Origin of the sequence: uncultured Bradyrhizobium sp., assembly GCF_936928535.1 — a bacterium.
In the GTDB taxonomy this organism is placed as follows: domain Bacteria; phylum Pseudomonadota; class Alphaproteobacteria; order Rhizobiales; family Xanthobacteraceae; genus Bradyrhizobium.
This window is the reverse complement of record NZ_CAKZHY010000092.1, coordinates 1-113,151: the sequence shown is the minus strand read 5'-3', so window position 1 is coordinate 113,151 and position 113,151 is coordinate 1. Positions and strand designations below refer to the sequence as shown.

Sequence of the window (113,151 nt, the reverse complement as noted above, 5' to 3'; positions counted from 1 at the left end):
CCAGAGGTCGCGGCGCGCGCCGAGAAACACGGCGGGGCCGATGAGCTCGCGCGCACGCAAGTCGCACGTTCGATAGCCGTTCGGCTTCAACCCGATCGGCATGTCGATCATCGCACGCGCATGCGGCATCGCGAGCAGTCGCGTGAGGCCCGGCGAGTAGTCGAAGCCGTGCCCGCCGAGATCATCGATCCACGCGGCAACCCAGCCGAAACGAAATCCATCGAGACCGAGATAGGTTTTCACGTATGCGGCTCAGCCTTCAACCAACGCTGGCTCATCCAGCCTCCTTATGCTGCTCGAACAACCGCTGCGCCAGCAGCGCATGGCCGAGCGTGCCGCCGGCGCGCACTGCGGCCGCGATCAGTGCGACTTCCGCGACCTCCTTGCGCGTTGCGCCGGCTTTCGCCGCCTGCGCCGTATGGACGTCGAGGCAATAGGCGCATTGCGTGGTGAGCGCGACGGCGAGCGAGATCAGCTCGCGGTATTTTGGCGGGATCAGCCCGTCCTTGCGCTCGACCGCGTGGTTGAACGCAAGGAACGCGTTGGCCTCCACCGGGGCCAGCGCCACGAAGGCCGGAATTGATTTCAGGTCGTCAGGGGTTTGATATCTAGTCATGTCTCATCTCGTCAGATATTCGCGCATCAGCGAACGGGCGCGATGCAGTCGCGCCTTCACGGCCTGCCTTGACGCGCCAAGGGCATCGGCAATCTCGTCGATGGTCATTTCCTTGATATCGCGCATCAGCACGACATCGCGGTAATGCACCGGCAACGCCTCGAACGCCGAGGCGACGTCGAGCCGCAAATCGGCCTCGGGCCGTGACAGCAGCCCCGCTTCCGTATCGCTTTCATCGATCGATGGCATCAGGCCAGACTTGCGCGCGAGCCGCAGACATTCGCGGCGGACCACGCTGAACAGCCAGGCCGAAATGGCGAGGAACGAGCGGATCGTGCCGACATGCCGGAACAGGATCCACAGCGCTTCCTGCGCGGCATCCTCGGCATCCGCCGAACTCCGGCATGTCGCACGGGCGTAGCGGCGGATGTCCGGCTGCGCCGTTTCGAGCAACCGCGCAATGGCCTCGGGATCGCCGAGCCGCGCAGCTTCGAACAGTTTGGGCGAGATCGCCGCCGCACTCACGACACGCCTCCCCTGCCGATGCCCGCGATCGCGCACATCGGACAATAGCCGACGAAGCCGGTCAGCGCGAAGCCGGCGCCGCCGAGCGCGACCAGCCAAGCCGTCGCGCCCGTGAGATAGGCGAAGGCCGCGACCGCCGCTGCGATCCCTGCGGCGACCCGCACCGCCTGATGCAGGCCACCAATGTTCTTCCTGTAAATTGCCATGACATCCTCCCAAATGAGCCGAGGCGGATTGCCTCGACCACAAGGAGGGCGCGATGGCCGAAAAGGATTCGCGCAGGTTCGCAATTTTTTTGCGGTTAGCCTCCGACGGCCTGGTAGGCCAGGCGCTTGAACTCGAAGAAGAACGGATTCCAGAAGCCCAGATGGCGCTGCGCCATCAGCACGCCCGATGTATTGGCCCCGGGGCAGATCCACCAATGCGTCCCGGCGAGCCCGCCCCACTGGAATTCACCGGTGGAATTGGGCGGATCGAACTGCGTCGGCGCAAAAGTCACCGCGCCGCCAAGGCCAAAGCCCTTGCCAGGCATCGGCCCGAGATTGGCGAAGCGGATGGTCTGGCCATCAGGCAGCTGGTTGACCATCATCTGCCGCAGCGTCTCCGGCTTGAGCAGCGCGTCCGGCCCGGGCCGCAGCGCCTTCACCAGGGCCAGCATGTCAGGCAGGGTCGAGACCAGCCCGCCGCCGCCCGACAGGCGTGGGAACGGATGTCGATACGCCTGCGGAAAAGGCAGATTGTCCGCGCGCGTGAGGCCGGGCTTCATCGGATCGAGCACGTCGGCACCGGTGTAGTGCGCGACCAGCCTGCCCTGTTGTGCTTCAGGCACGAAGAAGCCGGTGTCGGTCATGCCGAGCGGATCGAAGATGCGCGTCTTCAAGACGACATCGAGAGGCTTGCCCGAGACGATTTCGATCACGCGGCCGAGCACGTCTGTTGCCACGGAATACTCCCAGTTCGTGCCGGGATGATAGGACAGCGGCAGGTCGGCGAGCTTGTCGATCATGTCGGTCAGCGGCGTCAGCGGATTGAGCACGCGTGCGTCGTTGTAACCTTTGAACAGCACCGTGCCGGGATCGAAGATGCCGTAACTCAAACCGGAAGTGTGGGTCAGAAGGTGGCGGATCGTGATCGAGCTTTTCGCCGGCTCGACGTCGGCAAGGCTCGAGGCGCCCTGCTTCAGCACCTTGCGATTGCCGAGTTGCGGCAGGTATTTCTCGATCGCGTCATCGAGTCCGATGCGGCCTTCCTCGACCAGCAACATGATCGCGCAGGTGACGAAGATCTTGGTGTTGGAGAACGCGCGGAAAATATGGTCGGGCCGGAGCGCCGTCTTCGCCTCGCGATCGGCAAAGCCGACGCATTGCTGATCGACCACCTCGCCCCCGCGCAGCACCGCCCAGGACACGCCAGGGATGATCTCCTGATCGACGTAGCGCTGCATCGCCGTCCGTACGGCGGAAAAATCTGGTGTCCTGGCGTCCATGCGTTCCCCCCATTATGGTGGGGATGGATATAGCGCGCTTTCGCCAGAAATGAAGGGCCTTCCCTGCGGACGCCTACGCCCGCTTCATGAACGCCGTCACATGCAGGCGGCGGCGGATGCGCATGCCCTGTCGCTGGTACAGCGCGATTGCCGAAGTGTTGTTCGAAAACACGTGCAGGAACGGAATTTCGCCGCGCGCCTCGATCCGGCGCGCGACGGCCGCGAGCAGCGCCTGCGCGTAGCCACGCCCGCGGTAATCGGGGTGGACGCAGACCGCCGTCATCTCGACGAACTTGCCCGGCTTCATCCGCTCGCCCGTCATCGCGACCAATTCGCCACCGGCGCGAATGCCGAGGAACGTGCCGAGCTCGTGCGTCCGCGCGGCGAACGGTCCGGGCTTGGTCAGCGTCGTCAGCGCTGTCATTGCTGATACGTCGGCCTCGCCGAGCGTGACAATCTCCGCGTCGCCCAACGGGCTGTCGGCGGGTGACCCGATCATCTGGTCGCCGCTCTCGGCCAGCACCACCTTGAAGCCGGCGGGAACGTCGACCGCATCAGGCGTAAACAGCGCGACAACCTGCGAGGGCGCCATGAGATCGCCGAGCGCGGCGAAACTGTCCGCGGACATGTCGATCATGTCGGCGAACGGGGTCATGTCCGCGGGATAGCGCAGCGCCCGCGGGCCGCCCTCGGCCAGATGTTTTTGGCTCGTCGTCAGCGCGCTCCAGATCGGACGATCCAATAATGCCTCATCGCTGTCGGACACCGGCTCAGTCCTTGTCGAAGCTGACGATGACGGCGGCGTTGGCGATGAGGATGGGATCGTTGGCCACTTCCGTGGCCGAGGGAATCTCCAGCCCGCCCTTGACCGCGGTAACGGTCACGGTGCCGTAAGGAAGCTCCTTGGCGACTGCCTCCTTGTCGACGGCTTCGGGATTGGGCACACCGATGGTGATATCGACGAACATGTCGTTCGCGGTCTTGCCGATCATCCGGAAGAAACCGAGGCTCGAATGCCTGATGGCATCCGACACGGCGCGCTTCGCCGCCTTGGTGGCGTCCCTGCCGTGAACGTCGACGCCCATCCCCATCTCGGTAACACAACGAACGCGGGTCATGCTCATTCCTGTCGGTGCTGGAGTTTAGAGGGGCTGACCTTCCGCGATCCGCGCCTCCGGCACAAGCGCCTTTTCGCGCAGGAAATATGCGTTGCGGTCCTCCTCTTGCGCGTTCACGACCGCGCGAATTCGCAGCAAATCCTTGCGAGCGACGAGGCCGACCACGCGCTGGCTGGCGCGATCGACCACCGGCAGCCTGCCGAGATCGGAGGCAACCATGAGGTCGGCGACCCGCCCCAGCACGTCATCGGGATGCGCCACCACGCTGGACGTGTCCGACACGACGTCGTCGAGCGTCGCCGCCTGATGATCGCCCTCGGTGCGCCAGCGCAGCACGTCGGCGCGAGTCACCATGCCGCTAAGCCGTCCGTCCCTGGCTACGACGGGATAGGATTTATGACGGCGCTGGTCCGAGGTGAAAAACGCGACCGCTGCATCGACGGACATGTCGACCGGCAGCGTGTCGACGTCGGTGACCATGACATCGATCGTGCGCATCAGCTCGAACGGATCGATCGCGTATTCGCGAGTGATGTGCTGACCGCGGCGCGCGATCTTCTCGGTCAGGATCGAACGCTTGAGCAGCAGCACGGTGACGGCGTGCGCCGCGCCGGTCGCGGCCAGCAATGGCAGCAGCATGTCGATATTGCCGGTCAGCTCGATCGCGAACATCACGCCCGTCAGCGGCGAGCGCATCGTGCCGCCCATCATCGCGGCCATGCCAATCAGCGCCCAGAACGAAGTGCCACCGGGCAGCATCAGTCCCTCCATCCAGCCGGCGGTGCCGCCGAGAATGAGCAGCGGCGCCAACACGCCGCCCGACGTGCCCGAGCTGAGCGCGACCACCCAGATCACCGACTTCACCAGCAACAGCCGCATCGCCTCGTCGCGCACCATGTGGCCGGACAACAGATCCGCGATGACATCATAGCCGACGCCGAGAGCGCGCGGGTCGATCAGCCCGCCAAGACCGACGACGAGGCCGCCGAGCATCGGCCACCACATCCAGTGAATTGGCAGATGATCGAATAGATCCTCGATCGCGTAGAGCAGCCGCGTCATCAACCCGGATTGCAGGCCGGCAACGATGCCGACGGCAATGGCTGCAGCGAGGCCCCACCACGGCAGGTTCGGGTGCTCCGCGAACGGAAACAACGGCCCCGTCCCGAACAGCAACGGACGCCACGCCGCCGAGATCACGGCCCCCGTCACCACGGGCAGAAAGCTGCGTGGTTTCCATTCGAACAGCAGCAATTCGACCGCGAGCAGCACCGCTGCGATCGGCGTACCGAAGATCGCCGTCATGCCGGCGGCCGCGCCCGCGACCAGCAACGTCTTGCGTTCGGCCGCAGTGAGATGGAAGCACTGGGCGAAGATCGATCCGATCGCGCCGCCCGTCATGATGATCGGTCCCTCGGCGCCAAACGGGCCGCCGCTTCCGATCGACACTGCCGATGACAGCGGCTTCAGGATCGCGACCTTCGGCTGCATCCGGCTGCCGCCGATCAGGATCGCCTCGATCGCTTCAGGAATGCCGTGGCCGCGGATCTTCTCCGAGCCGAACCGCGCCATCAACCCGATCACGAGCCCGCCGAGCGCAGGCGCGAGCACCATCCAGAGTCCCGGATGGGCATTGGCCAGCGAGACGTTTTCGGTGCTAACATGGCCGAACCAGACCAGATTGGTCACCAGCGCGATCAGCTTCAGCAGCACCCAAGCGGCGCCTGCACTGATGCTGCCGACCAGCAGCGCCATGCCGATCAGGACCAGCACGCGGCGGTCGGCGGTAAAATCTCCGGGCTTGCCGCGAGGACGCGGGAGGCCGCCGGTGATGTCGGGGGTCTGGCGCATGGAGGTCTCTTGTCGGGAGGGTTCTTCGCGCCTGCAATATATCGTAGAGCGATATATATCAAGGAATGGCTGGTATGATCCTCCCGGACAGTTTCCGAATGCTTGCCGCTATTTCTGCTGTTTCTGCCGTGTCCGCAGCTCGTCGACCAGCACCCGAACGTTCTCCGAATAGTCGATCGGGATCGAAACCAAGTGCACGCCCCCCTCCTTGAAGGCGGCGTCAAGCGTCGGACCGAAGCCGTCGATGCTCTCGATGCGATGACCCTTGGCGCCATAGGCCTTGGCGTAGAGCGCAAAGTCGGGATTGCCGAACGTCATGCCGTAATCGGCAAAGTGGTCGACGGCCTGCTTCCAGCGGATCATGCCGTAGGCGTTGTCCTCCAGCACCAGCACGACGAGGTTGAGCTTGAGGCGAACCGCGGTCTCCATCTCCTGGCTGTTCATCATGAAGCCGCCGTCGCCAGCGACCGCGAGCACGCGGCGGTCAGGATAGAGCATCGCGGCCATCATCGCCGATGGCAGGCCGGCGCCCATCGTTGCCAGTGCATTGTCGAGCAGCAACGTGTTGGCGACACGGGTGCGATAGTTGCGCGCGAACCAGATCTTGTACATGCCGTTGTCGAGCGCGACGATGCCGTTCTCGGGGATGACCTGGCGGATGTCGTGCACGATGCGCTGCGGCGTCGGCGGCCAGCGCGTCTCGGTGGCGCGGTCGGCGATGTGGCTGAGGATCTCTTCGCGGAGCGGCAGCAGCGCCGCCGCCTGCGGGAGCTTGCCTTCGAGCCGGTCGGCGAGCAGCTCGAGGCTTGGGCCGACGTCGCCGACGACCTCGGCGTCAGGAAAATAGACCAGCTCGACGCTTGCCGAGGTATAGCTGACGTGAATGACCTTCGGTCCTGATGGGCCCATGATGAAGGGCGGCTTCTCGATGGGATCGTGGCCGATCGCGACGATCAGGTCGGCCGCGTCGATGGCATCGTGGACATAGTCGCGCTCGGACAGCGCCGCGGTGCCCATGTAGAGATTGGTGCCGCCGGGCACAGTGCCCTTGCCCATCTGCGTTGTGAAGAACGGAATGCCGGTCCGCCGCACGAAGCTCGCGATGCCGTGCGTCGAACGCGGCCGGCTGGTCGCGGCGCCCATCATGACCAACGGACGCTTTGCGGCCAGGATCATCTCGGCGGCGCGGTCGAGAGCGGCGCGGTGGGCGACGGGGATCTCGATCGGGTGGATCGGGATCACCGGAACGGCCTCGACCTCGTCGCCGGCGATATCTTCGGGCAATTCGAGATGCACCGGTCCCGGCCGCTCCTCCATCGCCACGCGGAAGGCATCGCGCACCACGGTCGGTATGGAGGTCGCGCTGACGATCTGCCGCGACAATTTTGTCAGCGGCTTCATCGTCGCGACCACGTCGACGATCTGGAAACGCGCCTGCCGGCTGCTCATGATCGGCTTCTGGCCGGTGATGAGGATCATCGGCATCCCGCCGAGATTCGCATAGGCCGCGCCGGTGGAGAGATTGAGTGCGCCAGGGCCGAGTGTGGACAGACACACGCCGGGCTTGCCCGTGAGCCGGCCATGGGTCGCAGCCATGAAGGCGGCGGCCTGCTCATGGCGGGTCAGGACCAGCTCGATCTTGGAGGTGCGCAGCGATTCGACGAGGTCGAGGTTTTCCTCGCCGGGCACACCGAAGATACGGTCGACGCCTTCGTTCTCCAGCGCCGCGACAAACAGGTCCGATCCCTTGGCTTTATGGTCCTGCCCACTCATGTCGCCTCCAGCTTGTTGCCGGCTTCCGCGCTGCGCGGAAGTTGGGGGCATCGTAGCGGTCTGGGGCTCCGGCACAACTCACAATGAACGGCGACCTGAGCGCGGTATTCGTTCCATCATTTTGAGGTGCGAGCCAAACGGCGCGCAGCGGCGTAAGCAACATTCGAGTTTTTGGTTGCAGACACACCTTCGCGCTCTCGCGGCTCATCTCGCCCGCGCTTTGCTTCTATCGCGACGGCCTGAGTGTTTTGACCGACAGGGAACGCAAGATCTCGTAGACCGTCATTTCACCTTCAGCGACAACTCCGTGCCACCCTTGAGCGGCAGCGTCATCGACACAAAACCGTTGCCGGGATCGCGGATGAAATCGAGATAGTCGGGCTCGGCATTGTCATTCATGACATAGCCGCCAACCAGCAGCTGCGGCGCGACGATCTCGATCACCTCGCGGGCGAGCGACGGACCTGATTCCCCGGGCCAGCCGTCGATCAGCACGAAATCGACGGGACCGCCGAGATCGCGCAGCGTCTTGCGGGCGTCACCTTCGCGGATTTCGACATAGTCGGCCAATCCAGCCTCCGCCAGATTGCGTTTGGCGGCTGCGACCTTGGCCGGAACGATCTCCGAGCCGATCACGGTGCCGCCGCCATTGTCGCGGAGCGCGGCGGCAAAATAGAGCGCGGACATCCCAACCGAGGTCGCGAACTCGGCGACGCGCGTGGCGCGCAGGCCTCGGCACAAAAGATAGATCAACTCGCCCTGCTCGGGATGGATCGAAAAACCCTGCTCGGCATAGGCGTGAGGATCGCGACTGCCGAAACCGCCCCGCGGGCCACCCCCGGAGGGCCGCTGCCGCGCGCCTTGCAGGCGCGCGATCACGGCGTTGACGTGTGGATCTTGAATCGGGCTATGCGGCCGATCATTCATGTGTCGCATACCTTGCTTACTTGCCGAGGATTTCAGCCGCCGCGCGCTCCAGGATGCCGGCGATGCGACGTGCTTCGGCTGAATCGCTGCCGTGCTTGCTGCGCAGCGCGCGCTTGAGGTTGTGGCGGGCGCGGTGCAATTCGTCGGAGGCATCCGCATCGAGATCGCTGACGCCGGCAAAAGCCTCGCGCACCTCGTCCATGCGGCGTCCGATCCGCGACAGCGCTTGCAGGATTGCATCAGCGGTGCCGCGCTGCTCGGCGAGAAACGCTTCGCCTTGCGGAGTGATGCTGTAGAGCTTGCGGCCGCCATCCTGCGCGACGCTGGCGTGACCAACCTCCTCGAGGTAGGTCAGCGCCGGATAGATCACGCCGGGGCTCGGCGTATAAAATCCCTCCGACCGCTCCTCGATGATCTTGATCAGCTCGTAGCCATGGGCAGGCTTGTCGGCGAGCAGCGCCAGGATCACGAGCTGAAGGTCCTGCGACGACAGCCGCCGCGCGCCCGGAAAATCGTCGCCGCCACGCCCGAAGAAGCCATGACCGCCGCGGCCGAAGCGATGCCGCCCGCCGGGCCGACCCATGGCGAAATGGGCGAAGTGGCCAAAGTGGAAGTCTCGGGGATCTCGGTGTCTACCGAACATATCGTACGTCTCCTTCTCAAAACATATCTTACGATATAATTTGCGATAGAGCAGAGGCAAATCACGGGTCCGTGATCATTTGCCGGCCGGGAGCAGCGCCCGCCGGCCGCTATTCGGCAGCCTCACTCTGTGCGACGCCGTGCTCGACCTCGAGCTGAAGAATGTCGTTGAAGCGATTGAAGGCGCCGCACAGGGCGATACGCCAGGTCAGCTCGACGATCTGGGCTTCCGAGAAGTGGGCGCGGAGGCGCGCAAAGATCTCGTCGCGCGTTCTGTTCCAGGCATTGGTGACGGCGATCGCATATTCGACGACGAGCTTGTCGAGCTCATCGAGCTCAGGATGATCCTTGTAGTCGAGAAGCTGCGCGGCGCCCTCCTCCGACACGCCCTGCACCGCGAGTTTCGGCGCGTGATGGGAGACGCAGTAGTCACATTTGTTGAGCAGCGACACAGTGACCAGCGCCAACTCGAGGTGGCGCTTCGAGATCATGCCGTCGCTGGCGAGGTCGACCAGCAGCGACCACATGTGCTTGAAGATCGGCGCGCGATGCGCCATCACACCGGCCTGGTTCTCGAACGCGCCATAGGTCGTCATCTTGTCCCACAGCGGTCGCAGGGCTTCCGGCAGATCGTCCCTGGTCTTGATCGACACGCGCGACATGGCGTTCCATCCTTGGTTGAAACATGCATGCTGCCACAAAGGTGCACCAATGTCCGCTATTGCAATCGCATGACTCCCAAGACCTTCGAGACACGCTGCCTGCGCCTGCCCGCCGCCACCAAGGTGGTGCAATGGGAAGGCACCTCCGTGTTCAAGGTCGGCGGCAAGATGTTCGCGCTGAGCGGCGGTTACACGGCTGAGAGCGGCGGCTACATGTTCAAGGTCTCGAACATGGCCTATGCCATGCTGATCGAGCACGGCCTGGCGCGGCCGGCGCCCTATCTCGCGCGGGCCAAGTGGGTGCAGCTTGTCAGCAACAACGCCCTGCCCGATGCCGAGCTCACGGCCTATCTGGCGCAGGCCCATGCGCTGATCGTGGCGAAGCTCACAAAGAAGAAGCGCAAGGAGCTGGGGCTGGCGTCGTCACAGACCGATCCCGCATGACGATCTCCGCGTGCAGCGGACTGGCGACGCGCGGCGACATTGAGCTTTCATCCTGCCCCGATATACTGCCCGTCCTGGATTCGAATTAGGAAGTCGGCGTGGCGATTGGTCTCAAGGCGGTCGAGCAACTCGCTACCGATCAATCCTCGCTCAAGGCCGCCGCCGGGCTCGCGAAGCCTGCGAAATGGTCCGGCGTTGGCGGCAGCGCGGACGGCGCGCTGATCTGGGGCGAATGCGCAGGCTCCGGCGCGAACCCTTACCGGGTGATGGCCGACCTGCGCGACCTCGGCAACAAGTGCACCTGTCCGTCGCGCAAATTCCCCTGCAAGCATGTGCTCGGCCTGTTGTGGCTGAATGCGGAATCGATCGTGCCGTTCGTACCCGCCGACACGCCGGCCTGGGTCAGCGACTGGCTAGGGCGCAGGCGCGGCCCATCCGCTGCAAGGCCGCCAGGCGCCGCCGCACCGTCCGGCGAGAAGGATCTGCATGTCGCGCGCAACGTCGAACCCGAAGCCGTTGAGGATCCGAAAGACATCGCGCGGCGCGAGGCGCAAGCCGCCAAACGCAATGAAGACACCGAGCGCGCCATCCTCGATGCATTGGATGCGCTCGAGCAATGGATCGGTGATCAGCTCCGGCTGGGCTTGTCCGGCTTCATCGATGATGCCACAGCGCGCTGCAGGCGCATTGCGGCGCGGCTGGTCGATGGCAAGGCCGCCGCCCTCGCCGGCCGGATCGACGAATTGCCGGCGCGCCTTCTCGCCCTCGCCGCGGGCGATCGGCCACGCGGCACGGTCGTCGAGCTCGCCAAGTTGGTGCTGCTCGCGCGCGCCTTCCGCGCAACGCCACGCGATGCCGAGATCAGGCGCGCGGTCGCGACGTCGGAGACGCGCGAGACGGTGCTGGCTGATCCGCGGGCCCCGCGGATCGATGCGCCATGGGAGGTTCTCGCCGAGCAGGTGCAGACGCGCCGCGACGGATTGGTCTCGCAAACCACATGGCTGCTCAATCTCGCAACGTCAGGCCCGCGCTTTGCCATACTGCTCGACTTCTTCCCGGCCAGCGCTGGGCGGCGCGGTTCGGTCTTCACGCCAGGCGAGCGCTTCCAGGGCGAGCTCGTGTTTTATCCATCGCAGCAGCCGTTCCGCGCCCTGCTGGTTCGGCGCGACGCGGCGGACGACACAAGCGCTCTCGAATGGCCCGTACCGGATGGATCGCTCTCCGACGCGCTCACGCGACCGCTTCTGGCAGAGCCCTGGGCGATCGAGCTTCCCCTGCTGCTGCCGCAGGGACGGATCGCGCGCGACGATTCAGGGAGCGCATGGTGGCGATCTGCGGACGGCACGGCCACGCTGCCCGTCGCGGGCAATGCCGAAGGCTTGCTATCAGGCACAGAGCTGACGCGTACCGCCGCAATCTGGTCGGGCAACCGGCTTACGATCCTTGCCGCACAATCTACCTGGGGGCGGATCGGCGGCCATGTCTGAAACAGCCAAAGCCGAAGAGATCTTCGAGACCATGGGCGCGATCGTGACGCGCTGGACCATGGGCTCGACCGCCGCCTCCGCCGCTTCGTTCTGGCGCACTGAGCTTGGCGACGATCCTGTCGAGGCCGAGTTGCGGCTGCTCGCGCTATCCGGCCAGTTCCTCGGCGCAACCGTGATGGCCGAAGCACCGTCGACGCTGCGGATTTTGCCCGACATCCCCACACTCGCGCTGCCGACCGTACCCGAAGCCTTGCGGCCGCTGGTGTGCCGAATCTTGGCGGCGAGCAAGGATACGGTGTCCAGAACCGAGCTCGTCCACTTCCTCGCCGCGCGCGGCTGGACGACACATCCTGCCGACTGGATGCCTGATGCAAGCGACGAGGACGCGCCCGACGTCTATGCCCTCTGGCGCGACTGGGCCGCATTCACGGCAGCCGGCGAGACGACGCGGCGGCAGACCGGCGACCAGCTCACGGCGGACAATTGGGATGACTTCTGGCCGGCCGCACGCAAGGCCGCGTTGATCGGCCTCCGGCGGCGCGATCCATCCGCGGCACGCGCGCTGCTCGAAGCAAAGCTCGGCAGCGAGAACGCCGAGGCGCGGCTGCGCCTGGTGTCCTTGCTGTCGGAGCGATTGTCTGGCGACGACGTCGCCTTTCTCGAAAGCCTTGCGGCCAACGATCGCGCGCCGAAGGTCAAGGCGCTTGCAACATCGATGCTCGCACGTCTCGGCCATGGTCCCGCCGCGGGCGAGGATATCGCGGAGCTTGCCGGCTTCTTCGCGGTGAAGACGAAGGGGCTGCTGCGTCGCTCCCGCGTGATTGACTTTCAAACGCCCAAGACGCCGGCGCAATGGCAACGACGAAAAGCCCTGCTCGATGGCACCGACCTGACGTCGTTCGCGGGCGCGCTCGGCCTCACCCCGCAGGACCTGATCGCCGCCTGGGACTGGCACGTGGACCCGGCGGCTGACGCGGGGCTGATCAAGCTGATTGTGGAGACCGGCACCGATGCGCAGCTTGCACAGGCCGCCGGCGTCGTCAGCGAACTTGACGCGACCGGCCTCATCGCAGCTCTCGCACCTCGACTTGGGCCCGCCGAGCGGGCGAGGTTTGCCGCGGCAGGTTTGCGCGCGCACGGCATCGGTTTCGAGATGGCGCAGGTGATCGCCGGCGTCGCCGCACGCCTCGACGATCCGCTCGCGGCGCCTTCAGGCGCAAAACTGCTGGCCGGGATCAGGCGCGACGATGCCAAGCCATCCGACCATGCAGGAGAATTTCGGGCGCTGGGTCTGCTCGCCTCGCAAACGGCGGCGCAACAGACGTTGCAACGCCTGACGGCCGCGGGCCTGCTGCAAGGCGACCCGCGCCTCGACATGCTGCGGCTCAACGCCGCGTTGGACGATGAGGGAGAGAAGTCATGAGCGAGAAACTGCGGTTGCCCGCGGAGTACAGCTTTACGGCCGAGCTGAAGGCGCTCGCCGCCGGCGACGGCCATCGTCCGCCGGGCTGGGCCCTCTCGCCGCGCCAGGTCGTGACCTATCTGATGGGCGGCAAGGCGGCCGACGGCACGGCGATCACGCCGAAATATGTCGGCGACATCAGGCTGATCGAGACCTCGGTGGCGACGCTCGCAACCGACCGCGCCCTGCTGCTGCTCGGCGTGCCCGGCACCGCCAAATCATGGGTCTCCGAGCACCTCGCCGCCGGCATCACCGGCGACTCCACGCTCGTGATCCAGTGCACCGCCGGGACCGACGAGAACCAGATCCGCTACGGCTGGAACTACGCCCAGCTGCTCGCCCACGGTCCGAGCCGCGAAGCGCTGGTGCCGACCCCGCTAATGCGCGCGATGGAGGGCGGCAAGCTGTGCCGCTTCGAGGAGCTGACGCGCATGGGAAGCGACGTGCAGGACACGCTGATCACCGTGCTGTCCGAGAAGATGATGCCGATCCCGGAGCTCAACACCGCCGTCTATGCGCAGCGTGGCTTCAACATCATTGCCACCGCCAACAACCGCGACAAGGGCGTCAACGAACTCTCCTCCGCGCTCAAGCGCCGCTTCAACGTCGTCGTGCTGCCGCTGCCTGACAGCGCCGCGGAGGAAGTGTCGATCGTCGTCAAGCGCGTCGGCGAGATGGCGCAGAACCTCGATTTGCCGGCGCCGAAGAATGTCGCCGACGAAGTGGCGCGGGTGGTCGCGATCTTCCGCGAGTTGCGGTCAGGCTCGACCGAAGACGGCAAGGTCGCGCTGAAATCGCCGTCCGGCGGACTCTCGACCGCCGAGGCGATCGCTGTGATGGTCGGCGGCATCAGCCAGGCGACTTTCTTCAACGACGGCAAGCTGACGCCGGAGACCCTCGCCAGCAACATGATCGGCGCGGTGGTCAAGGATCCCGTGCAGGACACCGCCGTGCTCGGCGAATATCTCGAGACCGTGCTGAAGAAAAAGCGCGGCTTCGAAGGCTATTACGCCTCGCTGACCGATCTGATCTGACATCATGGCCGGCGACATCCATCTGTTCGGCATCCGGCATCATGGGCCGGGATCGGCGCGGCGGCTGGTCGAGGCGCTCGATGCGCTGCGGCCAATTGTGGTGTTGATCGAAGGCCCTGCGGATGCCTCGGACCTGCTGCCAATGCTGGCCGATCCCGACATGACGACGCCGGTGGCGCTGCTCACTTACGCCGAGGACAATCCCGCAAACGCCAGCTTCTTTCCCTTTGCCGACTATTCGCCGGAATATCAGGCTGTCTGCTGGGCCGTGCGCCACGGCGCAGCCCTGCGCTTCATCGACCTGCCCGCCTCGGACCGGCTTGGCGCCTCCGCCAGCGACATCGCGGAGGAAATTGCCGCGAGAGCGGAGGAAGATCCGGTCAGCCGCGATCCGATTGGCGCACTCGCGACCGCCGCCGGCTATGACGACGGCGAGTCCTGGTGGTCCGATGTCATCGAGGAAAATCCCGCGACAGGTCCTGTGTTTGCAGCCGTCGCGGACGCGATGACGGCGCTGCGCGCGGACGAAAAGCCGCTCTCGGCCCGCGAGGCCGCGCGCGAGGCCCATATGCGGATCGAGATCGCAAAGGCGGCAAAGGAATGCGACGGTGCAGTCGCCGTCATCTGCGGCGCCTGGCACGTGCCGGCGCTCACTGAGCGACGCAGCCTCGCAGCCGACCGCGAATTGCTGAAGGGCCGGCCTAAGACGAAGATCAAGGCAACATGGGCGCCGTGGACCGCGCCGCGCCTGTCGCGCGCCAGCGGCTATGGCGCCGGCGTGGTCGCGCCAGGCTGGTGCGCGCATCTGTGGGAGACGCGCGACGGCGATCGCATCGCGCTTTGGCTCGCCAAGGTCACGCGTGTGCTGCGCGATCGCGGCCATTTCGTCTCGACCGCGTCGGTGATCGAGGCGCAGCGTCTTGGCATTGCGCTCGCGGCATTGCGCGAGCGGCCTTCGCCCGGCTTCGAGGAGCTGCGCGAGGCCGCCATCGCATGCCTGTGCAACGGTGAGCGCGCGATGTGGAACGACATCGCCGCCGAGCTGCTGGTCGGCGCGGGCGTCGGCGCAATTCCAGCGGCGACGCCGCTGGCGCCGTTGCTGGAAGATCTCCAAAGGCAGCAGAAGGCGACGCGGCTGAAGCCGGAAGCGCTGGAGCGGCCACTGACGCTCGATCTGCGCAGCGAAAGCGGGCTGATGCGTTCAACCTTGCTGCACCGTCTGGGCGCGCTCGACGTGCCCTGGGGACAGTTGACGGACGCAGGCCGCAGCCGCGGGACCTTCCGCGAGAACTGGCAGCTCCGATGGGAGCCGGAATTCGCGGTGCGACTGGTTGAGAACCTGCTCTATGGCTCGACCATTGCGGAAGCCGCTAGCGGCCGCCTGATCGAGGCGATGGGCAAGGAGGCCGAGCTCGGCGCGCTGGCAGGCCTTGTGCGCAACGCCATGATTGCGGATTTACCGCGCGCCACCGAATCCGGCATCGCGGCGCTCGAGACCAAGGCCGCTCTCACCAGCGACGGCCAGGCGCTGCTCGACGCACTGCCGCCGATGGCCGACATCCTGCGCTATGGCGAAGCGCGTGCCGGCACCGTCGAGCATCTGGCAGCGCTGATGCCGCGGATCGTGGTGCAGGCGGCCATCGCCCTGCCCTACGCCGCACGCAATCTGGATGTACCTGCGGCAGCAAAGCTGCGCGGCGCGTTCCTCGCGGGCGATGCGGCGATCCAACTTGCCAAGCTCGATCCAGACATCGTCAGCAGATGGCGCGAGGCGCTCACGGCCCTGCTGCACGACGGACAGACCACCCGGCTGATCGCCGGTACCGCGGCGCGGTTGCTCTACGAGGCGGAGCTGCTGGCCGCCGATCACACCGCCGACCTGCTGGCGCGAATGCTGTCACCGGGCACCCCCGTTGCAGAGGCCGCAGGTTTCTTCGAAGGTTTTTTCGAGGGCGCGGGCCAGCGGCTGATCCACGATGCGGCGTTGCGTGGCGCGGTAGACGGCTGGCTACTGTCACTCGACGGCGAGGCCTTTACCGCCAACCTGCCGCTGTTCCGCCGCGTCTTCTCGGCGCTGGACCGCAACGAACGCAGGCGGCTGATGGATGCATTGTTCGCGCGGAACAGCGGTGGCGCAAGGGGATATCGACTGATCCCACATGCCGCTGCGATCTGGCCGCAGCATGAGGCGCGCGTGCTCGCGCTCCTCACCGCGGGAGCCACACGATGAGCGAGACCGATGAACGCAATCGCCGCTGGACCTTGGCCCTCGGCGTCGATGCCGAGGATGGCGGAGCCGGTGCGCCCCTGTCCGACAGCGACCGCCGCATGTCCGAGGCCCTGACGGCGCTCTATGGCAGCGGCGACGACGCACCGAAGAAAGGCCGCGGCGGGCTCGGCGGCTCGTCGCCGCGCGTCGCGAAATGGCTTGGCGATATCAGGGAGTTTTTTCCTGGTCCCGTGGTGCAGGTGATCCAGAAGGATGCGTTCGAGCGCAAGGGACTGCGCCAGATGCTGCTCGAGCCCGAATTCCTCGCAACCGTCGAAGCCGACGTGAACCTGATCGCCGATCTGGTCGCGCTGCGCGGGGTGATGCCGGAGAAGACCAAGGAAACCGCGAGGATTGTCATCGTCAAGGTGGTGGCCGAGCTGATGGAGCGGCTCGAGCGACGCACGGCGGACGCCGTGCGCGGCGCACTGAACCGCTCGCTGCGAACCAATCGCCCGCGCTTTGCCGACATCGACTGGCCCCGCACCATCAAGGCCAATCTACGTCACTACCAGGCGGAGCATCGCACCGTGGTGCCGGAACGGCTGATCGGCTTTCTGCGGCAGCAGCGTCGCATCGTCGACCTGGAGGAAGTCATCCTGTGCGTCGACCAATCAGGGTCGATGGCAACCTCCGTCGTCTACGCTTCGATCTTCGCGGCCGTGATGGCCTCGCTGCCTGTTGTCGCGACCAAGCTCGTCTGTTTCGATACCGCGATCGTCGACCTGACCGAGGAGCTGGCCGATCCCGTCGAGGTGCTGTTCGGCGTCCAGCTCGGCGGCGGCACTGACATCAATCGTGCCATCGCTTATTGCGAGGACCGCATCGAGCGGCCGGCGAAAGCGCATCTGATTTTGATCACCGATCTCTATGAAGGCGGCGATGCGAATGCTTTGGTCGACCGGTTGGCCCGGCTTGCAACGCGCGGAATCAATGTGATCGTGCTGCTGGCGCTGACCGACACCGGCCGCCCGTCCTACGACCCCGTGCTATCGGCAAGAGTTGCCAGCCTCGGCATCCCCGTCTTTGCCTGCACGCCGGACCAGTTTCCGGATCTGATGGCGACCGCGCTGAAGCGCGAGGACGTTGCCGACTGGGCAGCCGACCAAGACATCAAGCTGGTCCGGCCCGAAGGCTGAGTGCTTCGAATTCGGCTAGAGTTTTCCAGCTCTCCGTCCTGCGCGGTTGACCGAAGAACGATCTCTGACTAAAGTCAGACAATGCTTGATCCCGTCTCCCGCGTCCGCCGCTTCAACCGCGCCGTGACCTCCGCCGTCGGCGCGCTCGATACGTCCTTTCTCGGGCGCGGGCGGCCGCTCGGGGCGGCGCGCGTGCTCAACGCGATCGGACATGGGCGCTCCGACATCGGCGATGTCAGGGACTATCTCGGCCTTGATTCCGGGCTGATGAGCCGGCTGTTGCGCAGCCTGGAAGACGAAGGCCTGATCGAGACGCACGCGCATGAGGATGATGCGCGGCGCCGCGTGGCGAGCCTGACGCGCGCGGGCAAACGCGAGTTCGCCGCCTACGAAGCCTTGTCGAACACGCAGGCCGAGGGTTTTCTCGCCCGCAATTCGCAACGCGAGGCGCTGCTGGCGGCAATGGATTTGATCGCCTCCGCGCTGACACGCGATCGCATCGCGCTCACCGAAATGGACCCGCGCAGCGACGGCGCGCGCTACTGCCTCGGCGAGTACTATGCCGAGCTCGGCCGCCGCTTCAAACAGGGCTTTGACGTTTCGCTCTCGCGCGACCCTGACGCCAAGGAGATGCGCCGCCCGCGCGGCAGTTTCATCGTCGCGATGTCGGACATGCTGCCGATCGGCTGCGTTGGGCTGAAGGGCACCGATCACGGCTATGCCGAGATCAAGCGGCTGTGGGTCGCCCCCTCCGCGCGCGGATTGGGGCTTGGCAAGCGGTTGATGGACACGGCCGAGGACGCCGCGCGCTCGCTCGACATCGCGTTGCTGCGGCTCGACACCAACAGCGCGCTGCCGGAGGCCGGCCAGCTCTACCGCACCACCGGCTGGCGCGAGATCCCGCGCTTCAACGACGACCCCTACCCGGATTTGTTCTTCGAAAAACGCCTGTGAGCGCGGCGCCGACTGTCCTGTTTCCGCGTTGGGCTTGGGAACCAGGAGAGGGTCGACATGACACCAGCCGAACTTGCCAATATCTATCGCAACTACATCGCCTGCCTGAACCAGCAGGATTGGACCGCGCTCGGCCGGTTCGTGCATGACGACGTCGCTCACAATGCGCGGCCGCTCGGGCTGCCAGGCTACCGCGCGATGCTGGAGCAGGACTTTCGCGACATTCCGGATTTACGTTTCGACATCGAGCTGCTGATCTCCGAGCCCCCGCGCATCGCCGCAAGGCTGATATTTGATTGCACGCCGGCCGCGACGTTTCTCGGGCTTGCCGTCAATGGGACGCGCGTGTCCTTCTGCGAAAACGTGTTCTACGAATTCCGCGACGGCAAGATCCAGCAGGTCTGGTCGGTCATCGACAAGGCGGCGATCGAGGCGCAGCTGTGAGGCTGCGCCTCGATCCGATCACGCCGCCACGGGCGCCGCCGCGCCTTGCGGCTTCGGGAACGGGCGGAACGTCATCGCCATCAGGAATGCGCCAAGTCCCATCGCCCAGGAGCCGATATAGAGCCAGGCGTAGCTGGAGAAGGCGTCGTAGATCATGCCGCCCGCGAGGGGGCCGGTCGCCATGCCGAGGCTGCCGGCCATCGCCGTGCCGCCGATCACGGTGCCCATCATCTTGAGCGGAAAGTTTTCGCGGATGATCACCGCGTAGAGCGGCATGGTGCCGGCATAGATGAAGCCGAACACCGACGCGACCGCGTAGAAGGTCGTGAGCTCGTGGGCAAAGACATAAGCGAGCGCGCCGAAGGCTTGCGCCAACAGACCCGAGACCAGCACGCGCTTGGCCCCTAAGCGATCGCCCATCAGGCCGAAGGCGATGCGCCCGCCGAGCCCGGCGAGGCCCTCGACACTGTAGATGGTCACTGCCGAGATCAGCGGGATGCCGCAGCTCACGGCATAGCTGACCGTGTGGATGATCGGGCCGGAATGGGTGGCGCAGCAGAAGAAATTGGTGGCGAGCAGGACCAGGAATTGCGGAGAGCGCAGCGCTTCGCCCACCGTCATCTCGGCTTGCGGGCCACCCGGGCCTGCCGCCGGACCCTGCGGATGCGCGAGCGCCGGCGGACGGCGCACCAGCAGCGCGACCGGGATCATGATGACGGCAACGACCAGCGACACGATCTGCATCGCGGTGCGCCAGTCATGATGCGACACCAGCCAGGCCGCGAGCGGGGCCATCGTCATCGGCGCCACGCCCATGCCGGCCGACACCAGCGACACGGCAAGTCCGCGATGGGTGTCGAACCAGCCGGTCACCGTCGCCATCATCGGTGCGAAGATCGCCGCGCAGGATGCGCCGACCAAAAGGCCGAACACGAACTGGAACGCGATCAGCGAGGTCGCATGGCTCGCGGCGAACAGGCTGAGCGCCAGCACGATCGAGCCGGCCAGCACCACCGGCAGCGGCCCGAATTTGTCCGTCAGCGTCCCCCAGATCATGCTGCTGCAGGCCATCGCCAGGAAGCCGATGGTCATCGCGCTGGAGATGCCGGTCACCGACCAGCCGGTGTCCTTCGCGATCGGCTGCAGGAACACCGGCAACGAAAACATGCCGCCGATGGCGACGCATCCGAGTAAGCCGCCGGCGGCGACGATCACCCAGCGATATCTGGAAGCAGTCATTGTTTGTCTCCCGTCAGGACTGTCTCACGTGGAAGACGAATGGAACCGGCAAAAGCAGACAGGTCTTGCGACATTTTTTAGGGCAAACATCCGTGGACCGGCAACAAATGCCGAAAACAACCCCATGCACAGTAGCAGCCACAGCGCGATCAACGACTTACGACCCCTGCTCTTCGTGGTGCGGGGAACCTGCGAAGTCAGGGCGCGATTTGACCCGTCGGGCAAAACACTGGCATGATGTCATCATCCCGAAAACCTCGTCGCATCACGTTCGAACGGCCGCCACCTGCCCATCACCTAGATCCGCGCGTCGAATTCCATGAGGATCTGACTTCCTTCCGGCCAGTCGCCGAGATTGCTCGCACTGTTGATATGGCCCTTCGCGCCGATGTTGACGAGATCGCTGCCCCACTGCCCTGCCCTCGCCTGCACGTAAGGCACGGACGCGTAGGGATCATTGGTGCTGACCACGATCAGCGAGGGAAAGCGGAAGCGCTCCTCCGGCACGGACGCGAACGCTGCAGCTTCCGCTGGAAACGCCGGCGATCGCGGATCTGGCACAGCAACCAGAAGCGCGCCCTTCACCGGCGCAGCCGTTTGCTTCTGCCAATGCGCGACGAGCAGGCAGGCAAGACTGTGGGCCACGAGCACCGGCGGCGTTGTCGTCGCGCCGACGGCCCGGTCCAGAGCCGCGATCCAGTCAGCCAGATCGGGTTGATCCCAGCTCGCGGGATCGAACCGGCGAATGCGGGGGTCCGAAAGCTCCCAGCGGCTTTGCCAATGCGCTTCGCCGGAGTTGCCGATCCCGGGCAAATGGATGAAGTCCGTCACGTCTGACCTCGCAAGTTTCGCTATGCACCTACGGAGCATGGCGATTTACATCGGCAAACGGAATTGGCATTCATCGGAAAGCGCAGCGCAATTCCGATAGATTAGAGGTCATGACGCGAAGCCAGGATGTCCAGCCCATGCTCGACCCGACCGATGTTGCGATCATCGAGACACTCCAGGACGATGGCCGGATCAGCGTCTCTGAATTGGGACGGAAGGTCGGCCTGTCGCAGCCGGCCACCTCGGAGCGATTGAAGCGGCTGGAGGAGCGCGGGATCATCAAGGGCTATCGCGCGGTGATCGATCCGGTTTCGGTCGGCCTCAACATGATGGCGGTCATTCGTTTGCGAACGACGCACGAGCACATCAAGGCGTGCCTGAAGCAATTTGCCGAGATGTCCGAGATCATCGAAGTCCTCAGGCTGACCGGAGAAGATTGCTTTCATCTCAAGGTGATCGTGCCCTCGCCCGCGGACCTCGAGCGCATCGTCGATGCGATTGCCCGGTACGGGTCTGTCACGACCGCCATCGTGCTGCGGAGCGAGCCGCCGAAGCGCATCGGACGTGAACTGATCCAAAGGAGCTAGCGCGCGACCATGACCGTTCGTCCCATCGTCCGCTATCCCGACCGCCGGCTTGCCATGACCGCCCGCCCCGTCACCGCCTTCGACGATGGCTTGCGGGAGCTGGCGCAAGACCTGCTGGACACGATGCGCGCCGCGCCCGGCATCGGCATCACCGCGCCGCATATCGGCATCCCCCTGCGCGTCGTCGTGCTCGAGCTCGACGCCAGGGAGGGCCCGCAGACCTACGTCAATCCCGAGATCGAATGGGCATCAAACGAGATGATCCTGCACAAGGAAGGCAGCGTCTCGATGCCCGGCGTCAACGACGAGGTGCAGCGCCATGCGCGGGTGCGGATCAGCTATCAGGATCTCGACGGCACCATGCAAAGCGAGGAGTCCGAAGCCTTGCGCGCCGTCTGCCACCAGCACGAGATCGACCAGCTCGACGGGATGTTCTGGATCCAGCGGCTGTCGCGGCTGAAGCGGGAGCGGCTGGTGAAGAAGTTCGAGAAGACGGGGCGGGGGTCGTAGCTCGGGTCGCTACTGGCGAGCAAAGCGGCCGTTCGGGCCGGCGGCGCAACTCGCAGATGAACCAATGCGCGGGATCACCCGCCGCCCGAGCGGCGCTACTGCAGCACGTCAGAAATTGTCAGCGGCCGCTCCGGCTCGACGTCGGACCTGTTCCACCAGCCGCCGCCGAGTACCTGGAAGAGCGCAACCGTGTCGGCGTAGCGCGCCGCGCGGGCCTGCACGAGGCTCACCAGCGCCTGCTGGTAAGTCTGTTGCGCGTTGAGCAGCGAGATGTAGTTGATATCGCCCAGCTCCAGGCGATGCCTTGATATTTCGAGGCTTTTGGCCGCCGCCTTCTCAGAGGCCGCGGCTTTTTGCAGAGCGACGGCGTCGGCCTGGATCGCGTGCAAGGCGTCGGCGACATTTTGGAACGCGGTGATCACCGTCGAGCGATACTGGGCGGTGGCCTGGTCGAAGGTTGCTTTCGCCGCGAGCTCGCGATGCAGCAGCGTGCCGCCGTGAAAGATCGGCTGCGTTGCGGCGCTGGCGATGTTCCAGAAATTGTTGCCCGGCGTAAATAGCTGATCGACCGCAATCGCGGTGCTGCCTGCGCTTGCGCTTAATGTGATGTTCGGCAGCCGGTTGGCGATGGCGACGCCGATTTGCGCGCTCGCGGCATGAAGGTTGGCTTCCGCCGCGCGAATGTCGGGCCGCTGCTCGACCAGCCGCGAGGGCAGACTGACCGGCAAGTCGCGCGGCAGCCGCAGTCCCGACAGGACGAATTGCTCTGATGGGGCCTGACTCGGAAAGCTGCCGATCAGCGCGGCGATCAGGTCGCGCTGTTGCGCGAGCTGCTTGCGCAATGGCGGCAATGCCTGCTCGGACTGCGCCAACGCAGCTTCCTGCGCCACCACGTCCGCGTCAGCGACCGCACCGAGGCCGCGCTGCTTGCGCAGCAGATCAAGAACGTCGGTCTCGATCTTGATGATGCTTTGCGTCGCCGCTATCTGGCCACGAAGCGACGCTTCCTGCACCGCAGCTCCAGCAAGATTTGAGGTCAGCGTGAGGTACGTCGCCTCCAGCGCAAAGCGCTGCAAGTCCGCCTGCGCGGCAAGCGCCTCGATCGAACGCCGCGTGCCGCCGAACACATCGGGAGAGTAGGAGACATTGAGCTGCGCGGTGAAGAGATTGAAGGCCGGCGCACTGGCGCCAACGTCGGACGGACTGCCGATCGCCGGCAATTGTCTGATAGCGCCGACGTTGGCATCGACCGCTGGAAATAGCGCGCCCTGCTGGGCGTAAACGTTTTCTCGGGCGACGCGGAGCGCCGCCTGCGCCGCCTGGAGGTCGGCATTGGCGGCCAGCGCTCTCTCGACCAGTGCGTTCAGGGCACGGGAATGAAACAGCGTCCACCATTCGCCCGGCAGGTCGCGCGCCGAGTCGAGCCGCTGTCCTTCTCCGGAACCAGCACTGGCCGTGGCGGTGCTCTTGAACGGCTCCGGCGTGTAGGCGGTCACATCAGGCGGCGGAGGGGCGACAAAGTCGGGTCCGACGGCGCAACCGGCGAGCAGCAATGCAAGAGCCAGTGCCGACGTCGCTCTGCTCGACCCGCGTCGCGCGCAATACCTTCGGATAGGCGCCCCCCTCCGCGTCATTAATCCTCAACTCTCAGTAAGGGCACCGCGGCTCGCGATTGCCGCGGCGCGCCGTTCAGCGCGGCGCTCGATCGCGAAATACAGTGTCGGAATGATGAAAAGCGTCAGCAAGGTCGCCGGAATGAGACCGCCGGCAACCACGGTGGCGAGGCAGCGCTGCACGTCACTGCCGACGCCAGTGGCGAGCGCCGCCGGCAGCATGCCGGCGGTCGCGACCGCGGCCGTCATCAGCACTGGCCGCAATCGCTCGCTCGCGCCAGTCACGACGGCATCAGCCAGGGACAGCCCCTGCTCGCGCACGCGATTGAGGTTCGCGACCATGATGACGCCGTTCATGACTGCGACTCCGAACAGCGCAATGAAGCCGACGCCGGAGGCGACGTTCAGCGTCGTGCCGGTGAGATGTAGGGCCAATAGCCCGCCGAGCGTCGCCAGCGGCACTACACAGATCACCAAGAGCACCTGTCGCAACACGCCGAACTCGGCATAGAGCAGGACCATCATGGCGCCGAGCACCATGGCAAGGATAAGGCGGAAATGCGCTTCGGCGCGCTGCTCGCCCTCGAACTGGCCGCCCCAGGCGATGCGATATCTTGATTTGTCGAACGAGACCTTCTGATCGATGGCGCGGCCGAGCTCTTTCACAAGCGCTACCGGATCGCGATCGTTGTAATTGAACTTCACCAACAGATAGCGCTGGTCCATCTCGCGGTTGATCATGCTTTCGCCGGTCTGGAAGCCGATATCGGCGACCTGCGACAGCGGGATCAGCGCACCGTCACTGGAAGTGAGCACGAGACTCTTGATCGCCTCTGGACTTTCGCGCGCGGCCGGCGCAAAGCGCACCGTGACGTCGTAATGCCGCTCGCCGATGAACACCTGGGTGACCGCGCTGCCGCCAATCCCAGTCGAGATCAGGTTGGCGACGTCGCCGACATTGATGCCGAAGCGCGCTGCGGCTTCGCGGTTCACACGGATCGAGATCTGCGGCAGCGGCTTGTACTGATCGATCGACGCGTCACTGACGCCCGGCGTCCGGTTCAACACGCCGATAATGTCCCTGCCGATCCGCTTCAACTCGCCGAAATCGTCGCCGAACACTTTGACTGCCAGCGACGAATGCGGATCAAAAACCTTGTCGAGCACGCTGTCGATGATCGGCTGGCTCATCGCGATCTCGAAGCCGGGCTCCTGATCGAGCCGCGCCTTCATGCGGCGCGCCAGCTCCCCCTTGGTTTCGCCGGCTGGCCAGGTCCGATAGTCGTGCAGCCCGATTGCCGCCTCCATGTGGGCCGGCGTCCATGGATCGGTGCCGTCATCATTGCGACCGATATGGCTGACGATATACGATACCTCGGGGAATCCGTTCACGACACGCCTTAGCTCGGCGACCATCTCGGTCGCCTTGCGCAGCGAAATTCCCGGCTGCAGATCTGCGTGGAGAAATAACGCACCTTCGTCGAGCTCGGGCAGGAATTCACGCCACACCGTGGCGCCGAGGATGACGATCAAAAGCGCCGCGGCGGCGCTCAGGCTGTAGACGATCCGCGGCCGAAGTAGCGAGCCCTGCAAGGCGCCACGGTACCCTCGCTCCAACCGCTGCAGCAGCACGTTGTGAAATAGCCGCTGCGGCCGGCGATAGGCGACGTAAGCAAGGCCCGGCACGACCAACAGCGCGAACGCCAGCGCGCCGAACTGCGCATAACCGACCGCATAGGCCAGCGGATAGAACAGCTTTGCTTCGATCCGCTGCAGCGCGAACAGCGGCAGGTACGTCGTGATAATGACTGCAGTCGCAAAAAAGATCGGCCGCGCCACCTGGCGTGCCGCGTCGCGCAGGTCGGCCTGACTGAGCGGCTGGTCCGGCCGCGCTTCGCGGCGGCGCAGGATCGCTTCCATCATCACGATCGAGCCGTCGACGATGATGCCGAAATCGATGGCGCCGAGCGACAGCAGGTTAGCGGAAATGCCGGTGTGGCGCATCAGGATGAAAGCGGTGACCATCGAAAACGGAATGGTAATGCCGACAATGAGCGCACTGCGCGGGCTACCGAGAAACAGAATCAGGATCACCAGCACAAGCAAGATGCCAGTCACGACCGTGGTCGCGACCTTTTCGATGGTGGCATTGACGAGTTCGGACCGGTCGAGATACGGCACGATCTGTACGCCGTCGGCCTTCAGCCGCACATTGAGCTCGTCGATCTTGGCGTGCACGCGTTGCAGCACCCGCGACGGATTTCCCCCCCGCAGCAGGAGCACGGTGCCCTCGACGACATCGTTGAGGTCGTCCTTGCCGACGATGCCATGACGCTCCTGGTTGGCAAGCTTCAGCTTGCCGAGGTCGCGCACAAAAATAGGTGTGCCGTTGTGCTGGGCGACGACGATGTTGCCGAGATCGTCGAGGGTCTGGACGAGACCAATGCCGCGAATGACATAGCCAAGTTCGCCGCGATTGAGCACGCTGCCGCCGGCGCTGGCGCTATTCGCCGAGATCGCGTCGGTGACGTTCTTGAGCGACAAGTTGAAGCGCACGAGCTGTTGCGGGTCGAGTTCGAGCTGGAATTGCGTGGTGACGCCGCCGAAGTTCGAAACGTCGGCGACCCCCGGCACCTGCTTGATAGCGGGTATCACGGTCCACTGCTCGATCTCGGATAGCTCGCGCAGGTTCTCGGTGTCGGACTGGAGGATGTAATACAGGATCTGGCCGGTCGGCGACGACAGCGGATCGAGACCCGGGGTCAATCCCTGCGGCAAGGTCGCGCCCTGTATCCGCTCCATGATCCGTTGCCGCGACCAATAGTCCTCTATTCCGTCGCGGAACACGAGCGTGATCAGCGACAATCCGAATGTCGATCGCGAACGCATCATGGAAAGCCCAGGCGTGCCGTTGAGCTCACGTTCCAGCGGAATAGTGACTTGCTGCTCGACCTCCTCGGCGGCGAGACCCGGCGCCTGGGTCACCACCTGGGAGGCTGTGTCGGCAACGTCGGGGTAGGCTTCGACCGGCAACTGGGTCCAGCAGTAGGCGCCGTAGATTGCCGCAATGATGCACATCATCGCGACGACAAGACGCTTCTCGAGCGCCAGCGTGACCAGCCGGTCAATCACCGAGCAGCACTCCGCCTTTGACCACGATGCGATCGCCAGGCTTGATGCCATTTGCAATGAACGCCTGCTCGCCTTGCTGGAACGCGATATCGACGGTGCGCGGTTCGAATTGCCACGGAGAGGTCTCGACATAGACCTGCGTCAAGTCGTCCTTGAGCACCAGCGCGCTGGTTGGCGCGATCGCGAGCGTCCGGCTGCTGGTGTGGAATGTTGCAGTTGCAAACATTCCCGGCCGCAGCCGGCCGTCGGCGTTGTCGAAGCCGATGCGGACCTTGATGCGGCGAGTATCGGCATCGAGCACGTCGCTGACGAAGAGCACGCTGCCGTGCCTGACTTCGTCGGGGTAAGCGACGAGGCGGACATCGACCGGCTGGCCTTTGGCGATCTGTGCGATGTCCTTCTCCGGCACGCTTGCTGTGACCCAGACGCTGGAGAGGTCGGCAATCGCTAGCAGGGCCTGGGTCGAGTCGTTCCAGTATTCGCCGGGCGCAACGCCGAGATCGGTGACACTGCCGTCCATCGGAGCCACCACGCTCACGGTGCGCGACTTGTTCGGCGTCTCGGGATCGATGCCGATCTGCTTCAAATGCGCGGTGGCGCGCTGGTCTTCGACCTCCGCGGTCGCGTAATCGGTTTCGGCTTGCTGCAGATCCTTCTCGGCAGCGCCGCCGATCTTCGACAGGCCGCGCTGGCGGTCGCGGTTCTTCTGCGCCAGCGCCAGTAACGCCTTGGCGCGATCGTAGTCCGAATAGGCCGCGGCGAGATCAGGCGAGTCGATCACGAACAGCGGTTGGCCGGCCTTGACCTGCTCGCCGAGCGTGACCTTCAGCTGCGTGACACGGCCGGCCAGCGGCGGTGCCACCTTGATCAGACGGGCCGGATTGACTTCGACCACAGCGGGCAGCGCAAGATCCCGGGGAACTTCGCGCGCGACAACGGATGCGATCGCGAGCTTGCCCCGCACCGGCGAACCATCGGGTACCGCAACGGCGTCGCTTGAGTGGACCAGCGCTGCGGGCTTCGCGGCCGCCTCGGGACGGCCGGGAGGACCGCCGACAAAGCGATAGAGCGCGACGCCTATCAGCAGCACCGCCACCAACGCCGAGATGCCTTTTACGCGCGATGGTGCGAAGGCTGCGCGATCGCGGCCGGCGGGTCCCGCTGCGCCCAGAAACGAATCGTTTGGGGCAGCGGACTTGGTATGGGAATCGGCGAGCATGTGGCGTCTCGTCCGAATGGAATTTGGGAAGGCATGCGCAAACGAAAGCGTTTGACGCGAAGCCGGCTCAGTCGTCTTGGGAAGCGCGCGTTATGACAGCAAACGCCGCAAGGCGCCTCCGCCTTCAGGCTGCGGGGGGGCCGCGCGCCTGGAATGACGCCGGCGGTTCGGCCACCGCGGCGAACTCGAAGCGCGGCTGCACTACCAGGAAATGGGCCGCGAGGGGTAGTGGCAGCTCCGGGGCAACCGACGGCGCCGATATGGCGATGAGCTGGATCAGCGCGCAGGTCGGACAATCGATATCCGCGAGTCCGTTATGGCTGGGACCTTGCGGTGCCGTGCTGTCCGACTGCAGGCTTTGCACTGCAGAGGCGAGTGCGGCGGACGGTGTGTGCACGTGACCGAACGTCAGCATGAACTGCAGCGCCAGCGCGATCAGCGCCAAGCGACTGCCATACTGCCTTTTGGTTCGGAACCAGCGCATCAACCCCGTGTGATTCCCTTAAAGAGCGGCGCCCCGGCGCATCCAGGCAACCAGCTTGGTCAGGCTTTTCGGTTCCTGTCAATCTCCCTCATTGCGCTCGCGATTTAGCGCTCTTGTTGGAGCTTTGGCGCGGAGCATCGTCGTACCAACAGGAAGGTCGTTGGGATGTCTGGGTTGGGCCATTTTCGACAATTTTAGGCGACGATTTGATGTCCGCTCCTGAACAGCATGGGCCTATGTCGTGTTCTGCGAGGCGCTGCTCAACCTTGTCGCGACGAAATTGGGCGACAAGGCGCTCAACTCCCTGGCGGGCCGCGAGCGGCTGATTGCGGAGATGAACATCGAGGTCGGCTGACCGCACGGCTGCCCGTCATGGCAGCAACGCCGGCCACGCAACGGGTGAGCCTTTCGTTCGCGGGGTCAGGCCCTCTTGCCGCTCCGTCCGGTCATCGGCGCGTTGCGACGCGCGCGCTTGCCGCGCGCGATCTCGGTCGCCAGCGCGTCGAGCTTCGGCTCCCAGAAATTCCGGAACTGACCGATCCATGCATCCACCGCTTGCAGTCCCGCAGCATCGACCGAATAGAGCCGTCGCTGCGCCTCCGCCCGGACGGTGGCAAAGCCGTTCTCGCGCAGCACCTTGAGGTGCTGCGACACAGCCGCCTGGGTGATGCCGAACTCGGCACCGATCGCTTCGACGACTTCACCGGATGCCATTTCGCCCGGCGCCAGCAGTTCGAGGATGCGGCGGCGCACGGGATCGGCGAGGACCTCGAAGATGTGCATCAGCTTCCCGTGCCCGGATGTGCGACGTCGGGCGGCATCTCGCCGCGATAGAATGCGATGGTGCGGTCCGAGCGCTGCTTCGCTATATCGGGGTCGACGCCGCTTGCGACATGCGCCGCTCGCCAATGCTCGCCCGCATCAGTCATGAAGTCCTTGCCCGCAGGAGAGCCCATCCACGCCTCGGCCGTCGCATGGTCGACGGCTGCCCCGGTCGCAACATATCGCTCCAGCCCCGCAATGGCGAGGTCCCAGCCGATCCCGACTGCACCTGGACCGAACTGATTCCAATGATCCTCGATGATCGCGATATGCTCCAGCGTCAACCGCGCCTGGCTTCGCTCTGCTGCGAGCGTGACGTCGATCCAGCTGACGGCGCCGCCGAATTCCCAGGTCGCGGCAAAATGCGTCGGCGGCGTGCAGGCGATGATGGTGCCGCCTGCATTACCCTTCAGCTGGTACTTTCCACCGACCTGGAGATTGCCCTCGACCGGCAAGAACCAGCGCGGAATGCGCTCCTTGTTGGTCACCGCGTCCCAGAGATCCTCGACGCCAGTGTCGTAGAGCCGCGTCAGCATCACGGCGCTGGCCGGCTTCCCGTCTTTCTCGAAATTGCGCACCGCGCGCGTCACGAGCCCCAACGCTCTGGCGGCGTCGATCTCCATTGCAGTCCTCCCTGTCGTTGAGCAGCGAGGACGAATATCGATCTCCGCTAATATAAGTCAAATCTTATATTAACGCAGCCCCCTATTGCAGGGAACATCACGTCTGACCACAAGCCGGGTCCAACTCAAGCCGCGCCCGCCAGCGCCACGGCATCGGCGGCAAGCCGAGGGCGTGCCAGAAGATAGAATGCGGTGACATGCGTGATCATCAATAGCGGCACGTAGATGATCGGGATCGCATAGGTCGAGGCAAGCCACTCCGCATGCGCGGGAAGGCCGACCTGGATTGCGTCATAGTAATCGACGATGAGATCGATCACGCCGACGACATTGAAGGCGACGACAAACAACCAGAAGAGCGGGCGTATTCTCACCGTGAGAAGCGCCAGCATCGCGAGCACCCCGGTCGCGAAGTCGCCCCAGGCGGCGAAATTGGCGAAGCTGACCGGCAGGTCCGGGCTCACGATGCCGGGAAGGATGAAGACGAGCCCGAAGAAGCGGAAGCTGTGCAGCGTGGCGATGGCACGGTGTGCATCGACCCTGTCCATGCCTCTGAGCCAGGGCCAGACATAGGAGCCGAAGCAAAGCGCCCAGGCGACATAACCAAGGACGAGATGGGTCCGGAAGAGAGTTTCTGTGGTCATTCTGGTCTCCGATCAGATCGCGACATCGCGGGCCCCGCTCCGACTGCGGCGACGCAGCTGGCGCAACGACAATGCGTGCAGCAGGATCGAGCTTGGCACCACGAAAGCCGGGGTCAGCACATTAGGATAGCCGTCCAATCCGACGTTCGGGCCATCAGGAATGATCAACTGGAACGGGCCTGGCGTGATGATCATCCCCAGGGTGATCGCGACGACGAAGTCGGCGAGACCGAACATGTTCCAGAGGATCGCTGCCTTGCGTCCCTCAGCCGTGCCTGATGCCAAGGCCGTCGCCGCTGTTACGGCGAACAGGCCGGTCAGCACGTCGCCCGTGCCTGCCGGTAGCGCCCACAGGCCGGGCAGCCGTCCAAGCAGCCAGTACGCGAGCCATTGGCTCCCGACGACGCGATAAAGCTGAAGGGCGACCAGCCACGTCGTCGGCATCGCATCGAGCAACTGCCCTACCCGCTTCGACAACAGCAACAGCGGAGTGCCGACGAAGAGGGGCAGGAAGATCGCCGCTGGAAGCAACGGCAGTTGAGAGTAGCCCGTGCGAAAGACACCGTTGATCGCTGCAGACCAGGCGACGGCAGCCCATAGCGTGAAGGGCACAATGATTGCGAGCCAGGTCGCACGCCGCTGGCTCGGCGTGAGGTCGGTGCGTTCAAGGCCGAGCCACGTGCCGAGCGCAATGAGTCCATAGGCGGTCAACCGGGCCGCCAGGGCCGGAACGCCGCTCTCGAGAAGCACTGGTTGCGCGTAGAGAAGCCAGGTCCACAATGCCGTGAGTGGAACGGTCCAGAGCAGGCTGTTCAGGGCGCGAGGTGGCGGGGCAATCGCAGCGGGAACAGCATCTGACGTCATCGGCCCACCTCCCTCAGGATCCTGCTCTTATTGTCGGCGCTCGGGATTGGCCATGAGCAGCCGAAGCGGCAGCAGCGGACCGATGGCGGTGTAGTCGTGGTCCATCAGACCCTGCTTGGCCAATGGAAGGTCTTCCATGATCGCCTTCGCTGCGGCGACATCCGTGACATCGACGAAGAACACGACACCGCGTCCGTCGCCACGCGAATACCACTGCTGAATTTTGCCACCGAGATAGAGCTGCACGGTCTCTCGGATTTCGGCCGGCATGACGGCCATGACCTGCTCACGCGTGACGCCCGCCTTCGCGGTGAGGATGACCATCACCCCGGTGATCGTGGGCGAGAAGGCTTGCGGGGCGGATGGTGGGTTGGATTGGGTCTGGGCGTTGGATAGATCGGCCATGGAAGTCGCTCCCATCAGGGTTAGGGTGAGCATGACGACAAGCTTAGGGATCACCTGCATAGGTCTCGTCTCCCGGAGCACCGCGGTCACCTCTGTTTCTCCGAGATGACGCTGATGTCGGAAAATGTCCGCCGTCAGCGATTGCTCCAATCTGCCGGCCAGACATACGATCGATTGTCGCCAGCGACTATCCGGGATAATGTTGACGGGCTATGAAGCAGAACTTCACAGTCAGACAGGGCGCACTCGATGGCGTGGAAGCGTTCCTGAGCGTCGCCCAGCATCGCAATTTCCGCCGTGCCGCCGCAGACCTCGGCGTGACACCCTCGGCCATCAGCCAGGCGGTGCGCGCGCTCGAGGCGCGGGTCGGCGCAGCCTTGTTCATACGCACCACACGGAGCGTCGGCCTGACCGAGGCCGGCGCGCAGTTCCTCGCGCGCGCCAAGCCTGCCTTCGAGGAGCTCGTTGCCGCGAGCGATGTGGCACGCGACCTTGGGCGGCGGCCATCAGGACTATTGCGCCTCACCGTGCCGCGCGCGGTGGTGCCGATCCTGCTGGAGCCACTGATCGCGTCGTTCTGCCAGGCCTATCCCGAGGTCGAGGTGGAGATCGCCGCAGGGGAGGAACTGGTCGACCTCGCGGCCAAAGGGTTCGATGCCGGCGTCCGGATGGGCCAGTTCGTCGCCACCGACATGGTCGCGGTGCGGCTGACGCCCCCCTTCCCGTTCATCGTCGTCGGCAGCCCGGACTATCTGCGTCGGCACAAGCGGCCCGAACGGATCGATGATTTGCGCCGGCACGCCTGCTTGCGCATTCGCCGCAGCAACGGATCGATCGCGCCATGGTCCCTTGTCGATGGCAACAGGAACGTCGAAGCGATCGTCTCGGGACCGCTGATCGCGCACGACTTTCCCACCATGCTTGGCGCAGCCGTGGAAGGCCTGGGACTTGCGCAAGTTCCCGCGCCGATCGCAGCACACCTGGTGAAGACAGGAAAGCTGGTCGAGGTGCTGAAATCGTTCGCGCCGATGACGCCGGGCGTGTTCCTCTATTATCCCAGCCGGCATCAGATGATGCCGAAGCTGCGGGCCTTCATCGATCACGTGAAGAGCCGCGCGGTCGCGGCCGGGAGAACGCGCGACCAGGCGGATGACAGGCGAACGCGGGCGAAGAAGCGACGCTGACGTGCGAGGCGCGAAGGCCAGGCCGCTATTTCAGCGGCAAGAACACGTCGGCAACCGTCTCATGCTCCGGCACCTCCGGGAAGAAGCTCAGCCGCTGGCAATAGATCGGGAAGTCGCGCGCCTCCTCCCCGCTGGCCGGGAGCCAGTCGCGATAAAGATAAAGCGCGGCGGGCTCCAGATTATCGGTATAGCCGACGACCCGCAGCACCGCGCAGCGCCCGCCGGGGATCTCGCCGGCCCTGATGTCTTCACCATCAGCCTCGATCGGCCGGTCGGTGCCGACACAAAGGTCCGTGCTGTAAGCGGCCGGCGAAGAAGGACGCCGCTCCGAGCGCCAGACATTGAACGTCGGGCTTGTCCTCGGATGCAGTCCGGCGGCCTTGCGCCAGGCGATGAAGCGCCGGATGCTGTCGCCGAGCGTCGCCGGGTCGCCGCGATGCTCCATGATCGCGACCCGTGTGGAAGGGACATCGCGGATCTTCACGTCGTCAGGGGTAAAGGTCTTCTGCATGAGCTTGCTCCTCGCATCTTCGAGAGGCCCGAAGGCCACAAGCCACGGCTCCCATTCGGGAGAGTTGCGGAACGACGACGGCGATTGCCCGAACCGTTGCCGAAAGGCGCGGGCGAAGGCATCCGGTGCATCGTAGCCGGCATCCATCGCGATGTCGGTGACGCTTTGGGCGTCGGCAAAGGCCAGCCGGTAGGAAGCGCGCTTCATACGGGCCAGCTGGACATAGCGATGCACCGACAACCCGAAGATCGCCGTGAACTGCCGATGGAAATGAAACCGCGAGAACGCCGCAACGCCGCTCAGCGTTTCCAGGTCCAAATCGGCGTCGAGATGCCGGTCGATATAGTCCAGCACCCGCCGCATCCGCTCCTGATAGTTTCGCAGCGCTGCCGTCATCGTCCCTCCTGTCGTGGCGGCATGAGTTAGACCGGTATGGCCGCGATGCGCTCGACCGATCTTGCGGTTTTGGCATGAATACGTAAGCGCCGCACCTCCGACAATTTCGTCGCAGGTGCGGCGTCATTCAAATGGCAACGGCCTTCACGAGGTTAGCGAAGGTCTCAGCCCTTCCGCCCGCGCTTCTTCGCCTTCGCCGCGCGCTTTCGTGCCGGCGGCGCGGCGCGCGCTGGAGTACGGCCCGCGCGGCCACCGGTATCGGCGGCGAGATCGGGGCGCAATCTGGCGAGCTTGGCGCGGTCGGGCAGCATGTCGGCGAAGCCGTCGATGACGCTGGGCGCTGGCGCACCGTCGCCGGCGACAGAAGCGGCGCGGGCGCCTGCCGGCGCTGCAGTCTGGCTGAGGGCCTGCAAGCGACGGCAGGCTTCGCCGAGGTGATAGGCCTCGCCCCCGAGTGCGACCCATTTGCCGACGTCCGCGTGCATCACGAGATTGGCCTGATGGTTGTCGGTGGCGCTGGTCGGATAGTCGACGAACACGTCGATCCCCGACTGCACGCCCACCATCACGCCCTGGGCCGACCACGACACCGCGACGTCGACGCGATAGCGGCCCGGCTTCTCGAAGGCGAAGCCCGAGGTGCTCCAGAACACCTTTGCCGAGGCCGTGACGCTTTGGCCGGCTTCGAGCTCGGCAAGCTTGGCGTGCTCGCACAGGATCACATAGGGCCGCACGGGGCGTTCGCGCCCCTCGCCGTCGGTGACGGTGATCGAGCCGAACAAGGCCTCGATGCTGACGTCATTCGGCGCGCGCAGCGACACGCCGCTGTTGTTCGTCATCGTCCAGGTCAGGTCGAGCGGCTGGCCGAGCGCGACGCGATCGGTCGCGGCCGTGACCGTCAGCGCCAGCTCGGAAGCGTCGAAATCGTGCCGGTCGGCGGCTTGCGGCGCACCGGTCGGGAACCAGCTTGCGAACGGCCATCCGCCTGGCCGAATGACGGGATCCGGCATGTGGTTGAGGTGATGACGGACATTGGTGTTGTGCGCGAGCTTGATCTGATCCGGGAACACGCCGGGTTCGCCGGTCGCGGGACCGCCGAGCACATCCGCGACGCTCGGCGTCGTGGTCATGATCGAGTTGTCGGCCGCCGTCTCCTGCTCCTGGTGGATCTGGTTCAGCGTATGCGTCAGCTCGTGGGTCGCGCTGCGCAGGAACGCCCGTGGCACGTCGCGCTGCTTCTTGTTGGCGGCGAGGCCGAAGTTCGAGGAGTCCGAGACGGGATAACCGTCATCGGAGAAGCTGGCGCAACCTTCGCGCGGAACACCGATCGTGTCGTACATGATGCCGCGCGAGCAGCCGAGTTTTGCGGGCACCACGATCATGTGCACATGCCATTCGGCGTCCAGGTTGGTCGCGGGATTGCGCACACTGGTCATCAGCGCGTGCAGATCCGCCGAGCTCCAGCAATTGGTCGGCACCACGCCAGCGGGCACCGGAACGTTGAGCTGGTCCTGCACGACGTTCAGCTGCCAGCCGGTCCTGGCGAAGATCGTATCGAAGAATTCCGTTCCGCCGGCCCCATCGGGCACCAGTGCGGGCCTGACGGCGCCGACCAGCGTGTCGATCTCCAGCGTCGCGCGGCGGAAGAACTTCGACACCCAGGCGAGCGTGACGCTGCCCTTGTCCACGCCATTCTCGAACAGCCGGCCCTCGTAGAACGGCCCGCCGGTCAGGGAGAACGGGAACGGCGCCGGCACCTTGCTGAGCTTCATGGTCACGGTGCGCGACGGCGTTGCGGGGAACGTGCCTTTGAATTGGCCGGCCAGAGGCTGCGTGTAATTGAACTGCTCGGCGACGATGGTGAGCTCGCATTTCGCCGTGATCGGGACCCGGATCGGCGCGGACACGCTGGTCACCCTGAGATAGGACGAATAGCGCGAGCGCGGAAAGATCGGGATCACCGGCCTGCGGATCGGCAGCGGAATGAGCGGCTCGTCGACCGCGCTGAGCGAAGCTGCGAGGCTCGTCAATCCCGAGCCTTCACCTTCCTCCTCGTCCTTGCTGATCACCGGCGGCAGCGGTGGGTTCGGCTTGATCACCGGCAGGCGCGAATAGAGATCGCCGCTGACGATCAGATTGTCGGGGCCGCCGTCGGGCGCGGAGCGATCGACGCGCAGCGTGCCTTCGAACGACACGAAGCCGAACGTCGGCTTGAAGTTGATCTGGTAGCAACCTTCGCGGAAGTCGAGCCGGCACAGCTTGAACGGCGGAAACGGCGGAACGGGTATTTTCACGTCCTGCTCGCCGGACTCGTCATCGCTGAAGCTGATGTGCCGGGACAGCGGCACCTGCGGATTCATCGCCGGCTCGACCGAGGCCGCGGACATTTTTGCAAGGCTTCCACTTGATTCATGCTCTGAGCAATTGCACATGTCGTCTTCTCCTCGTTGAAATGGCGAGGCGATCGACGTGAGCAGCGGGCTCATTCGCGGGGTACGCCCGCGTTATTCTGGTCGGCCAGGGTGTTCGTGCGATCCTACGCGCGCCTGTAAGTCACAAGACAGCCCTCTGAATCCGTAAACTCAAACCGGTCGGCCTCGAGTGAAATGCGATACGTCACAAGTTCATCGTTCGCCGTCCCGACGACGAGTGTCCTGGAGTCCTCGAGACGGTAGATGCCCGCGTCCCACCACACCATGCCCTGCCCTGCCCCGCGCATGCCGCGGTAGGTGCCGGTCGAGAATGTGAGGGTTGCAGGATATTTGTCCGCACACGCGGCCGCCGTGGTTTTGGTCCACGTCCCAACCATGCTCTGTCCGTGTTTGTCAGCCATAGTGTCTCCACAGCTCTCATCGCCCGGCACAAGGCCGGCCTGTGGCCATTTCAACATGTCGCTCTGGCGTGTGCAGCTCATTTGCAGCTGATGTGGTGGATTTTACCGCCACAATCACAGCAGGTGTTTTATGGCAAGATTTATGGGAGGGTGCGTGTGAAGGGGTTCACAGCGAGGGTGCGACGATTGAGCACGGGCGGTCGGACCAACGAAAGTTCGGCGGAGAAGCGGCTCGGTCCGCATCCTGCAGGCCGCATACGTGCTGCGATATGCAGAGCCCGGGCAGCCTCTGTTTAGTGCACTGGCACCGTAATGACAAATCCAGATCGGCGTCGAGATGCCGGTCGATATAGTCCAGCACCCGCCGCATCCGCTCCTGATAGTTTCGTAGCGCCGCCGTCATCGTCCCTCCTGTCGTGGCGGCATGAGTTGGACCGGAATGGCCGCGATGCGCTTGACCGATCTTGCGGTTTGGCTGGAACCGGTAGCCCGGATGGAGCACACTCTACCCATCCGACACGGGCTTGCGAGACTATGAGGCCAGCCCAGCCTTTGCTCGCGCAAGGATGCTATCCCAATTCACCTGTCCGCTGGTGGCCAAGTCTATCTTGAAATAGCTGTCGTGGTGACCGATGTAAGCTGGAAGCGCCTTGGGCCCATGGGTACGCCACGCATCGGCGAACCATTGCTCCAGAAGCTCTGAAGCCACTTCCCCCGGTTCAATCGCCTCGTATTTCTCATCATCGTAAATTTCGGAGGGAACGACGACCGTCCGGCCTTTGAGAAACCAGTGCCCCTCCCGGTCGACAGGTTCGCCATCGGCATCCATCGCCCACAGTGCCACAAAAAATTTATCGCTAAACTCAGACGCGTCGTATTCAATCAGGAGGAAGCTCGCCTCCTCATCCCACGACAATTCTGCGATCCTCGCGATTTCTGTATTCATTAGAGGCGCGATCTTCTGAAAGTGCTGCCGTACCCCTTCAACGAATTCCTTCTTTTTGTCGTCCTCACCCATGCACCCCTCGCCACTATCGATATTACTTGCTTTCCAGAGTTGGAAGGACAGGGTGGAGGCAAAACGATAGGCCCCAGCGAACCCCCACAACTCACTCATTAAGCGCTCCCCGCCAGTTCCTGGCGCGGCCCCATGATCCGATAAGAATAGAGCCTGAAAAGAGCCAAATGCAACCTTTCCGAGCATCGCGGACACATGAACCATCGTGATATCGGGGGCGATTGGTCGGGTTGCGGACGCGGCGTGCCATCCTGACGTGCAAGCGCGACCCGTCCCGCTACTGCTTGAAGCAATGCTCGCGGTGCCACTGCAGAAAATGCGGATGAGGTCGATCCGACGGCCTTCTCGGCTCAAGAGCACGACCCGTCTTGTTGATGACCGATCGGACTCCCTCCAGATCGTTTGTCTGACGCGATATCAGTACTTCGAGATCATCTGTGAGGCTGATCAAACCACGGTCGAACATCCAATGAGCCGTACCTGAGAGAGCGATCCCGTTGCTAACGATGTCCGGCCCGTTTGCCTCCACAGGCCGAATGTGAGCCGCTGCAACTTCTGCGCGCCCCATTCCGTTGATGAGCTTCAACCCCGTAATGGCGCAGCGTTCATCATAGGCGCGCAGCACGATCCGACGAAAAACGCGATCGCGCAGAACGCGAGATACGGTGAGGCTGACGCGATCTCTTTGCTGCTCAAATATGAACGGCGCCTGCTCTCTTTCATCGAGCTGAGCCAACCGAACATCGGCATCAACTCGCGGCAGCAACGGCGCGCCTTCCGCAAAACCAAGTTCGAATATTCTATTGAAATCTTCGAGCGAGATAGGACGAACCGCAGACTGAGCACGTCCTGAAATTCGTCGCTGCTCGTTCAGAACGCCGCGCTCTACGGGCCCAGTCGGCCCTTTGAAAGAAACCGGATTGGCAAAATCGAGATAACTTCCTGGCACGATCAGAGCGAGATACATTCCCGGAGTGCCCGGGTCAGGAATAACTTGCTGAACTCGAGCAATCGCAAAATAGCCGCGCGTCTCGGCGACCTTGCTCGGCTCGTAGTAGATTATCCAATCGCCGACGCAGGCTTCGACCCGGCGGAGATACTGACTGGGAAACTGATACTGCTCAGCTGGGCTGTCATCGTAGATCGAGTCCGATCGATGGATGAATACCCCAAATCCCGTGATCTAAGCGGCGCCGCCTCTTCGGGGCATTAGAGATCGAAAAGGCAAAGCTTCCCCTACTCCCACTCAATCGTCCCGGGCGGCTTGCTGGTCACATCATACACCACCCGGTTCACGCCTTTCACCTCGTTGATGATGCGCGTGGCGGTCTCGCCCAGGAACTTCATGTCGAACTGGTAGAAGTCCGCGGTCATGCCGTCGGTCGAGGTGACGGCGCGGAGGCCCACGACGTAGTCATAGGTGCGGCCGTCGCCCATGACGCCGACGGTCTTCACCGGGAGCAGCACGGCAAACGCCTGCCAGATCTCGTCGTAGAGGCCGTGCTTGCGGATCTGGTCGATGTAGACGGCATCGGCCTTGCGCAGGATGTCTAGCTTGTCGCGGGTGATATCGCCGGGGCAGCGGATGGCGAGGCCCGGACCGGGGAACGGGTGGCGGCCGACGAAGATTTCGGGCAGGCCAAGCTCGCGCCCGAGCTTGCGCACCTCGTCCTTGAACAGCTCGCGCAAGGGCTCGACGAGCTTCATGTTCATGCGCGCAGGGAGTCCGCCGACATTGTGGTGCGACTTGATGGTGACTGAAGGTCCGCCGGTGAAGGAGACGCTCTCGATCACGTCGGGATAAAGCGTGCCTTGCGCGAGGAAGTCGGCGCCGCCGATCTTCTTGGCTTCCTGCTCGAACACCTCGATGAAGAGACGGCCGATGGTCTTGCGCTTGGTCTCGGGGTCGGTGACGCCCTCTAACTCGCCCAGAAACTGCTTGGACGCATCCACGTGCACGAGCGGGATGTTGTAGTGATGACGGAATAGGTCGACGACGGTCTTGGCCTCGTCGAGGCGGAGCAGGCCGTGATCGACGAACACGCAAGTCAGCTGGTCGCCGATGGCTTCGTGAATCAGCACGGCCGCGACGGCGGAATCGACGCCGCCCGAGAGGCCGCAGATCACCTTGCCCTTGCCGACCTGGGCGCGGATCTTGGCGATCTCCTCCTCGCGAAAGGCGCGCATGGTCCAGTCGCCGGAGAGGCCGGCGATCTTGCGGATGAAATTGCGGATCAGTTTTGCGCCGTCGGGCGTGTGCACCACTTCGGGGTGGAACATCAAGCCATAGTATTTGCGCTTCTCGTCCTGGATGATGGCGAAGGGCGCGTTCGGCGAGGTGCCGGCGACGGAGAAGCCCGGCGGCATCTTGGTGATACGGTCGCCATGGCTCATCCAGACCTGGTTCTTGCTGCCCGACGACCAGACGTCCTCGAACAGCTTGCTGTCGGCTTTGACCTCGACGTCGGCACGGCCGAATTCGCGGTGATGGCCGCCCTCGACGGTGCCGCCGAGCTGCTCCGCCATGGTCATCTGGCCGTAGCAGATGCCCATCACGGGCACGCCGGAGGCGAAGATCAACTGCGGAGCACGCGGCGAGCCTGCCTCATGCACCGACTCAGGCCCGCCGGACAGGATCACCGCCTTCGGCTGCATCGCCTTGAAGGCCTCTTCGGCCTTGTTGAACGGGACGATCTCGCAATAGACGCCGTCCTCGCGCACGCGACGCGCGATCAGCTGCGTCACCTGGCTGCCGAAGTCGACGATGAGAATCTTGTCGTGCGCCGAGGCCACTGAGGGCGTCGACGCGGAGCGGTCGTTCTGTGCTGCTGTCATGGCAAGCCAATACGCGATGAGCCTCCCGCCCGCAACCGCGTGCCGGCGCGCGCCCACATGCTTCTTTGGGCATGGACAAACCAATATATGTCAGCATTATTGACCTAATTTGCCTCGCCATGAAGCAGGGGCCAATCAGGGAGAACGCCATGTCTCAATACCATCAGCCGTCACAGCTTGCCGCGCTCGGCCGGACCTGGGTGGACGCCTGGAACGCGCGCGATCTCGAGCGCGTGCTCACGCTCTATGATGATGCCACCGTGATGACCTCGGACCGCATTCCGGCGATGGGATTCGATGCCAGCGGCACCGTGCGCGGCAAGGACGCATTGCGGGCCTATTGGAGCAAGGCTCTCGGGCTGCTGCCGGAGCTGCACTTCTCTCTCATCGATGTGTTCGTCAGTCCTGACAGCCTGGTGGTGTTTTACGAGAACGAACGCGGGAAGAAGATCTGCGAATATCTGCGGGTGAATGATGCAGGGCTGATCGTGCAGGGCTCGGCGAACCATCTGCCGCATTGAGATGCTCCCGGTCACTCGTAGGGTGGGCAAAGGCGCCCTTGCGCCGTGCCCACGATCTTGTCCAGGATCGCAAGAGATGGTGGGCACGCGCCCGCCTTCGCTCTTCGCGCGAAGCCAGACGCTTTGCCCACCCTACGAATTTCGAGAATTCAAGGACCCCTCCCCATGAAACTCCCCACCTCGCCCTTCACCGTCACCGACTGGAGCAAGGTCGAAGCCACCACGCATCCCGGCGAGACCGGGCACGCGCTGTGGCGCACGCTCGATATTGGCGAGCTCCGCGTGCGGATGGTCGAGTATTCGCCGGGATATCTCGCCGATCATTGGTGCGATCGCGGGCACGTGCTCTACGTGCTCAAGGGCGAACTCGACAGCGAGCTGCGCGACGGGCGCAAGTTCAAGTTGACGCCGGGCATGAGCTACCAGGTCTCGGATTTCGGCGATGCCGCGCATCGTTCTTCGACGGCGGTGGGGGCGACACTCTTCATCGTGGATTGATGGAACTATCCTTCGGGTGTGCAGCGCAAAATAGCAAAGTGCAGGACGCTCGCTGCGAGCGCGTGCCGCCTTGAAGTTGCCCCAAAAAATCGCTAGATTGTGAACATCGATCCTTGGCCGAACGACTGGGCCGCTCCGTCTCATTTCCAATGGGCGAGCACGTTTCAGGTATTTCTCCAAAATCGACCAATCGGGACGTGGGCGCGGTAATGCGCATTTGTCCCCCTGAGTGCATCGTCAATTGAAAGGAAATGACTATGGCAATGGGCACCGTGAAGTGGTTCAACAACCAAAAGGGCTTTGGCTTCATCCAGCCGGATGACGGCGCAAAGGACGTTTTCGTTCACATCAGCGCCGTCGAGCGCGCGGGTCTGTCGACCCTCAACGAGGGTCAGAAGGTCTCCTTCGACATCGTCGCGGACCGCCGCAGCGGCAAGTCCTCGGCCGACAACCTCCGCGCCGGCTAGTTGACCGCGCCATTCGCGATCTGACCACGGACGTACCGGCAGATCGTCGAGTTCAGAAACCCCGCGACCGGGATCCCGGTTCGCGGGGTTTTTGTTTGCGCTGTCATTTCGGGGCGCCCGCAGCGCGGTGCCGTAGGGTGGGCAAAGCGAAGCGTGCCCACGAGTCGTTCATGACCGCGAGAGATGGTGGGCACGGCGCAAGGGCGCCTTTGCCCACCCTACGCGACCTACGATTTCCTCAACACCGACACGAAAAACCCGTCCGTCCCCGTGCGCCTCGGCGTCATCAGCCAGCCCTCCTCCGACTTCAGCGCGGCTTGCGCAAAATCCTCGGCCTTGTCCCAGAGCACGCTCGCGGTCTGCTCCGGCGGCACCACCGAAAACTCCGGATGCTTGGCGACGAAAGCCCTCACCTGTCCGCCATTCTCTTCGGGCAGCACCGAGCAGGTGATGTAGGCGATGCGGCCGCCTTGCTTCACCAGCGGAGCAGCACGCTCCAGCACCTCAGCCTGATCCTTCAGACGGATCTCGAGCGCGCCCGGACGCATGCGCCATTTGGCATCGGGGTTGCGGCGCCAGGTTCCGGTTCCCGTACAGGGCGCGTCGATCACGACGAGATCGGCGGTGGCGCTGATATCGGCGAGCGGATCGGCCTCGCCCTTGGGCGTGCGGATGTCGGCATTATGGACGCCGGCGCGCGACAGCCGCTCGTGGATCGGCGCGAGCTGGCGCTTGTCGCGATCGGTGGCAATGAGGCGGCCCTTGCCCTGCATCAGGGCCGCGAGCGCCAGCGTCTTGCCGCCGGCGCCGGCGCAGAGATCGATCACCTGCTCGCCCGGCTTTGCCGCGGTGAACAGCGCCGCGAGCTGCGATCCCTCATCCTGCACTTCGATGCCGCCCTTGATGAAGTCCTCCTCGGCCTGGATGCCGGGGTTGCGCGCATCGGCCGAAAGCTCGATGCGCACGCCGTTTGGCGACCATGGCGTCGGTTTCGCATGAAGATGAGCAAGCGCCTTCAGCACCTTGTCGCGATTGGACTTTAGCGTGTTGACGCGCAGGTCGAGCGGCGCCCGGCTCGCCATCGCCACCGCCTCGGCGGCGCGGTCCTCGCCGAACACTTTCGCAAGATGGGAATCAAGCCATTCCGGATAGTCGCCGGCAATGGGAGCTGGCGCATCTTTCAGCGAGCGCTGGCTGAGTGCGGCCTGCTCGGCGTCGGTCAACGGCTCCGGTGCAAACCGGCTGCCGTCGAACATCGCAGCCATGGTGGCCGTATCCATGTTCCGCTCCAGGCGGAGCATGCCGATCAGCCGCGCGCGAGCGGTATCGGAATCCATCAGGAAGGCGCTCGAGGCGTAGCGGCGCAGCACGTCCCAGACGAGGCCGGCAATGGCGGCGCGGTCGCCGGAGCCGGCAAAGCGGTGCGCGGTGCCCCACTCCTTCAGCGCTTTCGCCGCTGGCACGCGGTCGCGCTCGATGGTGTCGATCAGTTCGATGGCTGCGGACAGCCTGGCAGCGGGAGTCATTTGAATCTTTCAGATGAGATCAGACGGGCAAGCGTCAGATCAGCAACAGGATTTTCAGTGCGAAGTAGATCCACATCGCCAGCAGCACGAGCACGCCGGCGATCCAGACCGACGAGCGCCGGCCGAGATCGTTCGAGGTGACGAACACGCCGGCATGGGCAAAGCGCGTCACCACGAACACCCAGGACATCAGCACGATGAAGAGATCGGCATGGCGTAAGGGGAGCGCCAACGCGATCAGGACGTAGAACAGCAGCGGCAGCTCGAACTGGTTGCGGTAGCAATTGGCGATCTGGGTAGCGCCCTTCGGCCAGTTAGGCTCGCCTAGCGCAATGTCGCGGATCTTGGTGTCGCCAGAGACCAGCGCCTTCCTGCGCCCGAATACCATGCCAATCAGCAGCGCGAAGGTGAGGCCGATCTGCACGAAGACCGGCAGCAGGACCATTTGGACGGACATCGGATCTTTCCCGTAAATCGCGGATTGCCGCGGCCCGTCATTAGCCGCGACTTCTGGCGCTGACAATCAACCAGTTGAACCGGCGTTCCCGATTCCGCGACCAACTGGCGATCATTAAAGCTTTTGGCCCCCTGAGCCCGGCGGAAGACGCCAAGAGACCCACATGAGCACCCTGTCCAACCTCTGGACCGAATCCGCCGACGGCCAACTCGGCATCTGGATGTCGGCGCTATCGGGCGTCGCGGCGGCGCTCGCCGTCGCTCTGGCCATGACGGTCTATTTCCGCCTGGCCTACCGCACCTGGCGCGATGTCGTCAGGCACGGACTGGCGGCGCTCGCGGCATTCGCCCTGTTCGCATTCGTTGCCTTCGACATGCGCCACGCCGCGCTCGCCTATCTCGGCCTCAACCCGTCCAAGCCGGCGGTGGAGTTCGAGATCCGGATGCCGCGCGAAACCTTGACCGCCGTGTCCACCGACACCCAGATCGAGTTGCACACCGACCGCAACCAGACACTCGCGCTGGTCGACGGCGTCAGCGACCTCACGGATGGACGCGCGGTGCTGCGCGGCGCGGTCGCCCTCAACTATCGCACCGCAGACCGCATGCTGGTGGTGAGCCTGCCGGGCAAGGGCACGTTCGAGTTTCGCCTGCGCCTGCCCGCCGAGCCGCATCGCACCGAGCAGTTCGGCCCCTGGCATCTGGCGGACCGCATTGCCTCGCCAGTGGCAGGCGCGGTGGCGCAGCAGGACGCCTACTCAATCCGCTATCGCGTGCTTTAAACTTTGTTTCATCGCGGATCTTGCGCTGATGTCATCGTTCCGACGTTTGGCCGGACGATAGTTTATGCATGTCCGAATTTCGCATCACCCAGATTTCCGACACGCATCTCGGCCGGCGCTTTCCCGGCCTGATCGCAAACTTCCACGCGGTCAGCGAGCACATCGACGCAAGCAGGCCCGATCTCGTCATCCACACCGGCGATGTGTCCTTCGACGGCCCGAGCGGCCGTGAGGATGTCGCGTTTGCGAAAAGCCTGCACGCTGCGCTGCCCGTCGACTGTCGCTACATCCCCGGCAATCACGACATCGGTGACAACCCGACCGCACTAGGGCCGGCGCCGAAGCCGCCGGTCACCGAGGCGCACCGCCAGCAATTCCGCGACATCATCGGCGAGGACCATTGGTCGTTCGATGCTGCCGGCTGGCGCTTCATCGGCCTCAACTCACTGGTGATGAATTCAGGGCTTGCGTTCGAGGCCGAGCAGTTTGACTGGCTCATGTCGGAGATCGCCGAGGTGAATGGCAGACCGGTCGCGCTATTCATCCACAAGCCGCTGTTTCTCAACCTGCCCGACGATGCTGAGCTACCGGAGACCTCGATCCGCTACGTGCCGCAGCCGGCGCGTGCGCGGCTGCTCGAAATGTTCGCGCACACCGATCTCCGCCTGATCGCCAGCGGTCATGTGCATCAGCGCCGCGACTTCACGTTCCATCATATCAGGCACGTCTGGGCGCCCTCAGCCGGCTTCAAGATCAACGACACGCGCCAGGACCGGATCGCGGTCAAGGAGACCGGCCTCGTCGAATACCGCTTCGCCCTCGATGGTTTTGAAGTCCGTCACGTCCGCGCGGCGGGCCAGGTCGATATCGATATCGAGGAGCTGTTCGCCCAGAGGGGCGGCGAGCACTAGCACCGCCTTCAGGCGACGCTCTTGAGATCCTGCTGGATCGCAGCCAGCAACGATTGCAACGCATCGCTGGTAACGGACTTGGCCGCTTGATCATTGGCAGGCGCAATTTTTGCCAGTTCGACGGCCTTGACCGGACGCTTGGGGAAGCGCGGTGGCGGCGACGGCATCGGAGGCTGCACGAATGCCTCTTGATCCTCGCTGTGAACGAACTTGCCGTGGATGACGTCGTCATGGCGCCCCATGACAAACATCGCCGCCCAATAGCCGGCAGCCAGCAGGATTACGCAGAAAATACCGATCTCTAACATCGCAACACCCTAAATATGCGCGATGATTCAATGCCTTCACCCTGGCGTCAATGAACCCTCGGTCACACGCTGCGCCTTTTACGGGCAGGTGTGGCCGATCGGTAACTATTCGTTAACCACTGGCGCCCGGGGTGTGGCACCGGCGCAACTCCAAGACGTCCCAAGCCTCCTGGAGGCGCTCCAGGCTCGGGCTCTACGCCTTGTCCGGCCCGACCCGGACCAGCTGCTTGCCGAAATTGGCGCCCTTCAGAAGCCCGATGAAGGCGCTGGGCGCGCTCTCCAGGCCCTCGGTGACGAACTCCTTGTACTTCACCTTGCCTTCGCGGACCCATCCCGACATGTCGCGCAGGAAGTCGCCATGGCGCGAGGCGAAATCGGAAACGATGAAGCCGCGGAAGGTCAGCCGCTTGGTCAGCGTCGCGCGCATCATCGACGCGGCCCATTTCGGCGGCTTGGCTTCGGTGTCGTTGTAGTGCGCGATCAGGCCGCAGACCGGCACGCGCGCGAAGGGATTGAGCAGCGGAAAGACCGCCTCGAACACGGCGCCGCCGACATTCTCGAAATAGACGTCGATGCCTTTCGGGCAGGCATCCTTCAGCTTCGCCGCCAAATCAGGATCGCGGTGATCGATGCAGGCATCGAAGCCCAGCTCCTTCACCACGTAGTCGCACTTGTCCTTGCCGCCGGCAATTCCAACTGCACGTGCGCCCTTGATCTTCGCAATCTGACCCACGGCGGAGCCGACTGCGCCGGAGGCACCGGCGACGACGACAGTCTCCCCGGCTTGCGGCTTGCCGATATCGAGCAGGCCGGTGTACGCGGTCATGCCGGGCATGCCGAGCACGCCGATCGAGGTCGAGATCGGACCGAGCTTGGGATCGACCTTGATCAGGCCCTTGCCGTTCGAGATCGCATGCGTCTGCCAGCCGGTCCTTGCGCGCACGATATCGCCCTTGGCGAAATCAGGATTGCTGGAGGCCGCGACCTCGCTGACGGCCTCGCCTTCCATCACGCCGCCGACCGGCACCGGCGCCGCGTAGGACGGACCATCGCTCATGCGCCCGCGCATATAGGGATCGAGCGACAGCCAGATCGTGCGCAGCACAACGTCGCCGGCGCCAGGCGTTGGCACCGCGAATTCCTCCAGACGAAAATCGGATGATTTGGGTTCGCCGACGGGACGCGCGGCGAGAACGATGCGTTTGGCTTGGGACATGGCTTCCTCCGAATTGTGTTTCGGCGCGAACGGAAGCGGAGGCGACGCGGCGCGTCAATACAAAAGCGGTGGAGCAGCTGATCGCTGCGCCATCAGCGCTCTCGTGTTCCGGACGCGCTGCTGCGCAGAACCTGGGACCCGAGAGCGAAGGCGAATGGTGCTGTCCTTCGCTAGAATTTTAAGTGCCGGGTTAAGAGCAAGATCAGCCTGCCAGTCTAGGCTGTACCAGGGAGATCGCCTCGCCTCTGCCGTGCACAGCGGCCTCTCCAATGAAATCAATGAGCGAAATGACAATTGGACAAGGAATGACATCGCTGAAGCAGCAAGTCGGGCGGATGGGTCTGATGGCCCCGAAAAGCACGGCATGGAAAATAGCGTTCGTCATGGCCGGCTTGCCGATCATCTTCTTCGTGATCGGCCCCACGCTCCTTGCGTGGCTCACAGGCAGGTCCACGGACCTCTTTACAACGGCGGGCGATCTTGCGGCTCTGATGCTCATCCTCCTGCCGACATGGATCGCGCTCTTTCTCAATCAGCGCCATGTTCTGCTGATCTGTTTGTCAAACCTGCTCTGCGTCTCGATTGGCCTCCTCGCAGCGGCCGACATGCCTGTCCTCAGCTGGGCCGGCCTCGGCAGCGAAGCGTGGTGGTCGGTCCTCGGGTGGCAATTCGCACTCATCTGGTCGTTCATCAACGGCACGAAACCGGACGCCGCGGAGTTCTCTCACGCCGCACCGCCGATCCCATCCCTGACGACGATCAACCCATGATTTCGCGTCCGGCGTAACTAACCCCCGCCCGGATAGTTCGGCGATTCGCGCGTGATGGTGACGTCGTGGACGTGGCTTTCGCGCAGGCCCGCGCCGGTGATGCGGACGAACTGCGCCTTCTCGTGGAGCTCGTTCATGTCCTTGGCGCCGACATAGCCCATGGCGGCGCGCAGGCCGCCGGCGAGCTGGTGCATCACGTTGCCGACCGGGCCCTTGTAGGGCACCTGGCCCTCGATGCCTTCAGGCACGAGCTTGAGCGAATCCTTGATGTCCTGCTGGAAGTAGCGATCGGCCGAGCCGCGCGCCATCGCGCCGACCGAGCCCATGCCGCGATAGGCCTTGTAGGAGCGGCCCTGCCACAGGAACACTTCACCCGGCGTCTCGTCGGTGCCGGCGAGCAGCGAGCCGACCATCGCGATGTCGGCACCGGCGGCGAGCGCCTTGGCGAGATCGCCGGAGAACTTGATGCCGCCGTCGGCGATGACGGGGATGTCGGACTTCTTGGCGGCCTCGACCGCATCCATGATCGCGGTGAGTTGCGGCACGCCGACGCCGGCAACGATGCGCGTGGTGCAGATCGAGCCCGGGCCGATGCCGACCTTGATGCAGTCAGCGCCCGCATCGATCAGCGCCTGTGCGCCGTCCGAGGTCGCGACGTTGCCGGCGACGACCTGCACGGAATTGGAGAGACGCTTGATGCGGTTCACCGCATGCAGCACGTGGCGGGAATGGCCGTGCGCGGTGTCGACGACGACGAGATCGACGCCGGCATCGATCAGCCGCTCGGTGCGCTCGAAGCCGGTGTCACCGACGGTGGTCGCGGCGGCGACGCGAAGGCGGCCCTGCGCGTCCTTGCAGGCGAGCGGATGGGCGACCGCCTTCTCCATGTCCTTGACGGTGATGAGGCCGACGCAGCGATATTGATCGTCGACCACCAGCAGCTTCTCGATGCGATGCTGGTGCAGCATCCGCCGGGCTTCGTCCTGGCTGACATTCTCGCGCACCGTGACGAGCTTCTCGTGCGTCATCAGCTCGGAGACTTTTTGCCGGCGGTCGGTGGCAAAGCGCACGTCGCGGTTGGTGAGGATGCCGACCAGCTTGCCGGGCGTGTTCTTGCCGGCGCCGGTGACGACGGGAATGCCGGAGATGCCGTGATCGCTCATCAGCTTGAGCGCGTCGTCGAGCGTGGCGTCGGGGCTGATCGTGAGCGGGTTCACCACCATGCCCGACTCGTAGCGCTTGACCTGCCGCACCTGCGCGGCCTGCCCTTCGGGATCGAAATTGCGGTGGATGACGCCGAGGCCGCCGGCCTGCGCCATGGCGATCGCCATGCGGGCCTCGGTGACGGTGTCCATGGCCGAGGCCATGATCGGGATGTTGAGCGGAATGGCGCGGGTGACGCGGGAGCGGATGTCGACTTCGCCCGGCATGACGTCGGACAGGCCCGGCTTGAGCAGCACGTCGTCGAACGTATAGGCTTCGCGGATGCCCTGAAGTTGCACCGTGGCCATCTGCCAACTCCTTCCTGCGGCCCTGCCGCAAATAAGTATGGATGAGCGCCGCCCTCGGCGTACCTTGCGGCATCGCCTTGAGAATCGGAGCCCATCGGTGGGGTTGACGCGGGTCGATAGCATGTCCGCGTGACGAATCAAAGCAAATCGGGCCGCCGGCCAGCCATGCACAGGCTTTTTACGTAAATTCGGCGGGGATTGCCCTGATGGAGCCACCCACCCGTCATTCCGGGGGAGTGTTACGCAGGATTTAGGTGCTATGCGCCGATCCGCAATGGTCCCGGCGGAGCGGCGGTGATAAGCCGAAATTCTCGCCCCCTCCGTCCCGTTTCCATAACCAACCCGACATGGTCGACAAGCAACGCATCATTCCGCTGATCGTGGCCACGGCTCTCTTCATGGAGAACATGGATTCCACTGTCATCGCGACCTCGCTGCCGGCGATCGCGGCCGACATCGGCACCAGCCCGCTGACGCTGAAGCTCGCGATCACCTCCTATCTGCTGTCGCTCGCAGTGTTCATCCCCGCGAGTGGCTGGACCGCAGATCGGTTTGGCGCGCGCATGGTGTTCGCGATCGCGGTCGGCGTGTTCATGATCGGCTCGGTCGGCTGCGCGCTGTCGGGCTCGGTCACCGACTTCGTGATCGCGCGCATCCTGCAAGGCATGGGCGGCGCGATGATGACGCCGGTCGGGCGCCTCGTGCTGCTGCGCTCGGTCGACAAGAGCGCGCTGGTCAACGCCATGGCCTGGGTGACGGTGCCGGCTCTGATAGGTCCCGTGATCGGCCCGCCGCTCGGCGGCTTCATCACGACCTACGCGTCGTGGCACTGGATCTTCCTGATCAACATCCCGATCGGGCTGCTCGGCATCTTCATGGCGTTGAAGTTCATCGATCCCATCAAGAGCGAGACGCAGGAGAAGTTCGATCTCTACGGCATGCTGCTCGCAGGCATCGGGCTCGCAGGCATCGCGTTCGGGCTTTCGGTCGCCGGCCTCAATCTGTTGCCCTGGAGCACGGTGGCTGCCCTGGTTGCGGGCGGCGCGATCTCGATGACGCTCTACGTCATTCACGCCCGGCGGACCGGATCGCCAGTGCTGGATTTCTCGCTGCTGAGCTTGCCGACATTGCGCGCGGCCATCTTCGGCGGCTTCATGTTCCGGCTCGGCATCGGCGCCCTGCCCTTCCTCTTGCCGCTGTTGATGCAGATCGGCTTCGGGCTGTCGCCGTTCCACTCCGGCCTCGTCACCTTCTCGTCCTCGCTCGGCGCCATGGGCATGAAGACGCTGGCCGCGCGCCTCATCCGCGCCTTCGGCTTCCGCAATCTGATGACGGTGAACGCGATCGTCAGCGCGTTCTTCCTCGGCGTCTGCGCGCTGTTCACGGTGACGACCCCGCTTCTGATCATCATGGTCATCCTGGTGGTTGGCGGCTTCTTCCGCTCGCTGGAGTTCACCGCGATCAACACGGTAGCCTATGCCGAGGTCGACAGCCCCCAGATGAGCCGCGCCACCACGCTGGTCAGCGTCAACCAGCAGCTCGCCGTCTCCGCCGGCGTCGCGGTCGGTGCTGCCTCAGTGGAGACGACGATGTGGCTGAACCACGTCAGCGAGCTCAATGCCACCGTGTTCATGCCGGCCTTTGTCGTGGTGGCATTGACCTCGGCGGCCTCGAGCTGGTTCTTCTGGCAGATGCCCAGCGATGCCGGCCACGAGATCTCAGGCCGCAAGGCGATCGAGGTCGCAAGCCGCAAGGGCGCGGCCAAGAGCGCCGCCAGCGCCGCCGTCAAGGTGGCGACGGAAGACACGCAGGACATGCGCGATCAGCGGCTGGGATGAACACATCCTCGGTCATTCCGGGGCGATGCGCAGCATCGAACCCGGAATCCATCGCACCGCAGAACGTGCTGAGAAATAGATTCCGGGCTCGCCTCTTCGAGGCGCCCCGGAATGACGAAGTAGGAGGCTACCCCTGCGCTCCGCCGCGAAATCCCGTCGCGAGCACATAGCGCTCGGAAGAATCCTGCCGGCTTGACGCCGGCTTGACGTGACGTACGGTGGCAAAATCGCGCTTGAGCTGCGCGAGCAGATCGGCATCGGCACCGCTCTGGAATGTCTTGGCCAGGAACGTGCCGCCGGGCTTGAGCACGTCGCAGGCAAAGGCCGCCGCCGTCTCGACCAGGCCGACGATGCGGAGCTGGTCGGTCTTGCGGTGACCGGTGGTGTTGGCGGCCATGTCGGACATCACGACATCGGCGCCGCCACCCAGCATAGCGGTGAGCTTGCCAGGGGCGTCATTGTCCATGAAGTCGAGCTGCGCGAAATCGACGCCCGGGATTTCCGGCATCTCAAGGAGGTCGATCGCGACGACCTTGCCCTTGCCGTCGACCGAGCCGACGCGCTTGGCAGCGATCTGGCTCCAACCGCCCGGCGCGGCTCCGAGGTCGACCACCGCCATGCCGGGTTTCAAAAACCGAAACTTGTCGTCGATCTCCAGCAGCTTGAACGCGGCGCGCGAGCGATAGCCCGCGGCCTTCGCCTTGGCGACATAGGGGTCGTTGAGCTGCCGCTCCAGCCAGAGCTTCGACGACAGCTTGCGCTTGCCGCCGGTCTTGACCTTGGTCTTGACCTGGACGTGCAAGCGGCCGGTGGTGTCTTTCGCCATCTCACCAGTTCCTGAGCGCGCCGTCCTCGCGCATCATCTCGACCAGCATGCCCTCGCGCAGGCCCCGGTCGGCGACGCGCAGGCGCGGCAGCGGGAACGCGTGCCTGATGGCATCGAGGATGGCACAGCCGGCCAGCACCAGATCCGCACGCTCGATGCTGATGCAGCTGTTGCCCGCGCGCTGCTCGTAACTCATGCCGAGCAGCTTGTTGATGGTCGCGGTGATGTCGGTGTCGTGCATCCAGATGCTGTCGATGCGGCGGCGGTCGTAGCGCACGAGATTGAGATGGATGCCGGCGAGCGTCGTCACGGTGCCCGAGGTGCCGAGCAGATGCATGTCGGTGAGATCGCGGCCGTGCTCCGCGGCGAACGGCGCGACGTGATTGGCAACCTCCCGCTCCATCGCCGCATAGATTTCCGGCGTCACGTCGCGGCCGCCGAACTGCTCGGCCAGCGTCACGACGCCAAGCGGGATCGACATCCAGGCTTTGATGCGCGGCTCCGGATTTTGCGGGTCACGCTCGATCCGCACCAGCTCGGTCGAGCCGCCGCCGATGTCGAACAGGATGGCGCCACGGCCCCTGGGGTCGACCAGCGGCGAGCAGCCGAGCATCGCGAGCGAGGCTTCCGTCTCGCGGTCGATCACCTCCAGCTCGATGCCGGTTTCGGCGGCGACGCGGCTGCGGAAGCTCTCCGCGTTCGAGGCCGCGCGGCAGGCTTCGGTGGCGATCAGCCGCAGCCGCTTGGCCTTGCGCAGGTTGATCTTGTCCCGGCAAATGCTGAGCGCGGCGACGGCGCGATCGATCGCGGCCTCGCTGATGCAGCCCGTCGCCGAGACGCCCTCGCCGAGCCGGATGATGCGCGAGAAGGAATCGACCACGCGAAAGCCGTCGTGGGTCGGACAGGCGATCAGGAGCCTGCAATTGTTGGTGCCGAGGTCCAGCGCCGCATAAACGCCGGTTCCCGGCGCCTGCGCGGATACTGCAGGCTCGGTGGCCAACGCCACCGCCGCCATCGACCCCTCCAGCTCACCGTGCGGCGCAAGGCCATCGCGGAGCCGCGTGTGGTCATTCATACAAACTGTCTTTCCACGGCCCCTAAGGGGCCGATCCGGAATTGATTTTTCGCCTGAAACATTAGCAGCGCGGCTGACATGCGCAACATCGCATCACATAGGACCATGCCCATTCGTGCGTTGTCGTGAACGGGAGCGTGGGCTATTTTTGCAGGGTCCGGTCCCCCTAGGCGCCCCCCAAACGCGCAATTGCCGGCTTTTCAGGTCAATTCCATGCAAGAACACACCAAATCGTCCACGCTCGAAAACGCTATTGCACTGCAAAAATATGGCGTTGGGCAGCCCGTCCGCCGCAAGGAGGACGACACGCTGGTGCGCGGCAAGGGCCGCTACACCGACGATTTCAACCTGCCCGGCCAGGCCTATGCCGTGATCGTCCGCTCCACCCATGCCCATGGCGTGATCCGCGGCATCGGCCTTGATGCCGCCAAGGCGATGCCGGGCGTGCTCGGCGTCTGGACCGGAACCGATCTGAACGCCGCCGGCTACGGCCCCTTCACCTGCGGCCTGCCGCTGAAGAACCGCGACGGATCGCCTTTGCACCAGACCAACCGTCATCCGCTGGCCACCGACAAGGTCCGCTTCGTCGGCGATCCCGTCGCTTTCGTGGTGGCGGAGACACTCGCGCAGGCGCGTGATGCGGCCGAGGCCGTCGAGCTCGATATCGAGCCGCTGCCCGCCGTGACGGATCCCGAGGAAGCTGCCAAGCCCGGCGCGCCGCAGCTCTACGACCACATCCCCAACAATGTCGCGCTCGACTATCACTATGGCGACGCGGAGAAGGTGAACGCGGCCTTCGCCAGCGCCGCCCATATCACCAGGATCGACATCGAGAACACCCGCGTAGCCGTGGTGTCTATGGAACCGCGCGTCGGCCTCGCCTCCTTTGACAAGGCCACCGAGCGCTACACCATCCAGATGCCGACGCAGGGCGTTGCGGGCAACCGCGCCAACCTCGCCAAGAATTTGAAGGTGCCGAACGAGAAGGTGCGGATCCTCACCGCCAATGTCGGCGGCTCCTTCGGCATGAAGAACGTGAACTACCCCGAATACATGTGCATCCTGTACGCGGCGAAGGCGCTCGGGCGCCCGGTGAAGTGGCTCGACGAGCGCTCGACCAGCTTCCTGTCCGACAGCCACGGCCGCGCGCAGAAAATCCATGCCGAGTTGGCGCTCGACGCTGAAGGGCACTTCCTCGCAGCAAGACTGTCCGGCTACGGCAATCTCGGCGCCTATATCACCGGCGTCGCGCCCAGCCCGCTTTCGCTCAACACCGGCAAGAACTTTTCCAGCGTCTACCGCACGCCGCTGATGGCGATCGACATCAAGACCGTCTTGACCAACACCACGCTGATGGGAGCCTATCGCGGCGCCGGACGGCCTGAGGCGAACTACTACATGGAGCGGCTGATCGACCGCGCCGCCGACGAGATGGGCATCAACCGGCTGACGATGCGCAAGCGCAACTTCATCAAGTCGAGCCAGATGCCCTTCGCGGCCTCCTCCGGCGTCACCTATGACAGTGGCGACTTCCAGGCGGTGTTCAGCAAGGCACTCGAAATCTCCGACCACGAGAACTTTGCCAAGCGCAAGAAGGAGAGCAAGAAGGCCGGCAAGCTGCGCGGCATCGCCGTCGGCTCCTATCTCGAGGTCACCGCGCCGCCCGGCCCCGAACTCGGCAAGATCGTGTTCGATCCTGACGGCACCGTGCAGCTGATCACCGGCACGCTCGACTACGGCCAGGGCCACGCCACGCCGTTCGCGCAGGTGCTGTGTGCGCAGCTCGGCGTTCCCTTCGAGAGCGTGAAGCTCGTGCAAGGCGACAGCGACATCGTCCACGCCGGCAACGGCACTGGCGGCTCGCGCTCGATCACCGCCAGCGGCATGGCGATCGTCGAGGCCTCCAAGCTTGTCATCTCGAAGGGCAAGCGCGCCGCCGCGCATATGCTGGAGGCGTCGGAGGCCGACATCGAATTCGAAGGCGGCAACTTCACGATCGCCGGCACCGACCGCAGCATCGACATCATGGAGCTCGCCAAGAAGCTGCATGACGGCAAGCTGCCGGACGGGGTGCCCGACAGTCTCGACGTCGACCACATTAGCGAGCCGGTGCCCTCGGCCTTCCCGAACGGCTGCCATGTCGCCGAAGTCGAGATCGATCCTGATACCGGCGTCGTGCAGATCGTGCGCTACAGTGCGGTGAACGATTTCGGCACGGTGGTCAACCCGATGCTGGTCGCGGGCCAGCTCCATGGCGGCGTCGTGCAGGGCATCGGCCAGGCGCTGATGGAGCATGTGCGCTACGACGAGAGCGGGCAGCCAATCACGGGCTCGCTGATGGACTATGCGCTGCCCCGCGCCGAGGACGTGCCGAACATGACGGTCGGCGATCACCCGGTGCCCGCCACGACCAATCCGCTCGGCAGCAAGGGCTGCGGCGAAGCCGGCTGCGCCGGCAGCCTGTCGACGGTGGTGAACGCCGTGCTCGATGCGCTCTCGGACTATGGCATCAAGCACATCGACATGCCGCTGACGCCGGAGCGGGTGTGGCGCGCGATTCAGGACGCGAAGGGCGCGGCGTAGTTGCGTCATTCCGGGGCGGTCCGCAGGACCGAACCCGGAATCTCGAGATTCCGGGTTCGATGCTTCGCATCGTCCCGGAATGACCTTGTCGGTGGTTACGCCGCCGCTTGCTCCCGCGGCTGGTAGATCGCGGTGTGCTGGCAATGCGCGAGCGGTGTCGTGCCGTTGGCGACGACCAGTGCGTCGAACTCGACGAAGCGGTGGCCCTTCTTTTCGTAGTTTGCGGTGACCTTGGCCCGCGCGACGATCTCGTCGCCGGCGCGCATGGCGGACAAGAGCTGCATGCGGCTGCCGACGTGGATCCATGGGCCGAGAATGGTGTTGTCCACCAGCACGCGGTTCATCACGCGCTGGATCAGGCCGGGATGGCCGAGACCCTCGCGCGCGAAGATCGGATCGGTCTCCCTGACATCAGCGAGATAGTCCGTAGCATCCTGCCCGGCCCAGCGGCGCGGGGTGGTGCCAAACCATTTGCCGGTCTCGAAGGTTTCAGGGCTGACCGGCTTGCGCTCGGCGACGGCGGGCACCCCGACATAGTCACCCAATGACACCACAGGCGCTGACGCCGGCAGCGACGCAGTCCCGGCCGCGCACAGCTCGGTGCGGCTGAAAACCTCGATCGTCAGCAGGCCGTTGTGCTCGGTGGCGTCGACATCGGCGACCTCGCCGTCATAAACCGGCTTGATGAAGCGAGCCTCGACCAGCCCGCGGTCAAGGAAATCGCGGCCCCAGCGGGCGACCGGCACGTGCATCATGTAGGCAAAGACGTCGACACCAGGGACGAGGCCACCGGAAAAGCCGAAGCGGCGTGCCACCGTGTCGTCATGCATCTTGTTTTCGGACTGTTTGGCGGTGTTGTAGGCCTCGACGCGCCAAGTTTCGAGCCGGTTCGGCATGGCTAGGCTTTCCCTCTATTCTTGTTATTTCCCTGATGATCGTAGGGCCCGGGGAACACCGGTCAATCCCCTCGCCTTTGCGGCCCGAATGGGGTACCACGCGGCGAATGACTGACACCCCCACCCGCATCTATGTCGACGCCGACGCCTGCCCGGTGAAGGACGAGATCTATCGCGTTGCGCTTCGCCACGGCGTGCCCGTCAGCGTGGTCGCCGGCAATTTCATCCGCGTGCCGCAGGACCCGATGATCGAGCGCATTGCAGCCGGCTCCGGCATGGACGCGGCCGACGACTGGATCGCGGAACGGGCGAAGCCCGGCGACGTCGTCATCACCTCTGACATTCCGCTGGCGAGCCGCTGCGTCAAGGCGGGTGCCGACGTGATCGCGCCGAACGGCAAGCCGTTCACGGAGGAGTCGATCGGGATGACGCTGGCGGTGCGCAATCTGATGACGGATCTGCGCTCGGCCGGCGAAGTCACCGGCGGCCCGCGCTCGTTCGCGCCGCGCGACCGCTCCGCTTTCCTCTCGGCGCTCGACCAGACGCTGCGCCGGATCCAGCGCCGCCGCGCCGACCAGGCCGCCACGAGCCAGGGCTGATCATGGCGCCGCCGCTGATCCAACTGAAAGACATCAAGCTGACCTTCGGCGGCACGCCGCTGCTGTCAGGCGTCGAGCTCAACGTCGCACCATCAGAGCGCGTCTGCCTGATCGGCCGCAACGGCTCCGGCAAGTCGACGCTGCTGAAAATCGCGGCCGGCCTGATCGAGCCGGACAGCGGCACGCGCTTCGTGCAGCCCGGCGCCACCGTCCGCTATCTGCCGCAGGAGCCTGACTTCGGCGAGCACAAGACCCTGCTCGCCTATGTCGAGGCGGGCCTCGCACCCGGCGACGATCCGTACCAGGCGCGCTATCTGGTCGAACAGCTTGGGCTCATCGGCAACGAGAACCCGGCGAACGCCTCCGGCGGCGAGGCGCGCCGTGCGGCGCTGGCGCGCGTGCTGGCGCCCTCGCCCGATATCCTGCTGCTGGACGAGCCGACCAACCATCTCGATCTCTCCACGATCGAATGGCTGGAAAAGGAACTCGACTCCCGGCGCAGCGCGCTCGTCATCATCAGCCACGACCGTCGCTTCCTCAGCAATCTCTCGCGTTCGACCGCCTGGCTCGACCGCGGCAGGATCAAGCAGATCGACCGTGGCTTTGCCTCGTTCGAGACCTGGCGCGACGAGGTGCTGGCGGAAGAAGAGCGCGACCAGCACAAGCTCGATCGCAAGATCGTCGACGAGGAGCACTGGCTGCGCCACGGCGTCTCCGGTCGGCGCAAGCGCAACGTCAAGCGGCTTGCCAATCTGCATACACTGCGCGACCAGCGCCGCAACTATCGCGGCACGGCCGGCACCGCCAGTCTCGCCGCAGCGGAGGCGGAAGCCTCCGGCAAGCTCGTGATCGAGGCCAAGGGGATCACCAAGGCCTATGGCGATCGCGTCATCGTCGACAATTTCTCCACCCGCATCCAGCGCGGCGACCGGCTCGGCATCATCGGGCCGAACGGTGCCGGCAAGACCACGCTGGTCAATCTGCTCACCGGCGGCATGCCGCCTGACACCGGCACGGTACGGCTCGGTGCAAACCTCGAGATAGCAACGCTCGACCAGCACCGCGAAAGCCTTGATCCCAAATCGACGCTGGCCGAAGCCCTCACCGGCGGTCGTGGCGACCAGATCATGGTCGGCGGCAAGCCGAAGCACGTCGTCGGCTACATGAAGGACTTCCTGTTCGCGCAGGAGCAACGCGGCACGCCCGTGGAAGTGCTCTCGGGTGGCGAGCGCGGCCGGCTGATGCTGGCGCGCGCGCTGGCAAAACCCTCGAACCTGCTGGTGCTGGACGAACCGACCAATGACCTCGATCTCGAGACCCTCGACGTGCTCGAGGAAATGCTCGGCGACTACGAGGGCACGGTCATCCTGATCAGCCATGACCGCGACTTCCTCGACCGCGTCGTCACCTCGGTGATCGCGCCCGAGGGTAACGGCAAATGGATCGAATATGCCGGCGGCTACAGCGACATGCTGGCGCAGCGCGGCGCGGACCTGAAGCGCGAGACGGCAAAGTCGCCGGCGCCTGCGGAGAAGAAGGAAGAACGTGCTCCCGCTCCCGCTTCCACGTCGAAGCGCAAGCTGAGCTTCAACGAGAAGCACGCGCTGGAGACGCTGCCAAAGAAGATGGAGACGTTGCAAACGGACATCGCCAAGCTGCAACGCGTGCTTGACGATCCCAATCTCTATGCAAACGATCGCAAGAAATTCGACGATACGTCGGCTGCCATCGCCAAGGCGCATGAAGAACTGTCCGCCGCCGAAGAGCGCTGGCTCGAACTCGAAATGCTTCGCGAAGAGATAGAACAGGCTTAACCCATGACAACGACTCTCGCCGCCAAGATTGCCCGTGAATACGGCACCCCCTGCGCCGTCATCGACATGGACAAGGTCGAGCGCAACATCGCGCGGATCCAGAAGGCCTGTGATGATGCCGGCATTGCCAACCGTCCGCACATCAAGACGCACAAGAACCCGACCATCGCCAGGATGCAGGTCGCGGCCGGCGCAAAGGGCATCACCTGCCAGAAGATCGGTGAGGCCGAGATCATGGCCAATGCCGGCATCGACGACATCCTGATCAGCTACAATCTCCTGGGCGAAGAGAAGATGGCGCGGCTCGGCGCGCTCAATGCCAAGACCAGGATGACGGTTGCCGCCGATAATTCGACGGTCGTTGCGGGCTTGCCGAAGGCCGCCGAAGTTTCGGGCCGTCCGCTCTCGGTCGTGGTCGAATGCGACACCGGGCGCAAACGCGCGGGCGTGGAGACGCCGGCCGAAGCGATCGCGCTGGCGCGCGAGATCGCTGCATCAAAGGGGCTCGAGTTCGCCGGCTTCATGTTGTACCCGACCGAGACCGGCTGGGCTGACGCGCAGAAATTCTACGACGAAGCGCTGGCCGGCGTGCGCGCGCACGGGCTCGATGCGAAAATCGTCTCGACCGGCGGCACGCCCAACCTCGTCAACATCGGCAAGCTCAAGGGCGGCACCGAGCATCGCTTCGGCACCTATATCTACAACGACCGCATGCAGGTCGGCGCCGGCGTCGCCACCTGGGACGATTGCGCGCTGCATATCTATTCGACAGTGGTGAGCCGTGCCGCGCCCGAGCGCGGCATTCTCGACGCCGGTTCAAAGACGCTGACATCGGATACCGGCGGGCTCGATGGCCACGGCCTCATTCTGGAGCACCCCGAAGCCAGAATCGCGAAGTTCGCCGAGGAGCACGGCTTCCTCGACCTCTCCCGCAGCAACACGCGGCCCAATGTCGGCGACGTCGTCCGCATCGTGCCGAACCATGTGTGTGTCGTTGTCAACATGATGGACGAGGTGTTGATGGTCCGCGGCGAGGAAATCATCGGCACGCTGCCGGTGGCGGCGCGGGGGAAACTGCGTTAGGCGCGAAGCCGTAGGCGTCGAGCGCCCGCGCATCCTTCGAGGCTCCCGGCGCGATGCTTTGCATCGCGCCACTCGCACCTCAGGATGACGCTCTCTTGAAATGGTCCTCGGAGTGACACGACGGCGCTCTCAAAGCCGTCACCCTGAGGTGGCCGCTTCTTCAGCGGCCCTCGAAGGGCGGCGGCGTTCTAAGAACGCTTCAGCCACGCGAGCACGCCCCGCCCTGCTGCCGCACCGGTCGCGAACGACGCTTGCAGCAAGTACCCGCCGGTCGGCGCCTCCCAGTCCAGCATCTCGCCGGCCGCGAACACGCCGGGCAGCTTGCGCAGCATGAAGTGCTCGTCGAGCTCATCGAACATCACGCCTCCTGCAGTCGAGATCGCGCGTTCGATCGGGGCGACGCCTGTGAGCCGGACCGGAATCGCGTTCACCAGATGCGCGAGCTCCGTCGGCGAAAACGCGGCCAGCGGCCGGCCGGAGGCGATGGCCGCCTCCTGCATCAGGCCGATGCCGACCGGCGACACCTGCGCCGCCTTGCGCAGGAAATTTGCCAGCGACTGCTTGCCGCGGTTACCTGACAGGCGCGTTGTCAGCGTTGCCCTGTTGAGATCAGGCCGCAACGCGATCGTCAACGTTGCCTCGCCTATCCCCAGCACCGCTTCACGCAGCTCCGCCGACAGTGCGTAGATCGCACCGCCTTCGATGCCGGTGCGCGTGATCATGGCCTCCCCGCGCACGGTGTGCGGACCGATCGTCAGCGCCACGCCTTTGAGCGGCTGGCCTTCGAACCGATCCCGAAACACGTCGGACCACGCGACCGTGAAACAGGAATTGGCCGGCCGAAGTTTTGAGATGGCAACGCCCTTCGCGACAAGCCGATCGACCCACGCACCGTCCGAGCCGAGCCGCGGCCAGCTCGCGCCGCCGAGCGCGAGCACGGTTGCGCCGGCCACGATCGCAAGCTGGCCATTGGGCGTTTGAAATTCGAGTCGCCCCTGGGCGTCCCATCCCGTCCAGCGATGCCGGAATGCGAATTGCACGCCTGATGCATCAAGCCGTCGCAGCCAGGCGCGCAGCAAGGGCGACGCCTTGAAGGTCTTTGGAAATACCCGTCCGCTGCTGCCGACGAAGGTCAGCTGCCCCAGGCCCTCGCTCCAGTCACGCAGTGCATCCGGCGGAAACGCTTCGACCGCAGCCCGCAGATGCGGCATTGCTTCGCGGTAGCGGGGGAGGAAATCCGCCAGCGGCTCGCTGTGGGTGAGATTGAGCCCGCCCCGGCCCGCCATCAGAAATTTGCGCCCCGCCGACGGCATGGCATCGTAGACGGTGACGCTGGCGCCGCCTTGCGCCAGCATCTCCGCCGCCATCAGCCCGGCGGGACCGGCACCGATGACGGCGACGTCACTCAGAGCTTGATCCCCGCCCGTGACGCTGCCTGCGCGACGTATTTCTGCGTCTGCTCGAACGCACCGGCGAGCGCCTTGGCCTTCGACATGTCGCTGATCTCGGCGAAATGCGCGGCGATCGCGTCCGGCGTCCATTCGGCTTCCGGCAAGTTGATGCCTTCACTCTCGATGATCTTGATCACGGCGAAGGAGCCGGCACCGGCGCCCATGATGGTGCGGGTCGGCGCGTCCTCGCTCAGCATGTACTCGACCGCGGGCGTGATCGCGTTCGGTTTCATCAACTGCAGCGCCTGCGGCGGCAGCAACTCTTCGGTCATGCGGGTCGCCGCTGTCGGCGAGATGATATTGATGCGGATGTTGTTCTTGCGGCCCTCTTCCGCCAGCACATTCATCAGGCCGACCATGCCTGACTTCGCCGCGCCGTAATTGGCCTGGCCGAAATTGCCGTAGAGGCCGGACGACGAGGTCGTCAACACGATGCGACCGTAATTGCGATCGCGCATGCCGGCCCACACCGCCTTGCAGCAGTAGAAGGTGCCGACCAGATGCACGTCGAGCACTTTCTGGAAGTCGGCCGCTTCCATCTTGCCGAACGACTTGTCGCGCAGGATGCCCGCATTGGCGCACATGATGTCGACGCTGCCCCACTCCTTGGTGGCGCGCTCGACCATCGCGGTGACCTGCTCGAAATTCGAGACGTCGGCGCCGTCAGCCATGGCGGTGCCGCCGGCCTTACGGATCTCCTCGACCACGGCTTCGGCCGGCGAGAGCGAGGCGCCCGTGCCGTCGCGCGCGCCGCCGAAATCGTTGACCACGACTTTGGCACCCCGGCTGGCAAGGCCCAGCGCATGGGCCTTTCCGAGACCATTGCCCGCGCCGGTGACGATGGCCACGCGTCCGTCGAACCTGATTGCCATTGATAAAATTCCTGCTTCTTCTTCCTTCTCCCCTTGTGGGAGAAGGTGGCGCGAAGCGCCGGATGAGGGGTCTCTCTCCACAGATGTGCTCGCGGAGAGAGACCCCTCACCCGGCTTCGCTTTCGCGAAGCCACCCTCTCCCACAAGGGGAGAGGGTTCGAGCGCACCAAATGATAGGCTTTTGAGCAGCGATGGATTGCCGGGTCAAGCCCGGCCATGGCGGCTCAACTCACGCGAAATAGATCAACCCGAGCCAATCCGCGACCAGAGCGGGCCTGTCCTCGCCCTCGATCTCCACGGTGACATTGGTGCGAGACTGCAATTCGTTGGGCTTGCGCAGCTTGGCTTCGGCCAGCACGAAACGGCCGCGAATGCGTTTGCCCGAGCGCACCGGCGAGATGAAACGCAGCTTGTCGAAGCCGTAATTGACGCCCATCGTGGTGCCTGCGATCGCCGGCATCACCTCATAAGACATCACTGACATCATCGACATCGTCAGGAAGCCGTGCGCGATGGTCGTGCCGAAGGCGGTTTCCTTCTTGGCGCGCTCGGGATCAACGTGGATGAACTGATGATCCTCGGTGACGTCGGCATAGGTGTCGATGCGGGGCTGGTCGATCAGGTGCCAGGACGACACGCCGATCTCCTTGCCGACCATGGCTTGATAGGCCTCCAGCGTGATCGGCGGCTTCTTCCAGATTTGATTCACTTAGCTCTCACTTCTTGTTTTCGGCAGCTCCGGAAAATCCTCCTCACGGAATTCCCGGCCGCGCAGCGGATCGTTGCGATCATTGTCGCGCTCGAGCCGTCGTAGCTGCACGCGGCGGATCTTGCCAGAGATCGTCTTCGGCAGCTCGGTGACGATTTCGAGGCGGCGGATCCGCTTGAACGGCGCCAGCCGCGTGTGCAGATGCCTAAAGATGGACAGCGCGGTCTCGGGCGTCCGCTCGGCGCCCGAGGTCAGCAGCACGAAGGCCTTGGGGATCGCGAGCCTGATGGGATCGGGGCTCGGCACCACCGCGGCTTCGGCAACGAGCTCGTGCTCGAGCAGCACGCTCTCGAGCTCGAACGGGCTGATGCGGTAGTCGGAGGATTTGAACACGTCGTCGGAGCGGCCGACGAAGGTGAGATAGCCGTCATCGTCTTCGAATACGACGTCGCCGCTGCGATAGAGCTCGCCTTCGGCGCCCGACAGCTTGCCGTCGTCGCCCTGATAGCCCTGCATCAGGCCGGCCGGCCTGTCAGCGCCGAGCAGCAACGCGACCTCGCCCTCCTTGGCCGGATGGCCGTCGGCGTCGGTGACTTGCACGCGGTAGCCCGGCAGCGGCCGGCCCATCGAGCCGACCTTGATCTTCTGCCCAGGCGAATTGCCGGCAAGCGCCGTGGTTTCAGTCTGGCCATAGCCGTCTCTGATCGTGAGGCCCCAGGCGGCCTGCACCTGGTCGATCACCTCTGGATTGAGCGGCTCGCCGGCGCCGCAGACTTCGCGCAAGGCCACCTTGAACGCGGCCAGGTTCTCCTGGATGAACAGCCGCCACACCGTCGGTGGCGCGCACAACGTCGTGACACCGCAGCGGCCGATGGTGGCGAGCAGGCCTTTGGCGTCGAAGCGCGGCTGGTTGACCACGAACACGGTCGCACCCGCATTCCACGGCGCGAAAAAGCAGCTCCAGGCGTGCTTGGCCCAGCCCGGCGAGGAGATGTTGAGATGAACGTCGCCGGGCATCAGCCCGATCCAGTACATGGTGGAGAGATGACCGACCGGATAGCTGCGCTGGCTGTGCCGGACGAGCTTTGGCTTTGCCGTCGTGCCCGAGGTGAAATAGAGCAGCATCGGGTCGTCGGCCTTGGTCGGGCCGTCGGGGGCGAAACTCTCAGGCGTGCTCGTCGCTTCGTCGTAGGCGAGCCAACCGTCGGAGGCCGTGCCGACCACGATGCGAACGATGTTCTCGGCACCAAGGCTTGCGAATTTCGCAACCTGATCCTCTGCGGCAACAACCGCCTTCGCTCTGCCGCGATCGAGTCGATCGCGCAGCTCGTCGGCGGTGAGCAGCGTGGTTGCTGGGATCACGACGACGCCGAGCTTGATCGCCGCGAGCATAGTCTCCCACAGCGGAACCACATTGCCGAGCAACAGCAGGAGATGATCGCCGCGCTTCAGGCCCTGCGCGCGAAGGAAGTTGGCCACCTGATTGGAGCGCCTGGAGAGCGCCGCGAAGGATAGCTTGGTCTGCTTGTCCTGCGCAGCATCGACAATCCAGAGCGCGGGCCGGTCCTTGCTCTCCGCGTTCGTCGCCAGCTCGGCGTCGAACCAGTCGAGCGCCCAATTGAAGGGGGCAGGATCAGGCCAGCGGAAATCCCGGACCGCTGTCTCGTAATCCGTGCGGTTGTGAAGCAGAAACGCGCGCGCGTCCTGAAATGTCGTCATTAGGCTTTCCCGGCTAGCCCCCTAACGTGCTTGATAATTCCGGAAAAATCCACCCCGCCCTGGCCGGCTGCGTCGAAAGACTGATAGATCTCCTGCGCATGCTTGCCGAGCGGCGTAGCGGCGCCCGCGGCCTTCGCGGCGTCCTGCGCCAGGGTCAGGTCCTTCACCATCAGCGCCGAGGCGAAGCCCGGCTTATAGTCGTTATTGGCGGGGGACGTCGGCACCGGGCCCGGAACCGGGCAATAGGTCGTCAGCGACCAGCACTGGCCCGACGAGGTCGAGGCGACATCGAACAGCGCCTGATGCGAGAGGCCGAGCTTCTCAGCCAACGCAAACGCCTCGCTCACCGCGATCATGGAAATACCGAGGATCATGTTGTTGCAGATCTTGGCCGCCTGCCCTGCGCCGCTGCCGCCACAATGCACGATCTTCTTGCCCATCTTCTCCAGCACGGGCTTGGCTGCCGCGAACGCGCCCTCCTCGCCACCGCACATGAAGGTGAGCGTGGCGCCCTTGGCACCGCCGGTACCGCCGGAGACCGGTGCATCGACCGAGAGCACGCCGTTCTTGGCGGCGAGCACATGAGCGGCCCTCGCGCTCTCGACGTCGATGGTGGAGCTGTCGATGATCAGCGCGCCCTTGGTCATCGCAGGAACGACCTCGTTCCAGACGCCGAGCACATGCTTGCCTGCGGGGAGCATGGTGACGACGACGTCGGCGCCTTTCACCGCAGCCGTTGCACTGTCGGCGATGCCGGCACCGTCGGCCTTGGCGTGATTGCGGGAGGCCTCGACGAGATCGAACGCCACCACCTTGTGGCCGGCCTTGACGAGATTGGCAGCCATCGGGCCACCCATGTTGCCGAGACCGATGAATGCGATCGTGGCCATTGTTATTTCCTCCGCTTGAACGTTGTTAGTTGAACTTGAGCTCGTCAGGGCCGATCTCGGCCAGATACGGCGCCAGCATCTCTTGCGTCACGTCCTCGACCCGCGGCGGCGACCAGGTCGGATTGCGATCCTTGTCGATCACGGCGGCGCGCACCCCCTCGCGGAAATCGTCGCTGCGAAAAACTTCGCAGGCGGCGCGATATTCGCGCACCAGGCACTCTTCCAGGCTCAACGCGGTTCGCGCGAGCCTCAGCAGCTTCAGCGTCACCACCATGCCACGCGGCGATTTTTCGTTGAGTGCCTTCAGCGTCGCCAGCGCGAACTCCGAGCCGTCGCGCTTGAGCGCGGCGAAAATGTCTTCCATGCGGTCGAAGCCGAACAGGGCATCGATGAGCGGCTCTTTTGCGGCCACGGGCCCTGCGGTCTCGCCAGTGGCAAAATCGTTGATCAGCTTGGTGACGTCGGATGCTGTCACGCCAGGGCGAACCTTGGTCAGCGCCTCGCGCAGCTCCAGCCACTTTGCAGCCGGCACCTCGGCGTCCGCGAACTTGGCGTGGATCGCATCCGGGCCATTCATGGTCTGGCCGGTGAGACCAAAATAGGTACCGATCTCGCCGGGCGAGCGCGACAGCAGCCAGGTGCCGCCGACATCGGGGAAGAAGCCGAGCCCTACCTCGGGCATGGCCAGCTTGGTGCGATCGGTCACGACACGGTGGCTGGCATGGCCCGAAAGCCCAACGCCGCCGCCCATCACCAGACCGTCCATGAATGCGACATACGGTTTCGGATACTTCGCGATCCGCGCGTTCATGACGTATTCCTGGCGCCAGAACCGAGCGCCGAGATCGCCGCCTTCGCGCGAGCTCTCCCAGAGGCCGCGGATGTCACCGCCGGCACAAAGGCCACGCTCGCCCGCGCCTTCCAGAATGATGACGGCAACTTCAGGATCGGTCTCGAAGCGATCGAGCGCCGCGTCGATACCCTCGGACATCTCCAGCGTCATGGCGTTGATCGCCTTTGGGCGGTTGAGGCGGATCACGCCCGCCGCATCCTCGCGACGGACGATCAGATCGCCCTCTTCCACTGCATTCATCGCGCGCCCTCGATCAGCTTGCGCGCCACGATGAGCCGCATGATTTCATTGGTGCCTTCGAGGATCTGGTGCACGCGCAGATCGCGCACGATCTTCTCGATGCCGTATTCGCTGAGATAGCCGTAGCCGCCGTGCAGCTGCAGCGCATGGTTGGCAACCTCGAAGCCGACATCGGTGCCGAAACGCTTGGCCATCGCGCACAGCATGGTGGCGTCGGGGTCCTTTCGATCGAGCGCCGCCGCAGCGCGCCACAGGAAGGTGCGTGCGGCCTCGAGCTCGATGGCCATGTCGGCGAGCTTGAACTGCAGCGCCTGGAATTCGTCCAGACGCTTTCCAAACGCCTTGCGCTCCTTCATGTAGGCGCGTGCCTTGTCGAGCGCGGTCTGTGCGCCGCCAAGCGAACATGCGGTGATGTTGAGGCGGCCGCCGTCGAGGCCAGCCATCGCGATCTTGAAGCCGATCCCCTCCTCGCTCAGCCTGGCGGCAACAGGCACGCGGGCGTTCTCGAACATCACGGCGCGGGTCGGCTGCGCGTTCCAGCCCATCTTGCGCTCATTGGCGCCGAAGGAGACGCCCGGCGTCTTGCCATCGATGACGAGGGTCGAGATGCCGCCGGGGCCATCAACGCCGGTCCTGACCATCGCGACCAAAAGGTCGGTACCGCCAGCGCCGGAGATGAACTGCTTCTGACCGTTGAGCACGTAATGATCGCCATCGCGCACCGCACGCGTTCGCAGCGCCGCTGCATCGGAGCCGGCGCCTGGCTCGGTCAGGCAGTAGCTCGCGATCAGCTCCATCGTGCAGAGCTTCGGCAGCCATTGGTGGCGCTGGGTGTCGCTGCCGAAGGCATCGATCATCCAGCTCGCCATGTTATGAATCGAGATGAAGGCCGAGGTGGTCGGACAACCCGTCGCCAGCGCCTCGAAGATCAGCGCTGCGTCGAACCGCGACATCGCGGAGCCGCCGACATCGTCGCGGATGTAGATGCCGCCCATGCCGAGGCTTGCCGCCTCGCGCATCACGTCGACGGGAAAGTGCTTCTCCTCGTCCCAGCGCAGCGCGTGCGGCGCGATCTTTTCCGCCGCAAACGCCAACGCCATATCGCGAACCGCGACCTGATCCTCGTTCAGAGCGAATTGCATCGTGCCCTCGCTCCTGAACGGATTACTTCATCAGCGGGATCGAGAACTCCGCACCTTCCTTGACGCCGGACGGCCAGCGCGAGGTCACCGTCTTGGTCTTGGTATAGAAGCGGACCGAGTCCGGGCCGTGCTGGTTGAGATCGCCGAAGCCCGACTTCTTCCAGCCGCCGAAGGTGTAGTAAGCGATCGGCACCGGGATCGGCACGTTGATGCCGACCATGCCGACATTGACCTTGGCCGCGAAGTCGCGCGCAGCATCGCCGTCGCGGGTAAAGATGGCAACGCCGTTGCCGTAATCATGCTCCGACGGCAGCGCCAGCGCCTCCTTGTAGTCGTGCGCGCGCACGACCGAAAGCACGGGCCCGAAGATTTCTTCCTTGTAGATCCGCATGTCCTTGGTGACGTTGTCGAACAGCGAGCCGCCGAGATAGAAGCCCTTCTCGTAGCCCTGCATCTTGAAGCCGCGGCCGTCGACGGCGAGCGTCGCGCCTTCCTTGATGCCGATATCGATGTAGCTCTTGACCTTCTCGACCGCCTCGCGTGTCACCAGCGGACCGTAATCGGCCGACGGATCGATCGAGGTGCCGATCTTCAGGCTCTCGACGCGCGGGATCAGCTTGTCCATCAGGCGATCGGCGGTGGCCTTGCCGACGGGAACGGCAACCGAGACGGCCATGCAGCGCTCGCCGGCCGAGCCGTAGCCCGCGCCGATCAGCGCATCGACGGCCTGGTCCATATCGGCATCAGGCATGATGATGGCGTGGTTCTTGGCACCGCCAAAACACTGGCAGCGCTTGCCGGTCTGGGCGGCGCGCTCATAGATGTACTGCGCGATCGGCGTGGAGCCGACGAAGCCGACGGCCTTGATGTCAGGGTCGTCGAGGATGGCGTCGACGGCTTCCTTGTCGCCGTTGACGACATTGAGGATACCGGCCGGCAGGCCCGCCTCGATCATCAGTTCGGCAAGCTTCATCGGCACGCCGGGATCACGCTCCGACGGCTTCAGGATGAAGGCGTTGCCGCAGGCGATCGCGGGCGCGAACTTCCACATCGGGATCATCGCCGGGAAATTGAACGGCGTAATGCCGGCGACGACGCCGAGCGGCTGGCGCATGGAATAGATATCGATGCCGGGGCCGGCGCCCTCGGTATACTCGCCCTTCATCAAATGCGGGATGCCGCAGGCGAACTCGGCGACCTCGAGGCCGCGCTGGATATCGCCCTTGGCGTCGGGCACGGTCTTGCCGTGCTCGCGCGCCAGTAGCTCGGCGAGCTTGTCGTAGTCGCGCTGCACCAGCTCCACGAACTTCGTCATGACGCGGGCACGGCGCTGCGGATTGGTCGCCGCCCATTCGGGCTGAGCGGCGCGGGCGTTCTCGACGGCGGCGCGAACCTCGGCCTTGGACGCCAGCGCGACCTTGGCCTGAACGTCACCGGTCATCGGCTCGAAGACGTCTGCCGTCCGGCCCGACGTACCCTTGACTTCCTTGCCACCGATGAAATGTCCGACTGAACGCATGGAATGATCTCCTTGGAAGTCGCGCCTGAACGCTTTGACAAATCCTATCGACCTGCATTTATTGGGATTCAAGTCTGATATATTGCACCATAGATGTGCGAAAATGCTGGATCAAGGTAGCATCGACTGGGACGACTTCCGCTTCGTGCTGGCCATCGTGCGGGGCGGCTCGGTGTCGGCTGCGGCAAAACAGCTCGGCGTCGACCATGCCACCGTGATCCGGCGCGTGGACCGGCTGGAGAAACACCTCTCGGCAAAGCTGTTTGACCGGCGCAAGACCGGCTACCTCCTTACCGAATCCGGCCAGCGCGTGGCCGACAGCGCCGAGGCGATGGAATCCACCATCGTCGCCAACCAGGAACAGGTCGGCGGCTCCGTGGCGCGGCTGACGGGCACGGTGCGGATCGGCGCACCTGATGGCTTCGGCACCGCCTTCCTGGCCCCGAGGCTCGCCCCATTCGCCGACCGCTATCCCGATCTCGATCTGCAACTTGTGGCCACCGCACGGCTGTTCAGTCTCTCCAAGCGCGAGGCCGACATCGCGATCAGCCTGACCATGCCGAAGGAAGGCCGCATCGTCGGCCGCAAGCTGCTCGACTATCGGCTCGGGCTCTATGCGGCGCCGGCGTATCTCGACCGCTTCCCTGAGATCACCTCGCGGCAAGACCTGCCGCAGCATCGGTTCGTGGGCTACATCGAGGAACTGCTGTTCACGCCCGAGCTCGACTACCTGCCGCAGGTGTCGCCGCGTATCTCGGCACGTTTCCGTAGCGCCAATCTGATCGCGCAGCTCAACGCCACGCTGTCAGGCTTCGGCATCGCCGTGCTGCCGCATTTCATGGCGAGCGACTATCCGCAGCTCGTGGCGGTGCTACCCGAGGAGGTCTCGATCACCAGGACGTTCTGGATGCTGATGCACGCCGACAGCAAGGATCTTGCACGGATCCGGGCGGTCGCAGATTACATCGGGGAAATCGTGGAGCGTGAGCGGGCGCTGTTTGCGGGGCGATAGCACCGCTGTCGTAGGGTGGGCAAAGCGAAGCGTGCCCACGCATTTTTCAACTGAGAGAGATGGTGGGCACGGCGCAAGCGCGCCTTTGCCCACCCTACGCATTCAACGGCAACTCGCCTAGCTGAGCTTTGCCTTCTTCGCAGCCGTCACCTTCGGCTCGCGCTTCGCGCCCTCGAGCGCGTTGTCCCTGCCCGCCTTCAGCACCTCATCCGACAGCTCACTGGAGCCGGCGATGCGCGCCAGCAGCATGGTGCCTGCCATCGTGGCCAGCGTGGCGATCGCCTGCTTGCGCGCGGCCTTGCGCGGAACGTTCGGGATGAAATCGGTCATCATCTCGACCATCTCGTCGAGCTTGCCGGCAAAGGCCTTTCGCGTCTTCGGGCTCTCGCGAGCGATCTCGGCGCCGAGCGCGGGGATCGAGCAGCCATGGCCGGGATTGTCACGATGCAGCACCGAAAGATAGGTCTCCACGATCTGGGCCAGCTGCTTGTCTGGCGCAACCTGATCGGACTGCTTGCGCCAATGCTCCATCGATCGGTCCATGGCGTAGGCAAAGGCCTCGATCACCAGCGCCTCGCGCGAATCGAAATGGGCGTAGAAGCCGCCATGCGTGAGGCCCGCCTCCTTCATGAGATCGGCGACGCCGATGCCGTGGGCGCCCTTTTCGCGCAGCCGCACCGACGCCTTCTTGACGATGCGGTCGTGGGTTTCCTGCTTGTGTTCCCGAGAATAGCGCATGCAGCTCTCATTGGATGTCGGAGGTCATCTCATAACACGGATATCGACCGAGCGGCGCATTAATTCCCGGTAAAGATGTTACCGATCATGGAAAAGGTTGCAGTTGCATGGACTGCGAGTGTCCCTTTACCGTCCCGCACAAAGCCTTCGGTGTAGCTGGTCTGGCGCCCGAGCTTGATGATCTTGCCTTCGGCCGAGATCAGTCCGGACCTGACCGAGAGCGGCCGCAGGAAGGTTATCTTCAGGTCGAGCGTCACCGACGACTGCCCGGCCTCGAGACGCGTCGAAATCGCACAGCCCATGGCGGTGTCGAGCAGAGCGGCCGCAGTCGCCCCATGCAGAAGCCCGATGGTATTTTCGAGATCCTCGCGCGGCTCCAGTTCCATCACGATCCTGCCAGGCTCGACAAAAGCCATGACGAAGCCGATCAGTTTTGCGAAGGGCGGCGGCGGCAGCCGGCCATCGCGGATGCCGAGCATGGCGTCCATGCCTGATAGGCCCATGGCCACTTCCGCGACCGGCGCAGGAACCTGCCAGTCGACCACGCGCTCGCGGCGCTGTGCGGACGAAAACAAATCGGGTTGAGCGGATTCAGCCATAAAGCCCTCTTTGAATGATATTCATCATACTATGCCACGGACTTCATGCTGGCAACACCGCCTCATCCGCTTGACAAGCGGGGCGTTTCGGCCCGGAAGTAATCACGACCAGCGCGTTGTCGCGCATGTCCACGAAAGCTTCGGATCACACCATGGAAATGCTCAACAATCACTGCGGCGTGACCCGCGATGCGCGCGGCGTCGTCCATGTCGCGATCTGCAACGCCGGCTCGCTGAACATTCTGGGCTCGCCCGTGACCGACGCGGTCCGCGAAGGGCTACAAAAGCTCGCCACAGATCGCAGCATCCGCGTGGCGGTGCTGCGCGGCCAGAGCGAGAAGAGCATGATCGGCGGCGCCGACATCAAGGAGATGGCGAAGCTCGATCAGAAATCCGCGGAGGCCTTCATTAGCCGCCTGCGCGATCTCTGCGAAGTGGTGCGGCAATTCCCCGCCCCGATGATCGCGCGCATGCCCGGCTGGTGCCTCGGCGGCGGGCTCGAGGTCGCGGCCGCCTGCGACTTCCGGATCGCCGCCCACGATGCGCATTTCGGCATGCCTGAGGTGCGGGTCGGCATCCCCTCGGTGATCCACGCTGCGTTGCTGCCGCGCCTGATCGGCTGGGCCCGGGCGCGCTGGCTGGTGATGACGGCGGAGAATATTGATGCGCCGACGGCGCTGGCCTGGGGCCTGATCGACAAGCTCGCCCCGCCGGGCGGCCTGGATGCCGAGATCGAGCATCTCGTGACGGCGCTGCTCGAATGCGGCCCCGAGGCGCTGCGCTCGCAGAAGGCGCTGCTGCGGCAATGGGAGGAATTGCCGCTGACCGAGTCGGTGAACCTCAGCGTCAAGGTGTTCGGCGAGTCGTTCCTGACGGATGAGCCGACACGGCTGATGCAGGCGTTCGTGAACAGGAAGCGGTAGGCGCTCCACGAATGGTGTCATACCCCGCGAAAGCGGGGTATCCAGTACGCTGCGGCTCCTCGGTTCCAGCCGCAGCGCCTCTGGAATACTGGATCACCCGCTTTCGCGGGTGATGACAGTGTGCCGTGGGCTCTCATCCGAACCACGACATTTTCTCATCCCCGGCGTGGTTGCATTTTTTGCGACGCATCATATGATGATCATAATCTTAATGATCATCACAGGGAGTTTGTCATGGCCGAAGCCGCCGATCCCGTCATCATCGTCTCCGCTGCCCGCACGCCGCTCGGCCGCTTCATGGGAGAGCTGTCGCCGCTTGCCGCCCACAAGCTCGGATCGCATGTGATCGGGGCGGCGCTGGAACGCGCCAGGCTCGCGCCCGAGAAGGTCGACGAGGTCTTCATGGGCTGCGTGCTGCCGGCCGGCCAGGGCCAGGCGCCAGCGCGCCAGGCCGCGCGTGGCGCTGGTCTGCCGGATGCCACCGGCGCCACCACGGTGAACAAGGTCTGCGGCTCCGGCATGAAGGCGACCATGCTGGCGCACGACATCATTCGCGCCGGATCTGCCGAGATCGTCGTCTCCGGCGGTATGGAGAGCATGAGCAACGCGCCCTATCTGCTCGCGAAGGCGCGCGCAGGCTATCGCGCCGGCCATGATCGCATCATCGACCACATGATGATGGATGGTCTCGAGGACGCCTACGAGACCGGCCGCTCGATGGGCGATTTCGGCGAAGCCACCGCCGAAGCCTATCAGTTCACCCGCAAGGACCAGGACGCCTATGCGATGGAGACGATCAGCCGCGCGCGCAAGGCCGTCGAAGGCGGCGCGTTCAAGGCCGAGATCGCGCCGATCACGCTGAGCGAGAAAGCAGGCCCGCGCGTCATTGCCAATGACGAGCATCCGTTGAAGGTCGATCCGGCCAAGATCCCCGGACTGAAGCCGGCGTTTCGCGCCAACGGCACGATCACGCCGGCGGCCTCCTCCGCCAACGCCGACGGCGCCGCCGCGCTGGTGCTGACCAAGCGCTCGCTCGCCGATCGCAACGGCCTTCCTGCGATCGCCGAGATCAAGGGCCACGCCACCCACAGCCAGGAGCCGCAATGGTTCACGACGGCGCCGATCCCGGCCATCCGCAAGCTGCTCGACAAGGTCGGCTGGACCGCGGGCGATGTCGATCTGTTTGAAATCAACGAGGCCTTCGCCGTCGTCGCGATGGCTGCGCAGCGCGATCTCGGCATCCCGCGCGACAAGCTCAACATCAACGGTGGCGCCTGCGCGCTCGGCCATCCCATCGGCGCCACCGGCGCGCGGTTGATCGTGACGCTGCTGCATGCGCTGGAGGCGAACAATCTCAAGCGCGGCGTCGCGGCACTTTGCATCGGCGGTGGCGAGGCCACCGCGATCGCCGTCGAGCGCATGGCTCGCTGATCAGCCGCTATGTCCTAATTTGAGGGAAGTCTGTCATTTCAGACTTCCCTCTGTTGTGTCAGACTGCAACGATGACGCGGGTGTACTTGACCCCGCCAACCTGGATTGATGGGCAATGATTTCGAACTGGCTCTCGGCCGCGCTCGGCCGTCGCAACATCCATTACGGCTGGGTGATGGTCGGCGTGACCTTCTTCGCCGCGCTGATCAGCGCCGGCACGGTCGGCGCGCCCGGCGTGTTCATCATTCCGCTTCAGAAGGAGTTCGGCTGGAGCACGGCCGAGATCTCCTCCGCGCTCTCGATTCGCTTCATCCTGTTCGGACTGATGGCACCGTTCGCCGCCGCCCTGCTCAACCGTTATGGCTTGCGCAATGTCACGCTGACTGCGCAGCTCATCGTCGTGTCCGCGCTCGTACTCTCGCTCGGAATGACCCAGGTCTGGCAGCTCGTAGCGCTGTGGGGCGTGGTGATCGGGATCGGCACCGGGATGACCGCGCTGGTGCTGGGCGCGACCATCGCGACGCGCTGGTTCGCGGCGCGGCGCGGCCTCGTCATCGGCGTCATGACTGCGAGCGTCGCCACCGGCCAGCTCGTGTTCCTGCCGCTGCTCGCAAGCCTGACCGAACGCTTCGGCTGGCGCCTCGCACTCGGCTTCGTCTGCATCATGCTTGGTGTTTCAGCGGCAGCGGTCTTGCTCGTCATGCGGGACCGCCCGAGCGATCTGGGCCTGCGCCCGTTCGGCGACGAGGGCACCGAGCCCCTGCCCGCACCGCCTGTGACCCATGGCTCGATCACGGCCGTTGCACTCGGCACGCTGCGCGACGCCTCGAAGTCGCGCGCGTTCTGGATCCTGTTTGCGACCTTCTTCGTCTGCGGCGCCTCGACCAACGGGCTCGTCCAGGTGCATCTCATTCCGATGTGTCTCGATTTCGGCATCCCGCAGGTGCAGGCCGCGAGCCTCCTGGCGGCGATGGGCATCTTCGACTTCTTCGGCACCATCATGTCGGGCTGGCTGTCGGACCGTTATGACAACCGCTTCCTGCTGTTCTGGTATTACGGCCTGCGCGGGCTCTCGCTGATCTTCCTTCCCTTCAGCGATTTCTCGTTCTATGGCCTGTCGATCTTCGCGATGTTCTACGGCCTCGACTGGATCGCGACCGTGCCGCCGACGGTGCGCCTCACCGCGCAGAAGTTCGGACCCGAGCGCGCCAATCTGGTGTTCGGCTGGATCTTCGCGGGCCATCAGCTCGGCGCCGGCACCGCCGCGTTCGGCGCGGGCCTGTCGCGGACGCTGCTGCAAAGCTATCTGCCTGCCTTCTTCATCGCCGGCGCGCTCTGTGTATTTGCCTCGCTGATCGTGCTGGCCCTGTCGCGGCACCCGAAGCCGCAACCAAAACCCGTGATGGCCTAGTACCTGATCGTGGTGGTGATGCCGAACACTGCGGCGTCACCGATCCTCGAAGTCCCGGTCGGGTCGTTCGGATTCGGGATCCCGCCGGACGGGCGCCACACATACTGGAAGTAAGGCGCGATCAGCCAGCCAGGCTTGATGTGCGCCTCGTAGATCACCTCGAGCAGGGCCTCGCTGCTGCGCACCGGGCTCTGGTTGCCGCTGAAAATCTGGGTATCGACGTCCAGGCTTCGGGCGGCGCCCGAAATCCGCATATAGGCCATCCCGATCCCGAACCGGTCGAGTGAACGGCCCGGGGTAAAGCCGACAAAGCCGACACCGCCGTCGAGATAGAGATCGATCAAGTTGCGATCGGGCGGACTGTAAGCGATGCGGCCGAACCCGGTGACACCGGGGATCGAGGCCGACACGGTCTTCTCGGTCGCTGCCCCCGGCGGCCGCCAGAGAGTCTGCTCGACCACCGCGTAGATTCCATAATTGCCGCGAAGTTTTGCCGGGATGCCGGATCCGGTTGGGTCCGCGAGCGAGATTCCTCCCGCGGTGAAGCGCTGACTGTCGAAGTCGCCGAAATGATACCAGCCGCCGGGCGTGAAGTTGCCCGCGAGCGAGCTTCCACCGATATCGAGATGATAGTCGAAATGGACCTGCCCGATGAGCCACGGCGGATCATTGACGCGAAAGGCCAGACCGTGATTGTCGCGCGTCTGCGGATCGCCGTCGCCCGGCCGGGTTGGATTGCCGTTGAACACCGCACCGAAGACGGTGATATCGTCCGCAACCACGGCCTTGACGCGAATGCCGGGCACCGCGATTGGCGGCGCCGGGCCGCCAGCTGGCAGGTTGGTGGCCTTGATGGCCGGCCAGCCGAAGGTGCCGTTGATGAAGAGATCATCGGTCTCGCTGTCGAAGAACTCGACGTCGGCGGCCTGCTGGCCGGCCCTGATGTTGAGCCGGTCGTTGAACAAGCTCTGCTCGAAATAGGCGTTGTAGAGCCGCCGGTCGGGCAGCGCCTCGATCTCGCTGATAGTGGCGAGGTTGTGGATGTAGTTGCGGCTCAGCCCTTGGCCGTAGATGACGAAGCCGTTGGCATAGAACCGACCACCGGACCAGCCGACGAGCTTGTCAAGGTCAGCGTCGACCGAGAGATCAAGTCGGCCGAAATGGATGGCGCCGCGCGAGACCCCGCCCGAAACATTGCCGATGTTGTCGGCGATGTAGGCCGCGCCGAAGTTCAAACCCTTGTTCGTCAGCCCGTCATTCCATTCGTTGAACCATTTTGGAAACAGCCAGTCGGCGGCGCTCTCGTCCTTGGCGCCAGCGAATGCACCGGTGCTCGCAAGCGATATCGCCGCCAGCACGAGCAGGCGTCGCAACGCAAATGTTGGAGCAATCGCACTCACGGCTGATACCGACTGAATGCTCTACTTTCTGAAAATGCCCGTGCGCCGCATGAACATATAGGCCGCGCCGATCGAGCAGATCATCATCGCTGCGGCCCAGAGGAAACCTTCGTCGACATCGGTGAGCGGCAGCCCTTTGGTGTTCATGCCGAAGATGCCGGTGATCAGCGTCGGCGGTAGCAGCAGCGTCGTGACGATCGAGAGCGTGTGAAGGTGCCGGTTGCTCTCCTCCTCGTTCTTGAAACGCAGCTCTTCCTCGAGCAAGCGGCTGCGCTCGCGGAGCTCGACGACGTCGTGATCCAGGCCGTCGAGCCTTTGGGCGAGCTTGCCGGCCTGAATGCGCAGCCCCGGCGACAGATGATCGGTGTTCTTCTGATCGAGCCGGTGAAACAGCACGCGCAGGCCGGTGAGCTGCCGATGCAACCTGACGCAGGTCCGGCGCAGCCTTCCGAGCGTGCGACGCATCTCCGGCTTGGCGTCGTCGGCCAGGATCCGTTCCTCGATGCCGTCGATCTCCTGGCCGAGTTTATCGGCCATCCTGTCCAGCGTGTCGGCGACCTCATCGACGATCTTTTCCAGGAGATGCGCGACATTGTCGACGCGGTAGCCGCCCTCGAGAACGCGCCGCGTCGCATCCGCCGAGCACAGCGCCTGGTGACGGCCAGAGACCAGCAGATGCTCGGTCATGGCGAAGCGCAGGAACGCGGTCTCCTCCGTCGCACTATCGATGTCGCGAACGAGATCGGAGAACACGCCGTAGACGCAATGGTCGATGACGTGAAGTTGCTGGAACGTGTCATTCGACAGCAACAGTTCGCGCGCCAGCGGCGGCAGCGTCGAGGCCGTAACCCACGTCCGCACGCGACCATCTGTCAAATTGAAATGCAGCCAGAGCCGACCATCATGGCTGAACTCGATCGGCTGGTCGATCGGCAGCGCTTCCGCGCTGCCGTCACTGTGCAGACGAAACGCCCACACCAGACCAGGAATGACAGGCGCGACCTCAATGTTCGCGCTGACAAGCATTGCCGGCTCGGCCATGCTGACCCCACATCGTTGCAGCCCAATCGGGGGACCGTTATTGGCCTCCTCCGGATCCTCAGTGCAGTCAATTACGTCAATGTTACAGCTTCATGATGGTGCACTGCCCTATTCCGCAGCGAGCCCCGTCGCGGCCTGCGCTTCCTTGATGTAGTCGTGCACGACGCGGCCGAACGGCAGCGTCAGATCGGCGATGTAGTGATGCGCGCCAATACAGCGGCGCACTGGGAAATCCGCAACCGGCGCATTGACGTGCGGGACCAGGTGTAGACGGCCCGTCCCCATCCAGGAGCCCTTCGGGACGATGTCGATGAGGTTGATCGCGACGAGTTGGCAGACCTCGAGATGACCGTCGACGCCGGGGATCATCTTCAGATTTACTTGCGTCTTCGACAGCGTCGCGCGGGTGAGATCGCCGTTGCCGGCCATGCTCTCGTGCTTGTAGCCCATCGTGCCCATGGCGACGAGCTGACCGGCATATTCCAGCGTGCCTGTCAGCGTGTCCTTGACGATCTCGAGCTTGGGATGGGCGTATTTCTTGGGAAAGCCCCAGATCTCGCGTCCCGCGGCGATCGGGGGATCATCGTCGAGATACATCTGGGAGACGAAGTTGACCTCCTCGCCACGCAGCCGCGCCGGAATCACGAGACCGGACTCGGTGTAGCTACCGAAGCCCGAGGAGTCCGGCATCTTGATCCATTCATAGTGCACAATGGGCTGGTCGATCGGCTCCAGCGGCTCAGGCAGGCCGGCGCGGATCAAGTCCGGATCGGTCTCATAGGTGATGACGAGGAACTCGCGATTGACAAAGCGGTACGGCCCGGCCGGGTAGCTCGGGCCAGCAGCCGGCATGGACGGAAGTCTCAGCACGTCTTCCCTACGCATCGCTGTCTCCTGTGTGATGCTCGCCCGGCAGAGTCTGTTGCGACGCAGATTGCTAACCGTCGTCATTGACTGCGGTGTGACGATTTCCCTCGACTTCGGCCTTGTCATCACGCCGTCACTACCGAACGCAATCGTCAGGGCTAGCCAGGAGGCATCGCTATGGACGCCCGGACGTTGCAACCGACACACCAGACCCATCAGCCGCCCGCGCGAGGCTGGCGGCCCGAGCGCTGCGACCGCGTCGCGCTGGTCCTGCAGGGTGGCGGCGCGCTCGGCGCCTACCAGGCCGGCGTCTATCAGGCGCTACACGAGGCCGGCATCGAGCCCGACTGGGTCACCGGCGTTTCGATCGGCGCGATCAACTCGTCCATCATCGCCGGCAACAGGCCGGAGAAGCGGCTCGAAGCGCTGCGCATATTCTGGGAGCGCATCACCAACCGCAAGATCTGGCACTACACGCCCGACGGCGACATCTTCCGTCAGTGGCGCAACCTCTATAGCTCCTGGATGACGTCAGCGATGGGCCAACCTGGCTTCTTCACGCCGCACCAGATGAATCCATGGTTCAGCCCCGTCGGTGCCAAGACGGCGACGAGCTATTACGACACGGCCGCCCTCAAGGCGACGCTGCTCGAGCTCGTCGACTTCGAACTCATCAACGAGAAGAGGATCCGCTTTGCAGTCGGCGCGGTCAACGTGCTCTCGGGCAACTTCATCTATTTCGACAACGCCCATGACGAGATCGAGCCGGAGCACATCATGGCCTCCGGCGCCCTGCCCCCGGCGCTGCCGATGGTGCGGATCGGCACCGATCATTTCTGGGACGGCGGCATCGTCTCCAACACGCCGCTGCAGCATCTGCTCGACCAGGAGGACGCGCTCAATTCGCTGGTGTTCCAGGTCGACCTGTTCAGCGCGCGTGGCGTGCTGCCCCGTTCGATCCAGGACGTGATGGCCCGCCACAAGGACATCATGTATTCCTCGCGCACCCGCCACAACACCGACGTCTACCGTCGCACCCATAATCTCAAGGTGCTGCTCTACAAGGCCTTGGCCAAGATCCGGACGAGCAGCTCTCCGACGAAGACCGCAGCCTGAAGGCGAGCCTGCGCAGCATGCCTGAAATCGCGATCCTGCACCTGATCTACCAGCAGAAGGCCTATGAGGGCGACGCCAAGGATCACGAGTTCTCGGGCACCTCGATGCGCGAGCACTGGACCTCCGGCTACGAGGACACCAAGCGCACGCTGAAGCGACGCGACTGGATCAAGATGCCGGACGAGGGCATGGGGCTCGTCGTGCATGACGTGCACCGGGAAACGGAGAGCGCCTAAGCGCCAAGCTTATGCCGGAAGCCGGTCTTGATGTGCATCAAAAGGTCGGGGAACGAAGCAGCTAGTAATTGAGGCCTTGCTGGCCCGCGTCGGAGCGCAACATGGTGCAACATGGTCTAAAGTGTTTGATGATAGCCGGTCTTGCCGCGGGTTTCGCCGTTGCAGCCCAAGCCGAAGACGCAGACATCGGCAAGGGGGAGTTTCAGTCGTCCTGCGCGAGCTGTCACGGTGCGGATGCCAGGGGCAAAGGACCGGTCAGCGACCAGCTGAGGGTACCGCCTGCCGATCTGACCATGCTGGCCAAGAACAACAACGGCGTGTTTCCCACGGATGCCGTCTATGCAACCATCGATGGAATGAAAACAGTTCCCGCCCACGGCACGCGTGAAATGCCGATTTGGGGGGAGCGATTCAATCCCATCGTCAACCTGCCCCACTATGTTGACCCGTCCTATTGGAAGCTGGCCGGGCCGGATCAAAGCCCTGAGGTCGTCGTCCGCAAGCGCATCCTCGCTGTGATCGATTATCTGAACCGCATCCAGCAGAAATAGCAGCCGACAAGATCGGGAACCACCTGCCCTTCGCGCCTGGACGCCTCCAGAGCGGAGGGCAAAACGCTTGCCTGCGCCACGGCCAGCCAAGCCGCTGCGCATTGCCCCGGAACCTCGCCGCTGTCGAAGGGCGCGCCCAGGCTCGGGGCATATTGCCGTTAGACTTCGCGGCCCAAACGTGGACAATACGACCTCAAGCGCTTCGCGCGCGGCAGTGCACACCAAGATGCGCCAGAGGAAACCACATGCCGACTGCCTTCCCGTCACCCGTCCCCACCATTCCGACCGTTGCCTTGACCGCCCAGCTCCGCGATGCGCTGCGAGCGATCGTTGGTGAGAAGGGCTTGATCGAGGACGAGCACGGCATGCAGCCGTTCATCACCGATTGGCGCGGGCAGCTGTTTGGCAAGGCAGGCGCCGTCGTTCGGCCTGCCAGCACCGAGGAAGTCTCCGATGTGGTCCGGCTTTGCCATCAGCACGGTGTCGCGATCGTGCCGCAAGGCGGCAACACCGGGCTGATGGGCGGCGCGACGCCCTGGCCTGCCCATACCGGCATCGTGCTGTCGCTGGGCCGGATGAACCGCGTGCTGGACGTCGATCCCGTCGGCTATGCCATGACGGTCGAGGCCGGCTGCGTGCTGGAAACGCTTCAGGAGACTGCGGCCGGTCACGACAGGTTTCTGCCGCTCAGCCTTGGCGCCCAGGGCTCCTGCATGATCGGCGGCAACCTTTCGACCAACGCCGGCGGGGTGCAAGTGCTGCGCTATGGCAATGCCCGCAATCTCGTGCTCGGGCTCGAAGTCGTGCTGCCCAATGGCGATGTCTGGAACGGATTGCGGGCGCTGAAAAAGGACAACACCGGCTACGACCTCAAGCATCTCTTCATGGGCGCCGAGGGCACGCTCGGCATCATCACCAAGGCCGTACTCAAGCTGTGGCCGGCCCCCAAGGACGTTTGCACGGCCTGGCTCGCGATCCGCGATCCCCGCGCGGCGCTGGAGATCCTCTCCGAAGCGCATGCGGCCTCCGAAGACAATGTCGGCTCCTGCGAGCTCTTGAGCCGCGCGGCCGTCGACCTCGTGATGCGCCACATTCCCGGCGTCCAGGATCCCCTCAAGGCGAACACGCCGTGGTACCTGTTGATGGAATGGTCGTCCTCGCGCCCGCGGCGGGACGGCGCCGACGGCATGTCGGAGAAGCTGGAGCAATTTCTCGAAGGTCAACTCGAGGCCGGTCGCGTGCTCGACGCGGTGATCGCGCAGACCGTCAGTCAATCCCGCAATATGTGGCGCATCCGGGAAGCCATGGCCGAGGCGTCGCGTGCCGAGGGTCCGGGGATCAGCTACGACGTCTCGGTGGCGATCTCCAGAATCCCTGAATTCATCGACAAGGGGCTCAAGGCTACGCTCGACATCCTCCCGAGCATTCGCCCCTATCCGCTGGGGCACATCGGGGACGGCAATCTGCATTTTTCGTTCATGGGGCCTGAAGGCATGGATCAGCAGACGCTGAACCAGTACACCGCGGCCCTCACCCGCGCCGTAAACGATCTCATCACCTCCATGGGCGGCTCGATCTCGGCCGAGCACGGCATCGGCATCGAAAAGCTCGACGAGCTCAGCCACTACCGCTCGAAGACCGAGCTCGACATCATGCGCACCATCAAGCGCGCGCTCGATCCGCAGAACATCATGAATCCCGGCAAGGTGCTGCGGGTGTGATGGCCGCAGCACCCTCTTCGTCGTATCAGGCGTGTGGGTTGACGATGGTGTAGCCGCGCAGCGAACGCGCGTGCATGCGCGTGGCGTGACCGCCCGAATTGGCATCATACGCCATCCACACGTCACCACCGAGCGGCTGCTCCAGAACGAAGACATGACCGTGCCGCGCGGCGACCATTCCCGGCGCCGGCGCCGCGCGCGGAAAGCGCAGCCAGTTCGATGCGAGATTCAATTCCGGCACGACATGACCGAACACGCGGATCGCCGCGCCGCAGCCGCAGAAGGATGAGGGACAGCCGGCCGGACGGCCGCCGACGACGCGATCGCCGGTGACGCTGATCGTCGTGGCGGCGGCATTACCGGCAGGCATCACGCTCATTTGCATGGAGCGATAGGCCTGCAACTGACGCCTCGGAGCCCGCTCGGGGCGTGCTTGCGAATATGAAAAGTCGCAGGGCATAGTGACGTTACATTCAGGCGCCTGAAGGCCGCGATAGGGCCGCGCTTCGGCGGCAATAGAGCTGGCAGCAATCGCGAGACACGCAGAAACAACTTGCTTGATCATTTGCAGGACTCTGGGTTGGAGGGTCCTGCCCCGGCCGCGAGAAACCAATATTGCTTTGGCTGAAATGAGCCTGAAGAGCGGCGGAAGAAAGTGCGCGATTAACCTGGGTTAAGTTCCCAACGAACACCGACGCAACAGCGCGAAAGCCGCGAAAATCGGATCACTCCGTTGCGTGCCCCGGACGCGACGCAGCGCGCCGCGCTTGCGGCGTGATGCGTTGCAGAGCCGGGGCCCACCCCTCCGATATCTCGCTTGTGGTTTTCTGGGTCCCGGCTCTGCGCAGCAACGCTCGCGCGTTGCCGCTTGTCCGGGACACCAGAGCTTACGGCCGGATCGTCATGTTCTCCGGTGGCCCGACTTTGCGCAGCGGCTCGGCGAGACGTGCGAACTCGCAGAGCAACGACCGCGTCTTGCGCGGATCGATGATCTCCTCGACCCAGAATTTTTCGGCCGAGCGGAACGGCGAGCGCAGCTTGTTGAGCCGCTCCTCGATCTCCTTCAGCTTCGCCGCCTTGTCCTCGGCCGCGTCGATATCGGCGCGGTAGGCGGCCTCGATGCCGCCTTCGAGCGGTAGCGAGCCCCAATAGGCCGACGGCCAGGCGTAGCGGATCGAGAACCGGTCGGCCGGCTGATGCACGACACCCGCGACACCAAAGGCGTTGCGCAGGATCACCGTGCACCAGGGCACGGTGGTCTGGTTGACCGCCGCCATGGCGCGAACGCCGTGACGGATGGTCGCCGCCTTCTCGGCGTCGAGGCCGATCATGAAGCCGGGGCAGTCCATGAGATAGACGATCGGCAGGTGGAAGGTCTCGGCGAAGTCGACCCAGCGCACCACCTTCTGACAGGCATCCGCGGTCCAGGAGCCGCCATAGTGAAAACTGTCGCTGGCGAGGACCATCACCACCCTGCCCTCGAGCCGCGCGAGCCCGACGATGATCGGCTTGCCGAAATTGCCGGCGACCTCGAAGAACGAGCCCTTGTCGACGACCGATTCAATGATCGGCCTGACCTTGTAGACCTGCTTGCGGTTGCGCGGCACCGCCTTCATCAGCGCTTCTTCCGTCCGCTCCGGATTGTCGATGCAGGGCAAGGTCGGCGGCAGCTCGTAGACCGAGGACGGCAGATAGGACAGGAAGCGCCGGGCGCAGGCAAAGGCCTCTTCCTCGGTGTCGACGGCATGATCGACAGCGCCGGCCTTGGTCTGGATGTCGGCGCCGCCGAGTTCTTCCTTCGAGAGATTCTGGCCGAGCGCCTTCACCACTGGCGGGCCCGCGACGAACATCGCCGACTTCCGCGTCATGATGGAATAGTGGCTGGCGGCGAGACGCGCGGCGCCTAAGCCCGCGACCGAACCGAGGCCAAGCGCGACCACAGGCACGCGCGACAAATTCTCCGTCGTGAAGCGATACCAGCGCGTGCCGCCGATACCGCCAGGCAGATTCGCCGCACCCTTGGTCTCGATGGTCTTGACCGAGCCGCCGCCGCCGGAGCCCTCGATGATGCGTATGATGGGCAGACGGAAGTCGTGCGCCATCTCCTCCGCCATCAAGGGTTTTGCCGAAATCGACGCATCCGCCGAGCCGCCGCGCACGGTGAAATCGTCGCCCACGACGACCACGGTGCGGCCGTCGACCTTGGCGCGGCCGAACACGCAGTTCGCCGGCGTCACCGTCTTCAGCTCGCCCCTGGGATCGTACTCACCGATGCCGGAGACGGCACCGATCTCGTGGAAGCTTCCCTTGTCGATCAGTTTGTCGATGCGTTCCCGAACTGTCAGCCGGCCCTGGTCATGCTGTCGCTTGACCTTGTCAACGCCGCCCATCTCCCGCGCGAAGGCTTCGCGCCGGGCGAGCTCGTCGAGTTCCGGCTTCCAGTTCATTCACTCCCTCCGAACTCATCGGCTTGTTATTGTTATGCACGGCCATTGCGACCGGTTTGCGCGAGATGCGGTTGTTGAAAGCATCGCCTTCGACGCCCTCCATCAGGCTGCCGAGCGAGCGGCCGAGCGCCAGCATCAGCGGCGCGACCTCAGCATCCAGGCGTTGCTCGTCATACATCGCCGACAATAGCCCGATCGTGACGACCACGAAGGTTTGGTACTGCGGCGACCAGATCGGCACCGCGAGGCCATTGATGTGCGGGCTCCACAGGCCGCAGGCCGTGACATAGCCGCGCTCGTGCAGCGACTGCCTGTTGGCTTCGATGCGCGGCCGCAGGATCTTTGCAGCCTCCGGCGCTTCGCGCTCCATGTCGTTGATGAAGGCATCGCCGACTTCAGGTGGCAGCGCCGCGGTGTAGGCCGCCCCCGCGGCGGTCGAGGCCATCGAGATGCGGCTGCCGGTGCCCTCGTGCAGACCGAGCGCGGAAGGCGAGCGCGCGAACTGCAGATAAACCAGATGGAAGCGATCGGGCACGACGAAGCCGACGGTGCCCGGCAATTGCTCGGCGACTTCCTGAAGCCGCTGCCGGATCATGCTGCGCAGCTGCGCGCCCTTCATCATCGAGGCGCTCATCGCCACCGCGCTCGGACCGATCCGATACTTCTGATCGCGCGGCAGATAGACGAGTTGCCCCATGCGCGTCAGCGTGTGCGTGAGCCGCGACACCGTCGAACGCGGCAAGCCGCAGCGATTCGAAATCTCGAGATTGCCGAGCCGCGCCTCGTGGCCCTCGAAGCATCGCAACACGTCGAACGCGCGCGACACCACCTGGATGACATCACCCTCACCGGCATCGCCAGCGAGCGCACCTTGCCTGCTTAACCGCTCCGAACGTCGTCCCATGATCCCTACCGGTTGTTCCGCTGTGCGGAATTAAATTCCACTTGTGAACGACGCTACCTCAGGCATTTTGCGACGACAACAAAAAGGCGATGGCATGCCAGAAATTAAGATCGCACTGACGTCGCGGGCCGCATCTGCGCAACTCCCGTGCAAGTTGGAGGAACCCTCGCCAACGGCGACGACGTTGTGGTCGTCGAAGCCATGAAGATGGAGATACCGGTGCTCTCGCCTGCATCAGGTACGCTCACATCGCTGCTCGTGAAGATCGATGACTTTGTTGCCGAGCGACAAGCGATCGTAATCGTCGCGAGCTGAGCACGCGCCGCCTGCTTCTGATCCGCGACAATCTGAAACCGATCATATCGGGATAGCGCGCGGCATCTTGCGTTCGGGCGTTATGCTGGGCGAGCATACGGATCGCGACGGGTTGCGCGTATGCTTAATGCGTTGCACAAGGGAGCAATGATAGCGCAACCGCCGCCCGCTTCTGCCTGGACCCGCTCGAAACCACCGCTGCTGCGGTTTCTCGACACATGCCTGAATGAATTCTCTGCGGAAACTACGGGTCATGTCGCGGATTATATTCCCGAGCTGAGCAAAGCCGACCCTGCCTATTTTGGCATCAGCCTCGCCACGCTCGACGGCCATGTCTACGAAGTGGGCGACTCCCGGGTACCCTTCACCATCCAGTCGATGTCGAAGCCGTTCGTGTTTGCGCTCGCACTCGACCTGCTCGGCGCAAGCCATGTCGAGAGCGCGATCGGTGTCGAACCCTCCGGCGATCCTTTCAACTCGATCCGGCTCAATTCCGAGAACCATCCCTTCAATCCGATGGTCAATGCCGGCGCGATCGCCTGCACCGGGCTGATCCACGCGAGCAAGGGCAATGATGCCTTCGAGCAGATCCGTCTTGCGCTCAGCCGATTTGCCGGACGCGACCTCGCGGTCGACGAGTCCGTCTACGCTTCGGAGAGTCAGACCGGCGACCGCAACCGCGCCATCGGCTATCTGCTCAAGACCAATGCGGTGATTTCGGACAATGTCGCCGGCGTGCTCGACGTCTATTTCCGGCAATGCGCCGTGCTGGTCACCGCGCGCGACATCGCGGTGATGGCAGCAACGCTCGCCAATCGCGGCGTCAATCCCGTGACCGGCGAACAGGTGCTGACGCCTTATGCGATCTCGCGCACGCTGTCGGTGATGACGTCGTCGGGCATGTACGACTATGCCGGCGAGTGGATCTACCGGATCGGCATTCCCGCCAAGAGCGGCGTCGGCGGCGGCATTCTGGCCGCGCTCCCCGCTCGCCTCGGGCTTGGCAGCTATTCGCCAAGGCTCGACAAGCACGGCAACAGCGTGCGCGGCATCAAGGTCTGCGAGGCGCTGTCCTCGCATTATGACCTGCATATGCTCAACCGCAGCGACGATGCCCGTAACGCCGTCATCGCCGACTACGACATCGGCAAGAGCCCGTCTCGCCGCGTCCGCCGCCAGCAGGAGCGCGACATTCTCGCCGCGCATGACCAGGCCGTGCGTGTGATCGAGCTGGTTGGCGTGCTGTCACTGTCGGCGGTCGACTACGTGACGCGCCGGCTCGCTGGGCAATCGCGGCCGCAGATCGTCGTGTTCGATCTGCACCGCGTCACCTCGACGACACGAGCTGGTGCCCGGCTCCTCGCGGAAGCTTTCGAGGAACTCGCCGAGCTCGATGTCACCGTGGTGATATCGGGCGTCAGGCGCGCCTCGAAAGAATGGAATACGCTGCGGGAGTGGACCGCCGAGCTGAAGAATGTCCGCGACTTCTATCTGCTCGACACCGCAATCGAGTGGGCGGAAGACCAGATCGTCTACCGCTATGGCGGCTCGATCGATTTTCACGAGACCACCGAACTGTCGGAGCAGCCGCTGCTCGACGGTCTCAGCGCCGAAGAGCTGACGGACCTCGCCTCGATCTGCACCATCAGGACCTATCAGTCCGGCGCAAAGATCGTCACGACGGGAGATCCCGCCGATGCCCTGTTCTTCCTGCGCAGCGGTGCCGTGCATGTCACCCTGCCCGATGGCGTGCGCCTGGCGACACTCACTGCCGGCATGGCCTTTGGCGAGATGGCGCTGATCGAGACGTCCCGCTCCGCCGACGTGTTCGCGGACATGGCGGCGACCGCGTTCGAGGTGTCACTGAAGGATTTCGAGCGCTTTCGCAGGCAACACCCGCGTGCCTCCGAGCGCATCATGCGCAATTTGGCGCAGCTATTGGCCGATCGACTGATCGTGGCCAACACCAAGGTCGATATCCTGACGTCGACGTGAGGCCCAGAGCCGGCGCATCGTTGTCTCCACAGCGTCGAGGCCGGGCTTGTCCCGGGCATGACGACCTCTTGTGAGTGAATCTTATACCTCTCTCTACCGGCTCGCCGCCTGGCTGATGCGCCGCTTGATCTTGGCGGAGCTGGCCTTCAGCAGTTCGGACGGCTGCTGGCCGGTCGCGGCGCAGAGGCAGGCCCAGTAGTAGATGACATCACCGAGCTCTTCGACCAGACCCGCCTTGTCGAGCCAGTCGTCGCGGAGCAGCTTCTTGATGTGCTCGGCGACCTCGCCCGCTTCGCCGGCAAGGCCAAGGCCGAGATAAGAGAGCCGCTCGTTCGAGGGATGCTCATCGACTTTTGCAATGGTTGCGGCCCAGGCCGCATATTCATCGATCGTCATGACCATCCCTCGCGGCTCGCGCTGATCAGCCCACCACTTCGGTGACGGGCTGGAGATCGATCTCGAACGTCTCCAGGAACTTTGACGTCATGATGTAGAATCCGACCGAGAGCTGCAACTCGACGAGCGCAGCCGGTGTCAGCTTCGCGGCGATTGCCTTGAAGGTCGCATCCGTCGGCTTCTTCAGCTTGACGACCTCGTCAGTGAAAGCGAGCGCGGCCCGCTGGGTTTCGTCGAAGCAGCTGGCGGCCTGCCAGTTCTCCAGCGCCGCGTTCTGCGCGTCGCTGACGCCGACATTCTTGCCGATGCGCTTATGCGCGATGATCTCGTAGGGCGCCTCGCACAGAATGCCGGTACGCGTAATCGCGAGCTCGCGCACAACAGGATCGAGCTCGCCCTTGTGCCTGATGGCACCACCGAGGCGGCAATACTGCTCAAAATAACTCGGAGAATGCGCCATCATGCGGAAAATGTTGGCGTTGCGGTTCTTGTCGAGGATTTCGCGGGTGCGGTCGGATGCCTTGGACGGATCGCTGTAGTCGATACGGGCCATGATTTTCCTTGAGTTTTTCCTGACGCTTTTGAGGCTTATTGTCGCGAGCGGAATAAGTTCCCAAAAACTCTATTCGCAGCCCGACGCAGGAGCAACATCATCGAGTCAAATTGCCGCCGCATTGCTGATCGACCTTGGCACAGTCGATGTTCGCCGCGTGGGGACACATTGCGGTGAATAGTCGAGTGGGGTGTTCCGAGTAAAAACAATTGGCCGTCGGGTGCGCAGTGCGCGCAACGATGAGTCACGCCCAAGTCTAGGGAGAAAACGGCATGAAGGAAGCCTCCAAGGGGGCGGCCTCGGAAGCGCTCGCGCATATGCTGGCGGTGATGGCAACGCTCGTCATCGCCAGCATATTGTTCTACGCGCGGTAGTTGAGTTTATGAGTTTTCGTCATTCCGGGGTGGCCCTCGCACAGGCCAGGCCCAGAATACCCGTTCCAGGCTCGGTCCCCAGGACCGCCCCCGAATGACGAAATCCCCTCACCCTTCCTTCGTGAAGAAGGGCACGAGCTTACCGGCGAACGGTTTGAAGCTCGCAGCGACCGAATCGCCGATCGCGAGATCATTCTCGCCATGGGCCATCATCCGAAATCCCTCAGCGCAATCGACAAGCAGGATGTTGTAGGGCACGTGAGCGCGGGTTTCGGGCGTGGCCGCGCGGCAGACCAGCGAGGTCGCGTAGACCGTGCCCTTGCCGCTGGCGCGCGCCTCGCGCGGACCGGCCGCGCCACAGGCCGCGCAGAAGGCGCGATGGAAATACTGCACATGGCCGCATGAGGCGCAGGTCTGGTAGGTGATCGCCTCTTCGCCTTTGGTCCAGTCCGCCAGACGTTCGCTCATCGCACCTGCTCCAGAAACATGCTGACATGGGACGAGAGCACGCCGCCGTCGCCGTGCAGCAGCGCGATCGACGCGTCCTTCACCTGGCGATTCTCCGCCCGCCCCGTCATCTGCAAATGCGCCTCGACCAGGTGCGCCATGGCCCCGCCGACGCCGCAATGGCCGTAGCTGAGCAGGCCACCGTGGGTGTTCAGCGGCATGGCGCCATCGCGGCTGAAATGACCCGCACGCACGCGCGCGGCAGCCTCGCCGCGTCCGGCAAGGCCGAGATCCTCCAGCAGCATCGCAAGTGTAATGGTGAAACTGTCGTAGATCGCGGCATAGCGCACATCTGAGATCGCCAAGCCCGTGGCCTCCTTGGCGCGGGCGATCGAGATCTCCGCGCCGAACTCGCTCAGGTTCGGCGCGGCGGTGACGTGCTGATGAGTGTGTGCCTGCGCGCAGCCACGAATGCGCACCCCTGGCTCGCCAGTCCGCTCCCGGCTGATCACGAGGGCCGCGCCGCCGTCCGATACCGGGCAGCAGTCGAGCAGCTTGAGCGGCATCGCGACCGGCTTCGAGGCCATGACGTCGGCAACCGTGATGGGATCGTGGAATTGCGCACCGGGATGGGTGCAGGCGTGCGCGCGCATCAGCACGGCGAACTCGGCAAGGTCCTCTTCGGTCACGCCATATTCGTGCATATAGCGGGTGGCGACCAGGCCGTAATAAGCGGGGATGGTCGGGCCGAGCGGCACCTCGTAGTCGGGGTGGCCGACCTGCGCCAGCGCCTGGATCGAGGCATCGCGGCTCTGGCCCGTCAGGCGGTTCTCGCCGGCGACCACGAGCACGTTGCGGCAGACATTAGCCTCGACCAAGTGATGGGCAAGCATGGTCATCGCGAGGCCCGTGGCACCGCCGACCTGCACAGCATGGGCGTAAGATGGCCGAATGCCGAAATGCTCGGCGAACACCGTCGCGAGCATGATGTGCGGTGAGACGGTGGAATAGCCACAGAGGATGCCGTCGATCTCGGCGCGCTTGAGCCCGGCGTCATCAAGTGAGGCTTGCGCGGCTTTGCTCATCAGGTCGAGCGAAGACGAGCCTTCGTGCTTGCCGAACGATGTGAGACCGACGCCGGTGATGAAACTCATGACATAAACCCCGCTGTCATTCGGGGGCGATGCGAAGCATCGGGCCCGGAATCTCGAGATTCCGGGCTCGGTCCTACGGACCGCCCCGGAATGACGGATGAGAGAATAGTCACCCTCACTTTCTCCTCCCTACTCCGGCGCCGCGCGCGTGACGCCGTCGCGGACCATGGCTGCGATCTCGTCCTGGGAGTAGCCGATCTCGCGCAGGATCTCCGCGCCATGCTCGTTGAGCCGCGGCGCAAGTCGCACGGGCTCGGCCTCGGTCTCCGACCAATTCGCCGTCACCTTCATGCTGCGGATCGGACCTTCGGTCGGATGGTCGACCACCGGAAAGAAACCGGTCGCCTCCAGATGCTCATCGTGCAGGATCGATGCGAGGTCGTGCATCGGCATCACGGGCACGTCGGCCCTGGTCAAAAGGTCGATCCACTCGGCGGTGGTGCGCGTCTCGAAGATACGCGCGAGCTCGGCATAGACGACGTCGATATTGGCGGCGCGGCCGGCGAAGGTCGCGAACTTCGGATCGGCGCGCAGGTCATCGCGGCCGGTCGCCGTGAAAAAACTCTCCCACTGCTTGTCGTTGTAGACGATGACGCTGAGATAACCGTCCGAGGTCTTGTACGGCCTGCGGTCGCGCGAGAGGTGACGGGCGTAGCCGCCCTTGTCCAGCGGCGGCTCATAGGTGAGGCCGCCCATGTGATCGCCCATGACGAAGGCGGCCATGGTCTCGAACATCGGGATGTCGACGCGCTGGCCACGGCCGGTGCGGTCGCGGTGCACGAGGCTGGCGCAGATCGCGCCGACGGCCGTGAGGCCGACGATGCGGTCGACCAGCGCGTTCGGCACGTAGCGCGGCACGCCGTCACCGGTCTGCGCCATCAACGCGGGGAGCGCGGTTGCGCCCTGGATCAGATCGTCGTAGGCGGGCTTGGCCGCATATGGCCCGTCCTGACCGAAGCCGAACACACCGGCATAGACGAGGCGCGGGTTGATTGCGGAGACGACGTCATAGCCAAGCTGAAGCCGCGCCATCGCCTGTGGGCGCACATTGTAGACGAGCACGTCGGCGTCCTTCAGCAGCCGCAATACGGCCTCGTGCCCCGCCGGCTTCTTCAGGTCGAGGCAGATCGAGCGCTTGCTGCGGTTGGTGTTGAGGAACACCGGGCCCATGCCGGCGTGCCGCATCGGGCCGATCAGGCGGGTGACGTCGCCGTCGAGCGATTCCACCTTGATGATTTCGGCCCCGTAGTCGCCGAGCATCTGGGTCGCATAGGGGCCCATCAGCACGGTGGTCATGTCGATGACCTTGATGCCCTTCAGCGGCCCCATTCGCATCCTCCCGATGGCGCGGGCTCAACTTGCGGCTCCGCGATTTCGGTCCAGCTAAGGGGAGTAACGGCGCATGCGCAAGGGCGGCCGGCGTATGGCCGCATGCGCGAGGACGGCCGCTATTTCTTCTGGCGGGATTCGCGGATCTTCATGAGGCGGTCGAGTTCGTCGTTCTGCTGGTTGATGCGATCGGCGATGCGCGACTCGCTCTGCTCGCCGGAGGCGGCGGCAGCCTGCTCGATCAACTGGCGGATATTATCCTCGAGGATCGCGATGCGGTCGTTGAGGGATTCGAGAGAAAGAGAGTCTTCGTAGTCATTGCTCATGATGCAGTCCCTGCAAATCAATGGGAGCATTAAGGCGAGCTGGAACCGGCCCACCATGATCTAACGCAAGAAACGTAGGGCGGATTAGCCGAAGGCGTAATCCACCTCTTTGCTTTCCACGCGGACAGAGAAGGGGTGGGTTACGCCAGCGCCTGCGCTTCGCGCCGCCGCCAGCTAACCCACCCTACAAGACCTATTTCAGCGGTTCGAGCACCGAAACGTAGTTGGCGACCGCGGCGCCGCCCATGTTGAAGATGCCGCCGAGCTTGGCGTTCTTGAGCTGCATGCCCTCGGGCGCCTGGCCGGCGAGCTGCATTGCCGTCATCACGTGCATGGAGACGCCGGTGGCGCCGATCGGGTGACCCTTGGCCTTCAACCCGCCGGACGGATTGACCGGCAGCTTGCCGTCCTTGAGCGTCCAGCCCTCCTTGATGGCGCGGGCGCCCTGCCCCTTCGGCGTCAGGCCCATCGCTTCGTACTCGATCAGCTCGGCGACGGTGAAGCAGTCGTGGGTTTCGACGAAGGAGAGATCGGACAGCGTCACGCCTGCCTGCTCCAGCGCGCGCTGCCAGGCCACCGTGCAGCCCTCGAACTGGAGGATGTCGCGCTTGGACATTGGCAGGAAGTCCTGGGCGTGCGCGGTGGCGCGGAAACCGATCGACTTGCCCATGGTCTTGGCCGTCTCGGCATCGGCCAGCACCAGCGCAGCCGCGCCGTCGGAGACCAGCGAGCAATCGGTGCGCTTCAAGGGACCTGCGACATAAGGGTTCTTCTCGCTCTCGGCACGGCAGAAATCGAAGCCGAAATCCTTGCGCATCTGGGCAAAGGGATTGGCGACGCCATTCTTGTGGTTCTTGGCCGCAATCAGCGCCAGCGCATCGGACTGGTCGCCGTACTTTTGAAAATAGGAGCTGGCGATCTTGCCGAACACGCCGGCGAATCCGCCGACGGTCTCGCCATCTTCAGGCAGATAGGACGCCTTGAGCAGGTTCTTGCCAATCTCCGGGCCCGGCGTGCGGGTCATCTGCTCGACGCCGACGACGAGCACGATCTTGGCAGCGCCAGCGGCGATCGCCCGCAGGCCCTGGTGGACCGCGGCAGAGCCCGTGGCACAGGCGTTCTCGACCCGGGTCGCCGGCTTGAAGCGCAGCTTCGGGTCGGCCTGGAGCACCAGCGAGGCGGTAAAATCCTGCGCCGAGAAGCCGGCGTTGAAATGGCCGAGCACGATCTCGTCGACATCCGAGGCCGAAATGCCGGCATCAGCCATCGCCTCGTTGGCAACACGGACGACGAGGCTTTCGACGGTTTCGGTGTCGAATTTGCCGAACGGCGTATGCGCCCATCCGACGATGCTGGCAGTCATGGCCTTCTCTCCCTGGCGGTCTCTTGCTGACCTAAGTCTTAGCCCAGGGATGGCAAGACTTCACGCTGGTTTAAGGGCCTGGAGGGTGCGCTGGCAGATGGCAGTTATGCCGGCCCAGTTCCCCGCCTTGATCTCCGCCGTCGGGCACAGCCAGGAACCGCCGACCGCGACCACATTGGGTTCGGCCAACCAGGTGGCCGCATTGGCCTCGCCAACCCCGCCGGTCGGGCAAAACCGCACGTTGGGGAACGGCCCACCCAGCGAGCGCAGTCCCTTGATGCCGCCAGCCTGCTCGGCCGGGAAGAATTTGGCGACGTCGAAGCCGTAGGACAGCGCCATCATCAGCTCGGAGGCCGTGGCAATGCCCGGTGCGAACGGCAATGAACTGTGGGTGGCGGCCTTGAGCAGATCGGGGGTCAGGCCCGGGCTGATGCCGAAGGCGACGCCGAGCTTCTCGACCCGGGTGAAGTCGGCCGGATTGAGAATTGTGCCGATGCCGACGACCGCGTCGGGGACTTCCGACATGATCGCCCGCGCGGCCTCGATCGCAATCGATGTGCGCAGGGTCACCTCAAACGTGCGGACGCCGCCGGCCACCAGCGCTTGCGCCAGCGGCACGGCATCCTGGATGCGCTCGATGGTGAGGACGGGGATGACGGTCGCGGCCTTGAACAGCGCGACGAGGTGATTCTGTTGGGCAGCAGTGGGCATCTTCTGGATCTTTTCGTTGGATTGGGTCGCGTTACTTCGTGGCCTGGCGCGTGGGCGCCGGCCGGTATCGCTTCTTCGGTGGCATGGCATAGCCCGGAATGATGGCGCCGGGATAGCAGATCACCAGGCTCGCGAGCCGGTGCCCTGATTGGGCCGCCTCGACCGGATCGGAACCGCCGAGCCGGGCCGCGATATAGGCCGCAGCAAAGCTGTCGCCGGCCGCGGTGGTGTCGACCACCGGCCTCGTCATGGGTTCGGCGCGGACTTCGCTTGTGCCGCCGGGGTAGCGCAGCAGGCTGACGGGCTCGGCAAGGCGGAACACCAGCTCGGGCGTCGGGATCCGCGCCATCAATTGCTCCGGGCTCTCGCCGGGATAGAGCGCAAGCAGGTCCTCGGTCGAGGTCAGCACGATGTCGGCGGCCGCAAACGCCGTGGCAAACACCTCGCGCGCGACGTCGCGATCCGGCCAGCCGCGTGCGCGGAAATTGGTGTCGAACACGAAGCGCGTTCCGAGCAGGCGCGCGCGCTTGATCGCCGCGAACAGGCGATCGCGCCCGGCCGGGTCGTAGATCGAGAGCGTGATCGCGGAGAGATAGACGATGTCGTAGCTCATCAGCGAGTTGAGCAACTCGTCGGTCTCCGGCAAGCTCATCAGCTGCCGCGCCGCTGCGCTGTCGCGCCAGTGGAAGAACTGGCGCTCGCCATTGGCATCCAGCTGGATCATGTAGAGGCCGGGCAGCTTGCCCGGCAGCCGCACCACACGCCTGGTGCCGACCCCCTCGGCGTTCCAGGCCGCGATCATCTCCTCGCTCATGCCGTCGTCGCCGAGCGCGGTGAAATAGTCGACCTTGACCTCGAGCCGCGCCAGATACACCGCGGTATTGAGGGTGTCGCCGCCGAAGCCGCGCGAGAACAAGCCGCCGCCCTGCCCGGCCTGCCCACCTTGAGCCTGCCGGAGCTCGACCATGCACTCACCGATGCAAGCCACGCTCGCCATCGTCATATCCACGCTGTTCATCGGTTAGATCAGGCGACGAAGTTGCCGCCGAGCTCGTCTTCGATGTGAATGCGGATGATATCGTCAAAGGTCTTCTCGGCGGTGGTGAAGCCGAGCTCGAGCGACCGCTTTGGGTTGAAGTTGCGCGGCCAGCCACCGACGATACCGACGATGAAAGGATCAGGCTCCCGCTTGATGCGGGCGGCAACCTTCTCGCCGGCAACGCGCTTCAAGGCGGCGATCTGCTCGCCGACGGTTGCGGACAGGCCAGGCATCGTCAGGTTGCGGCGCGGACCGACGGCCGCAAGATCCATGGTGCCCGCATGCAGCAGGAAACCGACGGCCGAGCGCGGCGTGGCGTGCCAGTGCCGGACGTCCTCGGAGACCGGGAGCACCGCCTCCTTGCCGGCCAAGGGCTCGCGCAGGATGTTGGAGAAGAAGCCCGATGCTGCCTTGTTGGGCAGACCGGGCCGGATGCAGATGGTCGGCAAGCGGATGCCGATGCCGTCGAGGAAGCCGCGGCGGGAATAGTCCGCGAGCAGCAGCTCGCCGATGGCCTTCTGGGTGCCATAGCTGAGCAGCGGGGTGTGGAAGAACTCGTCGCCGATCGCGTCCGGGAACGGTGCACCAAACACCGCGATCGAGGACGTGAACACGACGCGCGGCTTGTAGCCGCCGCCGACCAGCCTGACAGCGTCGAGCAGCATACGAGTGCCGTCGAGATTGATGCGATAGCCCTTGTCGAAATCGAGCTCGGCTTCGCCCGAGACGATCGCGGCGAGATGGAAGATCACGTCGGGACGGCCGGCGATCAGCTTCTCGGCCGCACCCGGCACGGCAAAATCGCCCGAGACGGTCTCGACGGCAAAACCGGCCTTCTCCGGCTTCTTGGGCTCGACCACGTCGTGCATGGTCAATTTGGTGATGTCGCTCTTGCCGAGACGGCCGTCGCGCAAGAGACGTTCACACAATTTGCGGCCGACCATGCCGGCAGCGCCCAGAACCAGAATGTGCAAGAGCCTACTCCTTCTTATTGGCTGGAACGCGCCGCTCTTGAAACGTGGTGGCGCGTCTCCAGGCAGGCCCCGCTGATCATTCCTTCACGGCGCCGGTCATCGCCGACACATAGTACTCTACGAAGAAGGAATAAAGGATAACTACGGGAACCGAGCCAGTCAGGGCCGCCGCCATCAAGGCGCCCCAATGGTAGACGTCGCCGTTGACGAGCTCGGTGATCGCGCCGACGGGAATCGTCTTGTTCTCCGAGGAGGAGATGAAGGTCAGCGCGTAGATGAACTCGTTCCAGGACAAGGTGAAGGCGAAGATGCCGGCCGAGATCACTCCCGGCAGAGACAAAGGAAGCGTGATCTTGACCAGGATCTGCAGCCGCGTGGCCCCGTCGATCAGCGCGCATTCCTCCAGCTCATAGGGAATGGTGCGGAAATAGCCCATCAGCAGCCAGGTGCAGAACGGGATCAGGAAGGTTGGATAGGTCAGGATCAGCGCCAGATTGCCGTCGAACAGGCCGAGCTGGAACACGATCGCTGCCAGCGGAATGAACAGGATCGAGGGGGGCACGAGATAGCCGAGGAAGATCGCCAGCCCAATATAACGCGAGCCGGTGTAGCGCAGACGCTCGATCGCGTAAGCCGCGCAGACACTGGCGAACAGGGAGATGAAGGTCGAGGACACCGAGACGATCACGGTGTTCCACATCCACAGCGGATAGTCGGTGTCGAAGAACAGCTTCTTGATATGCTCCAGCGTCGGATGCGCAATCAGGAACGGATTGTACTTCTCGTAATCGTACATCTCCGCATCGGGTTTGAACGTCGTCACCGCCATCCAGTAAAACGGAAACAGCAGGAAGAAGATGATCAGGCCGAGCGGGAGGTAAACCCGGAGAAACTTCTTCGGGAAGCTTTCCAGATAGTCCATTCCGACGCTTTGGTCGTCCACAGTGGTCATGGTCAGTCCCTTCCGCCCTGCTGCCAGCGCGAGCGCTGAAGCCCGAAGAAGCTGAGCAGGATTGCAGCGACCAGGAACGGGATCATCGCATTGGAGATCGCCGCGCCCTCGCCAAGGTTGCCACCGGTAATGGCGCGCTGGAACGACAGCGTCGCCATCAGATGCGTGGCGTTGATCGGCCCGCCCCGCGTGATGGTGTAGATCAGCTGGAAGTCGGTGAACGTCATCAGCACCGAGAACGTCATCACCACTGCAATGATCGGCGACAGCATCGGCAGCGTGATGTGACGGAAGCGCTGCATGTTGGTGGCGCCGTCGAGATTGGCGGCCTCGTAAAGCGAGGGCGAGATGGTCTGCAATCCCGCCAGCAGCGTGATCGCCACGAACGGCACGCCGCGCCAGATATTGGCGAGCACGACCGACCAGCGCGCATTCCAGGGATCGCCGAGGAAATCGATGTAGTGGGTCAGAATGCCGGCCTTGATCAGCACCCAGGAGATGATCGAGAACTGGCTGTCATAGATCCACCAGAACGCGATCGCCGACAGCACGGTCGGCACCACGAAGGGCAACAGCACGATGGCGCGGACCATCGACTTGAACGGCAGCCGCTCGTTGAGCAGCAGCGCGAGGTAAAGCCCGATCGCGAATTTCACGATGCTGGCGAACACCGTGTAGAAAATGGTGTTGAACACCGACAGCCAGAACACGCTGTCCTTGGACAGCGAGACGAAGTTCTGGAAACCGATGAAACGGCCGACGCCGCCGATCTTGGTGTCGGTCATGCCGAGCCAGAATCCGAGCGCCAGCGGATAAGCCAGAAACAGGATCAGGATGGCGATTGCCGGCACCATGAACATGGCGCCGAGAAAATTCCGGCTCTCGAACGCCCTGGTCCACAGGCTGCTGCGCTTGACCTGCGCAGCGACGGGTTCGGCAATGACTGCCATGTCGAACTCCCCTCAAGGAACGACGACGGCGGCGCCCAGCAGACTGGACGCCGCCGCCTGTAGCGGATCAGACCTGATAGTAGCGCTTGGCGCGCTCGGCAGCGCGCTTGGCGGCTTCCTGCGGCGTGGCCGAGCCGGAGGCGGCTTCGGCGAACATGTCGACCACCACGAAGTCGCCCATGACGGCGGCCGAGGCGTAGCCGAGATCGCCGGCATAGCCATTGTCCAGGCAGCGCTTGAGGCAGTCGCGGTACGGCGTGATCTTGGGATCGGAGGTCCAGACCGGGTTGTCATTGTAGGCCGGGAGCGGCGGCGAGACGTAGCCGTTCGAGGCGACCTCCCAGGCGTCGTAATTCTCCTTGTCCATCATGAACTTGATGTATTCCTTGACGGCCTTCGGATACTTCGAATGCTTATAGCCGTAGTAGACCAGGATGTTCTGCTGCTCGGTCGGCTTACCCACCGGACCGATCGGCATCGGCGCATGATCCATGTCCTTGGCGATCTCCTGCTGCTTCGGATCAGGGGAGTTCTTGCCGACGGTCCAGATCGAGATACCGTTCAGGGTGAGACTGAGCTCGCCATTGAGGAAGGCCTTGTTGTTGTTCGAGTCGTTCCACGACAGCACGCCCGGAATGAACGTCGCGTAGAGCTGCTTGACGTATTCGAGTGCCGCGATCGTTTCCGGCGAATCGAGCACGACTTCGTTCTTCTCGTTGACAACCTTGCCGCCAAATGCCCACAGCGCCCACTGGCACCAGCCGTTGGCATCGCCCGTGGCATGACCGAGCGCGAAGCCGGCCGGCGTGTTGTTCTTCTTCAGCGCCTGGCACAGCTTGAGGAAGCCATCGGTGTCCTTCGGGAATTGCTCGAAGCCGGCGGCCTTCATGTGGCTGATGCGGTAGTTCAGGCAGCCACCGGTCGCGCCTTGCGGAATTGCGATCCAGTTGCTTCCCTTCCTGCCGTACTTCTCGGCGACCGGATACCAGCCGCCATATTGGGCCCCGAGATATTGGGCGACGTCGGTGACGTCGATCAGCTTCTCCGGGAATTTGTGGGGATCATCGAGCGTACCGATGATGAGGTCGGGGCCGGCGCCGACATTGGCGGCGACCGCGGCCTTCGGGCGGATGTCTTCCCAGCTCTCGGCCTCGAGCTTGACCTTGATGCCGGTCTTCTCCGAGAACTTCTTGGTCTGCTCGGCGAACTTGTCGAACTCGGCCTGGATGAACTGCTTCCAGCGCAGCACGCGGATGGAGGCATTCGGCTCCGGGGTGTTGGTCCACTCCGCAGCCCGGACGGGGACGACGCCCGGGCCAACCAGCAACGCTGCACCGCCCAGGCCGGCTTTAAGCACACTTCGCCTGTCGAAATCGCTCATCGTTCTCTCCCTGATTTTTTGATTGTATTTGGTCGTTCTGAAGTCGCTAAAGGCGTTTGCCCGTCGCCTCGTCAAACAAGTGAACCACGTTTGGATCGGGCTTCAGCTTGACCTTGTCGCCCGGATTGAACTGGTGGCGCTCGCGGAAGACCGCGACGACCTGCTCGCCACCGACCTTCGCAAACACCTGCGTCTCCGAGCCGGTCGGCTCGACCACGACGATCTCAGCGTCGGCGCCGTCGTCGGCAATCGTGAAATGCTCGGGACGGACACCGTAAACCACGGGCTTGCCGTCCGAGGCAGCCGGCGCGGTCTTGAGCGGCAGCTTGACGCCGTTCGGTCCCTCGAAGGTCGCAACGCCGTTGACGCGGATGTGCCCCTTCAGGAAATTCATGGCCGGTGAGCCAATGAAGCCGGCGACGAACTGGTTTTCCGGCTTGTCGTAAAGCTCGAGCGGTGTGCCCATCTGCTCGACGATGCCGTCATGCATCACGACGATCTTGTCGGCCATGGTCATGGCCTCGATCTGGTCGTGGGTGACGTAGACGGTCGTGGTCTTGAGCCGCTGGTGCAACTCCTTGATCTCGGTGCGCATTGCGACGCGCAGCTTGGCGTCAAGGTTCGACAACGGCTCGTCGAACAGGAAGACCTGGGGATCGCGCACGATGGCGCGGCCCATGGCGACGCGCTGGCGCTGGCCCCCGGAGAGCTGGCGCGGATAGCGCTCGAGCAATGGCGTCAGCGCGAGGATTTCGGCGGCGCGCTTGACGCGCTTGTTGATCTCGTCCGAGCCGGCATTCCGCAGCTTCAGCGAGAAGCCCATGTTTTCGCCGACCGTCATGTGCGGATAGAGCGCGTAATTCTGGAACACCATTGCAATGTCCCGCTCCTTGGGCTGGACATTGTTGACGACGCGGTCGCCGATCGAGATCGTGCCCGATGTGATGTTCTCGAGGCCTGCCAGCATGCGCAGAAGCGTCGACTTGCCGCAGCCGGAGGGGCCGACCAGGACGACGAACTGGCCATCCTCGATCGGGATCGAGACGCCGTGCAGGACTTCAAAATTGCCGAACGATTTCCGCACGTCGCGGATTTGCACAGACGACATCTAGCTCCCTCCTTCGACTTAGACGACGCACCTGTCGCGCCGCCACCGTCTTGTTTTTTCTGAACTTCGCCGACCCGAAGCCCTCTTAACAGGCGACATTGTCAGCAGTTTGTGCGGGTTTGGCAATTTGTCTTTGGTTAGTCGCTGCTGGTAGCGCTGTCAACGATCCTTTGTTTGCGGGATCGGCTGTGTTAAGAGCAACAAATGGGTCGAAAGCGCACCAAGTCGGGCAAGATTCGGTTAGCGGAAGTCGCCGAGCTGGCCGGCGTCAGCCCGATAACCGCGTCCCGCTTCTTCCGCAATCCTGAGGCGCTGTCGGTGGCCAAGCGGACGCGGGTCGAAAGCGCGGCTCGGGAGCTCGGCTACGTGCCCAATCTTGCGGCACGCGCGCTGGCCTCGCAGCGCACCGAAGTGATCGGTGTCTTGATTCCGTCACTGACCAACAACGTGTTTTCCGACGTGCTGCGCGGGATCTATGACGCCTCCGAAGGCAGCCGCTACTCGATCCAGCTGTCCAACACGCGCTACTCCATTCTCCAGGAGGAGAAGCTGCTGCGCCTGTTTCTGGCGCAGAAGCCGGCGGGACTGATCGTCACGGGCATCGACCAGACCACCGAATCCCGCGCGATGCTGGAGGCTGCCGACTGCCCGATCGTGCAGATCATGGAGATCGGGCCCAATCCGGTCGACATGATGATCGGCTTTTCCCACTATGATGCAGCGCGCGCGGCAATCGCCCATCTGTTCGCGCAGGGCCGCCGCAGGATCGGCTTCGTCGGCGCCCGCATGGACCCCCGGGTGCAGCGCCGCCTCGACGGCTATGTCGCAGCCATGAAGGACGCCGGCCTGTTCGACCAAAGATTGATCGTGACGACGGCGACGCCGACCTCGGTCACGCTTGGTGGCGCGCTGTTCGCCGATCTGGTCGCACGCGAGAGCGACATCGACGCGGTGTTCTGCGCCAATGACGACCTTGCGCTCGGCGTTCTCTTCGAATGCCGCCGCCGCGACATCCCGGTCCCGGATCAGATCGCGATCGTCGGCTTCAACGACCTCGAATTCATGGCCTCCGCGGTGCCGACGCTGACAAGCGTGCGGACCAACCGTTACGAGATGGGCAGCACAGCTGCTGCGATGCTGATCGAGGCGATCGAGGGAAAGCGTCCCGAAAAACCTGTGCTCGATCTCGGCTTCATGGTCATCGAGCGGCAGAGTTCGCAGGCGCAACGGCCAATGGCGAGCCCCCGCGCAGGCGAATGGGTGCCGGCCGTACAAAATGATAGCGTTACCAACGACCCGTGAGTAAGATCGCAACCCTGAGGAACGTTCGCCAGCGGGCGGGCCGCCACGACATGCTCGCGCTGCCGGGCAGCGCACCAACCGACATCCCGGACGTCGGCAAGCCGGATGTCGACAAGTGCGTTTGCATTGAAGGAGAAACCCCATGACAAAAAAGCCAACCAATGGGCACGCGCCCGCCGGCAACGGCACCCGCCGTCATCTTCGCTCGCAGGACTGGTTCAACAATCCGCATAATCCGGGCATGACCGCGCTCTATATGGAGCGCTATCTGAATTTCGGCCTCACCCGCGCCGAGCTGCAATCCGGCAAGCCGATCATCGGCATCGCCCAGACCGGCAACGACCTCTCGCCCTGCAACCGCCACCATATCGAGCTGGCCCACCGCGTCCGCGAGGGCATCCGCGAGGCCGGCGGCATTGCGATGGAATTCCCGACCCACCCGATCCAGGAGACCGGCAAGCGCCCGACCGCGGCGCTCGACCGCAACCTCGCTTATCTTGGCCTGGTCGAAGTCCTCTACGGCTATCCGCTCGACGGCGTGGTGCTGACCACCGGCTGCGACAAGACCACACCCGCCTGCATGATGGCGGCTGCGACCGTCAACCTGCCCGCTATCGTGCTGTCGGGCGGCCCGATGCTGAACGGCTGGCACAATGGCGAGCGCACCGGGTCCGGCACCATCGTCTGGAAGTCGCGCGAGCGGCTTGCCGCCGGTGAGATCGACTATGAGGAATTCATGGAGATCGTGGCGTCCTCGGCGCCGTCGGTCGGCCATTGCAACACCATGGGCACGGCCTCGACGATGAACGGGCTTGCCGAAGCGCTCGGCTTCTCGCTGCCGGGCTGTGCGGCGATTCCCGCCCCCTATCGCGAGCGCGGCCAGATCGCCTATGAGACCGGCAAGCGCATCGTCGAGATGGTCTGGGAAGACCTCAAGCCGTCGGACATCCTGACGCGCAAGGCGTTCGAGAATTGCATCGTCATCAATTCGGCGATTGGCGGCTCGACCAACGCGCCGATCCACATCAATGCGCTGGCCCGCCACATCGGCGTCGAGCTCTCGATCGACGATTGGCAGAAATTCGGCCACGACGTGCCGCTGCTCGTCAACATGCAGCCAGCCGGATTCTATCTCGGCGAGGAATTCCATCGCGCTGGTGGCGTCCCTGCCGTCGTGCGCGAGCTCATGAAGCACAAGCGCATCCATGAGGACGCGGTCACTGTCAACGGCCGCGGCATCGGCGAGAACTGCAAGGATGCGCCGGCCCCCGACAACGACGTGATCTGGACCTACGACAAGCCGCTGGTGAAGGATGCCGGCTTCCTGGTGCTCCGGGGCAATCTGTTCGATTCCGCGATCATGAAGACCAGTGTGATCTCCAAGGAATTCCGCGATCGCTACTTGAACAACCCGAAGGATCTGAACGCCTTCGAAGGCCGCGCCATCGTGTTCGAGGGTCCGGAGGATTATCACGCGCGGATCGACGATGCCTCGCTCGACATCGATGAGCACTGCGTGCTGTTCATCCGCGGCACCGGCCCGATCGGCTATCCCGGCGGCGCCGAGGTCGTGAACATGCAGCCCCCGACCGCCCTGATCAAGCGCGGCATCCTGTCCCTGCCCTGCATCGGCGACGGCCGCCAGTCCGGCACCTCGGGCTCGCCCTCGATCCTGAACGCCTCGCCGGAAGCCGCCGGCAACGGCGGACTGGCGATCCTGAAGACCGGCGACAGGGTCCGCGTCGACCTCAACAAGGGCAGCGCCAACATCCTGATCTCGGACGAGGAGCTGAAGAAGCGCCACGCCGAGCTCAAGGCCGCCGGCGGCTTCAAGCATCCGCCGAACCAGACGCCGTGGCAGGAGATCTACCGCAACACCGTCGGCCAGCACGCGACCGGCGCCTGCATGGAGCTCGCCACGCGCTACCAGAACGTCGCCGCGGCGTTTGGTGTGCCGCGGGATAATCACTAGCAACAGCCACACCGTCATTGCGAGCGAAGCGAAGCAATCCAGTCTGCCTCTGCGGAAAGACTCTGGATTGCTTCGTCGCACCAGCGCAAAATTGCCTTGCAATTTTGTCGCGGGCTCCTCGCAATGACGTGGGGCTGGCACTGGAACAAACATAACGGAGAAAACAACATGGCCAACCGCCTCAAGGGCAAGCGCGCCGTCATCACGGCTGCAGCGGCAGGCATCGGGCGCGCATGCGCTCTCGCATTCGCGCGTGAAGGCGCAACCGTCATCGCCACCGACATCAATGAGGCTGGAATCGCTGACCTGACCAAGAGCGGCATCGCCGAAGTGGCAAAACTCGACGTCCGCAACACCGCCGACGTCAACGCCTTCGCCAAGCGTGTCGGCAAGATCGATATCCTGCTCAACGCGGCCGGCTTCGTTCACCACGGCACCATCCTGGAGTGCTCGGAAGAGGATTTCGACTTCTCGTTCGACCTCAACGTCAAGTCGATGCACCGGACCATCAAGGCGTTCCTGCCTGACATGATCGCGGGCGGCGGCGGCAGCATCGTCAACATCTCGTCCTGCGCGGCGCTGCGTCCGCCGGCGAACCGCTACGTCTATAGCTCGTCGAAGGCGGCGGTGTCGCTGCTGTCGCGCGCGGTTGCGCTCGACTTCATCACCAAGGGCATCCGCTGCAACTCGATCTGCCCCGGCACCGTCGAGACCCCCTCGATGCTCGACCGCGCCGCAGCCCAGGGGCCGCAGGGCAAGGAGATGTTCATCTCCCGCCAGAAGATGGGCCGGCTCGGCACCGCCGACGAAATCGCCAACATGGCGGTCTATCTCGGCAGCGACGAGAGCGCTTTCACCACCGGCGTCGACCTCGTCGTCGACGGCGGCTACATGCTCTGACCTCCACCGGCATCACATCTGATGAACAAGATTGATCTCAACGATCGCGTCGCAATCGTCACCGGTGGCGCGCAGGGCTTTGGCCGCGCCATCACCGAGCGTTTCGTCGCCTCCGGCGCCAAGGTCGCGATCTGGGACTTTGACTCAGGCCTGGCCGAGAAGACCGCCAGGGACATCGGCGACAACGTTCGCGTCTTCAAGGTCGACGTCACCGACACTTCAGGTGTCGAGCAGGCGCGCGATGCGACGCTGGAAGCCTTTGGCAGGATCGACATCCTCGTCAACAATGCCGGCATCGCCGGCGTCAACAAGCCGGTCTGGGAGACCGATCTCGAGGAATGGCGCAAGGTGCTGCGCATCAACCTCGACGGCCCCTTCATCGTCTGCAAGGCCATCGTGCCCGTGATGCTCAAGCAGAAATACGGGCGCATCGTGAACATCGCCTCGATCGCCGGCAAGGAAGGCAATCCGAACGCCTCGCATTACTCGGCTGCCAAGGCCGGCCTGATCGCGCTGACGAAGTCGCTCGGCAAGGAGCTCGCCGCGCATGACATTCTTGTGAATGCGGTGACGCCGGCGGCCGCAAAGACCGCGATCTTCGACCAGATGACGCAGCAGCATATCGATTTCATGCTGTCTAAAATCCCCAAAGCCCGCTTCGTGCTGGTGGAAGAGCTCGCCGCGATGGTCAGCTGGCTTGCATCTCAGGATTGTGCCTTCTCGACCGGCGCAGTCTTTGATATTTCCGGGGGCCGGGCGACCTACTGAGCATGGGCCGCCGGAGGGGGGCGGACCATGCAGCTAGGGCGACGGGATTTTGTGAAGCTCGCAGCGGGCGCAGGCGCGCTGCCGTTGCTTTCGCGCGGTGCGCTGGCGCAGATCGCGCCCAATCCACCGAGCATCCACCCACCCTCGCCGGCCGAACGCGCGGCGATGGGTCGGCTGGCGCAGGCCTTCATGACCAAATACGACGTGCCGGCGCTCTCATTTGCGATCGGCTATGCGGGTGCTATCGTGCATCAGGCCGCCTTCGGCGTGGCCGATCGCGAGCAAAATGAAGCCGCGACGCCGCAGCATCTGTTTCGCATCGCCAGCGTCAGCAAGATGATCACCTCGGTCACGCTGTTCCGGCTGATCGAGGAGAATCGCGTCAAGCTCAGCGACCGCGTGTTCGGGTCCGGCGCGCTGCTCGGCACGGATTACGGCGCACCGCCCTACTCGCCCGGCATCGACCAGATCACGCTCGAACATCTCCTGACCCACACCGGCGGCGGCTGGACCAACGACGCCAAGGATCCGATGTTCACGCATCCGCGCATGGACCACGCGCAGCTCATCACCTGGACGCTAGCCAACCGGCCGCTGGACCGTCCGCCGGGCCAGCACTACGCCTACTCGAATTTCGGCTATTGCGTGCTGGGGCGGGTCATCGAGAAGTTCACCGGCCAGCGCTATGCCGAGCATGTCCGCGCCGAGGTGCTGGGCCGCTGCGGTATCACCGACATGACGCTCGCCGGCAACACCCGCGACCAGCGCCAGGCGAGCGAAGTCGCCTATTACTCCAAGGTCGAAAGCCCCTACGACATGAACGTGCACCGGATGGATTCCCATGGCGGCTGGATCGCGACGCCGACCGATCTCGTGCAGTTCCTGATGCATGTCGACGGCTACGCCCGACCGGCGAACATCCTGCGGCCACGCACAATCGACATCATGACGACGGCGCCGAGCTACAGCCCTGATTACGCCAAGGGTTTTTGCATCAACAAGTCAGGCAATTGGTGGCATAATGGCAGCCTGCCCGGCACCAGCACCATTGCTGTCAGAACCCATGGCGGCTTCTGCTGGGCCGCGTTCACCAATGTAAGCCGGCCGAACACCAACATGGATGGCGACCTCGATGAGCTCAACTGGAACATGGCGCGGCAAGTCGGCGAATGGCGGGTGGCCTGAATCATGATCCGGGAAGGTGGATGCCTCTGCGGCGCAGTGCGGTTCAAGGCGGAAGGCGAGCCGCTGAACGTGCGGATCTGTCATTGCCGGATGTGCCAGAAAGCGATGGGCTCGCCCTATTTCGTGCGTGCCCAGTTCGACCAGAAAGCGTTGACCGTCGAGGGCGACACCGGCCGCTATGCGTCGTCGGAAGCGATCGATCGCGTGTTCTGCAAGACCTGCGGCACGCGGCTGTTCTCCTGGCGGCGCAACGGCACGTTGGCCGGCGTCGCGCTTGCGACCTTCGACGACCGCAATGCCTTCGCACCGACCGAGCACATCTGGGTCTCCGAAAAGCTCGCCTGGGTGAAGCTCGACGACGGGCTGACGCAATATCAGGGCACGATCCCGGCCTGAGGTCAGGGCTGGCTCGAAACGGGAGCGCTTGTGGCCTGCACGCGCCGACCGCTCGTCGTGGCCAGCCAGATCCCGGCAAACACCGCGACGATGCCGGCCGCGAGATTCCAGCGTAGAGGCTCGTTGAGCAGCCAGGCGCCGACCAGCGATGCCGTGATCGGATTGACAGTGACCGAGATCGCTACGCGTGTCGGCGTGGTCCGCTCCAGCGCAAAGGCCCAGAGATAGAAGGTCAGCGCCGCACCGAAGGCACCGAGATAGAGCGCAGCCAGCCATTGCGGCGCGCCGAAATTGGCGACAGGCGCGAAACTGCCTCGGAAACCTGAGAATAGGATGAGGCAGAGGGCGCCCGCGGCCATGCTCATGGTCGTAAACCCGATCGGGCTCGAGCGCCGGATCACCGGCTTCGACCAGATGCCATACAGCGCCATGCAAAGCGCAGCCGCCATCATCAGAAGATCGCCGCGCCAGGCGCCTGACGGCGCCGAGCGCAAATCGGTGAGCAGCGCAACGGCAACGCCTGATGTTGCCACCACGACGCCGATCGATTTGCGCCAGCTCAGGGCTTCGCTGCCGAGCACGGCGCCAATCAGCAGCGAGAGCAGCGGCAGCGTCGATAGCGCGAGCGCACCGCGCGCGGCCGTCGTGAAGATCAGCGATGCATTGAACAAGATCGGAAACAGCGCGAAAAACAACAGGCCGAGCCCCACGGTGGCCGCCCAGTCACCGCGCTCCGGCCAGCGGTCGCCGCGCAGCAAGGTCAGCGGCATCAACAGCAGAAGCCCGATGCCGAACCGAAATGAGCCGATCGCCACCGGATCGATACTGCCAACGAGATAGCGCGTGGCGCCGATCGAGGTCCCGCCGAGCGCGCTCGACAGCACCGCGGCCAGAACGCCAAGAATTTCGTCCACGATGCCTCCGTCCAACGCTTGGTCACAGCATTTGGCCTCAGCATAAGGGGCGTGCCGAAACAGGGAATGGAATTTCCGTCATGCTGGGATAACATTCCATTATGGCTGCGGCTGACCTCGATCCAGATCTGCTGAAGACGTTTCTCGCCGTCGCCGAGCATCGCTCGTTTACGCGCGCGGCGGAGCACCTCAATCGGACCCAGTCGGCGGTGAGCGTGCAGGTCAGGCGGCTCGAGGAGCGGCTCGGCATGAAACTGCTTCAGCGCAACCGCTCCGGCGTCGTGCCGACCGCCACGGGCGATGAGCTGCGCGCTTATGCGCAGCGCATCCTTGCCCTTCATGCGGAAGCAGTCAGCACTCTCCGAGCGCGCAAGCCGGAGGCTGTCATCCGTCTCGGCGTGATGGACGATTACGGAACGATCCTCGTTCCGCCCTTGCTCGCGAGCTTTGCCAGGAACCATCCAGCTGTCAGGGTCGAGGTCGAGACCGGGCTGACCGCAACCATGCCGGCCCGGCTCGGCGAGGCCTATGATCTCGTCATCGCCATGCATCCGGTAGGGCGCGGCGACGGTGAGCTGTTGCGGCGCGAGCAAGCCGTCTGGGCGGCCGCCGCCTCTGGTCGCGCCATGGCGGTAGACCCCCTGCCCGTTGCGCTCTACCCGCCCGGCTGCCTGTTCCGCCAATGGGCCGCGGAAGCGCTTGATCGCGCCGGCCGACCCTGGCGGCTCGCCTTTGTCAGCCGGACGCTTGCAGCGGTGGAATCGATCGCGGCGGAGGGCCTCGCGGTCACCGTGGTCAAGGCCGGCACCCTGCCGCCCCGTCTTCGCGCGCTCAGCCCGCGCGACGGCCTGCCGCCGCTGCCCGCGGCGGACATCCGCCTCCATTGCGCGCGAAAGCTGTCGCGCGCGGCGGCGATGCTCGCCGATCATTTGCAGCGTGGCATTTCGGAACCGGCCACCCTATGTTGACGTGAAGCGTTGCTGCACCGCCGTTTGGTCGTCTGCAGGGCGACAGGCACGAACGGGCAAGATGCGACGTGAACATTTCCTTCTATGATCTCTCGGTGTGGGTGCTGCCGCTGGTGCTCGCCATCACCTTTCACGAGGCCGCGCACGGCTTCGTTGCGCACCGTCTCGGCGATAACACCGCCTGGCAGCTCGGCCGCGTCAGCTTCAATCCATTGAGGCACATCGACCCGTTCGGCACGCTCATTTTGCCGGCGATGCTGCTGTTCGCGCATTCGCCATTCCTGTTCGGCTATGCCAAGCCGGTGCCGGTGAATTTTCGCAATCTCAACAATCCCAAGCTCGACATGGTCTGGGTGGCGCTCGCCGGCCCCATCACCAACATCCTGCTGGCGCTGATGGCAGGCCTCGCTCTCCACGCTTTGCCCTTGGCGCCCGCAAGTTCGGCGCAATGGATCTTCGACAATCTCAAGAATGCGCTGCTGATCAACGCCGTGCTGGCGGTCTTCAACATGATGCCGATCCCGCCGCTCGATGGCGGGCGGGTCGCGGTCGGGCTATTGCCCCGCGCGCTCGCCCTGCCCCTGTCGCGGCTCGAGCCGTTCGGCATGATGATCCTGATCGCGCTGCTGATCCTGCTGCCGCTGGCTGGTTCCCAGTTCGGTCTAAATCTTGATGTTATTTCAGCAATACTGCGAACGTTGACCGGTTATGTGATTCAAGCTGTTCTCCTAGCTACCGGCAATGCGTAGTTGAAGCCGTACTCGCCATTCCTGAAGACAAAGCCGAAGGGCTAGAGGCCAACTTGGTCAAAGCTGCCGATATGCTGATCGCGCGACGCGCGGACACCCGTGCCCGTGCCGATTTCGCCACTTGGAAGATGATGGCCAAGCTGAACGGGTTGTCGGCACTGCCTCCGGACGCACAGGGCTTCCTCGACGGCTACAAGAAGCTGCTGGACCGGATGAGCGAGGCCGAGGCGACCGAGGCCGCCATCGCTGAGGTCTATAAGTCCTATTATCTTGAGATGGGCGGCGGCGGGAACCCGCCTGATGTCCGCACCCGGCCGGCCGAACCGGTATCGGACAATGTTACCGCTTTCCGGCGCCCCGCGCCCAAGCCGAAGAAGGCCAGCTTCTTCGGGGCGACGACAGTCGGGGGAGCCCACAAGCGCCCGCTCCCGGTGGCGTTGATCTTTGCGTGCCTGGTCGTGGTCTATGTCGGAATCAAGTTCTACTGGCGCTGACGGCCAGGGCGCTATTTCGACGGCTTCTTGAAATTCACCGGCAGGCTGAAGGCGAACTGGTCGTCCGTCAGCTCGGCCGGGGGAACCGGCACAGGATCCGACCGACGCACCATCGATATGGCCGCATCGTCGAAGGCCGGATCCCCTGAGGATTCCGCGACATTGACGGACACGACGTTGCCACGCCGGTTCAGGACAAGGCTGAGCTTGACCGTCGTCGTTTTGCTCTTGTCCTTGGGATAGCGCTTGTGAATCTCGAAATAGGCACTGATCCGCTTGCCCCATTCGGCGGTCAGCTTGCGAATGTCCTTGCCGATGCCCTGATTGGGGGCGGTGGCCTTCTCGTTCTCGCGGGAGTTCTCGTCCAGCGTCTGCCTCGCCGATTCCTGAGAGTTCGGCATCTCCTCGACGGCCTGGGTTTCGACCTTCGCAACCTTCGTGGTGTCCTCGACCGGCTTCTTGGAGTCGTTCTCGGTGACGAGGCGATCCGGGTCCTCGGCTTCCTGCGGTATATCCTTCGGCAGATCGGTCTCTTTCACCTCGGCCTGCTGCTGCATCTGCTGCGGCTGGTACTGCGAGGCTTCGCTATCCTGTCCCGCAGGCAGATCTGTCTCCGGGAGTTTTGGTGAGGTCAGCTCGACCGCGTATTCCGCGCCGCTGGCGCCGAGGCCGTCGTCAGCGTCGTCGGCACGCAGGTTGGCGAGCGCCAGCGCGGCCCCGCCGAGATGCAGGCCGATCGCCACAACAGCGGCCAGGATCCACAACGGCCGCGAGGATTTTGCCTCGAACACAGGGTCGGTCATCGCGCCGCCATCAGGGTTGGACTGCCCCTTGCGCCGGCCCGGCCGCCGCAGGAGGTGCCTCGAGCGCCACCAGCTTGATCCGAGAATAGCCGCCGGATCGCAGGATTTCCATGACCCCCATCAACTCGCCGTAAGGCACCGCCTTGTCGGCGCGCAGGAACACGTATTTGTCCTTGCTCATGTCGGCGACGGCGTCGAGCGAGCTGACGAGGTCGGTCCGCTTGACCGGATTTTCGCCGATCGCGAGCGTCAGATCGGGCTTGATGCTGACATAGGTCGGCTTGTCCGGCTTCTTCTGCGGCGTCGCGCTCGATGTCGGCAGGTCGATCGGCAGGTCGACGGTCGACAGCGGGGCTGCGACCATGAAGATGATCAGCAGCACGAGAATGACGTCGATGAACGGCGTGACGTTGATGTCATGCGTCTCGGCGAAATCGTCGTCGTCATCGTTGTCGGTGAGCGAGACCGCCATGGCCTACTCCGCCGCGCGCGAATGCGCGCTGCCATGGCTGCGGTCGAGATCGCGCGACAACAGCCGCGCCGCCGCCCCGGAGGCGCGGCTGACGAGCTCGAGATAACTTTTCGTCACGCGCGAGAAGTGATTGTAGATGATGACGGCAGGTATGGCCGCGACGAGGCCGATGGCCGTCGCGAGCAGCGCCTCGGCAATGCCAGGGGCAACCACGGCGAGGTTCGTCGTCTGCGACTTCGAGATGCCGATGAAGCTGTTCATGATGCCCCAGACGGTGCCGAACAGACCGACGAAAGGCGATGTCGAGCCGATGGTCGCAAGAAGGCCGGTGCCGATACGGATGCGTCGCGCTTCCGCGCGCAGGATCTCGGCAAAGCTCGAGGCTGCGCGTTCCTTGATGCCGCTGTCGCTGGACAGGCCCGCCGACATCCGCGCTTCACGCAGCGCCGCCGCCAGGAAGGACGGCAGGATGCCCTGCTTGGTGCCGAGCGCCATCTGCGCTTCCGCAAGCGAGCGCGCCTCTGCAATCTTCCGCAGCGCAGAACGAAGCTTGGTAGAAGCAATCGACAGCTCGATCGACTTCGCGATGAAAACCGTCCAGGTCACGAGCGAGGCAAAGGCAAGCCCGATCATCACCGCCTTCACGATGATGTCCGCCGACATGAACATCACCCAGGGCGACAATTCCTTCATGGCCGGCGCGATGCCGGCTTTCGGTGCCGCCTCGGGCGCCGGGGCCACGACAGCCTCGGTCGCGGTGGCGCCGGGCGTCGCGGCCACAGGCGCAGCAGCCGTCGGGGCTGCGG

The 113,151-nt window shown here is 64.3% G+C and carries 110 protein-coding genes and 3 pseudogenes (1 of these 113 only partly in view); 41 read left to right on the top strand and 72 right to left on the bottom strand.

All coding sequences use genetic code 11. The features are described from left to right. The 12 genes from Q0687_RS15060 to Q0687_RS15005 all read right to left on the bottom strand — a co-directional run. On the bottom strand, window positions 1–243 hold the 5' portion of the coding sequence (locus Q0687_RS15060; RefSeq protein ID WP_298877952.1) for a DUF429 domain-containing protein. 423 nt of this gene lie to the left of the window's left edge; the window shows 243 of its 666 coding nt (coding positions 1–243); the start codon lies at window positions 241–243; its stop codon lies beyond the left edge, outside the window. Window positions 244–274: 31 nt separating this feature from the next. After that, window positions 275–616: a carboxymuconolactone decarboxylase family protein gene (locus tag Q0687_RS15055; protein WP_298877950.1), complete on the bottom strand. Its 342-nt coding sequence runs from the start codon at window positions 614–616 to the stop codon at window positions 275–277. A gap of 3 nt (window positions 617–619) precedes the next feature. Next, window positions 620–1,141 (bottom strand): sigma-70 family RNA polymerase sigma factor, encoded by a 522-nt coding sequence (locus Q0687_RS15050; protein ID WP_298877947.1) that lies wholly within the window; start codon window positions 1,139–1,141, stop codon window positions 620–622. Further along, window positions 1,138–1,347, bottom strand: a complete 210-nt coding sequence (locus Q0687_RS15045; RefSeq protein ID WP_298877946.1) for a DUF2892 domain-containing protein — start codon at window positions 1,345–1,347, stop codon at window positions 1,138–1,140. The genes Q0687_RS15050 and Q0687_RS15045 overlap by 4 nt, the downstream gene beginning before the upstream one ends. A gap of 95 nt (window positions 1,348–1,442) precedes the next feature. Continuing rightward, window positions 1,443–2,627 (bottom strand): serine hydrolase domain-containing protein, encoded by a 1,185-nt coding sequence (locus Q0687_RS15040; protein ID WP_298877944.1) that lies wholly within the window; start codon window positions 2,625–2,627, stop codon window positions 1,443–1,445. Between the two features lie 73 nt (window positions 2,628–2,700). Continuing rightward, window positions 2,701–3,393, bottom strand: a complete 693-nt coding sequence (locus tag Q0687_RS15035) for a GNAT family N-acetyltransferase (RefSeq protein WP_298877942.1) — start codon at window positions 3,391–3,393, stop codon at window positions 2,701–2,703. A gap of 4 nt (window positions 3,394–3,397) precedes the next feature. Further along, window positions 3,398–3,745 (bottom strand): Lin0512 family protein, encoded by a 348-nt coding sequence (locus Q0687_RS15030; protein WP_298877940.1) that lies wholly within the window; start codon window positions 3,743–3,745, stop codon window positions 3,398–3,400. A 24-nt stretch (window positions 3,746–3,769) separates the two neighbouring features. Further along, on the bottom strand, window positions 3,770–5,596 hold the full coding sequence (locus Q0687_RS15025) for a chloride channel protein (protein ID WP_298877939.1): 1,827 nt from the start codon (window positions 5,594–5,596) through the stop codon (window positions 3,770–3,772). 108 nt (window positions 5,597–5,704) lie between these two features. Further along, on the bottom strand, window positions 5,705–7,369 hold the full coding sequence (locus tag Q0687_RS15020; protein ID WP_298877936.1) for an acetolactate synthase large subunit: 1,665 nt from the start codon (window positions 7,367–7,369) through the stop codon (window positions 5,705–5,707). A gap of 282 nt (window positions 7,370–7,651) precedes the next feature. Further along, complete coding sequence (locus Q0687_RS15015) at window positions 7,652–8,296, bottom strand: class I SAM-dependent methyltransferase (RefSeq protein WP_298877934.1); 645 nt, start codon at window positions 8,294–8,296, stop codon at window positions 7,652–7,654. A gap of 16 nt (window positions 8,297–8,312) precedes the next feature. After that, a complete protein-coding gene (locus Q0687_RS15010) occupies window positions 8,313–8,939 on the bottom strand; it encodes a PadR family transcriptional regulator (RefSeq protein ID WP_298877933.1) in 627 nt (208 codons plus the stop codon). Window positions 8,940–9,048: 109 nt separating this feature from the next. Next, window positions 9,049–9,600, bottom strand: coding sequence for a carboxymuconolactone decarboxylase family protein (locus Q0687_RS15005; RefSeq protein WP_298877931.1), 552 nt, complete (start codon window positions 9,598–9,600; stop codon window positions 9,049–9,051). Between the two features lie 69 nt (window positions 9,601–9,669). Between Q0687_RS15005 and Q0687_RS15000 the strand changes: the two genes are divergently transcribed. The 8 genes from Q0687_RS15000 to Q0687_RS14965 all read left to right on the top strand — a co-directional run bounded on the left by Q0687_RS15000 (window position 9,670) and on the right by Q0687_RS14965 (window position 18,833). After that, window positions 9,670–10,044, top strand: coding sequence for an MmcQ/YjbR family DNA-binding protein (locus Q0687_RS15000; protein ID WP_298878053.1), 375 nt, complete (start codon window positions 9,670–9,672; stop codon window positions 10,042–10,044). A 98-nt stretch (window positions 10,045–10,142) separates the two neighbouring features. Further along, entirely contained in the window at window positions 10,143–11,531 is a 1,389-nt protein-coding gene (locus tag Q0687_RS14995) for an SWIM zinc finger family protein (RefSeq protein ID WP_298877929.1), read from the top strand. Beyond that, window positions 11,524–12,954, top strand: coding sequence for a DUF5691 domain-containing protein (locus Q0687_RS14990; protein ID WP_298877927.1), 1,431 nt, complete (start codon window positions 11,524–11,526; stop codon window positions 12,952–12,954). Before Q0687_RS14995 ends, Q0687_RS14990 begins: the two co-directional genes overlap by 8 nt. After that, window positions 12,951–14,027 (top strand): AAA family ATPase, encoded by a 1,077-nt coding sequence (locus tag Q0687_RS14985; protein ID WP_298877925.1) that lies wholly within the window; start codon window positions 12,951–12,953, stop codon window positions 14,025–14,027. Before Q0687_RS14990 ends, Q0687_RS14985 begins: the two co-directional genes overlap by 4 nt. A gap of 4 nt (window positions 14,028–14,031) precedes the next feature. After that, window positions 14,032–16,257 carry a DUF5682 family protein gene (locus Q0687_RS14980; RefSeq protein WP_298877923.1) on the top strand — a complete coding sequence of 742 codons (2,226 nt, stop codon included), beginning with the start codon at window positions 14,032–14,034 and terminating at the stop codon, window positions 16,255–16,257. Beyond that, the gene (locus tag Q0687_RS14975) at window positions 16,254–17,435 is read left to right on the top strand and encodes a VWA domain-containing protein (RefSeq protein WP_298877921.1); all 1,182 of its coding nucleotides are present in this window, start codon (window positions 16,254–16,256) and stop codon (window positions 17,433–17,435) included. The genes Q0687_RS14980 and Q0687_RS14975 overlap by 4 nt, the downstream gene beginning before the upstream one ends. An 81-nt stretch (window positions 17,436–17,516) precedes the next feature. Beyond that, window positions 17,517–18,389, top strand: a complete 873-nt coding sequence (locus tag Q0687_RS14970) for a bifunctional helix-turn-helix transcriptional regulator/GNAT family N-acetyltransferase (RefSeq protein WP_298877920.1) — start codon at window positions 17,517–17,519, stop codon at window positions 18,387–18,389. A gap of 57 nt (window positions 18,390–18,446) precedes the next feature. Further along, on the top strand, window positions 18,447–18,833 hold the full coding sequence (locus Q0687_RS14965) for an ester cyclase (protein WP_298877918.1): 387 nt from the start codon (window positions 18,447–18,449) through the stop codon (window positions 18,831–18,833). A gap of 18 nt (window positions 18,834–18,851) precedes the next feature. On the opposite strand, the gene Q0687_RS14960 is transcribed toward Q0687_RS14965, so the two are convergent. Further along, window positions 18,852–20,072 (bottom strand): MFS transporter, encoded by a 1,221-nt coding sequence (locus tag Q0687_RS14960; RefSeq protein WP_298877916.1) that lies wholly within the window; start codon window positions 20,070–20,072, stop codon window positions 18,852–18,854. A gap of 297 nt (window positions 20,073–20,369) precedes the next feature. Then, a complete protein-coding gene (locus tag Q0687_RS14955) occupies window positions 20,370–20,942 on the bottom strand; it encodes an alpha/beta fold hydrolase (RefSeq protein ID WP_363323952.1) in 573 nt (190 codons plus the stop codon). A 98-nt stretch (window positions 20,943–21,040) separates the two neighbouring features. On the opposite strand from Q0687_RS14955, the gene Q0687_RS14950 reads away from it, so the two are divergent. Together Q0687_RS14950 and Q0687_RS14945 are read left to right on the top strand one after the other, a co-directional pair. Then, entirely contained in the window at window positions 21,041–21,490 is a 450-nt protein-coding gene (locus Q0687_RS14950) for an Lrp/AsnC family transcriptional regulator (RefSeq protein WP_298877912.1), read from the top strand. Between the two features lie 9 nt (window positions 21,491–21,499). Next, on the top strand, window positions 21,500–22,000 hold the full coding sequence (locus Q0687_RS14945; protein ID WP_298877910.1) for a peptide deformylase: 501 nt from the start codon (window positions 21,500–21,502) through the stop codon (window positions 21,998–22,000). Between the two features lie 95 nt (window positions 22,001–22,095). Here the strand turns inward: Q0687_RS14945 and Q0687_RS14940 are convergent, their stop codons facing one another. The 9 genes from Q0687_RS14940 to Q0687_RS14900 form a co-directional block, all read right to left on the bottom strand. Beyond that, window positions 22,096–23,553: an efflux transporter outer membrane subunit gene (locus Q0687_RS14940; protein ID WP_298877908.1), complete on the bottom strand. Its 1,458-nt coding sequence runs from the start codon at window positions 23,551–23,553 to the stop codon at window positions 22,096–22,098. A gap of 87 nt (window positions 23,554–23,640) precedes the next feature. Continuing rightward, window positions 23,641–26,745, bottom strand: a complete 3,105-nt coding sequence (locus Q0687_RS14935; protein WP_298877906.1) for a CusA/CzcA family heavy metal efflux RND transporter — start codon at window positions 26,743–26,745, stop codon at window positions 23,641–23,643. Then, the gene (locus tag Q0687_RS14930) at window positions 26,738–27,964 is read right to left on the bottom strand and encodes an efflux RND transporter periplasmic adaptor subunit (RefSeq protein WP_298877904.1); all 1,227 of its coding nucleotides are present in this window, start codon (window positions 27,962–27,964) and stop codon (window positions 26,738–26,740) included. Before Q0687_RS14930 ends, Q0687_RS14935 begins: the two co-directional genes overlap by 8 nt. A 124-nt stretch (window positions 27,965–28,088) precedes the next feature. Beyond that, window positions 28,089–28,409, bottom strand: a complete 321-nt coding sequence (locus tag Q0687_RS14925) for a hypothetical protein (protein ID WP_298877902.1) — start codon at window positions 28,407–28,409, stop codon at window positions 28,089–28,091. A gap of 459 nt (window positions 28,410–28,868) precedes the next feature. After that, complete coding sequence (locus Q0687_RS14920; protein WP_298877900.1) at window positions 28,869–29,231, bottom strand: metalloregulator ArsR/SmtB family transcription factor; 363 nt, start codon at window positions 29,229–29,231, stop codon at window positions 28,869–28,871. Next, window positions 29,231–29,893, bottom strand: coding sequence for an SRPBCC family protein (locus Q0687_RS14915; RefSeq protein WP_298877898.1), 663 nt, complete (start codon window positions 29,891–29,893; stop codon window positions 29,231–29,233). Before Q0687_RS14915 ends, Q0687_RS14920 begins: the two co-directional genes overlap by 1 nt. A 125-nt stretch (window positions 29,894–30,018) precedes the next feature. Then, entirely contained in the window at window positions 30,019–30,537 is a 519-nt protein-coding gene (locus tag Q0687_RS14910) for a hypothetical protein (RefSeq protein WP_298877897.1), read from the bottom strand. Window positions 30,538–30,549: 12 nt separating this feature from the next. Further along, window positions 30,550–31,401: an MFS transporter gene (locus Q0687_RS14905; protein ID WP_298877895.1), complete on the bottom strand. Its 852-nt coding sequence runs from the start codon at window positions 31,399–31,401 to the stop codon at window positions 30,550–30,552. A 27-nt stretch (window positions 31,402–31,428) separates the two neighbouring features. Further along, on the bottom strand, window positions 31,429–31,866 hold the full coding sequence (locus tag Q0687_RS14900) for a hypothetical protein (RefSeq protein WP_298877893.1): 438 nt from the start codon (window positions 31,864–31,866) through the stop codon (window positions 31,429–31,431). Window positions 31,867–32,018: 152 nt separating this feature from the next. Between Q0687_RS14900 and Q0687_RS14895 the strand changes: the two genes are divergently transcribed. Further along, the gene (locus Q0687_RS14895; protein WP_298877892.1) at window positions 32,019–32,990 is read left to right on the top strand and encodes a LysR substrate-binding domain-containing protein; all 972 of its coding nucleotides are present in this window, start codon (window positions 32,019–32,021) and stop codon (window positions 32,988–32,990) included. Between the two features lie 25 nt (window positions 32,991–33,015). On the opposite strand, the gene Q0687_RS14890 is transcribed toward Q0687_RS14895, so the two are convergent. The 7 genes and pseudogenes from Q0687_RS14890 to guaA all read right to left on the bottom strand — a co-directional run bounded on the left by Q0687_RS14890 (window position 33,016) and on the right by guaA (window position 40,583). Next, window positions 33,016–33,897 (bottom strand): AraC family transcriptional regulator, encoded by an 882-nt coding sequence (locus Q0687_RS14890; RefSeq protein WP_298877890.1) that lies wholly within the window; start codon window positions 33,895–33,897, stop codon window positions 33,016–33,018. A gap of 164 nt (window positions 33,898–34,061) precedes the next feature. Next, window positions 34,062–36,284, bottom strand: a complete 2,223-nt coding sequence (locus Q0687_RS14885) for a hypothetical protein (protein ID WP_298877888.1) — start codon at window positions 36,282–36,284, stop codon at window positions 34,062–34,064. A 149-nt stretch (window positions 36,285–36,433) separates the two neighbouring features. Beyond that, window positions 36,434–36,730 (bottom strand): hypothetical protein, encoded by a 297-nt coding sequence (locus Q0687_RS14880; protein WP_298877886.1) that lies wholly within the window; start codon window positions 36,728–36,730, stop codon window positions 36,434–36,436. A 310-nt stretch (window positions 36,731–37,040) separates the two neighbouring features. Further along, window positions 37,041–37,133: pseudogene (locus tag Q0687_RS14875) on the bottom strand (AraC family transcriptional regulator); the annotation flags it as partial. A 129-nt stretch (window positions 37,134–37,262) separates the two neighbouring features. After that, the gene (locus tag Q0687_RS14870) at window positions 37,263–37,847 is read right to left on the bottom strand and encodes a hypothetical protein (protein ID WP_298877884.1); all 585 of its coding nucleotides are present in this window, start codon (window positions 37,845–37,847) and stop codon (window positions 37,263–37,265) included. Window positions 37,848–38,025: 178 nt separating this feature from the next. Further along, entirely contained in the window at window positions 38,026–38,931 is a 906-nt protein-coding gene (locus tag Q0687_RS14865; RefSeq protein WP_298878051.1) for an HNH endonuclease, read from the bottom strand. A 53-nt stretch (window positions 38,932–38,984) separates the two neighbouring features. Then, window positions 38,985–40,583 carry a glutamine-hydrolyzing GMP synthase gene (guaA, locus tag Q0687_RS14860; protein ID WP_298877882.1) on the bottom strand — a complete coding sequence of 533 codons (1,599 nt, stop codon included), beginning with the start codon at window positions 40,581–40,583 and terminating at the stop codon, window positions 38,985–38,987. Window positions 40,584–40,732: 149 nt separating this feature from the next. Between guaA and Q0687_RS14855 the strand changes: the two genes are divergently transcribed. From Q0687_RS14855 to Q0687_RS14845, 3 genes are all read left to right on the top strand, one after another. Continuing rightward, window positions 40,733–41,104 carry a nuclear transport factor 2 family protein gene (locus Q0687_RS14855; RefSeq protein WP_298877880.1) on the top strand — a complete coding sequence of 124 codons (372 nt, stop codon included), beginning with the start codon at window positions 40,733–40,735 and terminating at the stop codon, window positions 41,102–41,104. Between the two features lie 165 nt (window positions 41,105–41,269). Beyond that, window positions 41,270–41,602: a DHCW motif cupin fold protein gene (locus Q0687_RS14850; RefSeq protein WP_298877878.1), complete on the top strand. Its 333-nt coding sequence runs from the start codon at window positions 41,270–41,272 to the stop codon at window positions 41,600–41,602. A gap of 257 nt (window positions 41,603–41,859) precedes the next feature. Beyond that, window positions 41,860–42,069, top strand: a complete 210-nt coding sequence (locus Q0687_RS14845; RefSeq protein WP_027532363.1) for a cold-shock protein — start codon at window positions 41,860–41,862, stop codon at window positions 42,067–42,069. 227 nt (window positions 42,070–42,296) lie between these two features. On the opposite strand, the gene Q0687_RS14840 is transcribed toward Q0687_RS14845, so the two are convergent. Both Q0687_RS14840 and Q0687_RS14835 read right to left on the bottom strand, forming a co-directional pair. Continuing rightward, window positions 42,297–43,595 carry an RsmB/NOP family class I SAM-dependent RNA methyltransferase gene (locus tag Q0687_RS14840; RefSeq protein ID WP_298877873.1) on the bottom strand — a complete coding sequence of 433 codons (1,299 nt, stop codon included), beginning with the start codon at window positions 43,593–43,595 and terminating at the stop codon, window positions 42,297–42,299. A gap of 34 nt (window positions 43,596–43,629) precedes the next feature. Then, window positions 43,630–44,052, bottom strand: coding sequence for an MAPEG family protein (locus tag Q0687_RS14835; protein WP_298877871.1), 423 nt, complete (start codon window positions 44,050–44,052; stop codon window positions 43,630–43,632). Window positions 44,053–44,215: 163 nt separating this feature from the next. On the opposite strand from Q0687_RS14835, the gene Q0687_RS14830 reads away from it, so the two are divergent. Next, a complete protein-coding gene (locus tag Q0687_RS14830) occupies window positions 44,216–44,833 on the top strand; it encodes an acriflavin resistance protein (protein ID WP_298877870.1) in 618 nt (205 codons plus the stop codon). Between the two features lie 68 nt (window positions 44,834–44,901). Continuing rightward, entirely contained in the window at window positions 44,902–45,744 is an 843-nt protein-coding gene (locus tag Q0687_RS14825; protein ID WP_298877869.1) for a metallophosphoesterase, read from the top strand. Between the two features lie 8 nt (window positions 45,745–45,752). On the opposite strand, the gene Q0687_RS14820 is transcribed toward Q0687_RS14825, so the two are convergent. Both Q0687_RS14820 and Q0687_RS14815 read right to left on the bottom strand, forming a co-directional pair. Then, the gene (locus Q0687_RS14820) at window positions 45,753–46,052 is read right to left on the bottom strand and encodes a hypothetical protein (RefSeq protein WP_298877868.1); all 300 of its coding nucleotides are present in this window, start codon (window positions 46,050–46,052) and stop codon (window positions 45,753–45,755) included. A 193-nt stretch (window positions 46,053–46,245) separates the two neighbouring features. Beyond that, window positions 46,246–47,268 (bottom strand): NADP-dependent oxidoreductase, encoded by a 1,023-nt coding sequence (locus Q0687_RS14815; protein WP_298877867.1) that lies wholly within the window; start codon window positions 47,266–47,268, stop codon window positions 46,246–46,248. A gap of 305 nt (window positions 47,269–47,573) precedes the next feature. Here Q0687_RS14815 and Q0687_RS14810 point away from each other — a divergent pair, with 305 nt between their 5' ends. Then, window positions 47,574–48,038 carry a hypothetical protein gene (locus tag Q0687_RS14810; protein ID WP_298877866.1) on the top strand — a complete coding sequence of 155 codons (465 nt, stop codon included), beginning with the start codon at window positions 47,574–47,576 and terminating at the stop codon, window positions 48,036–48,038. 17 nt (window positions 48,039–48,055) lie between these two features. Here the strand turns inward: Q0687_RS14810 and guaB are convergent, their stop codons facing one another. Next, window positions 48,056–49,549, bottom strand: a complete 1,494-nt coding sequence (gene guaB, locus Q0687_RS14805; RefSeq protein ID WP_298877864.1) for an IMP dehydrogenase — start codon at window positions 49,547–49,549, stop codon at window positions 48,056–48,058. Between the two features lie 347 nt (window positions 49,550–49,896). Between guaB and Q0687_RS14800 the strand changes: the two genes are divergently transcribed. After that, on the top strand, window positions 49,897–51,387 hold the full coding sequence (locus Q0687_RS14800; protein WP_298877861.1) for an MFS transporter: 1,491 nt from the start codon (window positions 49,897–49,899) through the stop codon (window positions 51,385–51,387). A gap of 127 nt (window positions 51,388–51,514) precedes the next feature. On the opposite strand, the gene Q0687_RS14795 is transcribed toward Q0687_RS14800, so the two are convergent. Beyond that, complete coding sequence (locus Q0687_RS14795; RefSeq protein WP_298877860.1) at window positions 51,515–52,213, bottom strand: RlmE family RNA methyltransferase; 699 nt, start codon at window positions 52,211–52,213, stop codon at window positions 51,515–51,517. 1 nt (window position 52,214) lies between these two features. Beyond that, the gene (locus tag Q0687_RS14790) at window positions 52,215–53,288 is read right to left on the bottom strand and encodes a Ppx/GppA phosphatase family protein (RefSeq protein ID WP_298877859.1); all 1,074 of its coding nucleotides are present in this window, start codon (window positions 53,286–53,288) and stop codon (window positions 52,215–52,217) included. A 213-nt stretch (window positions 53,289–53,501) separates the two neighbouring features. Here Q0687_RS14790 and Q0687_RS14785 point away from each other — a divergent pair, with 213 nt between their 5' ends. After that, a complete protein-coding gene (locus Q0687_RS14785; protein ID WP_298877857.1) occupies window positions 53,502–55,871 on the top strand; it encodes a xanthine dehydrogenase family protein molybdopterin-binding subunit in 2,370 nt (789 codons plus the stop codon). Between the two features lie 95 nt (window positions 55,872–55,966). Here the strand turns inward: Q0687_RS14785 and Q0687_RS14780 are convergent, their stop codons facing one another. Then, a complete protein-coding gene (locus Q0687_RS14780) occupies window positions 55,967–56,767 on the bottom strand; it encodes a hypothetical protein (RefSeq protein ID WP_298877855.1) in 801 nt (266 codons plus the stop codon). A gap of 107 nt (window positions 56,768–56,874) precedes the next feature. On the opposite strand from Q0687_RS14780, the gene Q0687_RS14775 reads away from it, so the two are divergent. The 3 genes from Q0687_RS14775 to Q0687_RS14765 are packed head-to-tail and all read left to right on the top strand — an operon-like array spanning window position 56,875 to window position 60,263. After that, entirely contained in the window at window positions 56,875–57,366 is a 492-nt protein-coding gene (locus tag Q0687_RS14775) for a YaiI/YqxD family protein (RefSeq protein WP_298877853.1), read from the top strand. 2 nt (window positions 57,367–57,368) lie between these two features. Beyond that, complete coding sequence (locus Q0687_RS14770; protein ID WP_298877851.1) at window positions 57,369–59,180, top strand: ATP-binding cassette domain-containing protein; 1,812 nt, start codon at window positions 57,369–57,371, stop codon at window positions 59,178–59,180. Between the two features lie 3 nt (window positions 59,181–59,183). Next, window positions 59,184–60,263, top strand: a complete 1,080-nt coding sequence (locus Q0687_RS14765) for a D-TA family PLP-dependent enzyme (protein WP_298877849.1) — start codon at window positions 59,184–59,186, stop codon at window positions 60,261–60,263. 188 nt (window positions 60,264–60,451) lie between these two features. On the opposite strand, the gene Q0687_RS14760 is transcribed toward Q0687_RS14765, so the two are convergent. The 8 genes from Q0687_RS14760 to Q0687_RS14725 all read right to left on the bottom strand — a co-directional run bounded on the left by Q0687_RS14760 (window position 60,452) and on the right by Q0687_RS14725 (window position 69,658). After that, entirely contained in the window at window positions 60,452–61,672 is a 1,221-nt protein-coding gene (locus Q0687_RS14760; protein ID WP_298878049.1) for a TIGR03862 family flavoprotein, read from the bottom strand. After that, window positions 61,669–62,586: an SDR family NAD(P)-dependent oxidoreductase gene (locus Q0687_RS14755; protein ID WP_298877847.1), complete on the bottom strand. Its 918-nt coding sequence runs from the start codon at window positions 62,584–62,586 to the stop codon at window positions 61,669–61,671. Before Q0687_RS14755 ends, Q0687_RS14760 begins: the two co-directional genes overlap by 4 nt. A 229-nt stretch (window positions 62,587–62,815) precedes the next feature. Then, window positions 62,816–63,295 carry a MaoC family dehydratase gene (locus Q0687_RS14750; RefSeq protein ID WP_298877845.1) on the bottom strand — a complete coding sequence of 160 codons (480 nt, stop codon included), beginning with the start codon at window positions 63,293–63,295 and terminating at the stop codon, window positions 62,816–62,818. Beyond that, entirely contained in the window at window positions 63,296–65,014 is a 1,719-nt protein-coding gene (locus Q0687_RS14745; RefSeq protein ID WP_298877843.1) for an AMP-binding protein, read from the bottom strand. Beyond that, the gene (gene mmsB / locus Q0687_RS14740; RefSeq protein WP_298877841.1) at window positions 65,014–65,904 is read right to left on the bottom strand and encodes a 3-hydroxyisobutyrate dehydrogenase; all 891 of its coding nucleotides are present in this window, start codon (window positions 65,902–65,904) and stop codon (window positions 65,014–65,016) included. Before mmsB ends, Q0687_RS14745 begins: the two co-directional genes overlap by 1 nt. 25 nt (window positions 65,905–65,929) lie before the next feature. Next, window positions 65,930–66,997, bottom strand: coding sequence for an enoyl-CoA hydratase/isomerase family protein (locus Q0687_RS14735; protein ID WP_298877839.1), 1,068 nt, complete (start codon window positions 66,995–66,997; stop codon window positions 65,930–65,932). Beyond that, the gene (locus Q0687_RS14730) at window positions 66,994–68,139 is read right to left on the bottom strand and encodes an isobutyryl-CoA dehydrogenase (RefSeq protein WP_298877838.1); all 1,146 of its coding nucleotides are present in this window, start codon (window positions 68,137–68,139) and stop codon (window positions 66,994–66,996) included. The genes Q0687_RS14735 and Q0687_RS14730 overlap by 4 nt, the downstream gene beginning before the upstream one ends. Before the next feature lie 22 nt (window positions 68,140–68,161). Continuing rightward, window positions 68,162–69,658: a CoA-acylating methylmalonate-semialdehyde dehydrogenase gene (locus Q0687_RS14725; protein WP_298877837.1), complete on the bottom strand. Its 1,497-nt coding sequence runs from the start codon at window positions 69,656–69,658 to the stop codon at window positions 68,162–68,164. A gap of 103 nt (window positions 69,659–69,761) precedes the next feature. On the opposite strand from Q0687_RS14725, the gene Q0687_RS14720 reads away from it, so the two are divergent. Continuing rightward, window positions 69,762–70,670 carry a LysR family transcriptional regulator gene (locus Q0687_RS14720; RefSeq protein WP_298877835.1) on the top strand — a complete coding sequence of 303 codons (909 nt, stop codon included), beginning with the start codon at window positions 69,762–69,764 and terminating at the stop codon, window positions 70,668–70,670. A gap of 117 nt (window positions 70,671–70,787) precedes the next feature. On the opposite strand, the gene Q0687_RS14715 is transcribed toward Q0687_RS14720, so the two are convergent. Both Q0687_RS14715 and Q0687_RS14710 read right to left on the bottom strand, forming a co-directional pair. Continuing rightward, window positions 70,788–71,408 carry a TetR/AcrR family transcriptional regulator gene (locus tag Q0687_RS14715; RefSeq protein WP_298877834.1) on the bottom strand — a complete coding sequence of 207 codons (621 nt, stop codon included), beginning with the start codon at window positions 71,406–71,408 and terminating at the stop codon, window positions 70,788–70,790. A gap of 59 nt (window positions 71,409–71,467) precedes the next feature. Beyond that, the gene (locus tag Q0687_RS14710) at window positions 71,468–72,007 is read right to left on the bottom strand and encodes a PaaI family thioesterase (protein ID WP_298877832.1); all 540 of its coding nucleotides are present in this window, start codon (window positions 72,005–72,007) and stop codon (window positions 71,468–71,470) included. Window positions 72,008–72,159: 152 nt separating this feature from the next. On the opposite strand from Q0687_RS14710, the gene Q0687_RS14705 reads away from it, so the two are divergent. From Q0687_RS14705 to Q0687_RS14695, 3 genes are all read left to right on the top strand, one after another. Beyond that, entirely contained in the window at window positions 72,160–72,930 is a 771-nt protein-coding gene (locus tag Q0687_RS14705; protein WP_298878047.1) for an enoyl-CoA hydratase, read from the top strand. Window positions 72,931–73,164: 234 nt separating this feature from the next. Next, entirely contained in the window at window positions 73,165–74,361 is a 1,197-nt protein-coding gene (locus tag Q0687_RS14700; protein ID WP_298877831.1) for an acetyl-CoA C-acyltransferase, read from the top strand. Between the two features lie 115 nt (window positions 74,362–74,476). Next, window positions 74,477–75,772 (top strand): MFS transporter, encoded by a 1,296-nt coding sequence (locus Q0687_RS14695; RefSeq protein WP_298877830.1) that lies wholly within the window; start codon window positions 74,477–74,479, stop codon window positions 75,770–75,772. On the opposite strand, the gene Q0687_RS14690 is transcribed toward Q0687_RS14695, so the two are convergent. The 3 genes from Q0687_RS14690 to Q0687_RS14680 all read right to left on the bottom strand — a co-directional run bounded on the left by Q0687_RS14690 (window position 75,769) and on the right by Q0687_RS14680 (window position 79,098). Next, a complete protein-coding gene (locus Q0687_RS14690) occupies window positions 75,769–77,172 on the bottom strand; it encodes a carbohydrate porin (protein ID WP_298877828.1) in 1,404 nt (467 codons plus the stop codon). The genes Q0687_RS14695 and Q0687_RS14690 overlap by 4 nt on opposite strands. Before the next feature lie 21 nt (window positions 77,173–77,193). Then, a complete protein-coding gene (locus Q0687_RS14685; protein WP_298877826.1) occupies window positions 77,194–78,213 on the bottom strand; it encodes a transporter in 1,020 nt (339 codons plus the stop codon). A gap of 108 nt (window positions 78,214–78,321) precedes the next feature. Next, window positions 78,322–79,098, bottom strand: a complete 777-nt coding sequence (locus tag Q0687_RS14680) for an acetoacetate decarboxylase (RefSeq protein WP_298877824.1) — start codon at window positions 79,096–79,098, stop codon at window positions 78,322–78,324. Window positions 79,099–79,257: 159 nt separating this feature from the next. Here Q0687_RS14680 and Q0687_RS14675 point away from each other — a divergent pair. The 3 genes and pseudogenes from Q0687_RS14675 (at window position 79,258) to Q0687_RS14665 (ending at window position 82,704) form a co-directional block, all read left to right on the top strand. Continuing rightward, a pseudogene (locus Q0687_RS14675) lies at window positions 79,258–80,432 on the top strand (patatin-like phospholipase family protein). A 101-nt stretch (window positions 80,433–80,533) separates the two neighbouring features. After that, a complete protein-coding gene (locus Q0687_RS14670; RefSeq protein ID WP_298877822.1) occupies window positions 80,534–80,983 on the top strand; it encodes a c-type cytochrome in 450 nt (149 codons plus the stop codon). Window positions 80,984–81,228: 245 nt separating this feature from the next. Then, entirely contained in the window at window positions 81,229–82,704 is a 1,476-nt protein-coding gene (locus tag Q0687_RS14665) for an FAD-binding oxidoreductase (RefSeq protein ID WP_298877821.1), read from the top strand. Window positions 82,705–82,729: 25 nt separating this feature from the next. On the opposite strand, the gene Q0687_RS14660 is transcribed toward Q0687_RS14665, so the two are convergent. The 3 genes from Q0687_RS14660 to Q0687_RS14650 form a co-directional block, all read right to left on the bottom strand. After that, window positions 82,730–83,269: a hypothetical protein gene (locus tag Q0687_RS14660; protein ID WP_298877820.1), complete on the bottom strand. Its 540-nt coding sequence runs from the start codon at window positions 83,267–83,269 to the stop codon at window positions 82,730–82,732. 322 nt (window positions 83,270–83,591) lie between these two features. Then, window positions 83,592–85,151 (bottom strand): carboxyl transferase domain-containing protein, encoded by a 1,560-nt coding sequence (locus Q0687_RS14655; RefSeq protein WP_298877817.1) that lies wholly within the window; start codon window positions 85,149–85,151, stop codon window positions 83,592–83,594. Further along, entirely contained in the window at window positions 85,081–86,055 is a 975-nt protein-coding gene (locus Q0687_RS14650) for a helix-turn-helix domain-containing protein (protein ID WP_298877815.1), read from the bottom strand. The genes Q0687_RS14655 and Q0687_RS14650 overlap by 71 nt, the downstream gene beginning before the upstream one ends. A 94-nt stretch (window positions 86,056–86,149) precedes the next feature. Between Q0687_RS14650 and Q0687_RS14645 the strand changes: the two are divergent. Then, a pseudogene (locus tag Q0687_RS14645) lies at window positions 86,150–86,370 on the top strand (acetyl-CoA carboxylase biotin carboxyl carrier protein subunit). A 147-nt stretch (window positions 86,371–86,517) separates the two neighbouring features. Further along, entirely contained in the window at window positions 86,518–88,365 is a 1,848-nt protein-coding gene (glsA, locus tag Q0687_RS14640; protein ID WP_298877814.1) for a glutaminase A, read from the top strand. Window positions 88,366–88,458: 93 nt separating this feature from the next. Here the strand turns inward: glsA and Q0687_RS14635 are convergent, their stop codons facing one another. After that, window positions 88,459–88,761: a nucleoside triphosphate pyrophosphohydrolase family protein gene (locus Q0687_RS14635; protein WP_298877812.1), complete on the bottom strand. Its 303-nt coding sequence runs from the start codon at window positions 88,759–88,761 to the stop codon at window positions 88,459–88,461. Window positions 88,762–88,786: 25 nt separating this feature from the next. Then, window positions 88,787–89,314 carry a carboxymuconolactone decarboxylase family protein gene (locus Q0687_RS14630; protein ID WP_298877811.1) on the bottom strand — a complete coding sequence of 176 codons (528 nt, stop codon included), beginning with the start codon at window positions 89,312–89,314 and terminating at the stop codon, window positions 88,787–88,789. Between Q0687_RS14630 and Q0687_RS14625 the strand changes: the two genes are divergently transcribed. Then, on the top strand, window positions 89,313–89,495 hold the full coding sequence (locus Q0687_RS14625) for a hypothetical protein (RefSeq protein ID WP_298877809.1): 183 nt from the start codon (window positions 89,313–89,315) through the stop codon (window positions 89,493–89,495). The two genes, Q0687_RS14630 and Q0687_RS14625, sit on opposite strands and share 2 nt — an antisense overlap. Window positions 89,496–89,796: 301 nt before the next feature. Here Q0687_RS14625 and Q0687_RS14620 read toward each other — a convergent pair whose 3' ends face one another. The 12 genes from Q0687_RS14620 to ugpC form a co-directional block, all read right to left on the bottom strand. Continuing rightward, on the bottom strand, window positions 89,797–90,156 hold the full coding sequence (locus tag Q0687_RS14620; RefSeq protein WP_298877807.1) for an OB-fold domain-containing protein: 360 nt from the start codon (window positions 90,154–90,156) through the stop codon (window positions 89,797–89,799). Next, window positions 90,153–91,289 (bottom strand): thiolase family protein, encoded by a 1,137-nt coding sequence (locus Q0687_RS14615; RefSeq protein WP_298877805.1) that lies wholly within the window; start codon window positions 91,287–91,289, stop codon window positions 90,153–90,155. Before Q0687_RS14615 ends, Q0687_RS14620 begins: the two co-directional genes overlap by 4 nt. A gap of 129 nt (window positions 91,290–91,418) precedes the next feature. Then, window positions 91,419–92,618 (bottom strand): CoA transferase, encoded by a 1,200-nt coding sequence (locus Q0687_RS14610; RefSeq protein ID WP_298877803.1) that lies wholly within the window; start codon window positions 92,616–92,618, stop codon window positions 91,419–91,421. A 119-nt stretch (window positions 92,619–92,737) separates the two neighbouring features. Continuing rightward, the gene (locus Q0687_RS14605; RefSeq protein WP_298878045.1) at window positions 92,738–92,944 is read right to left on the bottom strand and encodes a hypothetical protein; all 207 of its coding nucleotides are present in this window, start codon (window positions 92,942–92,944) and stop codon (window positions 92,738–92,740) included. 193 nt (window positions 92,945–93,137) lie between these two features. Continuing rightward, on the bottom strand, window positions 93,138–94,307 hold the full coding sequence (locus Q0687_RS14600) for an acetyl-CoA acetyltransferase (protein WP_298877801.1): 1,170 nt from the start codon (window positions 94,305–94,307) through the stop codon (window positions 93,138–93,140). Window positions 94,308–94,367: 60 nt separating this feature from the next. Then, complete coding sequence (gene eda, locus Q0687_RS14595) at window positions 94,368–95,018, bottom strand: bifunctional 4-hydroxy-2-oxoglutarate aldolase/2-dehydro-3-deoxy-phosphogluconate aldolase (RefSeq protein WP_298877799.1); 651 nt, start codon at window positions 95,016–95,018, stop codon at window positions 94,368–94,370. 31 nt (window positions 95,019–95,049) lie between these two features. After that, a complete protein-coding gene (locus Q0687_RS14590; RefSeq protein ID WP_298877797.1) occupies window positions 95,050–96,015 on the bottom strand; it encodes a sugar kinase in 966 nt (321 codons plus the stop codon). 29 nt (window positions 96,016–96,044) lie between these two features. Further along, window positions 96,045–97,031 carry a D-erythronate dehydrogenase gene (denD, locus tag Q0687_RS14585; RefSeq protein ID WP_298877795.1) on the bottom strand — a complete coding sequence of 329 codons (987 nt, stop codon included), beginning with the start codon at window positions 97,029–97,031 and terminating at the stop codon, window positions 96,045–96,047. 76 nt (window positions 97,032–97,107) lie between these two features. Further along, on the bottom strand, window positions 97,108–97,983 hold the full coding sequence (locus Q0687_RS14580) for a carbohydrate ABC transporter permease (protein ID WP_298877793.1): 876 nt from the start codon (window positions 97,981–97,983) through the stop codon (window positions 97,108–97,110). 2 nt (window positions 97,984–97,985) lie between these two features. Next, a complete protein-coding gene (locus Q0687_RS14575; protein ID WP_298877792.1) occupies window positions 97,986–98,933 on the bottom strand; it encodes a sugar ABC transporter permease in 948 nt (315 codons plus the stop codon). A gap of 67 nt (window positions 98,934–99,000) precedes the next feature. Then, a complete protein-coding gene (locus Q0687_RS14570; RefSeq protein WP_298877790.1) occupies window positions 99,001–100,314 on the bottom strand; it encodes an ABC transporter substrate-binding protein in 1,314 nt (437 codons plus the stop codon). Window positions 100,315–100,360: 46 nt separating this feature from the next. Then, a complete protein-coding gene (ugpC, locus tag Q0687_RS14565) occupies window positions 100,361–101,422 on the bottom strand; it encodes a sn-glycerol-3-phosphate ABC transporter ATP-binding protein UgpC (RefSeq protein ID WP_298877788.1) in 1,062 nt (353 codons plus the stop codon). Between the two features lie 204 nt (window positions 101,423–101,626). Between ugpC and Q0687_RS14560 the strand changes: the two genes are divergently transcribed. The 6 genes from Q0687_RS14560 (at window position 101,627) to Q0687_RS14535 (ending at window position 107,945) form a co-directional block, all read left to right on the top strand. Continuing rightward, window positions 101,627–102,724 carry a LacI family DNA-binding transcriptional regulator gene (locus Q0687_RS14560; protein WP_298877786.1) on the top strand — a complete coding sequence of 366 codons (1,098 nt, stop codon included), beginning with the start codon at window positions 101,627–101,629 and terminating at the stop codon, window positions 102,722–102,724. Window positions 102,725–102,866: 142 nt separating this feature from the next. Then, complete coding sequence (locus tag Q0687_RS14555; protein WP_298877784.1) at window positions 102,867–104,696, top strand: IlvD/Edd family dehydratase; 1,830 nt, start codon at window positions 102,867–102,869, stop codon at window positions 104,694–104,696. A 168-nt stretch (window positions 104,697–104,864) separates the two neighbouring features. Beyond that, entirely contained in the window at window positions 104,865–105,596 is a 732-nt protein-coding gene (locus Q0687_RS14550) for an SDR family oxidoreductase (protein WP_298877781.1), read from the top strand. Between the two features lie 21 nt (window positions 105,597–105,617). Beyond that, window positions 105,618–106,364 (top strand): SDR family NAD(P)-dependent oxidoreductase, encoded by a 747-nt coding sequence (locus Q0687_RS14545; RefSeq protein ID WP_298877779.1) that lies wholly within the window; start codon window positions 105,618–105,620, stop codon window positions 106,362–106,364. A gap of 27 nt (window positions 106,365–106,391) precedes the next feature. Beyond that, the gene (locus Q0687_RS14540; protein ID WP_298877777.1) at window positions 106,392–107,549 is read left to right on the top strand and encodes a serine hydrolase domain-containing protein; all 1,158 of its coding nucleotides are present in this window, start codon (window positions 106,392–106,394) and stop codon (window positions 107,547–107,549) included. Window positions 107,550–107,552: 3 nt separating this feature from the next. Beyond that, window positions 107,553–107,945 carry a GFA family protein gene (locus Q0687_RS14535; protein WP_298877774.1) on the top strand — a complete coding sequence of 131 codons (393 nt, stop codon included), beginning with the start codon at window positions 107,553–107,555 and terminating at the stop codon, window positions 107,943–107,945. A gap of 2 nt (window positions 107,946–107,947) precedes the next feature. Here Q0687_RS14535 and Q0687_RS14530 read toward each other — a convergent pair whose 3' ends face one another. Continuing rightward, entirely contained in the window at window positions 107,948–108,859 is a 912-nt protein-coding gene (locus Q0687_RS14530; protein WP_298877773.1) for a DMT family transporter, read from the bottom strand. Window positions 108,860–108,960: 101 nt separating this feature from the next. Here Q0687_RS14530 and Q0687_RS14525 point away from each other — a divergent pair, with 101 nt between their 5' ends. The 3 genes from Q0687_RS14525 to Q0687_RS14515 all read left to right on the top strand — a co-directional run bounded on the left by Q0687_RS14525 (window position 108,961) and on the right by Q0687_RS14515 (window position 111,070). Next, window positions 108,961–109,827, top strand: a complete 867-nt coding sequence (locus Q0687_RS14525; RefSeq protein WP_298877771.1) for a LysR family transcriptional regulator — start codon at window positions 108,961–108,963, stop codon at window positions 109,825–109,827. A 68-nt stretch (window positions 109,828–109,895) separates the two neighbouring features. Next, window positions 109,896–110,576 (top strand): site-2 protease family protein, encoded by a 681-nt coding sequence (locus Q0687_RS14520; RefSeq protein WP_298877769.1) that lies wholly within the window; start codon window positions 109,896–109,898, stop codon window positions 110,574–110,576. Between the two features lie 71 nt (window positions 110,577–110,647). Further along, on the top strand, window positions 110,648–111,070 hold the full coding sequence (locus Q0687_RS14515; protein WP_298878043.1) for a hypothetical protein: 423 nt from the start codon (window positions 110,648–110,650) through the stop codon (window positions 111,068–111,070). An 11-nt stretch (window positions 111,071–111,081) separates the two neighbouring features. Here Q0687_RS14515 and Q0687_RS14510 read toward each other — a convergent pair whose 3' ends face one another. The 3 genes from Q0687_RS14510 to exbB all read right to left on the bottom strand — a co-directional run. Then, a complete protein-coding gene (locus Q0687_RS14510; protein WP_298877766.1) occupies window positions 111,082–111,873 on the bottom strand; it encodes a TonB family protein in 792 nt (263 codons plus the stop codon). A 10-nt stretch (window positions 111,874–111,883) separates the two neighbouring features. Next, window positions 111,884–112,345 carry a TonB system transport protein ExbD gene (gene exbD / locus Q0687_RS14505; protein WP_298877764.1) on the bottom strand — a complete coding sequence of 154 codons (462 nt, stop codon included), beginning with the start codon at window positions 112,343–112,345 and terminating at the stop codon, window positions 111,884–111,886. A 3-nt stretch (window positions 112,346–112,348) separates the two neighbouring features. Continuing rightward, the coding region (gene exbB / locus Q0687_RS14500; protein WP_298877762.1) for a tonB-system energizer ExbB at window positions 112,349–113,151 on the bottom strand (803 nt) is incomplete at its 5' end.

Coding starts and splice junctions, on each gene's coding strand:
- Q0687_RS15055 (WP_298877950.1), bottom strand. CDS start 616: ATGACTAGATATCAAACCCCTGACGACCTGAAATCAATTCCGGCCTTC.
- Q0687_RS15045 (WP_298877946.1), bottom strand. CDS start 1,347: ATGGCAATTTACAGGAAGAACATTGGTGGCCTGCATCAGGCGGTGCGG.
- Q0687_RS15040 (WP_298877944.1), bottom strand. CDS start 2,627: ATGGACGCCAGGACACCAGATTTTTCCGCCGTACGGACGGCGATGCAG.
- Q0687_RS15030 (WP_298877940.1), bottom strand. CDS start 3,745: ATGACCCGCGTTCGTTGTGTTACCGAGATGGGGATGGGCGTCGACGTT.
- Q0687_RS15025 (WP_298877939.1), bottom strand. CDS start 5,596: ATGCGCCAGACCCCCGACATCACCGGCGGCCTCCCGCGTCCTCGCGGC.
- Q0687_RS15020 (WP_298877936.1), bottom strand. CDS start 7,369: ATGAGTGGGCAGGACCATAAAGCCAAGGGATCGGACCTGTTTGTCGCG.
- Q0687_RS15015 (WP_298877934.1), bottom strand. CDS start 8,296: ATGAATGATCGGCCGCATAGCCCGATTCAAGATCCACACGTCAACGCC.
- Q0687_RS15010 (WP_298877933.1), bottom strand. CDS start 8,939: ATGTTCGGTAGACACCGAGATCCCCGAGACTTCCACTTTGGCCACTTC.
- Q0687_RS15005 (WP_298877931.1), bottom strand. CDS start 9,600: ATGTCGCGCGTGTCGATCAAGACCAGGGACGATCTGCCGGAAGCCCTG.
- Q0687_RS15000 (WP_298878053.1), top strand. CDS start 9,670: ATGACTCCCAAGACCTTCGAGACACGCTGCCTGCGCCTGCCCGCCGCC.
- Q0687_RS14990 (WP_298877927.1), top strand. CDS start 11,524: ATGTCTGAAACAGCCAAAGCCGAAGAGATCTTCGAGACCATGGGCGCG.
- Q0687_RS14985 (WP_298877925.1), top strand. CDS start 12,951: ATGAGCGAGAAACTGCGGTTGCCCGCGGAGTACAGCTTTACGGCCGAG.
- Q0687_RS14980 (WP_298877923.1), top strand. CDS start 14,032: ATGGCCGGCGACATCCATCTGTTCGGCATCCGGCATCATGGGCCGGGA.
- Q0687_RS14975 (WP_298877921.1), top strand. CDS start 16,254: ATGAGCGAGACCGATGAACGCAATCGCCGCTGGACCTTGGCCCTCGGC.
- Q0687_RS14970 (WP_298877920.1), top strand. CDS start 17,517: ATGCTTGATCCCGTCTCCCGCGTCCGCCGCTTCAACCGCGCCGTGACC.
- Q0687_RS14965 (WP_298877918.1), top strand. CDS start 18,447: ATGACACCAGCCGAACTTGCCAATATCTATCGCAACTACATCGCCTGC.
- Q0687_RS14960 (WP_298877916.1), bottom strand. CDS start 20,072: ATGACTGCTTCCAGATATCGCTGGGTGATCGTCGCCGCCGGCGGCTTA.
- Q0687_RS14955 (WP_363323952.1), bottom strand. CDS start 20,942: ATGCTCCGTAGGTGCATAGCGAAACTTGCGAGGTCAGACGTGACGGAC.
- Q0687_RS14950 (WP_298877912.1), top strand. CDS start 21,041: ATGCTCGACCCGACCGATGTTGCGATCATCGAGACACTCCAGGACGAT.
- Q0687_RS14945 (WP_298877910.1), top strand. CDS start 21,500: ATGACCGTTCGTCCCATCGTCCGCTATCCCGACCGCCGGCTTGCCATG.
- Q0687_RS14930 (WP_298877904.1), bottom strand. CDS start 27,964: ATGCTCGCCGATTCCCATACCAAGTCCGCTGCCCCAAACGATTCGTTT.
- Q0687_RS14920 (WP_298877900.1), bottom strand. CDS start 29,231: ATGCACATCTTCGAGGTCCTCGCCGATCCCGTGCGCCGCCGCATCCTC.
- Q0687_RS14915 (WP_298877898.1), bottom strand. CDS start 29,893: ATGGAGATCGACGCCGCCAGAGCGTTGGGGCTCGTGACGCGCGCGGTG.
- Q0687_RS14910 (WP_298877897.1), bottom strand. CDS start 30,537: ATGACCACAGAAACTCTCTTCCGGACCCATCTCGTCCTTGGTTATGTC.
- Q0687_RS14905 (WP_298877895.1), bottom strand. CDS start 31,401: ATGACGTCAGATGCTGTTCCCGCTGCGATTGCCCCGCCACCTCGCGCC.
- Q0687_RS14900 (WP_298877893.1), bottom strand. CDS start 31,866: ATGCAGGTGATCCCTAAGCTTGTCGTCATGCTCACCCTAACCCTGATG.
- Q0687_RS14895 (WP_298877892.1), top strand. CDS start 32,019: ATGAAGCAGAACTTCACAGTCAGACAGGGCGCACTCGATGGCGTGGAA.
- Q0687_RS14890 (WP_298877890.1), bottom strand. CDS start 33,897: ATGACGGCAGCGCTGCGAAACTATCAGGAGCGGATGCGGCGGGTGCTG.
- Q0687_RS14885 (WP_298877888.1), bottom strand. CDS start 36,284: ATGTCCGCGGCCTCGGTCGAGCCGGCGATGAATCCGCAGGTGCCGCTG.
- Q0687_RS14880 (WP_298877886.1), bottom strand. CDS start 36,730: ATGGCTGACAAACACGGACAGAGCATGGTTGGGACGTGGACCAAAACC.
- Q0687_RS14870 (WP_298877884.1), bottom strand. CDS start 37,847: ATGAGTGAGTTGTGGGGGTTCGCTGGGGCCTATCGTTTTGCCTCCACC.
- guaA (WP_298877882.1), bottom strand. CDS start 40,583: ATGACAGCAGCACAGAACGACCGCTCCGCGTCGACGCCCTCAGTGGCC.
- Q0687_RS14855 (WP_298877880.1), top strand. CDS start 40,733: ATGTCTCAATACCATCAGCCGTCACAGCTTGCCGCGCTCGGCCGGACC.
- Q0687_RS14850 (WP_298877878.1), top strand. CDS start 41,270: ATGAAACTCCCCACCTCGCCCTTCACCGTCACCGACTGGAGCAAGGTC.
- Q0687_RS14845 (WP_027532363.1), top strand. CDS start 41,860: ATGGCAATGGGCACCGTGAAGTGGTTCAACAACCAAAAGGGCTTTGGC.
- Q0687_RS14840 (WP_298877873.1), bottom strand. CDS start 43,595: ATGACTCCCGCTGCCAGGCTGTCCGCAGCCATCGAACTGATCGACACC.
- Q0687_RS14835 (WP_298877871.1), bottom strand. CDS start 44,052: ATGTCCGTCCAAATGGTCCTGCTGCCGGTCTTCGTGCAGATCGGCCTC.
- Q0687_RS14830 (WP_298877870.1), top strand. CDS start 44,216: ATGAGCACCCTGTCCAACCTCTGGACCGAATCCGCCGACGGCCAACTC.
- Q0687_RS14825 (WP_298877869.1), top strand. CDS start 44,902: ATGTCCGAATTTCGCATCACCCAGATTTCCGACACGCATCTCGGCCGG.
- Q0687_RS14820 (WP_298877868.1), bottom strand. CDS start 46,052: ATGTTAGAGATCGGTATTTTCTGCGTAATCCTGCTGGCTGCCGGCTAT.
- Q0687_RS14815 (WP_298877867.1), bottom strand. CDS start 47,268: ATGTCCCAAGCCAAACGCATCGTTCTCGCCGCGCGTCCCGTCGGCGAA.
- Q0687_RS14810 (WP_298877866.1), top strand. CDS start 47,574: ATGACATCGCTGAAGCAGCAAGTCGGGCGGATGGGTCTGATGGCCCCG.
- guaB (WP_298877864.1), bottom strand. CDS start 49,549: ATGGCCACGGTGCAACTTCAGGGCATCCGCGAAGCCTATACGTTCGAC.
- Q0687_RS14800 (WP_298877861.1), top strand. CDS start 49,897: ATGGTCGACAAGCAACGCATCATTCCGCTGATCGTGGCCACGGCTCTC.
- Q0687_RS14795 (WP_298877860.1), bottom strand. CDS start 52,213: ATGGCGAAAGACACCACCGGCCGCTTGCACGTCCAGGTCAAGACCAAG.
- Q0687_RS14790 (WP_298877859.1), bottom strand. CDS start 53,288: ATGAATGACCACACGCGGCTCCGCGATGGCCTTGCGCCGCACGGTGAG.
- Q0687_RS14785 (WP_298877857.1), top strand. CDS start 53,502: ATGCAAGAACACACCAAATCGTCCACGCTCGAAAACGCTATTGCACTG.
- Q0687_RS14780 (WP_298877855.1), bottom strand. CDS start 56,767: ATGCCGAACCGGCTCGAAACTTGGCGCGTCGAGGCCTACAACACCGCC.
- Q0687_RS14775 (WP_298877853.1), top strand. CDS start 56,875: ATGACTGACACCCCCACCCGCATCTATGTCGACGCCGACGCCTGCCCG.
- Q0687_RS14770 (WP_298877851.1), top strand. CDS start 57,369: ATGGCGCCGCCGCTGATCCAACTGAAAGACATCAAGCTGACCTTCGGC.
- Q0687_RS14765 (WP_298877849.1), top strand. CDS start 59,184: ATGACAACGACTCTCGCCGCCAAGATTGCCCGTGAATACGGCACCCCC.
- Q0687_RS14755 (WP_298877847.1), bottom strand. CDS start 62,586: ATGGCAATCAGGTTCGACGGACGCGTGGCCATCGTCACCGGCGCGGGC.
- Q0687_RS14745 (WP_298877843.1), bottom strand. CDS start 65,014: ATGACGACATTTCAGGACGCGCGCGCGTTTCTGCTTCACAACCGCACG.
- mmsB (WP_298877841.1), bottom strand. CDS start 65,904: ATGGCCACGATCGCATTCATCGGTCTCGGCAACATGGGTGGCCCGATG.
- Q0687_RS14735 (WP_298877839.1), bottom strand. CDS start 66,997: ATGAATGCAGTGGAAGAGGGCGATCTGATCGTCCGTCGCGAGGATGCG.
- Q0687_RS14730 (WP_298877838.1), bottom strand. CDS start 68,139: ATGCAATTCGCTCTGAACGAGGATCAGGTCGCGGTTCGCGATATGGCG.
- Q0687_RS14725 (WP_298877837.1), bottom strand. CDS start 69,658: ATGCGTTCAGTCGGACATTTCATCGGTGGCAAGGAAGTCAAGGGTACG.
- Q0687_RS14720 (WP_298877835.1), top strand. CDS start 69,762: ATGCTGGATCAAGGTAGCATCGACTGGGACGACTTCCGCTTCGTGCTG.
- Q0687_RS14715 (WP_298877834.1), bottom strand. CDS start 71,408: ATGCGCTATTCTCGGGAACACAAGCAGGAAACCCACGACCGCATCGTC.
- Q0687_RS14710 (WP_298877832.1), bottom strand. CDS start 72,007: ATGGCTGAATCCGCTCAACCCGATTTGTTTTCGTCCGCACAGCGCCGC.
- Q0687_RS14705 (WP_298878047.1), top strand. CDS start 72,160: ATGGAAATGCTCAACAATCACTGCGGCGTGACCCGCGATGCGCGCGGC.
- Q0687_RS14700 (WP_298877831.1), top strand. CDS start 73,165: ATGGCCGAAGCCGCCGATCCCGTCATCATCGTCTCCGCTGCCCGCACG.
- Q0687_RS14695 (WP_298877830.1), top strand. CDS start 74,477: ATGATTTCGAACTGGCTCTCGGCCGCGCTCGGCCGTCGCAACATCCAT.
- Q0687_RS14685 (WP_298877826.1), bottom strand. CDS start 78,213: ATGGCCGAGCCGGCAATGCTTGTCAGCGCGAACATTGAGGTCGCGCCT.
- Q0687_RS14680 (WP_298877824.1), bottom strand. CDS start 79,098: ATGCGTAGGGAAGACGTGCTGAGACTTCCGTCCATGCCGGCTGCTGGC.
- Q0687_RS14670 (WP_298877822.1), top strand. CDS start 80,534: ATGGTGCAACATGGTCTAAAGTGTTTGATGATAGCCGGTCTTGCCGCG.
- Q0687_RS14665 (WP_298877821.1), top strand. CDS start 81,229: ATGCCGACTGCCTTCCCGTCACCCGTCCCCACCATTCCGACCGTTGCC.
- Q0687_RS14660 (WP_298877820.1), bottom strand. CDS start 83,269: ATGATCAAGCAAGTTGTTTCTGCGTGTCTCGCGATTGCTGCCAGCTCT.
- Q0687_RS14655 (WP_298877817.1), bottom strand. CDS start 85,151: ATGAACTGGAAGCCGGAACTCGACGAGCTCGCCCGGCGCGAAGCCTTC.
- Q0687_RS14650 (WP_298877815.1), bottom strand. CDS start 86,055: ATGGGACGACGTTCGGAGCGGTTAAGCAGGCAAGGTGCGCTCGCTGGC.
- glsA (WP_298877814.1), top strand. CDS start 86,518: ATGATAGCGCAACCGCCGCCCGCTTCTGCCTGGACCCGCTCGAAACCA.
- Q0687_RS14635 (WP_298877812.1), bottom strand. CDS start 88,761: ATGACGATCGATGAATATGCGGCCTGGGCCGCAACCATTGCAAAAGTC.
- Q0687_RS14625 (WP_298877809.1), top strand. CDS start 89,313: ATGATTTTCCTTGAGTTTTTCCTGACGCTTTTGAGGCTTATTGTCGCG.
- Q0687_RS14630 (WP_298877811.1), bottom strand. CDS start 89,314: ATGGCCCGTATCGACTACAGCGATCCGTCCAAGGCATCCGACCGCACC.
- Q0687_RS14620 (WP_298877807.1), bottom strand. CDS start 90,156: ATGAGCGAACGTCTGGCGGACTGGACCAAAGGCGAAGAGGCGATCACC.
- Q0687_RS14615 (WP_298877805.1), bottom strand. CDS start 91,289: ATGAGTTTCATCACCGGCGTCGGTCTCACATCGTTCGGCAAGCACGAA.
- Q0687_RS14610 (WP_298877803.1), bottom strand. CDS start 92,618: ATGGGGCCGCTGAAGGGCATCAAGGTCATCGACATGACCACCGTGCTG.
- Q0687_RS14605 (WP_298878045.1), bottom strand. CDS start 92,944: ATGAGCAATGACTACGAAGACTCTCTTTCTCTCGAATCCCTCAACGAC.
- Q0687_RS14600 (WP_298877801.1), bottom strand. CDS start 94,307: ATGACTGCCAGCATCGTCGGATGGGCGCATACGCCGTTCGGCAAATTC.
- eda (WP_298877799.1), bottom strand. CDS start 95,018: ATGCCCACTGCTGCCCAACAGAATCACCTCGTCGCGCTGTTCAAGGCC.
- Q0687_RS14590 (WP_298877797.1), bottom strand. CDS start 96,015: ATGGCGAGCGTGGCTTGCATCGGTGAGTGCATGGTCGAGCTCCGGCAG.
- Q0687_RS14580 (WP_298877793.1), bottom strand. CDS start 97,983: ATGACCACTGTGGACGACCAAAGCGTCGGAATGGACTATCTGGAAAGC.
- Q0687_RS14575 (WP_298877792.1), bottom strand. CDS start 98,933: ATGGCAGTCATTGCCGAACCCGTCGCTGCGCAGGTCAAGCGCAGCAGC.
- Q0687_RS14570 (WP_298877790.1), bottom strand. CDS start 100,314: ATGAGCGATTTCGACAGGCGAAGTGTGCTTAAAGCCGGCCTGGGCGGT.
- ugpC (WP_298877788.1), bottom strand. CDS start 101,422: ATGTCGTCTGTGCAAATCCGCGACGTGCGGAAATCGTTCGGCAATTTT.
- Q0687_RS14560 (WP_298877786.1), top strand. CDS start 101,627: ATGGGTCGAAAGCGCACCAAGTCGGGCAAGATTCGGTTAGCGGAAGTC.
- Q0687_RS14555 (WP_298877784.1), top strand. CDS start 102,867: ATGACAAAAAAGCCAACCAATGGGCACGCGCCCGCCGGCAACGGCACC.
- Q0687_RS14550 (WP_298877781.1), top strand. CDS start 104,865: ATGGCCAACCGCCTCAAGGGCAAGCGCGCCGTCATCACGGCTGCAGCG.
- Q0687_RS14545 (WP_298877779.1), top strand. CDS start 105,618: ATGAACAAGATTGATCTCAACGATCGCGTCGCAATCGTCACCGGTGGC.
- Q0687_RS14540 (WP_298877777.1), top strand. CDS start 106,392: ATGCAGCTAGGGCGACGGGATTTTGTGAAGCTCGCAGCGGGCGCAGGC.
- Q0687_RS14535 (WP_298877774.1), top strand. CDS start 107,553: ATGATCCGGGAAGGTGGATGCCTCTGCGGCGCAGTGCGGTTCAAGGCG.
- Q0687_RS14525 (WP_298877771.1), top strand. CDS start 108,961: ATGGCTGCGGCTGACCTCGATCCAGATCTGCTGAAGACGTTTCTCGCC.
- Q0687_RS14515 (WP_298878043.1), top strand. CDS start 110,648: ATGCTGATCGCGCGACGCGCGGACACCCGTGCCCGTGCCGATTTCGCC.
- Q0687_RS14510 (WP_298877766.1), bottom strand. CDS start 111,873: ATGACCGACCCTGTGTTCGAGGCAAAATCCTCGCGGCCGTTGTGGATC.
- exbD (WP_298877764.1), bottom strand. CDS start 112,345: ATGGCGGTCTCGCTCACCGACAACGATGACGACGACGATTTCGCCGAG.